The sequence below is a fragment of the Frankia sp. Mgl5 genome (genome assembly GCF_023242985.1).
Taxonomy (GTDB): Bacteria; Actinomycetota; Actinomycetes; order Frankiales; family Frankiaceae; genus Parafrankia; species Parafrankia soli.
On record NZ_JALKFY010000002.1, the window covers coordinates 1 to 103,439 of the forward strand.

The 103,439-nt window shown below is 70.0% G+C and carries 71 protein-coding genes, 5 tRNA genes and 5 pseudogenes; 53 read left to right on the plus strand and 28 right to left on the minus strand.

What is annotated here, in order from left to right; genetic code table 11:
* Window positions 1-820: 820 nt before the first annotated feature.
* From MXD62_RS01290 to MXD62_RS01310, 5 genes are all read right to left on the minus strand, one after another.
* Window positions 821-896: transfer RNA gene (locus tag MXD62_RS01290), tRNA-Glu, on the minus strand.
* Window positions 897-1,025: 129 nt separating this feature from the next.
* Window positions 1,026-1,898 carry a hypothetical protein gene (locus MXD62_RS01295; RefSeq protein ID WP_248827754.1) on the minus strand — a complete coding sequence of 291 codons (873 nt, stop codon included), beginning with the start codon at window positions 1,896-1,898 and terminating at the stop codon, window positions 1,026-1,028.
* A 74-nt stretch (window positions 1,899-1,972) separates the two neighbouring features.
* On the minus strand, window positions 1,973-4,285 hold the full coding sequence (locus MXD62_RS01300) for an ATP-binding protein (protein WP_248827599.1): 2,313 nt from the start codon (window positions 4,283-4,285) through the stop codon (window positions 1,973-1,975).
* A gap of 244 nt (window positions 4,286-4,529) precedes the next feature.
* Complete coding sequence (locus MXD62_RS01305; RefSeq protein ID WP_248827600.1) at window positions 4,530-6,746, minus strand: serine/threonine-protein kinase; 2,217 nt, start codon at window positions 6,744-6,746, stop codon at window positions 4,530-4,532.
* Window positions 6,747-10,718 carry an AAA family ATPase gene (locus tag MXD62_RS01310; RefSeq protein WP_248827601.1) on the minus strand — a complete coding sequence of 1,324 codons (3,972 nt, stop codon included), beginning with the start codon at window positions 10,716-10,718 and terminating at the stop codon, window positions 6,747-6,749.
* Window positions 10,719-11,133: 415 nt separating this feature from the next.
* Between MXD62_RS01310 and MXD62_RS01315 the strand changes: the two genes are divergently transcribed.
* A tRNA-Asp gene (locus MXD62_RS01315) sits at window positions 11,134-11,208 on the plus strand.
* Between the two features lie 27 nt (window positions 11,209-11,235).
* A tRNA-Phe gene (locus MXD62_RS01320) sits at window positions 11,236-11,312 on the plus strand.
* A gap of 581 nt (window positions 11,313-11,893) precedes the next feature.
* On the opposite strand, the gene MXD62_RS01325 is transcribed toward MXD62_RS01320, so the two are convergent.
* Together MXD62_RS01325 and MXD62_RS01330 are read right to left on the minus strand one after the other, a co-directional pair.
* Window positions 11,894-12,220 carry a helix-turn-helix transcriptional regulator gene (locus tag MXD62_RS01325; RefSeq protein ID WP_248827602.1) on the minus strand — a complete coding sequence of 109 codons (327 nt, stop codon included), beginning with the start codon at window positions 12,218-12,220 and terminating at the stop codon, window positions 11,894-11,896.
* Window positions 12,217-12,579, minus strand: a complete 363-nt coding sequence (locus tag MXD62_RS01330) for a type II toxin-antitoxin system RelE/ParE family toxin (RefSeq protein ID WP_248827603.1) — start codon at window positions 12,577-12,579, stop codon at window positions 12,217-12,219. The genes MXD62_RS01325 and MXD62_RS01330 overlap by 4 nt, the downstream gene beginning before the upstream one ends.
* Window positions 12,580-13,148: 569 nt before the next feature.
* On the opposite strand from MXD62_RS01330, the gene MXD62_RS01335 reads away from it, so the two are divergent.
* From MXD62_RS01335 to MXD62_RS01355, 5 genes are all read left to right on the plus strand, one after another.
* Entirely contained in the window at window positions 13,149-13,844 is a 696-nt protein-coding gene (locus MXD62_RS01335; protein WP_248827604.1) for a hypothetical protein, read from the plus strand.
* Window positions 13,841-14,107: a DNA-binding protein gene (locus MXD62_RS01340; protein ID WP_071066635.1), complete on the plus strand. Its 267-nt coding sequence runs from the start codon at window positions 13,841-13,843 to the stop codon at window positions 14,105-14,107. The genes MXD62_RS01335 and MXD62_RS01340 overlap by 4 nt, the downstream gene beginning before the upstream one ends.
* Before the next feature lie 972 nt (window positions 14,108-15,079).
* Window positions 15,080-15,499: a hypothetical protein gene (locus tag MXD62_RS01345; RefSeq protein WP_235014263.1), complete on the plus strand. Its 420-nt coding sequence runs from the start codon at window positions 15,080-15,082 to the stop codon at window positions 15,497-15,499.
* Window position 15,500: 1 nt separating this feature from the next.
* Window positions 15,501-16,067, plus strand: a complete 567-nt coding sequence (locus MXD62_RS01350) for a DUF6036 family nucleotidyltransferase (RefSeq protein WP_248827605.1) — start codon at window positions 15,501-15,503, stop codon at window positions 16,065-16,067.
* Between the two features lie 248 nt (window positions 16,068-16,315).
* A tRNA-Phe gene (locus MXD62_RS01355) sits at window positions 16,316-16,396 on the plus strand.
* A gap of 162 nt (window positions 16,397-16,558) precedes the next feature.
* Here MXD62_RS01355 and MXD62_RS01360 read toward each other — a convergent pair.
* Window positions 16,559-17,108 (minus strand): annotated as a pseudogene (locus tag MXD62_RS01360) (DDE-type integrase/transposase/recombinase).
* Between the two features lie 707 nt (window positions 17,109-17,815).
* Here MXD62_RS01360 and MXD62_RS01365 point away from each other — a divergent pair.
* Genes MXD62_RS01365 through MXD62_RS01385 form a run of 5 tightly spaced genes read left to right on the plus strand, consistent with a single transcriptional unit; the run spans window position 17,816 to window position 22,077 of the window.
* Entirely contained in the window at window positions 17,816-19,216 is a 1,401-nt protein-coding gene (locus MXD62_RS01365; RefSeq protein WP_248827606.1) for an ATP-binding protein, read from the plus strand.
* Window positions 19,217-19,219: 3 nt separating this feature from the next.
* A complete protein-coding gene (locus MXD62_RS01370; protein ID WP_248827607.1) occupies window positions 19,220-19,630 on the plus strand; it encodes a roadblock/LC7 domain-containing protein in 411 nt (136 codons plus the stop codon).
* Entirely contained in the window at window positions 19,627-19,998 is a 372-nt protein-coding gene (locus tag MXD62_RS01375) for a DUF742 domain-containing protein (protein WP_248827608.1), read from the plus strand. Before MXD62_RS01370 ends, MXD62_RS01375 begins: the two co-directional genes overlap by 4 nt.
* Window positions 19,979-20,623 carry an ATP/GTP-binding protein gene (locus MXD62_RS01380; protein ID WP_248827609.1) on the plus strand — a complete coding sequence of 215 codons (645 nt, stop codon included), beginning with the start codon at window positions 19,979-19,981 and terminating at the stop codon, window positions 20,621-20,623. The genes MXD62_RS01375 and MXD62_RS01380 overlap by 20 nt, the downstream gene beginning before the upstream one ends.
* A gap of 2 nt (window positions 20,624-20,625) precedes the next feature.
* The gene (locus MXD62_RS01385; protein WP_248827610.1) at window positions 20,626-22,077 is read left to right on the plus strand and encodes a cytochrome P450; all 1,452 of its coding nucleotides are present in this window, start codon (window positions 20,626-20,628) and stop codon (window positions 22,075-22,077) included.
* A gap of 78 nt (window positions 22,078-22,155) precedes the next feature.
* Here the strand turns inward: MXD62_RS01385 and MXD62_RS01390 are convergent, their stop codons facing one another.
* A complete protein-coding gene (locus tag MXD62_RS01390) occupies window positions 22,156-23,175 on the minus strand; it encodes a terpene synthase family protein (RefSeq protein ID WP_248827611.1) in 1,020 nt (339 codons plus the stop codon).
* Between the two features lie 476 nt (window positions 23,176-23,651).
* Here MXD62_RS01390 and MXD62_RS01395 point away from each other — a divergent pair.
* A pseudogene (locus MXD62_RS01395) lies at window positions 23,652-23,765 on the plus strand (IS6 family transposase); the annotation flags it as partial.
* A gap of 919 nt (window positions 23,766-24,684) precedes the next feature.
* Here the strand turns inward: MXD62_RS01395 and MXD62_RS01400 are convergent.
* Window positions 24,685-24,758: transfer RNA gene (locus MXD62_RS01400), tRNA-Met, on the minus strand.
* A 211-nt stretch (window positions 24,759-24,969) separates the two neighbouring features.
* On the opposite strand from MXD62_RS01400, the pseudogene MXD62_RS01405 reads away from it, so the two are divergent.
* Window positions 24,970-25,170: pseudogene (locus tag MXD62_RS01405) on the plus strand (transposase); the annotation flags it as partial.
* Window positions 25,171-25,538: 368 nt separating this feature from the next.
* Here MXD62_RS01405 and MXD62_RS01410 read toward each other — a convergent pair.
* Together MXD62_RS01410 and MXD62_RS01415 are read right to left on the minus strand one after the other, a co-directional pair.
* Window positions 25,539-25,946, minus strand: coding sequence for a type II toxin-antitoxin system VapC family toxin (locus MXD62_RS01410; RefSeq protein ID WP_248827612.1), 408 nt, complete (start codon window positions 25,944-25,946; stop codon window positions 25,539-25,541).
* Window positions 25,943-26,179 (minus strand): AbrB/MazE/SpoVT family DNA-binding domain-containing protein, encoded by a 237-nt coding sequence (locus MXD62_RS01415; RefSeq protein ID WP_368862294.1) that lies wholly within the window; start codon window positions 26,177-26,179, stop codon window positions 25,943-25,945. The genes MXD62_RS01410 and MXD62_RS01415 overlap by 4 nt, the downstream gene beginning before the upstream one ends.
* Before the next feature lie 428 nt (window positions 26,180-26,607).
* Between MXD62_RS01415 and MXD62_RS39030 the strand changes: the two genes are divergently transcribed.
* Entirely contained in the window at window positions 26,608-26,733 is a 126-nt protein-coding gene (locus MXD62_RS39030; RefSeq protein WP_285223923.1) for a hypothetical protein, read from the plus strand.
* Here MXD62_RS39030 and MXD62_RS01420 read toward each other — a convergent pair whose 3' ends face one another.
* Complete coding sequence (locus MXD62_RS01420) at window positions 26,734-27,453, minus strand: alpha/beta fold hydrolase (protein ID WP_248827614.1); 720 nt, start codon at window positions 27,451-27,453, stop codon at window positions 26,734-26,736.
* A gap of 162 nt (window positions 27,454-27,615) precedes the next feature.
* Here MXD62_RS01420 and MXD62_RS01425 point away from each other — a divergent pair, with 162 nt between their 5' ends.
* The 3 genes from MXD62_RS01425 (at window position 27,616) to MXD62_RS01435 (ending at window position 30,039) form a co-directional block, all read left to right on the plus strand.
* Entirely contained in the window at window positions 27,616-28,275 is a 660-nt protein-coding gene (locus tag MXD62_RS01425) for a TetR family transcriptional regulator (protein ID WP_248827615.1), read from the plus strand.
* A gap of 207 nt (window positions 28,276-28,482) precedes the next feature.
* The gene (locus MXD62_RS01430) at window positions 28,483-29,409 is read left to right on the plus strand and encodes an alpha/beta hydrolase (RefSeq protein WP_308301181.1); all 927 of its coding nucleotides are present in this window, start codon (window positions 28,483-28,485) and stop codon (window positions 29,407-29,409) included.
* Between the two features lie 270 nt (window positions 29,410-29,679).
* On the plus strand, window positions 29,680-30,039 hold the full coding sequence (locus tag MXD62_RS01435) for a hypothetical protein (RefSeq protein ID WP_248827617.1): 360 nt from the start codon (window positions 29,680-29,682) through the stop codon (window positions 30,037-30,039).
* Window positions 30,040-30,252: 213 nt separating this feature from the next.
* On the opposite strand, the gene MXD62_RS01440 is transcribed toward MXD62_RS01435, so the two are convergent.
* Window positions 30,253-30,744, minus strand: a complete 492-nt coding sequence (locus MXD62_RS01440; RefSeq protein ID WP_248827618.1) for a MarR family winged helix-turn-helix transcriptional regulator — start codon at window positions 30,742-30,744, stop codon at window positions 30,253-30,255.
* 117 nt (window positions 30,745-30,861) lie between these two features.
* Here MXD62_RS01440 and MXD62_RS01445 point away from each other — a divergent pair, with 117 nt between their 5' ends.
* The 4 genes and pseudogenes from MXD62_RS01445 (at window position 30,862) to MXD62_RS01460 (ending at window position 33,252) form a co-directional block, all read left to right on the plus strand.
* Window positions 30,862-31,236 carry a DoxX family protein gene (locus tag MXD62_RS01445; protein WP_248827619.1) on the plus strand — a complete coding sequence of 125 codons (375 nt, stop codon included), beginning with the start codon at window positions 30,862-30,864 and terminating at the stop codon, window positions 31,234-31,236.
* A gap of 105 nt (window positions 31,237-31,341) precedes the next feature.
* Window positions 31,342-32,289, plus strand: coding sequence for an NADP-dependent oxidoreductase (locus tag MXD62_RS01450; protein WP_248827620.1), 948 nt, complete (start codon window positions 31,342-31,344; stop codon window positions 32,287-32,289).
* 4 nt (window positions 32,290-32,293) lie between these two features.
* Window positions 32,294-32,527 (plus strand): annotated as a pseudogene (locus MXD62_RS01455) (DoxX family protein); the annotation flags it as partial.
* Between the two features lie 263 nt (window positions 32,528-32,790).
* Window positions 32,791-33,252 carry a VOC family protein gene (locus MXD62_RS01460; protein ID WP_248827622.1) on the plus strand — a complete coding sequence of 154 codons (462 nt, stop codon included), beginning with the start codon at window positions 32,791-32,793 and terminating at the stop codon, window positions 33,250-33,252.
* A gap of 153 nt (window positions 33,253-33,405) precedes the next feature.
* Here MXD62_RS01460 and MXD62_RS39580 read toward each other — a convergent pair whose 3' ends face one another.
* A complete protein-coding gene (locus tag MXD62_RS39580; RefSeq protein ID WP_308301182.1) occupies window positions 33,406-33,840 on the minus strand; it encodes an HAD family hydrolase in 435 nt (144 codons plus the stop codon).
* Here MXD62_RS39580 and MXD62_RS01470 point away from each other — a divergent pair.
* The 3 genes from MXD62_RS01470 (at window position 33,773) to MXD62_RS01480 (ending at window position 37,366) form a co-directional block, all read left to right on the plus strand.
* Window positions 33,773-34,768, plus strand: coding sequence for a polysaccharide deacetylase family protein (locus tag MXD62_RS01470; protein ID WP_248827624.1), 996 nt, complete (start codon window positions 33,773-33,775; stop codon window positions 34,766-34,768). The genes MXD62_RS39580 and MXD62_RS01470 overlap by 68 nt on opposite strands.
* Window positions 34,769-34,850: 82 nt before the next feature.
* Entirely contained in the window at window positions 34,851-35,183 is a 333-nt protein-coding gene (locus tag MXD62_RS01475) for a PadR family transcriptional regulator (protein ID WP_248827625.1), read from the plus strand.
* Window positions 35,180-37,366 carry a hypothetical protein gene (locus MXD62_RS01480; protein ID WP_248827626.1) on the plus strand — a complete coding sequence of 729 codons (2,187 nt, stop codon included), beginning with the start codon at window positions 35,180-35,182 and terminating at the stop codon, window positions 37,364-37,366. The genes MXD62_RS01475 and MXD62_RS01480 overlap by 4 nt, the downstream gene beginning before the upstream one ends.
* 140 nt (window positions 37,367-37,506) lie before the next feature.
* On the opposite strand, the gene MXD62_RS01485 is transcribed toward MXD62_RS01480, so the two are convergent.
* Complete coding sequence (locus MXD62_RS01485) at window positions 37,507-38,103, minus strand: DoxX family protein (protein WP_248827627.1); 597 nt, start codon at window positions 38,101-38,103, stop codon at window positions 37,507-37,509.
* 667 nt (window positions 38,104-38,770) lie between these two features.
* On the opposite strand from MXD62_RS01485, the gene MXD62_RS01490 reads away from it, so the two are divergent.
* From MXD62_RS01490 to MXD62_RS01535, 11 genes and pseudogenes are all read left to right on the plus strand, one after another.
* A complete protein-coding gene (locus MXD62_RS01490) occupies window positions 38,771-40,228 on the plus strand; it encodes a hypothetical protein (RefSeq protein ID WP_248827628.1) in 1,458 nt (485 codons plus the stop codon).
* Window positions 40,225-41,028, plus strand: coding sequence for a hypothetical protein (locus tag MXD62_RS01495; protein WP_248827629.1), 804 nt, complete (start codon window positions 40,225-40,227; stop codon window positions 41,026-41,028). Before MXD62_RS01490 ends, MXD62_RS01495 begins: the two co-directional genes overlap by 4 nt.
* A gap of 8 nt (window positions 41,029-41,036) precedes the next feature.
* On the plus strand, window positions 41,037-45,515 hold the full coding sequence (locus tag MXD62_RS01500) for a hypothetical protein (RefSeq protein ID WP_248827630.1): 4,479 nt from the start codon (window positions 41,037-41,039) through the stop codon (window positions 45,513-45,515).
* The gene (locus MXD62_RS39585) at window positions 45,512-46,582 is read left to right on the plus strand and encodes a Wadjet anti-phage system protein JetD domain-containing protein (protein WP_248827631.1); all 1,071 of its coding nucleotides are present in this window, start codon (window positions 45,512-45,514) and stop codon (window positions 46,580-46,582) included. Before MXD62_RS01500 ends, MXD62_RS39585 begins: the two co-directional genes overlap by 4 nt.
* A gap of 138 nt (window positions 46,583-46,720) precedes the next feature.
* Window positions 46,721-50,026, plus strand: a complete 3,306-nt coding sequence (gene drmD / locus MXD62_RS01510) for a DISARM system SNF2-like helicase DrmD (protein WP_248827632.1) — start codon at window positions 46,721-46,723, stop codon at window positions 50,024-50,026.
* Window positions 50,023-54,330 carry a type IIL restriction-modification enzyme MmeI gene (locus MXD62_RS01515; RefSeq protein ID WP_248827633.1) on the plus strand — a complete coding sequence of 1,436 codons (4,308 nt, stop codon included), beginning with the start codon at window positions 50,023-50,025 and terminating at the stop codon, window positions 54,328-54,330. Before drmD ends, MXD62_RS01515 begins: the two co-directional genes overlap by 4 nt.
* A gap of 615 nt (window positions 54,331-54,945) precedes the next feature.
* Window positions 54,946-55,470 carry a hypothetical protein gene (locus MXD62_RS01520; protein WP_248827755.1) on the plus strand — a complete coding sequence of 175 codons (525 nt, stop codon included), beginning with the start codon at window positions 54,946-54,948 and terminating at the stop codon, window positions 55,468-55,470.
* An 82-nt stretch (window positions 55,471-55,552) separates the two neighbouring features.
* Window positions 55,553-55,654, plus strand: a pseudogene (locus tag MXD62_RS40015) (DUF2510 domain-containing protein); the annotation flags it as partial.
* A gap of 192 nt (window positions 55,655-55,846) precedes the next feature.
* Window positions 55,847-56,392 carry a DUF4333 domain-containing protein gene (locus MXD62_RS01525; protein WP_248827634.1) on the plus strand — a complete coding sequence of 182 codons (546 nt, stop codon included), beginning with the start codon at window positions 55,847-55,849 and terminating at the stop codon, window positions 56,390-56,392.
* Window positions 56,393-56,691: 299 nt separating this feature from the next.
* A complete protein-coding gene (locus tag MXD62_RS01530; protein ID WP_248827635.1) occupies window positions 56,692-57,366 on the plus strand; it encodes a PASTA domain-containing protein in 675 nt (224 codons plus the stop codon).
* 353 nt (window positions 57,367-57,719) lie between these two features.
* The gene (locus MXD62_RS01535) at window positions 57,720-59,474 is read left to right on the plus strand and encodes a radical SAM protein (RefSeq protein WP_248827636.1); all 1,755 of its coding nucleotides are present in this window, start codon (window positions 57,720-57,722) and stop codon (window positions 59,472-59,474) included.
* A gap of 3 nt (window positions 59,475-59,477) precedes the next feature.
* On the opposite strand, the gene MXD62_RS01540 is transcribed toward MXD62_RS01535, so the two are convergent.
* The 3 genes from MXD62_RS01540 to tyrS are packed head-to-tail and all read right to left on the minus strand — an operon-like array spanning window position 59,478 to window position 62,501.
* Entirely contained in the window at window positions 59,478-60,395 is a 918-nt protein-coding gene (locus MXD62_RS01540; RefSeq protein WP_248827637.1) for a hypothetical protein, read from the minus strand.
* Window positions 60,376-61,191 (minus strand): hypothetical protein, encoded by an 816-nt coding sequence (locus MXD62_RS01545; protein ID WP_248827638.1) that lies wholly within the window; start codon window positions 61,189-61,191, stop codon window positions 60,376-60,378. The genes MXD62_RS01540 and MXD62_RS01545 overlap by 20 nt, the downstream gene beginning before the upstream one ends.
* Window positions 61,192-61,205: 14 nt before the next feature.
* A complete protein-coding gene (gene tyrS, locus MXD62_RS01550; RefSeq protein ID WP_248827639.1) occupies window positions 61,206-62,501 on the minus strand; it encodes a tyrosine--tRNA ligase in 1,296 nt (431 codons plus the stop codon).
* 806 nt (window positions 62,502-63,307) lie between these two features.
* On the opposite strand from tyrS, the gene MXD62_RS01555 reads away from it, so the two are divergent.
* On the plus strand, window positions 63,308-64,234 hold the full coding sequence (locus MXD62_RS01555; protein ID WP_248827640.1) for a helix-turn-helix domain-containing protein: 927 nt from the start codon (window positions 63,308-63,310) through the stop codon (window positions 64,232-64,234).
* Here MXD62_RS01555 and MXD62_RS01560 read toward each other — a convergent pair.
* Both MXD62_RS01560 and MXD62_RS01565 read right to left on the minus strand, forming a co-directional pair.
* Window positions 64,180-66,417 carry a DEAD/DEAH box helicase gene (locus MXD62_RS01560; protein WP_248827641.1) on the minus strand — a complete coding sequence of 746 codons (2,238 nt, stop codon included), beginning with the start codon at window positions 66,415-66,417 and terminating at the stop codon, window positions 64,180-64,182. The two genes, MXD62_RS01555 and MXD62_RS01560, sit on opposite strands and share 55 nt — an antisense overlap.
* Entirely contained in the window at window positions 66,417-69,950 is a 3,534-nt protein-coding gene (locus tag MXD62_RS01565; RefSeq protein WP_248827642.1) for a helicase-related protein, read from the minus strand. Before MXD62_RS01565 ends, MXD62_RS01560 begins: the two co-directional genes overlap by 1 nt.
* A gap of 563 nt (window positions 69,951-70,513) precedes the next feature.
* Between MXD62_RS01565 and MXD62_RS01570 the strand changes: the two genes are divergently transcribed.
* From MXD62_RS01570 to MXD62_RS01580, 3 genes are all read left to right on the plus strand, one after another.
* Window positions 70,514-72,166 carry a long-chain fatty acid--CoA ligase gene (locus tag MXD62_RS01570; protein WP_248827643.1) on the plus strand — a complete coding sequence of 551 codons (1,653 nt, stop codon included), beginning with the start codon at window positions 70,514-70,516 and terminating at the stop codon, window positions 72,164-72,166.
* Window positions 72,167-72,390: 224 nt separating this feature from the next.
* Window positions 72,391-72,948: a hypothetical protein gene (locus MXD62_RS01575; RefSeq protein ID WP_248827644.1), complete on the plus strand. Its 558-nt coding sequence runs from the start codon at window positions 72,391-72,393 to the stop codon at window positions 72,946-72,948.
* Window positions 72,949-72,990: 42 nt separating this feature from the next.
* Window positions 72,991-73,317 (plus strand): hypothetical protein, encoded by a 327-nt coding sequence (locus MXD62_RS01580; protein ID WP_248827645.1) that lies wholly within the window; start codon window positions 72,991-72,993, stop codon window positions 73,315-73,317.
* A gap of 18 nt (window positions 73,318-73,335) precedes the next feature.
* On the opposite strand, the gene MXD62_RS01585 is transcribed toward MXD62_RS01580, so the two are convergent.
* Window positions 73,336-73,893, minus strand: a complete 558-nt coding sequence (locus tag MXD62_RS01585) for an AlpA family transcriptional regulator (RefSeq protein ID WP_248827646.1) — start codon at window positions 73,891-73,893, stop codon at window positions 73,336-73,338.
* 243 nt (window positions 73,894-74,136) lie between these two features.
* Between MXD62_RS01585 and drmA the strand changes: the two genes are divergently transcribed.
* From drmA to MXD62_RS01620, 7 genes are all read left to right on the plus strand, one after another.
* Window positions 74,137-78,111, plus strand: coding sequence for a DISARM system helicase DrmA (gene drmA, locus MXD62_RS01590; protein WP_248827647.1), 3,975 nt, complete (start codon window positions 74,137-74,139; stop codon window positions 78,109-78,111).
* Window positions 78,111-80,039, plus strand: a complete 1,929-nt coding sequence (gene drmB, locus MXD62_RS01595; protein ID WP_248827648.1) for a DUF1998 domain-containing protein — start codon at window positions 78,111-78,113, stop codon at window positions 80,037-80,039. Before drmA ends, drmB begins: the two co-directional genes overlap by 1 nt.
* 54 nt (window positions 80,040-80,093) lie before the next feature.
* Window positions 80,094-80,936: a DISARM system phospholipase D-like protein DrmC gene (drmC, locus tag MXD62_RS01600; protein ID WP_248827649.1), complete on the plus strand. Its 843-nt coding sequence runs from the start codon at window positions 80,094-80,096 to the stop codon at window positions 80,934-80,936.
* 3 nt (window positions 80,937-80,939) lie between these two features.
* Window positions 80,940-83,180 (plus strand): class I SAM-dependent DNA methyltransferase, encoded by a 2,241-nt coding sequence (locus tag MXD62_RS01605; RefSeq protein WP_248827650.1) that lies wholly within the window; start codon window positions 80,940-80,942, stop codon window positions 83,178-83,180.
* Between the two features lie 98 nt (window positions 83,181-83,278).
* Window positions 83,279-84,925 (plus strand): serine/threonine-protein kinase, encoded by a 1,647-nt coding sequence (locus MXD62_RS01610; RefSeq protein WP_248827651.1) that lies wholly within the window; start codon window positions 83,279-83,281, stop codon window positions 84,923-84,925.
* A gap of 120 nt (window positions 84,926-85,045) precedes the next feature.
* Complete coding sequence (locus tag MXD62_RS01615) at window positions 85,046-87,184, plus strand: UvrD-helicase domain-containing protein (protein WP_248827652.1); 2,139 nt, start codon at window positions 85,046-85,048, stop codon at window positions 87,182-87,184.
* Between the two features lie 168 nt (window positions 87,185-87,352).
* On the plus strand, window positions 87,353-88,771 hold the full coding sequence (locus MXD62_RS01620) for a serine hydrolase (protein WP_248827653.1): 1,419 nt from the start codon (window positions 87,353-87,355) through the stop codon (window positions 88,769-88,771).
* A gap of 88 nt (window positions 88,772-88,859) precedes the next feature.
* On the opposite strand, the gene MXD62_RS01625 is transcribed toward MXD62_RS01620, so the two are convergent.
* Both MXD62_RS01625 and MXD62_RS01630 read right to left on the minus strand, forming a co-directional pair.
* Window positions 88,860-89,819: a M56 family metallopeptidase gene (locus MXD62_RS01625; RefSeq protein ID WP_248827654.1), complete on the minus strand. Its 960-nt coding sequence runs from the start codon at window positions 89,817-89,819 to the stop codon at window positions 88,860-88,862.
* On the minus strand, window positions 89,816-90,244 hold the full coding sequence (locus MXD62_RS01630; RefSeq protein WP_248827655.1) for a BlaI/MecI/CopY family transcriptional regulator: 429 nt from the start codon (window positions 90,242-90,244) through the stop codon (window positions 89,816-89,818). Before MXD62_RS01630 ends, MXD62_RS01625 begins: the two co-directional genes overlap by 4 nt.
* Window positions 90,245-90,464: 220 nt before the next feature.
* Between MXD62_RS01630 and efeU the strand changes: the two genes are divergently transcribed.
* The 3 genes from efeU (at window position 90,465) to efeB (ending at window position 94,089) form a co-directional block, all read left to right on the plus strand.
* Window positions 90,465-91,349, plus strand: coding sequence for an iron uptake transporter permease EfeU (gene efeU, locus MXD62_RS01635; RefSeq protein ID WP_248827656.1), 885 nt, complete (start codon window positions 90,465-90,467; stop codon window positions 91,347-91,349).
* A gap of 86 nt (window positions 91,350-91,435) precedes the next feature.
* Window positions 91,436-92,617: an iron uptake system protein EfeO gene (gene efeO, locus MXD62_RS01640; RefSeq protein WP_248827657.1), complete on the plus strand. Its 1,182-nt coding sequence runs from the start codon at window positions 91,436-91,438 to the stop codon at window positions 92,615-92,617.
* Window positions 92,614-94,089, plus strand: a complete 1,476-nt coding sequence (gene efeB, locus MXD62_RS01645) for an iron uptake transporter deferrochelatase/peroxidase subunit (RefSeq protein ID WP_248827658.1) — start codon at window positions 92,614-92,616, stop codon at window positions 94,087-94,089. Before efeO ends, efeB begins: the two co-directional genes overlap by 4 nt.
* 110 nt (window positions 94,090-94,199) lie before the next feature.
* Here efeB and MXD62_RS01650 read toward each other — a convergent pair whose 3' ends face one another.
* Together MXD62_RS01650 and MXD62_RS01655 are read right to left on the minus strand one after the other, a co-directional pair.
* Entirely contained in the window at window positions 94,200-94,643 is a 444-nt protein-coding gene (locus tag MXD62_RS01650; protein WP_248827659.1) for a PepSY domain-containing protein, read from the minus strand.
* 173 nt (window positions 94,644-94,816) lie between these two features.
* Window positions 94,817-96,475 (minus strand): carotenoid oxygenase family protein, encoded by a 1,659-nt coding sequence (locus tag MXD62_RS01655; RefSeq protein WP_248827660.1) that lies wholly within the window; start codon window positions 96,473-96,475, stop codon window positions 94,817-94,819.
* Between the two features lie 483 nt (window positions 96,476-96,958).
* On the opposite strand from MXD62_RS01655, the gene MXD62_RS01660 reads away from it, so the two are divergent.
* Window positions 96,959-98,521: an LCP family protein gene (locus MXD62_RS01660; protein ID WP_248827661.1), complete on the plus strand. Its 1,563-nt coding sequence runs from the start codon at window positions 96,959-96,961 to the stop codon at window positions 98,519-98,521.
* 97 nt (window positions 98,522-98,618) lie between these two features.
* Here MXD62_RS01660 and MXD62_RS01665 read toward each other — a convergent pair whose 3' ends face one another.
* Window positions 98,619-98,849 carry a hypothetical protein gene (locus MXD62_RS01665; RefSeq protein WP_248827662.1) on the minus strand — a complete coding sequence of 77 codons (231 nt, stop codon included), beginning with the start codon at window positions 98,847-98,849 and terminating at the stop codon, window positions 98,619-98,621.
* A gap of 211 nt (window positions 98,850-99,060) precedes the next feature.
* Between MXD62_RS01665 and MXD62_RS01670 the strand changes: the two genes are divergently transcribed.
* Window positions 99,061-100,305, plus strand: a complete 1,245-nt coding sequence (locus MXD62_RS01670) for an SfnB family sulfur acquisition oxidoreductase (RefSeq protein WP_248827663.1) — start codon at window positions 99,061-99,063, stop codon at window positions 100,303-100,305.
* Window positions 100,306-100,358: 53 nt separating this feature from the next.
* Here MXD62_RS01670 and MXD62_RS01675 read toward each other — a convergent pair whose 3' ends face one another.
* Complete coding sequence (locus MXD62_RS01675) at window positions 100,359-102,740, minus strand: SpoIIE family protein phosphatase (protein ID WP_248827664.1); 2,382 nt, start codon at window positions 102,738-102,740, stop codon at window positions 100,359-100,361.
* Between the two features lie 277 nt (window positions 102,741-103,017).
* Here MXD62_RS01675 and MXD62_RS01680 point away from each other — a divergent pair.
* Window positions 103,018-103,439: HAMP domain-containing protein (locus tag MXD62_RS01680; protein WP_368862295.1), on the plus strand; the 422-nt coding region annotated here is incomplete at its 3' end.

The window sequence follows — 103,439 nt, forward strand, 5'->3', positions numbered from 1 at the left end:
CGCATACCTCATAGCAAAAGATGTACCCGCCCACCACCAGCCATCACCAGACCCATTAACACCACACATTAATCGTCGGTATGTGTTCTGCGACCTGTGCGGACGCAGAATGATGGGTCGAGCTCCGCGCGGTGTCGGCTACTACGTCTGTGCCCGGAAGGGCAGCTACGTCCCGGCCGGGCATCCGCGGGAGGCAGATATCTGGCTCCGCGAAGACGACCTTGTCGACGGGATCAACGCGTTTCTGGCTGAGCGGGTGTGCGGCGAGTACCGTTTGGATCTTGTCGACTCTCATCTGAAGGCAGTGGACGCGACCCGCGAGCATGATCGGGAACGGCAGGTCGCGGCTCTGCACCGCGCCATCGCTGACACTGAGGCCCGCGGCAAGCGGCTGCTACGTAACTTCGAGCTTGTCGACAGCCCGGACCAGGACATGGCCCGCGACATCGCGGAGCGGCGGATCGAGCTGGGGTCCGAGCGAGAAGCCCTACAGCAGAAGTTGGCCGATCTTGAGGATGAGGAAGCGGCGGCGCCCAATCCCGAGTTGCTGCGGGCGCTGCCGGTGGGGGCCGTCGACCTCGAAGAGCTGCCTGAGGACCTCTCTCGCCGGCTCTTCGAGGCCCTTCGGCTCGAAGTCCGCTACAACCGCGCGACTAACATCGCAACTTGCCGGGTAACCCTGACTGGCGAGACCATACCGACCGCTGCTCGCGTCGGCGTCGACGCGGTCAGGGCGGTCCGAGAGGTCCCTGGCAAGATCGAGAAGGAGGAAGTGGCTGTGACCGTGCAGATCCCTGAAAGGATCATGCGCGGGTCTGCTTGGTGCCCCCAACGGGATTCGAACCCGTGCTACCGCCTTGAAAGGGCGACGTCCTGGGCCGCTAGACGATGGGGGCAGCGAACCGGAGGTGCGGCAGCGGATGATCCACCACAGCACCGGGCTTCAGAACAGGGCAAGCATAGGGGATCGTCCGCTCCGCCGACAAACGCGTGCCGTCGACGCTGGTCGGAGGACGCGGCGTCGATCATGCCGGCGGAGGCTTTGGCGGGGCGGCCGCGGGTCCCGGGGGCAGGCTGAGCGCGGGGCGTGGGTCGACCCGGCGGTAGCGCGACCGGAAGAACGCGCGTACCGGACGTCCGCCGATCGAGATCGTGTGTTCGATGGTCACCGGCGCGGCCGATGCGGCCGATGTGGTCGGAGTGGTCCCGTGCGGCGGTGCCGCCGGGCGGGGGAACGGGACTTCGAGTGGCGGCGTGATGTCGAATGACAGGGTGACGTCGTCGGATCTCGCCCGGGGTGTGTTCGGGTCGTAGACCCGCAGCCTGACCCGGTTTCCGCGCTGCTCGTACGCGTAGGCGAGGACCTGGTGATTGAGGCCGAGGCGCAGCGGGTCGGCCGAGTGGACGGTGATGACGCCGAGCGGGCAGAGCAGACCGCGATCCAGGTCGAGGCGGATCCGCGGCCATTCCCGGTCGACGCTGATCCGCCCGACGCCGGGGCGGGTCAGCGGGCCGCGAGGCAGGTCGGTGTCGGCCGCGCTGGTCAGGCGGTAGTAGCGGTAGACCCCGCGCGGGATGTCGAAGCTGTCGAAGAGCCGGCGCACGATGTAGCGGTAGAGGGGCGTCCCGGCGGCCGGTGGGCTGGTGATCTCCGGAGGCGCCACGCCGAACTCGAACATGTCGCGGACGGCGTAGATCATCCCGCCGCACAGGCCACGGCTGGCGTCCCCGATCGGCACCGCGCCGAGGCCCGCGACCGGGATCCGCAGGACGGGTTGGCGGGGGAAGGAGTTGGTGAAGCCGAAGGCGTGGGCGCTCGGGAGGAAGCCCGGCACGGCTGCGCTCCGCCCGTCGGACCGCTCCTGCTCTGTTCCGTCCCGTGCTGTTCCGTCCCGCATGGTGCCGTCGCTCGCTCCTTCGTCGGTCACGCCTCCATCTTCACGTCCCGGCGGGGTTGCCGAGGTGGATGTCGTCAGGACTCTCGACGCGGCCGGCGTTCGCGGTGGCGGCCCACCGGTGCCCCGGTCACGCGCGGGGGCGCGGGTGGGGCGGCGGGGAGCCGCACCGGTCCGGCGGGGGCGAGGGCGGCGGGACGGCGGACGGCCAGCGCGGCGCGAACGGTCTCGGTCAGGCTCGTGGGGGTGAACGGCTTGGGCAGGTAGGCCACGCCGAGGTCACCACCACCGTCGGCGAGCATCCCGCGGCTGTAGGCGGAGGTGAAGACGACGGGCAGGCCCGGGAACATCCGGGTCAGTTCCTCGGCGAGCTGACGGCCGTTGCGGCCGGGCATGATCACGTCCGTGACGAGCAGATCGACGGAGGTCAGCCGGCGGGCGAGCGTCCGTGCCGCCCGGCCGTCGGCCGCGGACACCACCCGGTAGCCGGCACCGCGCAGCACCCGCTCGGCCAGGCGGCGGACGGCGTCGTCGTCCTCGGCGAGCAGGATGGTCGCGCAACTCCAGGCGTGCCGGGCGGCGTCTGGCCGGTGCCGGTCGTTCGGCGCGGCTGATCGCCCCGGCGCGCCCCCCGGGGTGGGGCGGTTCGTCCTGACCGCGCCGAGCGGCCGGCCGCTCAGGTCGGCGCCGGTGTCGCCCCGGGCGTGGTCCTCGACCGCTCCGCCGGCTGTCGTGGCGACAGCGCCGGCCGACGGGAGACCGGGCCCGTGTCGGCCGGGCGGGTGTCGGTCGGGGTCGCGGAGACCGACTGCGGCGGCGCCGGGTCCGGTGAGCGGGGCGTCGGTGAGCGCCGGTTCGGTGAGCGCGGGTTCGTTGAGAGTGGGTTCGACGAACGCGGGGAGGTCGACCCGGAACGTGGCGCCGAGTCCCGGGACGGAGTCGACCTCGACGGTGCCCTCGGCCTGGCGCACGATCCCGTACACGGTCGCCAGCCCGAGGCCGGTTCCCTTGCCAGGGTCCTTGGTGGTGAAGAAGGGCTCGAAGATGCGCGCGCGGACGTGCTCGGGCATGCCGTGCCCGGTGTCGGCCACGGTCAGCCGCACCAGCCGCCGCGGTGGGACGTCGGGGTGGGACGCGGAGGCGACGTCGTCGACGACGATCACCCGGATGAACAGCCGCCCGCCGTCGGGCATCGCGTCCCGGCTGTTGACGACCAGGTTGACCAGAACCTGCTCGAGTTTCCCGCGGTCGACGCGCACGGTCGCGGGCCGCGCCGAGGGCATCACGACCAGCTCGATGTCCTCGCGGATGAGGCGGCGCAGCATCTCCTCGAGCCCGCGTACCAGGTCGTTGAGGTCGACCGGTCCGGGGCGGACGTCGACTGTGCGGGAGAAGGCGAGGAGCTGGCTCGTCAGGCCGGTGGCGCGCGCGGCCGCGTCCCGCACGGCGGTCAGGTCGCGCTGGACGCCCTCGTCGAGATCGCCGCGCGCCAGCACGAGCGTGGCGTAGCCGTCGATGACGGTGAGCAGGTTGTTGAAGTCATGCGCGATGCCGCCGGCGAGCTGGCCGAGGGCGTCGAGCCGCTGGGCCTGACGCAGCTGGGCCTCGATGTTCTTCTGCTCGGTGACGTCGGTGACGATCGCGAGCGTCCCGTCGACGGTGCCGGCCGGCCCGAGCCGGGCGGTGAGCGCGACCTGGGCGCAGACCTTGCGGGCGTCGGAGTGCCGCAGCGCGATCTCGAGGCGGCGGACGGCGCCGGCTCGCACCGCGTCCAGCGCGGCCGTGATCTCGGCGCGGTCGGTGTCGGACACCAGGTCCGTGAACCGGGTGCCCAGCGGTGTCCCTCCGACGATGGCGGCGAACCGTGCGTTGCGGTAGGTGATGTGCCCGTCCGGGCCGAGCAGGACGACGCCGTCGGCCGTCGTCTCGACGATGCCGCGGTAGCGCTCCTCGCTTTCGCGCAGGGTCTGCTGTGTGGCCTCTCGCAGACGAAGATCCTCGAAGAGCGCGGTACCGCGAACGAGAGCCGGGAAGCGACTCCGTAGCGTCCAGTACCAGACGCCGACGGTTGCAGTGACGACGTCCCAGGTGGTGGTGAGGAACTGGACGTCGATCAGAGTGCGGCCGGCCGGCCCCGCGGGCCCGCCGCCACCATGCCCGCTGCCGCTGTGCCCACCGTGCGCGGCCGGGCCGGTGGCGTGCGGGAGTTGGAGGATGTGCGAGCCGTGCCCGATCGCGCAGGTGAAGAAGATGGCGGCGGTGGCCAGGCCGAGCGGGTTGTTGCGCCACTGGCCCGACCGCCACAGGCCACGCGCGATCGACAGGCAGATCGCGAGGTAGGAGGCCGTCGTCGCGGCGTTGGCCAGGGTCGCCGTGGCCGAGCCGTTCACGGGCTGTGGTCCGTGCCCAGGGGCGGCCGCGCCGTGGCGGGTGCCCGGCTCTCAGACGCGTGTACGAGTGTCATCCGAACGTGAATCGTCCGTATGACCTCGTATCTCGCCGCATAAAATGCTGTTTGAGTGCTTAAATAAGTACTTCTAGTGACGAACTTCCCCACGGCGCCTCATCTTGCTCCGTTCCGCGGTCGAGTGAAAGGAGAACCCCCGTGGTCCCACATGTGCCCCTGCGAGACAGTCAGAAGCGCGGGAGGTACGCAGGGGCCACAGCGGTTATCCGGTGCCGGCCCGGCTGAGCGATGTAAAGCGTCCCGTCGGGACCCACGGCGACCTGCTTCGGATCGAGCACGGGCACCTCGCCCGACCGCGCCGCGGCGACGGCGACCCTGCCGTCCGGGTGGATCGCCAGCACCCGGTCCCCGGCGGGATCAGCCAGATAGACGGTGCCGTCAGGCCCGACCGCGAGTCCGGTCGGGGTGCCCACGTCGGTGCCGGTCGCCGGTGCGCCATCGGCCGCGGGCCGGCCGCCGTACGCCGTGCCGGCCATGGTCCCGATGCGTCCCGCGTGGTCGACGCGCCGGATCCGCCGCTGGTCCGGGTCGGCGATGAGCAGGCGCCCCGCGCCGTCCACCGCGAGAGCCTGTGGACGTCCGATCGCGGCCCGCGTGGCCGGCCCGCCGTCGCCGGAGTAACCCGGTTCGGCGGTGCCGGCGATCACCCGTGCCGTCTCACCCGGCCCGAGCCGCCAGACCCGGTGGCTGTCGGTGTCCGCGATGAGGAGGACGCCGCCGGGGCCGGTCGTCACCGCGCGCGGCCGGCGCAGCGCTGCGGGCGTCGGCACGGTGGTGATCGTCCCGTCCGGGTCGACCCGGCGGATGCGGTCGTTGAAGCAGTCCGCGATCAGCAGGGCGCCGTCCTCGGTCACCGCGAGGCCGGCTGGACTGTCCAGCTCCGCGGCGGTGGCGGGGCCGCCGTCCCCGGCCCGCCCGGCCTTGCCCGTCCCGGCCACCACGGTCTGGGACGCCGTTACCTGGAACGCCGTCACCCGGGATGCTGCCGGCCGGGGGGTTCCGCCTTTGCTCGTGCCGGGCGCGGCGTCCGCGGCGTCGACGCGCAGGACCCGGTGCGCCAGCGGTTGTGAGACGTACAGTGCGCCGTCCGGGGCGACCGCCAGCGCGAACGGGCTCTCCACTCGCAGGTGCACGACGGCGCGGCCCGCAGGGGCGGGACGGCCGCCCCGCCCCGGCGGGCCGGTCGCGGGTTGCTCGTCACGGGGCGAGCGCCGTCCCGCCCACCGCCGCAGCAGGCCTTGGCGCCGGGTGAGGGGTGAGTTCGCGGTGCTGGTTTCCTGATCCGCCGCGGTGTCCCGGCCCCTGGGTAGAAGGACGGGGCCCTCGGTGGGGGCGGTCGTGTCGGGGGAGGCGGCGGTGTCGGCGGGCGCGGCGATGTCGGGTCCGGCCTGTGCTGACGCCGGTCCGGCGTGCGCTGGCGCGGGTCCGGCCTGAGTCGACGCGGTCGCGGCGATGAGGACGACGTCCGGCAGATGGACCGGGACGGGGCAGGCCGACAGCCAGCCGGGGCCGAAATCCCGCGCGGCCGCGGCGGCGAGCTCGAGCGCGAAGTCGAGCGCGCTCTGCTGGCGTCGCGCCGGGTCGGGGTCGAGCGCCCGTACCACGACCCCGCCGATCGCCGGCGGCGTCGATCCGGGTGGCGGCGGCCGGAAGCCGCGCAGGTGCTGCTCCGCGAGCTCGACGGGGGAGAGCCGGCGGGAGAACGGTGTCTGCCCCGACAGCAGCTCGTAGAGAACCGTCCCGAGCGCGTACAGGTCGGTCGCCGGCCGCAGCGGGGCCCCGGTGAACTGCTCTGGCGCCATGTAGACGGGTGTGCCGACGATCGTGTTGCCGCGGCCCGTCGTCGTCTCGACGATCTTCGCGATGCCGAAGTCCGTGATCTTCAGGGTGTGGTCGGAGGTGAAGAGCACGTTGTCGGGCTTGATGTCGCGGTGGATCACCTGGCTGCGGTGCGCCGCGTCCAGCGCGGTGGCCATCGCCAGGCCGAACGCGACCACCTCCGCCATCGCCAGCCCGCGCGAGGCGCGGGCGCGCAGGGTCCCGCCGGCGCAGAGCTCCATGACGATCATGCAGAGGTCGCGCCGCTCGACGTAGTCGAAGACGCGGACGATGTGCGGATGCGTGAGCCGGGCGAGCAGGCGCGCCTCCGCGGCGAAGACCTCCCGGCCCACCCCGAGCTCCGACTCGGAGTCGGCCATCTCCGGCACCAGGATCTTGATCGCGGCCGGCCGCTCGAGCCGGACGTGCCGGGCGGCGAACACCAGGCCGAACCCGCCCGTCCCGATCAGGTCGCCGACCTCGTAGCCGGGCAGCGCCGCCTCGATGTGCGCGCGGTCGACGATCACATCAGACTGGCCGCCGACGCCGCCGAGGCGGCGGAACAATCACCCACAGACCGGATCGTAGGGCAGATCCGGTAGGAAACGGCGCCACTCCGCGGCCGTGATGCCCACCCCCGCCCGCTCGCAGATCCGGGCCCGCACCCGGTCGACATCAAGGTCCCACACCACCGCGGGCACGGTGAAGATCACACCGACCAGCTTCTTGCCGTCCAGGGTGTAGAGGATCTCCCCGATACCGGCCTCACTGCCGGCCGAGCGCGCGAGCTTCTCGATGAGCGTCGGGGAGTCGCGTTCCGTAACGTCCCAGACCTGCACGGTGTTGTCGTTGCTGCCGGTGGCGAGCTGCGTGCCGTCCGGGCTGAACGCGACGCTGGTCACGGACGTCGAATGGCCCGGCAGGTCCGCGATCTGACGCGGCGCGTCCAGGCGGGTCACGTCCCACAGCGTCGCGAACGGGTTGGCCCCGCCGGCCGCGAGCGTCCTGCCATCGGGGGAGAAGCGCACCTCCCAGACCCCGCCGGGGAACTCGGGCAGCTCCGAGACCAGCCGGAGCCGTCGCGGGTCCGTCACATCCCAGAGCTTCACCGATCGTTCGGCCGCGCTCACCAGGGTCCGGCCGTCCGGTGAGAAGGTCAGGTCACGGACGGATGAGCGGTGCGCGATCAGCGACGCGAGCCGCCGCGGCCGGGAGAGATCGGTGACGTCCCAGGTCTCGACCCTGGCCTGGAACGCCGGCTCCGGCGGGGAGTTCAGGCCGCCGAGCGCCAGGGTCCTACCGTCCGGGCTGAACAACAGCTCCGCGGTGCCACCGGCCGGCCCCGGCACGTCCGAGATCCGGGACGGCTTCGCGGGGTCGCGGACGTCGTAGAAGACGATGTTCTTGCCCGTGCCCACCGCGAGCACGTTCCCGTCCGGACTGAAGGCCGACGAGCCCGTCGGGTCGTACTCGTCCACGATCACGTCGGTGAGCACGTGCAGCCGGCGGGGCGCGTAAGGATCATCGACGTCCCACAGCTCGACCGCCTTGTCGGTGGTGATCGCTACGATGCCGGTGACCGGGTTGACGACGGCGTCCTCCTGCGCGCCGTCGCGCCCGATCAGTGCCGGGCCGGGCATCTCCCAGACCCGCAGCGAGCCGTCCACCGAGACCGACGCGAGCCGGCGGCCGTCCGGGCTGAAGGCCACATCCCAGACCGTGGCGCCCTCGTCGAGGAAGGTCAGGCTGTACTGGTCGACGTCCACATCGAAAATCGGAACTCCGACGTACCGGAACCCGCCCACGCCGACCAGGCCGCTGACCGGGTCCACGGCGAGGCCGGTCATCGGCGCGTCCCCGGTCCCCGCCCGGCCGTCGTACTCCAGACGCGGCAGGTCCGGCCCGGAGAACTTGCGGACGTAGCCGCCGTCCCCGGCGGTGTAGACCGTGTGGCCGTCGCCGCCGAAGGTGACCGACCGGATCGGGCCCGCGCCGTCCGCGCTCGGGCCGCCGTCCTCGACGAGCACCTTGAGCGGCCTCGGGTTGCTCGGATCACTGACCGACCACAGCAGGGCGGAACCGCCCTCGTCCCCGGCGATCAGGAACGCGCCGTCCGGGCTGAACTCCAGCGCCACCACCTGCGCCAGGTGCAGGAAGAGCTGCCCCTTCTTCCCCGGGCGCGCCGGATCGGAGACGTCGTAGATGTACGCCGACTTCCCGTAGCCACCGACGGCGAGACGATCAGACGTCGGATCGAACGCCAGGCCGTAGACCTCCGAATCCGCCTTCGGCAGGGTCGCCAGCAGGCGCGGTCGGGCCCGGTCGGTGATGTCCCACAGCTTGGCCAGACCGTCGGCGCCGCCGGTCGCCAGCACCGTCCCGTCCCGGTTGAAGGCCACCGCCTTCACCGCCCTGCCATGCCCGCCACCGCGTTCGTCCGGGATGCGTGCGAGTGGCGTGAGCCGCCGCGGATCGGTCGCGTCCCAGACCGCGGCTGTCCAGTCGTCGCTGCCCGTCGCGAGCAGGCGGCCGTCCCTGCTGTAGGCGACCGTCCCGACCGACTTGGTGTGCGCCTGGTACCGAGTCGGCACCCCGCTACCGCCGTTGAACGACGACAGGACGGCCCCGCGTGCCTCCGGCGTGTCCGCCGTGCGCAGCGCGACCAGGCTGAGCTGGGCGGCCAGCGCCGGATTGTTACGCCTGGCAGCCTCCGCCTGCGTCGCGATCCGCTGCGAGAGCGCCTGGTCCCGAGCCCGCCCCGACGAGGCGCTCTGCTGGAACGTCAGGCCCGCCAGCGACACGGCGACGAGCAGCAGGACGGCCAGCGCCGCCGCGAGCTGGCGCAGCCTGCGGGACCGGCGCGCCGCCGCCCGCTGCTGCTCGGCCTCCGCGCGGACACTCTCGTCGAAGAACTGCCTGGTCGTCGCATCGACGTCCAGGTCGTCGTCCATCCAGTCGCGGGCCGCGGCGAGACGCGAACCGGCGAAAAGGTAGGACGGATCCCGCCCGCCCCGCTCCCACACCTCGGCGGCGTCGCGCAGCTGCTGCAACGCCACGGCGCCGGCGCGGTCCAGGTCCATCCACTCGCGCAGCCGTGGCCAGGAACGCAGCAACGCCTCGTGCGCGATCTGCAGACCGTCCTGATCCCCGTCGGCATCGGCCTCGACGAGACGGGCGGCTACCAGCGCGTCCAGGACGGTCGCCGACTCCGGCCCCGGCACCTCCGCGAGCAGCGCCGCCCGCCGCACCCGCCGCCGGGTGTCCGCGCCGTTCTCACCAAGCCGGATCATGCGCATCAGCAGCGGCCGGACGGCCTGCTGGGCGGCCCCGTCCAGACTCGTGTAGGCCGCCTCGGCGGTCTGGGCGATGGCCCCGGTCAGCCCGCCGACACGCAGATAATCGGCGACGGTGAGCGCCTCGCCCGCACGGGCGAACCAGGTCGCGCGCAGCGCGTGCGCGAGCAGTGGCAGCGAGCCCGGATCAGCCACGAACCCGGAGCTGAGGTTGGAGACGAGCTCGGGGCTGCGACCGCTGCCGTGGCCGGTGCCCTGGTCGCTTCCGGTGATCCCCGTGCCGGCGGCGGCGCCGAGATCGCGCAGGACGAGCTCGACAAGCCCGGGCTCGACGTCCCCACCCGCGGCACGAGCCGGATTCACCACGATCTCGCGGATGTCGGCGGCCGCCATGGGCCCGACCACCACCTGATTGACCTGCAGAACCTCGACGAGCTCGGGGAAGGAGGCGCACGCCCCGTAGAAGTCCGCCCGCAGGCCGATCACGACGACCGCACTGCCCGCCGCGGTCGCGCACAGGGCCCGGACGAAGGCCTCCCGCTCGGCCTGGTCCGCGCAGAGCGTGAAAACCTCCTCGAACTGGTCGACCGCGATCACCATCCGCGGCTCGTGCGGCGCAGACCGAGGCGTGGCGCGCGCGGCGAGCAGCTCACGGACGATCTCGCTGAGCCGCTCCGGCTCCCGGCGCAGGCTGTCACCCAGCATCCGCGCCATCGTCGGCATCCCGGTCGCCTCGACGACACGCTGGACGAGCGCCTCGAGCGGGTGCTCGCCCGGTGTCATCACCAGCCGTGGCCAGCCACGCGAGCCGGGAAGCGCTCCGCGCGCGAGGGCGGGCAGGAGCCCGGCACGCAGCAGTGACGACTTCCCCGACCCCGAGGCGCCGACGAGCACCAGCGGCCCCACCCTCGACGCCTCCGAGGAGACCCTCGCCACCAGGTCGGCGACCATCCGCTCACGCCCGAAGAACCACTGCTCACTCGACTCGTCGAAGCCGCGCAGCCCCGGGTACGGGCAGGCCGTCGAGTACGCACCGGCCGGCGGGACGCTGGTCGGTGGCTTCGACGGGTATCCGTCGATGATCTGGGTGGGCGCCGCCTGGGACTCGACCAGCGGCGGCGTACGCATCTCCGCCGCGTTCCCGGCCGCCGTCCGAAGGGTCCGCTGGTCCGGCCGGGCCGCGGCGCCCGGCGAACCCTCACCGGAACCGTGCGGTCCGCCGCGCTCCGAATGCTCGGATGTCATGACCTCACCCGTCTCCGGGGCAGTGGGCCGATCGGGCAACCTCACCGATTGTGGTCTATCGCGGACTTTGACCGCACACCAGTTACCTAGACGACAGGGCATCCGCCGCTCGGTCGGAGACCGCCGTCCTTGGGCCCAGGCTCGGCCCCGGGCGCCTGCTACGCCACCGCGATGGACCCGTCTGAGGGTGGCCGCGAGCGGCCTCGCCCGGGGCCCTGTGCGTACCGAGGATCATGGTGGGCTGATCGATCATGTATCGAGGAAAACTTCCTGCCCCCCACAGCCCGGATGGGTCGCATCGTCCTGTAGCATGACCTCCAGTTCCTGAGCAGCCGGGCACGACCAGCCGGCTTGGTCCACTGCGAGTAGCACGACCACTCAGGATGGCCAGAGCGACAACTGAAGATAGACACATGGTCCCGTGGTGAAGTCTGGAGTTCACGCCGCCCTGTCAAGGCGGAGGTCGCGGGTTCGAATCCCGTCGGGACCGCGTTATCGGCAACACAGCGCAAGACATGGGCAGGTAGCTCAGTCGGTACGAGCGTCCGCCTGAAAAGCGGAAGGTCGGCGGTTCGACCCCGCCCCTGCCCACCATCGCCGGCCAGACTTTTTGTCTCTTTGTTGAGATAAATTCGCTCATTTGAAGAGCGCTATGTGGCAGCGAATGTTGCAACGCAAACTGATGTTGCGTCCCTGATGGACAGCCTTGCGGCCAGCGCGGCTGTCAGCGGCCCTGTCGTTGCGGATCGTGTTAGTAATGCGAATCGCTGGGGGCGGGTCTCGTCACTGAATGCCGTCCTGGGCGTGGCTGTCAAGGCCTCGGTGGTCGGGGCCGGACCGTCGTATGTCGCGCCGATACCCAGCTCGGGGACCCCAGCTTGCCCGGTACGGCTGGTTTCCGCCAGCCTGGGGGGAGCGCTGACGTGGGCAGCCGTGGCCGCGCCGCCGCGGTGTATGTCCAGGTGCCTTCCCCGTCGGTGGGGCCCGTGCCTGAGGGGAATCGTGGCCCTGATCGGTCGCGGAACAGGTCCGACCTCGGACGATGCCTAGTGATCACGCCGACCGGAACATCATCTACTGGATCGAACGCACGCTCCGCGTACCTGAGGGTTCCAGAAGTACCGGTGGTTCTCTGTCGACCGTAGTCCTGGGGGTGGCGGTCGGGCTGGCATCCTTCAGCCGATAACGAGCCGTTCCCCGCCGAAGTCCGCGATGATCTCCAGCTGTCCACCGAGTGCTTTGACGTAGGCGGCGAGGGTGCGTAGCTCGCTGGCGTCGACGTTGGCCCGCTCGATGGCGGAGACGCGTTCCTGCCGGACGTGCATGCGGTCGGCGACTTCCGCCTGGGTAAGGCCCAGGCGCCGACGCATCTCGGCGAGCCGATGCGCGCGGTTCTCCGCTACGAGCCGTTGGGCCCCCGCCTCGACCTCGCGACGGTCGTGCTCTTCGGGGAAGAACTCGGCGAGGAACCCGTCTTTGTCGTACCCGTGGGCGGTGCTCATATGTCACGCTCCTTGAGGTGGAGGGCGTAGCGGGCTTCGGCCAGCGGGATCGCCCGTTCGTACCAGGCTGACCACTGCCCGGCCTTGTCTCCGGCGACGAGCAGGACCGCGCGGCGTTCGGGATCGAAGACGAACAGGATGCGGACCTCGCTGGCTCCGCTCGAGGCGGGTCTGAGTTCCTTGAGGTTGTGGAGTCGGGAGCCCTTGATCCGGTCAACGAGCGGCCGGCCCAGGCTGGGGCCTTCGTCGAGAAGCGCGGTCACAGCCTGGCCGACAAGGATCGCGGTATTTCGGTCTGTTCGACGTAGGTCATGCAGCCACTCCCGGACCTCGCTGACGATCTCCAGGCGATAGGTCACGACATGTCCCTTTTAGGATAGGGTTCAGTACCTAAGTGTACTGCTGTCACGTGGGCCGGTCACGTCACCCCGGTCGCGCTTTCGGCTGCACGTCTCGGGGCCATGCGGGGGACGGTCTCGATCGTGACCCGTGATCCCGAGGCGGGCTCTACCACGTTTTCCATCATCCCAGCGTCAGCCCCAGGGCCGGTGCCATCGGCAGGTTGGCGGCCACGACCCCGACCGCCGCACGATCCCGACGAATGCGCCGTGCGCCACGAGACCCCGGGCCACCTGCACGACTCGCGGTCTCGTCGAGGGGGCTGCCATCGCCCGCCGACGAGACCTGCCACAGGCCGAACACGCCGGCCGGAGGGGGCGGGGTCCTCGTAACGGACCGCCTCCCCTCGGATCTGTCACCTGGCGACGAGTCGGCCAGACCGTGGCATGCGTTGATCACCTTCATGTGTTGAGGGCCCACGGCGAGACCACCGCAAGGCGTACATGTCCCCATTTGGGACTGGGCACGACCGCAGCGACGGCACATAGCCGCAAGAAAGAGACCCCCGTCAGCCCGAGGAGGAACTGTTTTGGCAATCCTGCTCCGCGACCGTGTTCTCGACTCCATCGAAGCCCAGGTCATGCTCGCGCCCGCGATGCTGGAGCTCACCGTGGATGTCCCGTCCCTCGACAGCGGCACTCAGGCCGAGCAGGTTTCTGTCAAGAGGATACGGGATACCATGTTGACTCCTGACGTGCCGACTGAAATACGCGACGCCGTCTGGTCGCGTCTTCTCCGCCTCAGCCGCGAGAAGAAGGACCCGTGGGACGTGGTCACGATCTGGATGATGGCACCTGGGCTTCGGAGGATCTGCTGGCATTGCCGCCGATTCGGATTCGTGGCGGATCTGGCCGAGCTGGAGGCCGAAGCCGTTAGTGCCTTCCTCGCGACGGCCCGCTCGGCAGACCCTGACCGGCCGGAGCTTGGCGCCTGGCTATGGTCGACCACGTACCGGCACGTTCGGCGTGCAGCTTCCCGCCCCCGGCGTGAAACGCCCACCGCCGACATCGAGCTTGTACAGGCACTCGACGCCTCCCCCTTCGACGCGTCACGAGCGATCGCCGCCTTTCAGCGCCTGGTCGATGACACTGCGCCGGCCGTCGAGCAGAGCGGCGGCGATCCAGCCAGGGTGGAAGGCGAGCGGCTCGGCGCCATCGCTCAGCGGCTCGGGCTGAGGCTGGCACTGGGCCAGACAGGGCCTCCCGCCGACGGGGAGGCCGCGTGACGAACCGGCGGCTCACCTTCCCCGAGCTGTTCGACCTGCCGACCGTCGTGGACCTGCGTACTGCTGCGCGGGCCGTCGGAATCTCGATCAACACCGCCTACAAGCTGGTCCACGCGGAGCGCTTTCCGTGCCGCGTCATGCGGCTCGGCTGGCGTTACCAGGTTCCGACAGCCGCGCTCCTGGCCGCCCTCGACGTGAACGGCCCCGCCGTCCATCCCGACGACGTGCGTCGCGGCGCGGCCTTCGCGAACACCACCGGCTAAATTCGATCGAACGCATCAAGAGCATCACGACAAAGGGGCCTCGCGCCGACCCGTCAACTCGCGCGGCCAGTGGCCTCGTCGGCAGAGCACGCTATCGAGCGCCGTTTGTTGCGTTCATGCCGATCATCGCGGTGATGGATCCCCGGAGTCGGGGGGGGGGGGGGGGGGGGGGGGGGGGGGGGGCGCCGCCCCCCCCCCCCCCCACCACGGGGTCAGCCGTTGGGGGCGGCCGGGATTGCGGGCGGCGCCGTACGACGGCGTCGCCGTGCGTTTCCGCTGGTAGGCGACCTGTTTGTGTGAGCGGGGATGCTGGTCGTGGGACCGGGGACAGTGGGGGTGCGGTTCGGGTTGTCCCCGTCCCTGCCCACTCACCCCTTGCCTGACCTGGGTTTTCTCTAGATCAGTCTCGGAGCTCCGGGTTGTGCAGTGCCCGGACAGAGTAAAACTTTTTCGGCTTGCGCCGTGTACTGATCGAGGATCTTCGAGTCGGCTTCCGTGGACTCGTGCCGATTCGGGATAATTAGCCAAGGTATCCTGCGGCGGTTTCTCGTTTGTGTGAGATCGTCACAGGGCCGACGGGGCTGCCGTGCTGGCGATCTCCGTCCGGGCGGTGTCGAACCTGACGGGAACAGCGGTATCGACATCGGGCCGAGAATCGGGCTGTCTGGTTCTGCGACGACGTGCGCTGCGGTGAGAACCACCCGATCTGACACCCGCGCGGCATCACTACCGGCCGGGGCAGTCTCGTGAGCTGGTGACCGATGCGCTCAGGCAGACGACGTGGTGGCCGGCCGGACCATCGCTGAGGGTGCGCCCGACGGCGCCCGGAGGACCGCCGGCTTGCTGTCAGGACGGCGAGAGCACCCGCAGACTCGCCGCCAAACGGGAGCCGTCCGTCCGGTGGGGTTCCAGAGCGCGAGTGGACTCCACTCTGCGAGGCAGACGACATGATCAACGGCGTACTGTAGTGACGTGGACTCGTTGCACGCCTTCCGGACCGTTGACGACGCCGCAGCGGTCGCGGCTGGCATGGTCGCGGCCGAGTCCCGCCTGCAGGACATCTGGCGGCACGCAGTTATACAGATGCTCGACGACTACACCAGCGTGCTGCGCCACCAGGGCCCTGAAGCAGCGAGCGCGATGTGGGCAGACCGCCCACGACCGTCCGGCGACCGCCGAGTGGACGCGGCGCTCGCCGCGCTTGGAGAGCACCTCGCCCGTCGAGACGGCTGGCAGACCCCCCCATGGGTGCGCGACCCGGCACTCGAGGCAGTGCCCTGGTGGTTCGTCACCACGCTGAAGGGCCTCCATCCTCGGGCGTTGGTCGAGTCCCCGCTGTCATTCCGCAAACGGGGCGTGTTCATCACCGGCGGCGCGCTCCAGCGGGCGTGACATGACCAGCCCGGGTCTCGGCCGTGAGTCGATCACCAGTCTGCTCCAGGAACTCAACGACGAACTGGGCCGGCGCGGCGCAAAGGCCGACCTTTTTCTCGTCGGCGGCGCCGCGCTCGCCCTCGTCTATGACGCGACCCGATCCACCCGCGATCTTGATGCCGTTTTCCTGCCAACCGACGTCGTCCGCGCCGCGGCCTCCGCGCTCGCCGAGCGCCATGCCCTCCCGGCCGACTGGCTCAACGACGCGGTGAAAGGCTTCCTGCCTGGCCCGGATCCGGCCGCGACCAGGTACTTCGAGGCCAACCATCTCACCGTTGACGTTGCCTCCGCCGAGTACCTGCTTGCGATGAAGCTGTTCGCAGCCCGCGTCGAAGCCGACGCCGAGGACATCGCGTTCCTTTATCGCAAGCTCGGCTACACCACCGTCAGCGAAGGCCTCGACCTCGTCCAGTCCGTCTACCGCGGCCGCCCGATCGATGCAAAGGTACAGTTCCTCCTCGAAGAGATCGTCGATTCGCTCCACGACGACAGCGACGGCACAGCCCACGGCGGAGACTCCGCCTGAGTTGGCCCAAGCGTGGGACGCCCGGTACCGCCGGGCGGTGTGCCCGGGGCCGTGCCCGCCACCCCGGCCCTACGGGCCATCCGGCAGTCGTAGTCGATGCGTCGATCGTGGACGTACCCTGGTCTGTCCGAAGCCGCCGCTGCGGACGGCCCGGCAACCCGGACCTGCCCGCCGGCGGGGCAGCGGACCATCTGCCACCGTAGGATTGAAGACAATCCGCCTGTCGCGGGTACGCTCATCGAGGTCGCGGGAAAACGCAGGTCGGCATAGCGTTTAGGCGTTTTGACCTGAAAAGCGGAAGGTCGGCGGTTCGACCCCGCCCCTGCCCACTGGTCACAGTGACTATCGGTGTGACCTGGCCTTTCGTTCAACTCTTCGCTGGGTGCACAGTTCGCACAATACGAACCGCCGGTTGATCGGCTGGGCTCGCTGGGCGGCTCTGTTGCATTTGGGGGATCCAGCACATGACAGAAGCCCCAGCCTGCCGACGATCAGACGGCGGCGGCGAGTTCAGTGAACGCGGCTGCCAGCCTCAGCCTTGGGTTGGTGTCGGCGGCGAGTTCGTAGTGGCCGCGGCGGATGTTCTGGACCAGGGCGTGTCCGGCGCTGATCGTCTGGACTGAGCGAAGGCGTTTCAGGTCGCGCATCGGCCGGAGCCGGGCTTTCAACCGGCCGTGGTCGGCTTCGATCCGGTTGTTCTCCCGCGCGGCGTCGACATGGCAGACGCCGGGGAGTAGCTCGTCGAGGAGCCGCAAGTAGACCGGGGCCTTGCCGATGGTGATCTCGATCGGCCGGCGCCCCTAGGATAGCCCCCCACGGCCGGGCTGCCTCGACCAGTGGGAGTGTGAAGCGCTGCACCCACCGATATCACGGCTACGTGGTCGGCGTCGAGGCCGTGTTCGGCGCGCAGTTCCTCGGCGCCCCGGTGCGACAGCGCGAAGAGCAGGCACCACCGCACTGCCATCACGATCACCTCCGGCGGGAACCGGAACCGGCGAACTCCCACACCGGCGCCGGTGGAGCGACCGCACCTCGACGCATCAAGTGATCACCCGGCGCGACCGTCTGCCCTGGCTGGATGCAACAGAGCCGTTATGGACGTATCGATGCTTCCGCTACCAGCCCCGTGAGCAGGGCTTTCTCTCTCGCGGCACACCCCGCCAAGCCACGCGCAGAATCGCTCCGTGAACCCGCCGACGCAGAGTTCTTTAAATCTTTTAAGTTGCCACCCCGCTCACCGAACAGCAAATCCGATCATGGGATGCCATCCGGCCGGAAGGCCTCGCCCTACGCCCGGGTCTTCCCGCCAGCCTGCGCCGAATCCGACTCGCCGAAGTAACGGGCCATCGTACATGAGGGATCCGCCGGTCCACGGCGGTTCCCTCCGGCGTGCGCCCGGAGCGTCCGGGACGCGGACACATTTTCGTCGCGTCTGCGGCCTGATATAACGTCAGGCCTGTTCGGAGAGACATCGGAACCGCGAACACTGAACAAGGCGGCCGCGTGCTTTATCAGAACATCGCCGTCGGGGCCCTCGTCGGCGCGCGAGTCTCTCCGCGGGCCGCACCCGTGACTCCTCTCCCCGGCCCCGTCGGTCACCGACACACGCCCACGATCAGACCAAGGTTCTGCGAATGAAACGCAAGCGACCATCATCTCGTGGCGCACAAGGTAGCTCCTCCGTCATCCGCAGTGCACTGATAGCAGCTGCCCTGACCGCCTTTTGCGCGGTGGCCGCGGTCCTCCTCGTGACCCCGCCCGCCCGGCGCGCCGTCGCCGTGTGCGGCCTCGTCGCGGTGATCGCGGTCGGTCTGGCCTGCGCCGAGATCCACCGCCGCGGGCAGGAGATCGTCCAGTTGCGCCGCCGGCAGGCCGTCACTGAGCAGGAGCTCGTGCGCCGCCTGGAGATGCAGGAGGCTGAGACCAGCCGTCTCGCCATCGAGGTGCTGCCCGCCGCGATCAGCCGGCTGCACCGCGGCGACTCGGTCGAGGAGGCGCTGTCCGGCTCGAGTCAGCCGCCCGCCCTCGGCGCCGCCTTCATCAAGGCGCACGACGACGTGGTCCGCTCGGTCCTCGAAGCCGTCAAGGCGGAAGAGGACCTGCGCGACTCCGCGCAGCGCGCCTTCGTCAACGTCGCCCGCCGCGTCCAGGCGATCGTGCACCAGCAGTTCCAGGATCTGCGTGAGATGGAGGAGCGGCACGGCGGCAGCCCCGACGTCTTCGACGACCTGCTCCGCCTCGACCACGGCACCGCGCTGATCGGCCGGCTCGCCGACTCGCTTGCCGTGCTCGGCGGATCCCGCCCCGGCCGGCAGTGGCAACAGCCGGTGCCGCTGTTCAACGTGCTGCGCGGGGCGATGTCCCGGATCACCGACTACCAGCGCGTCGAACTGCACTCGGTGGTCGAGATGGCCATCTCGGGACCTGCGGTCGAACCGCTCATCCACGCGCTTGCCGAGTTGCTGGACAACGCCACCCGGTACTCGCCGCCGCAGACCCGCGTGCACATGTCCACGGTCGAGGTACAGGCCGGGATCGCGGTCGAGATCGAGGACGGCGGCGTCGGTCTCGGTGAGGAGGCCCGGCTGCGCGTCGAGCGGATTCTCGCCGAGGTCAAGTCGGGCCTCGACCTCGCCGACCTCGGCGAGAACCCGCGCCTCGGCCTGTCCGTGGTCGGCCGGCTCGCCCAGACCCACCGCTTCCAGGTCTCGCTGCGGCCCTCGGCGTACGGCGGCGTACGCGCCGTACTGGTCATCCCTCGCGACCTGGCCACCGCCGTGCCGCTGTCCGCGACCCCTCCGGGTCCCACGGTCACGGCGCGAGCGAACAAGCCGGTACCTGCCATAACCCTGCAGCCGGAGGAGTCGCAAAGCATCAAGATCAAAAGTAACGGTCTGCCGCAGCGCAGGCGCAGCGCCACCGGCCTGCTCGGCGGGAACCAGAGCCAGCCCAGTCTGACGGCGCCGCGCGGGCAGACGTCCGCCGCTGCGTCCCCGGCCGTATCGAGTGACGCATTCGCTCCCGCCGCGCCGCCACCGTCACCGCCACCCGGACTGTGGCTCGCCGCGTTCCAGAACGCGGTCTCCGGCGAGGCCACGAGCACCCAGCACGCCCTGACTGACGATGCGTCGAGCAAGGAAGGCGAGTAGTCGATGGACCACCTGCATCCCAGCATGGACTGGATGCTCAAGGACCTTGCGGAGAGCGTGCCGGGCACTCGGCATGTCATCGTCCTGACTTCGGACGGCCTGCGTATGGCCCAGTACAACACCGATGTGGACACCGCCGACCGCCTCTCGGCCGCGTGCGCCGGACTGCAGAGCCTGTCCGCCGCCGTCGCCGCCGAGTTCCCGCAGGGGGACAAGATCATGCGGCTCGTGGTGATCGAGGTGGGCGGGGGATTCTTCTACCTCATGGCGGCCGGCGCGCGCGCGTACCTCGCGGTGCTGGCCGACGAAGGGGTGGACGCGGGGCTGATGGGGCAGCAGATGCGCAACCTGGTGGCACGTATCGGTGAGCACCTCACCAGTCGGCCGCGGATGGAGGAGAGGACGCCCGGGTGACCCCGTCCCCGATCAACCACGCGTCCTCCGACTGGGAGCAGGGCGGTCCCGAGCGCCTGTACGTCCTCACCGGCGGGCGCAGGGCCTCGGGCCGCCGGGCCGACATCGACCTGGTCACCCTGGTGGTGGCGCGGGCCGCGGCCCGGCCGGAGATGCAGCCGGAACACGCGGCCATCCTGCGCATGTGCCACTACCCCCTGTCCATGGCGGAGATCTCGGCGTACCTGAAGCTGCCGTTCAGCGTGGTCGCCGTCCTGGTCTCCGATCTGCTCGCGGACTCGTTGGTCGAGGTGCGCGCCACGGTGACGGCCACAATCCCCGATCCCGAACTGCTGGAGGCGGTGATGTATGGACTCCAGAGGCTCTGAGCTGGCCGTCGGACCGGCGCGCGAGGATGTGCTGCCCGCCTCGGCGACCGCCGCGGTCAAGATCGTCGTGGTCGGCGGGTTCGGCGTCGGAAAGACGACCCTGGTCGGCGCCGTCAGCGAGATAAGACCGCTGACGACCGAGGAGACGATGACCGAGGTCAGCGTCGGCGTGGACGACGTACGCGGGGTCGAGCAGAAGAACGCGACCACCGTGGCCATGGACTTCGGCCGGATCAGCATCAACGAGGAGCTGGTGCTCTACCTGTTCGGCACGCCCGGGCAGCAGCGCTTCTGGTTCCTGTGGACCGGCCTGTTCGAGGGAGCTCTCGGCGCGATCGTTCTGGTCGACACCCGGCGGCTCGAAGCCAGCTTCGACGTCATCGGGCGGCTCGAGGACGGCGGTGTGCCGTTCATCGTGGCCGTCAACGTCTTCCCGGACGCCCCGACCCATCCACTGGACGAGGTGCGCTCCGCGCTGGATCTGCCGGCCGCCGTGCCGATCGTCGCGTGCGACGCGCGCAGCCGGGCCTCGAGCCGGGACACCCTGCTGGCCCTCCTGCACTACCTGCACCGGCTGTCCACCCAGTCCGCGGCCCTGGTGGCCGCCTCGGCCGCCAGGGAGTAGGCGTGTCCACATCCATTCCCGAATCAGGTACGGAACCAGGCACCGCGATCCCGCCGCCGGAGTGTCCGGCGCACGCGGCCTTCGCGCAGGGGGCGGCGCTGACCGCACTCTACGGTCCGCAGGCGCAGCACGATCCCGGCGCGGTCTACGAGAAGCTCCGCGCGGAACACGGCGGAATCGCCCCGGTGGAGCTCGAGGGCGGCGTCCCGGCCTGGCTGGTACTCGGCTACCGGGAGAACATGGAGGTCGCGCGCACCCCGAGCCGGTTCACCCGGGACGCCCGGATCTGGCGGGACTGGAACGAGGGCAGAATCGCGGAGAACGACCCGCTGATTCAGATCCTCGGATGGCGCCCCGATCTGCTGTCCTACGACGGCGAGGAGCACCGGCGGCTGCGTGCGGCGGTCAACGAGTGCCTGACCAGGTTCGACCGCCACGGCACTCGGCGGCACGTGCAGCGCTACGCGAACCAGCTGATCGACGGCTTCGTCGAGGACGGCCGCGCGGACCTGGTGACCCAGTTCGCCATGTACCTGCCGATGCTCGTACTGAGCCGGCTGGTCGGCCTGAGCGAGGAGCACGGCCCGAAGATGGTCGAGGCCATCGTCGGCATGGTCAGCGGCGGCGAGGAGGCGTATGCGCACAACCAGTACATCATCGGCACCCTGCAGGCGCTGATCGAGGAGCGGCGCAGGGTCCCCGCCCATGACCTGGCTTCCTGGTTCATCGCGCACTCCTCGGGGCTGAACGCCGACGAGGTGCTCAATCATCTGCGCGTGGTGATCGTGCTGGGCTACGAGACCACGACGAACCTGGTCTCGAACACACTGCGGATGGTGCTGACCGACCCCCGCTTCCGCGCGTCGCTCACCGGCGGGCTCATGACGCTGCCGGACGCGGTCGAACAGATGCTGTGGGATGATCCGCCGCTGCTGGTCTGCCCGGCGCGGTTCGCCACGCACGACATGCATTTCGCCGACAAACAGATCCGCGAGGGCGACCTGCTGCTGCTCGGCATAGCAGCGGGCAACACCGATCCGCAGATCCGCCCGGATCTCAGTGCACCGATGCACGGCAACCGCTCGCACATGACGTTCAGCCGGGGCCCGCACGAGTGCTCGGGACAGGAAATCGCCCGCGCCATCACCGACACCGGCGTGGACGTGCTGCTCAACCGGCTGCCCGACATGCACCTCACCGTGCCGGAGGACCAGCTGACCTGGACCACCTCGACCTGGTCCCGGCATCTCGACGCGCTCCCGGTCACGTTCACCCCGCGGCGACGCCCCGGCCCGCAGTCCGCGCCAGCCGCCCCGGCGGCCTTCCCCCCGGTCGAGCCGAGCGCCGCGAAGGACGCGCTGGCCGTGGTGGCCGAGGCCGACGCGCAGGCCAGGATGGACATCGGCCGTGGCCTCTGGGCCTCGCTGATCGGCCTGTTCCGCGGCTCGCGCTGAGGGTTCGTGGTCGGCTGACGCACTGCCGAGTGGCGCCCGGGAGCGGTTCCCGGGCGCCACTCTCCATGCGTGACGCCGTCAGGACGCCTGTGGCGAGGTCAGCATGCGAGAGATCTCCTCGCGCGGCGGATCCGTGTCCATCAGAAGCTCGTTGGCGGCGGCCCACGCCTGGTAACCCCAGTTCCAGTCGTCGGCGATCCTCGCTCCCATCCGGGCCTGGGCGCGTTCCGCGTCGGTGAACCGCAGCACGTCGCAGGCCGTGTCAAGGCGCTGCTTCGTGGTGTGTATCGACTGGTCGAGCGTCCGCATCTCCTGCTCGCAACGGGCTCTCGCCTGCTGCCAGTCGCAGCCGTCCTGATCACGGATGATCGTGATCAGATTACGCGGGTCGTCACGCTTCGCATCGCGGACCGAGGAGTAGACATCGTTGCAGTACACGATGATGTCGCTGGCCAACCTGCGCAGCAGTCGCAACTGGGTGCAGTGGTGGATGTACGGCGCCAGGTAGGTGAAGTTCATCTTCTCGCCGAGCACCAGACACAGCGGCACCGCGCCGTTTCCCAGGCGTAGTTCCAAGTACTCTTCGACCGTCGTGTCCAGCCGCTGGTCCCGCATCGCCGCATAAGCGGCCTGCGTGTTGAAATACCATTCCCAGTGCTCGCTGATCCGAGCCACCCACTGGTCCGGCGAACTGATGATCTGCCGCGTCCACAGATCATTGAAGATCATGCCCATCTGGGACTTCGCGGGTCTCCCGTAGAGAATCCCGGTGAGCTCCGTGCTGATGACGTTGATCCGGCTGATGTCCGTCGCGAGATCGTCGGTGAAGTCGTCGTAGATCCGGAAGAAGGCGTGGATGTCGTAAGCGAGTTCCAACTCCGGCAGCGGGGCCAGCGGGTAAACCCAGGCCGAAAGCGTAGCGTATCTCTCGGCCCGGGGTGTGTGGACCCGGAAGCGGGTGAGCCATTCGACGGTGTGCACCAGAGCTTCGGCGGCGTTCTCGTTCGGCTGCCAGGAGCGCGCGCCTTCGTGCACTGTGAGGATCTGCTCGCCATCCATCGCGTCTTGGCCTGTCTCCTGGCTAAGGCTGGTGATCACGGATTCGCTCTCACTTTCCTGAAGCGCGGCGTCGGCTACTCCTGGAGTCGGGGCGGTGCAGGCCGCTCCAAGGAGGCGCTAAGGGCTGGAGGGAGAAAGCCATAACGGACTGTGACGAGAGAGGGGGTGCCCGTACAGCCAACAGGGCCACCCGGCAGGGGTAGACGTTGAAGTCACTTCCCCAGTCCCGGGAGACCCAGTTACCGCCCATTCTGCCAGGTTCCGCGGTCGCACGACCACGAAATGTGGCAAGACGAGGTTGGAACCCGTCACGATCTCAGGGCAAGATTCAGTTAAGTGATCCCGGTCTCGTGGACAGTCGACCTAAACAGTGCTGTCTACCTGGGGATATCGAGGATGGGCGCTACACGTCGGAAGTTCACCCAGGAGTACAGGGACGAGGCGGTGACGTTGGTCCTCGGCTCAGGTGGCGCTGTTGCGTTCGGAGATCTGGCGCATGCCAGGGGTTCGGCGACGCCGGACATGCCTTGATCCAGAACATCCGCCGCAACCACTACGAGCTCGCCGTCGACACCGACCCGAGACTGCGGCTGGCTGCCGCGTTCACCGAACTCGCCGCCGCCATCTGACCCAAAGTCACCGTGGCCATTGGCATGCCCTGCATCCTCCGAACGCAACAGTGCCCGCCCGCTGGCCGACGCGACCCACCCGGCGACGGCAGGCGACGCCAGCTGACCCGGGCAGCGGTCCTCCGTGGGACCGGGGATGGTGGGGTGGCGGTTCGGGTTGTGCCCGGTTCTGTCCACCGTCTCTGACCTGGCCTTTTGTTTCTCCGTTAAGATCAATTCGGCTGTTTGAAGATCGTTGTGTAGCAACGACCGTCACCCCATAACGGCGGACGGCCCGGGATGTAGCCCCGCTGAACTGCATAAATGCTCACGCTTGGCCACACCTGACCGTCCGCCGCGACATATCGGGGCGTTGCTACACCGAGGGGTCCCGGCGAGACGCGGGCTCGCGGGAGCAGGGTAGAGCACATGCCTGACCTGCGACGATGGGCAGAAGCGAGGCGGACGAGCGTCCGCTGCAGCGGCGGACGTTCCCAAAGAGCACCGTCGCCGACCTCCCCGCCGAATGGTTGATGCCCGGGAAGTGAGGTTCCGGACATCCGGCACACATCGCCGTCCCGCGCTCTCGTGGGTGGTGTTCGTCCGCAGACGTATCCGGTCGGTGCGCCGGCGCTTCGGTCCAGCGCGACCCGTCATGCTACGTCACGGAATATTCTGCCTTGTAATCGAGCGGGGTTCGAGCCATGGACCGGATCGTGGTCCTCGACGGCGATCACATCGTTGAAAAGGGCACACACGAGGACCTGCTTGCGCTGGGCGGGCGACCAGCTCCTGTAGTGCCGGTAGAGCGGCGGCCTGATCGGCTCCATCGACCTGGTCGGTTCCGGGTTGCCCGCCGAGACCGCTCCGAACCCGAAAAACAACACACAAAAAAGATTCTCCCCGGAAACCACGGTTTCCGGGGAGAAAAAATTTCTAGTAGCGGGGGCAGGATTTGAACCTGCGACCTCTGGGTTATGAGCCCAGCGAGCTACCGAGCTGCTCCACCCCGCGTCGGTATTTTTTACTATACAGGGGCACTGAGGTCAGATGTCAAACGAGCGGGCCGACTAGTTTTTTCGGCCACCACGGGTCGGCCCGATACCCCGTGCCCCCTGTCCTGCTGCGCCTGGGCGCATCTCCACCTTGGCGCCCCCTACCTATCGGCACCCGGCCTGCCCGCCGGCTGGTGGGACCTCTGGTGAGCCGGGCGGCGGCACGGCTGGTTCGCGAGGACGGCCAGGTGATCAGCGTGCACTGCCTGCTCGCGGTCGGGGTCAACGGCGAGGGGCACCGGGAGATCGTCGGCCTCGACGCCGTGAGCAGCGAGGATGGGGCCGGCCGGTTGGCGTTCTTCCGAGGCCTGGTCGCCCGCGGCCTGTTGGGCATCCGCCTGGTGAGCTCCGATGCTCACCGCGGCCTGGTCAACGCTGCCCGGTGCCTCGTGGCAGCGCCGCCTACCTGCACCTCTACGGCCTGGTCCGGGACGAGGTTGAGCATGCGATGGTGGTTGGGGCCGGCACGGCCGCAGCCCCAACCGTGGGTGTCATCCGGTGGCTGCGGCCGGGGCCCCGGGTGCCGACGTAGGACGGCGTGGCCGAACATTTCTGCTGGTAGGCGACCTGTTTGCATGATCGGGGATGGCGATCGTAGGGCCGGGGATGGTGGGGTGGCGGTTCGTATTGTGCCCGGTTCTGTCCACCTTTTTGACCTGCTGTAATAACGGATTCGTCGATCGCTCGATGATCCTTTTATTCCGGCGAGGCGGCAGGCGATATTTCGGCCGGCACGGCTTCAGCCGACCAAAATCACCTTGACCCCGACCGCATCATAGGTTCCGCGCGCGCGTGCATCCCTTGTCGCGAGGGCCAGGCCATGCTCTTTGGCGGCGAGCGCCACCAGCCCGTCATACACGGCGCTCCCGGCGATGCCGAGTTGGCTCAAGGTCGTGTGGATCTTCTGGGCGGGCGGGCCGCTCAGCGCCAGCGGCGCCGTGAACCTCGCATCGAGCAGGCGTGCGGCGTCCGGCCCGGACAGCCGGGCGTCGCCCGGCAACCTGGTGAGTACCGAGTAGGTCTCTGCCAAGGCGTGCCCACTCAGCGTGAGCTGCTGTCCGTCCCACCATCGCGCTACGTCCGTGTGATGTTGATGTGAGCGGACAAGTAGCGGAACGGCGACGCTTGTGTCGACGGCGATGGTCACTTGCGTCCCGCGTCGATGAGACCAAACAGCACGTCGTCATCGACAGGCGTGTCGCCGGCCGACACAAGCACGCCGTTCTCCTCGACGAGGCGCGCGGTCCTGCCAGATGGCACGACCTGCACACCAGCCCCGTAAGGCGAGATATCCACCTTCGTGCCCGGGAGTAGGCCCAGCGCGTCGCGGATGGACTTGGGCAGCACGATCCGGCCCGCCTGATCCACAACAGCTTCCATGGGAGGACGGTACCATTCCGATCCCAGTTGTGCCGCTGCCGCTTCGGTGCTCATCGGAGACCCCGTACGGTCGTGGTCGGCTGCCAGGCGCCGGCGGGCCTCTCGGGTGGGGCTGGTCTGTTTCGCAATGCCTGCTGCCGCAGGGCTGGTCCGCGGTCCGCGGTCCGCGGCCCTCGGCCCTCGGCCCTCGGCAGAGTGGATTCACCAGGGCCGGCGATGATGTCGGTGCCGGCGCAGAAAATGTCCGCGGTGCCGGTCAGATGCTCTCTGCCGCCGAGGTCGCCGCCGCCGTCGTCGTCGTCGACACTCTTCGCGCCGGGGAGGCGGGAACCGAGCTCGTCCTCAGGCCTGGCCACGGCCCGGCTCGCTATGTCCCAACGCCGCCGCGTTGACGCCGGTCGGTCCCGCCGAGGTGCCGGCCGGCGCGGATGGACTCCAAGGACGTCAGGCCGTCCAGGCCGGCGGCCCCACGGGTCGCCGGCCTGGACGCCGCACTGGCGATGCCCACTCCGGAACGGCCGTACCTCGATCTTGTCCGGCTCGCCCGGACCTGATCAGGCGGCGGCGACCTCGTGGAGCGCGTCGGCGACCGCCCGCGGCTCGGTGATCATGAGGTCGTGGCCGGTGTTGACGGCCCAGAGACGGCCGGCCGCGCGTGCCTTCTCCATGAGCTCCGCGTCGCGGGTGGCGAGGGTGGAGGTACAGACGATGTGGTACTGCGGGATCGCCCAGAGCGCCGCCTCGTTGGTGAGCGTCAGCGGCTGCTCGAAGCACCGCCACGGGTGGCCGGTCAGGCGATCGTCCATCCAGGCGAGGTCGGCCGGGTCGGTCACGCCGTAGAAGGCCCCCGCACCCGGGGCCGGCAGGAGGACCAGCTCGACACCGTCGACAACCTGGCCGTGCGGCCGGGTCACCGTGATGATCGGCCCGGCGACATCGACGAGCGACTGGCCGTTCACGGGGTTCGCCGCGTCGAGGTAGACGATGCGACCCACCCGGTCGGCGGCCCGGTCGGCGACACCGGTGATGACCATTCCGCCGTAGCTGTGCCCGACCAGGATCACGTCACGCAGGTCCTCGTAGTGCAGCACCGCCACGACGTCCTGGATGTGTAAGTCGAGGTCGACCTTCGGGCTCGCCAGGTGTGCGCGCTCTCCCACCCCGGTGAGTGTGGGCGCGTAGACCTCGTGCCCGGCAGCCCGCAGTAAACGGCCTACCGGCTGGTAGCACCAGCCGCCATGCCCGCCACCATGCACCAGGACGTACGTCGCCATGCGAGTTCTCCTTCGCCACGACGGCGCAGCCGACCCGTCCCGCGGGTCCGCGAGCCGCCCCTGATCGTGTAGACCGTGTAGATATCCGGGATATCCGGATAACCAGGATATCGTAGGTGATGTCTTGAGCAAGGACTGTCGGCGAACGAGGGGAGGAGCCAGGTGCCCGCATCCCGGCCAGGCGATGCGGTCCTCCGTGTGGTGCTTGAGCTGCTCGAGTCCGGCGGCCACGACGCCGTCCAGATCCGTGAGGTGGTCCGTCGCGCACACGTCTCGCCGCTGACGATCTACAAGCTGTTCCCCAGCCGGGACGAGCTCGTCGTGGCCGCGCTGCAGCAGTGGCTGACGGTCAACAGCTGTGCGCCGGTGGCGCCACCAGCCCCCGGCGAATCCCTCTACGACGGCCTGATGCGGGTGTTCCGGCACGTCTTCGAGCCGTGGGAACGCAGCCCGCGCATCCTCGAGGCCTATCACCGGGCGCGGAACGGGCCGGGCGGACGAAAGCTCGACCAGCAGGCCATGGGCGCCATCGAACCTGTCGCGCGCGCCATCCTGGTCGGCGGTGACCCCGACTACATTGACGACGTCGGGCTCATCCTCACGAACATGGCCTACGCCGTGGTGGGCCAGTTCGCGAACGGCGAGCTCGACATCACCGCCATCCTCCCGACACTCGAGCGGGCCGTCTTCCGCCTCACCACAAACAACGAGCCCGCCGCGGCCGCGGCACAGACGCGACGGACGCGGCCCGGCAGGTACCCCACACCGCCCGCACAGCTCGACCGGCAGAACTCGAGCGGCCCGGGCGAGTCACAGCGTTGACGATCCTTGAAGCGGCGGCGGACCGGCCGCCAGCCGATGAACATCGAACTACCTTTTCGGCTGACTGACTGACTGACTGACTGACTGACTGACTGACTGGCTGGCTGGCTGGCTGACCTGACCTGACCTGACCTGATCGGAGCGGAGATGAACGACGTTCGACCTGTCCTGCACGTCCCGGCACGTGATGTTCCAGTTCCGACATCGGTGAGCGCCGAGGCGCAGGCGGTCCTCGCGATGCCCCCGATGCAGTCTCCTGGGTACCCGCCATTAGATGATCTTGATGGATGGCGAACACTGATCGCCGATCACGACCGGACGATCGGCGCCACGCTCTCAGCGCGGGCAGCCGACGCGCCGGTCCGGACAGAGGAACTCGACCTCGGCCCGTTCCGTGTCCACGACATCACGCCGACCGACCTGTCGACAGACGACGACCGCGTCTATCTCGACATTCACGGCGGTGCCTTCATCTACGGAGCTGGTGAAGCCTGCCGCGCCATGGCCGTCGGCACCGCCACCCGCGCTGGCATCCGCGTCTGGGCCGTCGACTACCGGATGCCTCCCGACCACCCGTTCCCTGCGGCACTCGACGACTGCCTTGCCACCTACCGCGCACTGCTGGAGGAATGCCAACCGGAGCGCATCGTCGTCGGCGGATCGTCGGCGGGCGGTAACCTCGCCGCCGCACTCATCCTGCGAGCGCGGGACGAAGGCCTCCCACTACCTGCCGGCGCGGTGCTGAAAACGCCGGTCGTGGACCTCACCGAGTCCGGTGATTCAATCCAGACGAACCTGGGGCTCGACCCACTCCTCCCGCGAAGGTCGATGCCCGCCTTCCTCCTGTACGCGGCAGGTCATGATCTTAAGAACCCCTATTTATCGCCGTTGTTCGGCGACTTCACCAAGGGGTTCGTGCCAACGATTCTCACGACAGGCACGCGTGACCTGCTCCTGTCGGACTCCGTTCGTATGCACCGGGCGCTTCGCGCAGCCGGCGTCGATGCGCACCTTCACGTCACCGAAGCAGGCGGTCATGGTGGGTTCTTCGGCATGGCCCCCGAGGACGATGCGATTCAGCGGGAGATACGCCAGTTCGTCGACTCCAGCACGGGGTGGAGGTCAAAATTTTGATTGGCGGTCTGTTCCTCCAGGATCGATCAGGATGTGCGCTGTACTGAACGAAATAAGGTGCACCCCACGAATTCCGAGTCGCCGGACTCCGCGTACGTGCGCGGCAGCCATCGGGGCCACCCGCCCCGATCCTGGTGGATGGCCTTCGCTGCCTATCGGCTGGGCACTACCTTCGGTGTTATGGGTGTGGAGGTTGTGGGTGTAGGAGCTTGGTGCGACACCGACGAGCCTCGCGACGGCTTGGCGGGTTCGACATGGTCATCGGGGCAGATGGAGCAGCCCCTCGGAGCTTCCAGCCGGACTCTGCACTTCCGCGTCGAGGAGTTCGCGACTCTCTCGGATGGACGTCGCCTCACGTTGACCGACGACCGCGGCTGGAGCAGCAAGAGGTCAGGAGGAGGTGCTGCTACCGCTTGGGTCGGCCTGACCGTCGAGGCAGTCGAGTCAGCCGTGCGTAACGTCGTCCTACCGGACGACGCTGAGGAGACGGGGGAGTTGTATTCGTGGACACACCTGGTTGAACGTCTGAGGGCTCTCGGCGTCGAAACGACCCTCGAGGAGCTCAGACGCTTGCCGTACGAGGTGATCCTCAGCCAGCGCCTTCAGGCGCGACTTTCAGCGACTAGGTAAGTACCCAAGGCCGGTGCGGCGGGCATGACACCTCGGGACGATCAGAATGGCCCAGGAACCTCCATGATCAGCCGGGGGTCGTGCCCGTCCTGTTTCAGGGTCCAATCCCGGCCAGCCCCTCACGACCCGGACTCACCGGAGAACCTCAGCACGGCCCACTGCTCGCTACCCGGCAAACTTGCCGCCGCCCTGGGGTCTCCCGGGGGGTGACCGTCAGCTGGAGAGCCTGTCGAGGTGGCTGCCATCGGGGTCGACGGCGCGGATGATGCGGCGCCCGATGTCGCCCAGCTGCCGCTGCTGCGCGCGGGTGAGGGGATCGAAGACCAGGGCGCGGACCGCGTCGACGTGCCCGGGGGCGGTCGCGACGATTTTCTCCCAGCCCGCATCCGTGAGGATTGCCAGGGTGTAGCGGCCATCGGTGGGATCCGGTGTGCGGCGCACCCAGCCCGCCTTCTCCATCCGCCCGACCACGTGGGAGAGCCGGGAGAGCGATCCGTTGGCGAATACGGCCAGGGTGCTCATCCGCAGGGTGCGCTCGGGCGCCCCGGACAGCCCCACCAGCACCTGGTACTCGAAGTGGCTGAGCCCGGCGTCACGCTGGAGCTGGTCGTCGAGCGCCGCCGGAAGCCTGATCAGCACGCTGACCAGGGCCAGCCAGGTCTGCATCTCCTCGTCGGTCAGCCAGTGCGGCTGCTGCGCGTCCACACCCTCAGCCTAGCTTGAAATATCAACCGAGCCCAGACTATTGATCACTTGACAAGTCAAGTGATCGCGCCTAGGTTGCAGTTGAAGGTTCAACCCAATGACTGGGAAGTTCGCCTGATGAACATCGCCTTGTGGATCATTGCGGGCGTACTCGCCGCCCTGTTCCTCGCCGCCGGTCTGATGAAGATCGCGCAACCGAAGGAGAAACTCGCTGCCTCGGGCATGGCCTGGGTGGAGGACTTCCCGCCCGGAATCGTGAGGGCCATCGGCGCGGCCGAGGTACTCGCCGCCGTCGGTCTGATCCTGCCTGCCGCCGTCGACATCGCACCGGTGCTGGTGCCGCTGGCGGCGCTGGGCCTGGCCCTGCTCATGCTGGGAGCGGCGGTCGTCCACGCCCGCCGCGGGGAATCCCAGATGGTTCCGATCACCTTGGTTCTTCTCGTGCTGCCGGCAGTGGTCGTCTGGGGCCGGTTCGGTCCGCACGCCTTCTAGGGGCCTGGCCCCGGATTCCACCTCACTCCACATCGGACGTGGGTGGGCCGCGACGCTCACCCACCCCCGGGGTCGTCACGATCCCGATCCCTCCAGGGAGCAAACATGCGCGCACTGAATGTCCCGGCCGCGGGCGGGCAGCCCCGACTGTCTGACCTGCCTGTCCCCGGGCCCGTCGAGGGCACCGTGCTGGTCCGGGTGAAGGCGGCCGGTCTCAACGCCATCGACAACGCCCTGGCCGCCGGAATGATGGCCGAGATGCTGCCACACGTATACCCGCTGGTCCTCGGTCGTGACGCCGCCGGCGTCGTCGAGGCTGTCGGAGCCGGCGTCGACCACGTCGCCGTCGGCGACGAGGTGATCGGCCACATGCTGCTGGCCCCACCGATTCAGGCCGGCACCCTCGCCGAGTACGCACTGCTGCCCGCTGCCGCCGTCACCCGCAAGCCCGCCGGCCTCGACTTCACCACCGCCGCGGCGCTTCCCCTCGCCGCAGCCGCCGCCAAGGCCGCCGTCGACGCCGTCGAGCCTGAACCGGGTCAGACAGTTCTCGTCGTCGGGGCCGGCGGCGGCGTGGGTTCGTACGCCGTCCAGCTGCTCGCGGCACGCGGCGTCACCGTCGTGGCCACCGGCACCGCCGCCGACGCCGGCCGGCTGACCGCGCTGGGCGCGACCACCGTCGTCGATTACACCGCCGGCCCGGTCGTCGAGCAGGTGCGCGCCGCCTACCCCGACGGTGTCGACGCCCTGATCGACCTCGTCGCCTACACCCCTGACAGTGCGCCTCTGGACGTGGTCCGCAAGGGCGGCAAGGTCGCCAGCACCCTGGGCGCCGCCGACGAAGAGACCCTCGCCGCCGCCGGCCTGACCGGCACCAGCGTCATGGCCGCCCCCGTCCGCGAGCTCATCGCGGAGCTTGCCGCCCTGGCCGCCGCCGGCACCCTGAAGGTCGACATCACCACCGTCCTGCCCCTCGAGAAGGCCACCGACGGGCTGGCCACTCTCGCCAGCGGTGCCGCCCGCGGAAAGATCGTCGTCGAGATCGGCGACTGACAGAACGATGATCAATGCGGTGGCCGTGAAATGGGACGGCGGCTTCTTCGCTCCACAAGGATTCGAGTACGAGCTGTTCCTCGCCGTCGCCGGTGCCGCTGTCGCCCTGACCGGCGCCGGTGCCTACGCGGCAGACCGCTTCCTGCCCGTCCTGCGCTCCCACCGGCTTGTCCACGGCGTCGCCGCCCTGGTCCTGGCAGTGGTCACCGCCTTGGCTGTCCTACTGATCCGCGGGTAACCCCGCGCAGATCGACACCATTGTTCGTCCAAGGGGAAGAACGTCTGCGGTTCCCGGTCGCCCCCCCAGGTCCATGACCTGGGGGGCGGCCACATCAACAAGCACCGTGCCGTACACCGGCCACGGGGTCCGGCGGCACCCGCACCCGACGTAGCTACGTGTTCGTGGGTCCCGCTACCGGAAAACCCGCGCTCACATTCGGCTGCGGCAAGTGAAGAGGCTCTGGAGGGCCCCGGCCGGGGCCCACGTCGAGAGGAACGGCTGTGCAGATCAAGGAGCTGGGACACATCGTCCTGTACGTGCGCGACCTGGACCGTTCGGCCCACTTCTACCGCGACATCCTCGGATGGCGCCCGGCCTACTCGGGCGACGAGCCCGTGCGCTACCGCGGGATGGCGTTCAACGCCGGCGGGCGTACCCACCACGAGCTGCTGCTCCTTGAGGTCGGCCAGTCCGCGGCCCCGCTGCAGCGTGGTCGTCACGTCGGCCTTTACCACTTCGGGCTGAAGGTCGGCGACAACGACGACGAGTTGCGCGAGGTTCTCGCGACCCTGGTAGCCAACGGCGTCCCCATCCGCGGCGCCACCGACCACGGGTTCACGCACAGCCTGTACATCTTCGACCCCGACGGCAACGAGATCGAACTGTTCGTCGACGTGCCCGGCGTCGACTGGGAGGATCCCGCGCACTGGACCGACCCGACCGCCCAACCGTTGCGCCTATGACACCACACGGCCTGCCGGACCCTGTTGGGCTCCAAAATTCGGGTTTCGGTCTGTGAGTTGGTCTTTTGCGGCTGAGGCGATCGTCTGCGGGGGTCGGAGGTGCTGCCCGTTTTCGGGCAGGCCGCCGTGGCTGCGCCTTTCCGTCCTGCTTTTTCACCGTACCGATGGTCCGGGACCGGCGGCTACCGATTCGGCGACGGGGCGGGCGTCCCCTGTGATCATGACGACGTGGGTGCCGCTGCGGTGTAGGCCGTCGACGGCTTCGCGGGCGGTGGGGCGAATTTCGTCGGCGAGCGTGAGTGCCCCGAGGACGGTGCGGTCGCCGAGGACGTAGATCACCGTGGCCCCGTGAGTTGACCACTCTCCGGCCCTGCGGCGGAGTTGAGCGAGCGCCTGCCAGCGCGGCCTGTCAGCGGTCGGATCGAGGCTCAACGGCGTCGATGCGGTCGGCAGTGACACATTACTGTTACAGCGATGGCCGGGCGAAGGTACGACTGATCGCCGTGGAAACGGAGGACGGTTGTCCCTGAGCCGCCGTGTGCTGCTGGCGATCCCGCTGCTCGCGGGTTGCGCCGGCCAGCCGGGCACCGCGAACCCCGCGTCGAGCTCTGACGTCCCGCCGAGCCCGACGCCGTCGCTCACCGAGGCGGATCACTCGATGGCCATCGCGTCCTCGGCCAGCAGCCCCGCGCCGACCGCTGGCACGGTGACCCGCAACGAGGTGATCGCCCGCTATGGTCATATCCGACCCTCTACGTGGGGCCTGGACGTTCCTGGTGTGACCACGATGTTGCCCACCAGCGACAGGGTGATCGCGTTGACATTCGACGCGTGCGGTGGTCCGCACGGCAGCGGTTACGACCAGGAACTGATCAGTTTTCTTCGCCGACACGAGGTACCGGCCACCCTGTTCCTCAATTCCCGCTGGCTCGATGCCAACCCCCAGGTTTTCCGCGACCTCGCCGCCGACCCACTGTTCGAGATCGCCAACCACGGCACCCGGCATCGTCCGCTGTCGGTGTCGGGCCAGTCCGCGTACGGAATCACCGGTACGCATGATGTTGGCGAGGTTTTCGATGAGATCGACGGAAACCGAGGCAGGCTCAGCGCGTTCCTCGGCCATCCACCGCGGTTCTTCCGATCGGGCACGGCGCACTGCGACGACGTAGCCGCGAGGATCGCGGCCGATCTTGGTGAACATATCGTCAACTTCGACGTCAACGCCGACGCCGGAGCGACCTTCACTCCAGACCAGGTCGCACGCGCCGTGCTGACCGCCCGGCCGGGGTCAATCGTCATCGGCCATATGAACCACCCCTCTGGCGGTACCGCCAGAGGGGATCGCCAGCGCGATACCCCGGCTGGCGGGCTTCGGCTACCGCTTCGTCCGCCTATCCGAATACATCGCCTCCGACGGAACCTTTCCCGAGTCGGCGATCCGTGCCATCAGCCCAACCCCCCGGAACCGGCCCTACGAGTATCGCGGGCCTGTGCGTCCTCCGGGTCGGCGGGCTGAGCCATCCGTCGGTGCGACAGAGCCGAAGCGGACAGGCGTGCGATCTTGACCGCCCTATCTCTACATATATAGACTTGGCGTCATGGCTGGACAGTTCCGGGTGACCCCCGCGACGCTCGACGTTCTCGAGGCACTTCTCGACGGTGAGGTCGAACCGTACGGCCTGGCGATCGCCAAGCGGGCCGGCCTGGCGACCGGCAGCGTGTTCCCGATCCTGGCCCGGCTCGAGCGCCTCGAGTGGATCACTTCGAGCTGGGAGGACACTGATCGCCCCGGGCCGCGTCGGCGGCTCTACAGGTTCACGCCGGAGGGGATGGCCGGTGCCCGGGTGCTGCTCGCCGAGCGCCGTGGTCGTGGTGCCGGGCAACGCCGTGGGCTGGGTGGATTCACCTCGGCGCCGGAAGGCGCCCGATGACCGCGAGTCCGGACGCCGCATCGCACGCGAGTCCGGTCGCCCCGCCCCGGGCGCTGGCACGGCGGGCGATCGTCGGCGTCGTCACGGGCTTCTACCTCGCCAGCGCGCTGGCCAACGTTCTTCCCGCCGGCCCGGTCCATGCGGTGGCCGGGGCAGGCGCGGTACTCGGGCTGGTCCTTGGTGTGCTCACAGTGCGACACCCGCGACTGTCCAACCCCTTGCTGGGAGCGGCGCTCGGCGCGCTGGCCGGCTACGTGGCCCACTCCGCCTACCCGGTCGGGTCTGCCCTGAGCGGCGACAACTTCCGCTACGACGACGGCTACGACCTCGACTTCGGGTACGGCCCGGCGTCCTGGATGCTGCTGGGTGCTGGCGTGGGGGCGGCCGTCGCCACGGCCGTCGGACGTGGCTCGCGGCTCGCATCGCCGTTGCTGGGTGTCGTGCTCGGAGGACTGGCCGGCCATCTCACCGAATTCGCCTGCCGGGCCGGTGACGCCACCTTCGACTCCGACTACGGGCTGCGGCAGTTCGCCGGCGGGGGGACGCCGACCACCGTCATCGACGGGTACGGACCGCTGTACACCGCCGCTGGTTCCGCGCTCGGACTGTTGCTCGGCCTCGTCGCTCACGGTCGACCCCGGTGGAAGACAGCCTCACTCGGACTCGCGTTCGGTGTGCTCGCCGGCAGTCTCGGGTCCGCCGCCAGCAGAACCAGCTACGCGACTTTCGACGCCGCCGGCAACTGGCATTCTTTGGGCTTTGTCGGCGGCGCCGTAGCCGGCTTCCGCCCCGTGGTCTGGATTGCGGCGGCTGCCGTGATCGGCCTGCTTCTCGGCGTGCTTGCCAGTCGCTTCTCGTCGTTCGTCGTGCCGTGTTCCGGTCTGACCGCTGGTGCTTTCTTCGGATACGTCGTCTGCTCCGCCATGCGGTCGACGTACACATTCGGCTCGGATGTCGCTCTCGCCGAACCGGCGAGCCAGGCTGGATCCGCGATCCAGGTCGTCGTGCAGGGCCCGGGGCCAGTCATCGGAATGGCAGCCGGCGCTGTGTTCGGGCTGTGCTTCGGGGTAAACGCCATCTTCCGCTTCCGCCTCGCGGCATCCGGACTCGGCCTGGCCGTTGGCGCCGCCGTGGGCATAGCGGTCGCCTCCGCCTACCAGAACTTCAGGAATCTGCAGGCGGCGCCATCGGCCCCTGCCGACGACTACGTCCCCCTTGTCGTCCTCGGGGCGGGAATGGTGCTCGGAACGGTTCTTGGGCCGTTCGCTGACCGCCGGCCACGACTGGCCAGACCCCTGGCGGGAGTGGCTCTCGGCGTGGTCGTCGGCTACGTGGCGAGCAGTGCCCTGGCCGCCGCGTATTTGCTGGCTGTCCACTACGACTACCAGCACCCGAGCGACACTAGCTACGCCGCTGCTGTGGGCGTGACCGTCGGTGCTGTCGTCGGGCTGGCGCTGGGTCTGCTCGCCAACCCGCGTACCCGTTGTGTCACCACCGTGTTGGGTCTGGCACTCGGCCTGCTGGGCGGCGAGGCCGCCAGCCTCGCTGTGCAGTTCCTGGTCCCAGAGCACAGTGGTGACAGCTATGCGAGGAACTACGTGTACATCGAGCTCGGCTGTTGCGGGGTCGGGGCGGCAGCCGGGCTGGTTCTCGGCGCGTTCACCCATCGCCATCCGCTGCGGGGCCGTCCGTGCTTCGGCGCGCTCGCGGGTGCGTTCATCGGATCGACGGTGTGGCTCCTGTTTCCCGGAGCGCCACCAACCGAGACAGTCGCGGTCAGCGCGGTGGTGGGAGCGGTCGCTATCGCTCGCCGACCGAGTTCTGGGTGGGGGCTGGTGCCAGCCGGGGGCGGCGTGCACCGCACCGGGCTGTCCGCCCGACAACTCGCCAGAGAACTGCGACCCGGCGCCTTCGCTCACGGCCTGGTCTGGGCCGCGGCGGCCGTCGCGGCCGACGACCGGCGGCAGGAGCGTTACGCCGAGGAGTTCCGCGCGACTCTCGCCGAGATCACCGGACCGTTGGCCTGTCCCCGACGGCTCTGGTGTTCACTGACAATCTTCGCCAACGCCGCCCTGCTGCGCGCCGAACTGGGCCGAGCCGCCGAGACCGGGGCCGACCAGCCGCCGAATCATTCGGACGTCGCCGACGGCGGATCGGACAAAGCGACGACGACGGACAACTGAGGTGGTCGCTCCACGTCACGAACCCTCGCTCCGATAAGTCGCTAGACGACCACGATCCGTGCACCACGTCAGTGGACGTCACTGCGCCTGGCCCGGCCGGCCTAGCCTGGCCCCACCTCTGGCCACGCTGGCCGAGGATGTCAGCTGACTGCCAGGACGACGGCGGCACCGAGGCTGCCGAGCCCGACGGCGAACGCCATCTCGGGCAGCCCACCGTCGCGCCGCCGGAAGAGGCGGTCGAACGCGAGCCGCCCCGCGCCGATCGCCGCTACCGCGGTCGCGACCACCGCGATGCACAGCGGATACTCCATGCCGCCGTCGGTTGCCCACAGTCCCCGTGGCACGGTCACGATCATCGCATTGATCATCACGCCGATCACGGCCGCGGCCGCCAGCGGAGTCAGCAGGCCCGCGGCCAGGCCGAGGCCACCGAGGAGTTCGCCCGCGCCGGCCAGCCCGGCGAAGAAGGTGCCGGGGTGGTAACCAAGCTGGGCGAACCCGCTGCCGGTCGCGGTGAGGCCCTCGCCGCCGAACAGGCCGAAAAGCTTCTGCGCGCCATGCCCGGCGAGCAGCAGGCCGAAGGTCATCCGCAGGAGCAGCAGCCCGAGGTCGCCGGCGGACACGGCCGCGGGACGAGCGACGGGGCGGGACACGTCGGGTGGGGCTGGGGTGGCGGGTAGGGCTGGGGTGGCGGGTGGTGGGCGGTGGGGCGTCCGGTGCCGCTCGAGAAGTTTCATGTCGAGACCTCGATTCAGAGGCACACATAGTGATGTTCTGGTCGCTAGGGGTTCTGCCCACGGCGCCGGGCCGGTACCACTGATGTCATCCCGGGGCCGTGGTCCGCGCCCCGTGTGCGGACGCGCCACGGCGTGGCTGTGCGTTTCCGCTGGTAGGCTGCCTGTTTCCGCGGTCGGGGATGACGATCGTGGGTCCGGGGACAGTTGGGTGACGGTTCGTATTGTGCCCGGTTCTGTCCACTCGCCCCATCTGACCAACCGACTGGTCGAACGTCACCCGAACGGCGTCTGTGCCTGACTCGTCCACCTTCTTGATCGGTACTCGGACAGCTACGCGAACAACCAGTACCGGGCGCTGCAGCAGTTCTTCAAGTGGTACGTGGACGAGGAAGAGGTCGCCAGAACGGGCCAACTTCACTCGCCGCCAGTGAACGCGACCAACTCGCACACGAGAAGATCTCCTGTTGATCATGGCCGACGAGGTTCGGTGACTGTTCGCCGTCACCACCAGCCCGCGTTCACACCCGCCCACGCGGTTGCCTGGTCCACCTGGCATCGCGGTCGCCAAGCTGCCGCCCGTGTCACCCCGTCGCCGCCGCCGACGACGAGACCACCAAAAAATATCTCACAGATCACAAAATGATGGCCGTCGTACTAGCCTGCCATCATGGCCACAGGGGCGATCGATATCGGTTTCGCGCAGCGGGTGAAGGCGCTGGCGTGCACCGCTCCGCTGCACGACCTTGACGCCCGCAAGGGCCAAGTGCAAGCCGCTGACTTCACCGTCTACCAGATGAGCGAGTTGGCGCTGCACGCTATCGACCTGGTCACTCTCATGATGGACTTCGACGCCGGCGCGGACCCCGGCCGCGTCGTCGTCGATCTCGCTGGCTGCGCCGCTCGGCAGGCCCCCGCTCGTGACCGGGCCGAGCACGAGAGGGCCGCCCGCTGGGTACTGGAGAACCTGGTCAACGTCGGCTCGGTCGATCGCGGATTCCGCGCCGTGTACGGGATCACCGGCAGTGATGGTACCTACGAGACCTACTCCTTCGATTTCAAGCTGCTCGCAGAGGTTCCGGGCGTGGACGGGGAAATCTACCTGCGCGCGACGAATGAGGCGGTGAACGTACTCGTTGGTGCGCTGGAGATCGATATCGAGTCCGCGCAGATAGCCGCCGACCTGCGGTTGGAGACCTTGGTGCGGCGGGGCCGGCTCTCCGATGCCCAGGCTGCGGCGCAGACCGCCCGTTACCGCACCATTCAGTACGGGGAGATGTTGCGGGTTCAACTGGAAGCTGTCGGGCGCGACGTACGCAGCGTCGATTGGCTGGCGGAGATGCCGACGTTCCTCGACGAAGCGCTCACACACATCGAGGCCCGCTACAAGGCGGAGAACGCGATCCTGCGCAACATCACCGAGATTCGCGACACCGCCGAGACTGCCGACCGCAAGCGGCAGGCCGCCCAGCTGGTGGAGATCGTCCGGGAATGCCTGCGCCGCCACGAGCAGCTGCAGGCCGCCGTCCAGGTCGCCGGACGTCGGTTCCGCGCTGAGCAGGATCGGCAGACCTTCGCCCCCGCCCGCGCTGACGCGACCTTCGACCTGCATGCCCACCTGCTGGTGCCCGTCCTCGGTGCGCCAGTCGCCGCCGCCGATGTCGCGTTGTCGGCGTACTTCGTCCGCGGTGCTGGCCCGGTCACACCACTTGCTGTTCGGCTCGGAGACCTGTTTGCCGCACTGATCACCCCTCCGGTCGAGCGGGAGGTGCTCGGCGGGGAGGTCAGCGAACCCGACCTGGACGACATCGAGCCTGAGTCGGCGTTCCCCGGGGAGTGCTATGAGCTGCTCGACGGGCTGCTTGACCTGGATCATGAAGCACCACGTCGATTGTCCGGATTACTGGAGGAGGCCCGCGAGATGCACCCGTTGCTGCCTTCGCTGGTCGTCATCCGGGTGCTCGCTCTTGCGGCGCAGGAAATCCAGGCCGCGCTGCGGCACGGTGCCCCCAACGTCCTGATCGCCGTCGACGATGGTACTGCGCTGTCTGACCCTGAGTTCGCCGGCGCCGACCTGATAGTTGCCCGCGCCGCCATGGTTTCCCTGACCCCGGAGGATGTCGCATGAGCGCCGCCACCGACATTACTGCCGACGCGGCGCGCCTAATTGGTTTCGGTCTGCGTCCGAAACTGACACCTGCCCGCGACGAGGAATACCGCGCACTCGTCGCCCGTGCGGTTACCGACAGTGAGTTCGCTGCCGCCGTGGATGCGGTCGCCGACGGCCTCGAACTGGTCGTGTTGCACATCAGCAATCGTGCCGGCGTCGTGGTCGCCGCCTCTACCAGCGCTTCAGGATTCGCTGTCAGGATGACGGACTACGCTCGCCGGACCAGTAGCGAGGGCAAGGCCGGCGAACGGGTCGTACATGCCCTCGCGCACCTCGGAGCGGCGACGCTGGCCTACCCGCGTCCAGCCGACCTGGCCGACGAGACCTACATCGGCCGGATCACCGTCGACGGGGTCGACGCGTTTGTCCGTGAGGCCGCCACCCGGTTGGCAAAGAAGGCCGGCGATGACAGTGGGCCCGGCGACCCCAGCACCGCCGAACCTGACCTGGAGGCCGCGTGGCGGGTGTACACCCGCAGAGCTCGTACCGGTACCACCGGTGATGGCCGCAAGCTGTCTACCTCCAGCATCGGCATCGTCGGTAAGGCACTGGCGTTTCTCGCCGACCAGGGACTCCTCCACCGTGCCTCCGACGAGCGTGGCGGCACCTACCGGACCACACCGCGGTATCGAGTGCAGGTCCGCGACGCGGGCGAGGTCATGTTCGGCGAGCTGCTAGGTCTCGGGATCACCGGGGTCAGCGACGGCACAGGGACAATCATGATTGGCTGGGATGCTGCCGCGGTCGCGCTGCTGTAGGGGGGCGGGTGTACGAACTCAACCGGATGCGGCTGTTCAGCGCGGGCCCGCGAGGCGCCCGCTACAACGACGTCACTCTCGATCTGTCCGCTGTCGGCGCTGAGATCGGTGGTCAGAACAGCCTGTTCGCCGCGCCGGTGCGGCGCCCAAGTCCGTTCAGTCTGCTCATCCTGGAGAACGGTGGCGGCAAGAGCGTCCTGCTCAAACTGCTGTTCTCCGTTGTCCTCCCCGGCCGGCGCAATGTTGTTGGCGGGTCGGCCGCGGTAATGGAGAAGTTCGTCCTCGGAGAGAACCCCGCGCACGTGGTCCTGGAGTGGATGCACGTGCGCACCGGTGACCTGGTCGTCACTGGCAAGACGATGCAGTGGAAGCGGGCCCGTGGCGCCGACGGCAGCAAGCTCACCGAGGCGTGGTGGTCACTGCGCCCGCACGACGGCCTGGGACTGGAGACGCTGCCGTTCATCCACGACAGCCGGCATGTACGCCTCGAGGGGTTCCACGGGGCGCTCACCGAGATCGACCGCGCCAGTCCCGCCACCCAGCTGAACTGGTCTGGCGACGGTGTCCGGGAATGGGCGGATCACCTGCGCTCGCTCGGCATCGAACCAGACCTGTTCGCCATCCAACGGCGGATGAACGCCGACGAGGGTGACGCGGCCGATGCGTTCAGGTTCAGGTCCAGCCGAGACTTCGTCGAGTGGCTGCTCAAGACGGTCCTCGACCCGGCGGACGCTGTTACCGCCGCGGAGAACTTCGACAGCTACGCCACCAACATCGGGGACCGGGAGGCGATGCTGCTCGAGCACCAGTTCCTCACCGGCGTGGTCGACACCCTTACCGCCACCGCCGAAGCTCATACGGCCTGTGAAGACGCCGCCGCGGGGCATCGGAGCGCCGCCCGTGCCGCCGCCGGCCTGCTCGGCGCTGTGCAGGCTCGTGCCGCTGCGGAGCACGAGGCCGCAACTGTTCTCCGTCAGGAGCATGTCGCCGCCGCCGGCGTCGCCAGCACCGCCGAGAGCGACCGAGACAAGGCCCGCGACACCGTCAACGAGATCCGCCGGCAGACGCTCCTGCTGCAGATTGCTGATGCTGTGGCCGAACGTGAGACCGCAGATACTGATCACAAAGCCGCTGAGGTCGAACTGGTCGCCTGGGCCGCGGTCGACTACGTCGAGGAACGCGACACCACGATGGCACGCGCCGCGGCCATCGCTGCCAGGATCACCGAGGCTGAGGAGGCCGCCCGCCCGGCGCAGGAGAAGCGAGATGAGGCCGCGGCAGGCCTGCTTGCGAAATTACACGCGGAGATCAGCGCCGCCCAGGCGGAGGTGAAGGCCCATGACACCGCCGCCGGCGAGTACAGGAAGCAGGCTGTTGAGATCGACGGTCGACGCGACACCGCCGTGCGTGAGGCCGAGCGGCTGCGTGGCGATCACCGGACGGCCGAGGCGCTGGTAGCCGAGGTTCGCCGTGCGGTCGACGCGGCCGTGGGTGAGGGACTGCTTGCGGCGGACTCCACGGTGGCCGATGCGGCTGCGCGCGCCGCGACTGCGGCCAGTGAGACCGCCGCACGGCTACAGACTGCTGAGAAGGAAGCGGCTGCGGCGGGGAGCCGCACCCGCGCCCTGGACGAGGAAGCCCGCAAGGCTGACAAACTTCTCCGCGAAGTGACCTCGGCTCAGCAGGAGGCCATGGGCGCCCTGCGGCAAGCCACCAGCCGGGCCGCGCTCATCGCGTCCGATGGGCATGTTCTCCGTCTCCTTGCCGCCGACACCGGCGATGTCGACGAGCTCGACGCCCATGCGGCCGCGGTCATCGAGGCGCTGCATGCTGACATCACCGCCGCCGAGATCAATCTCGCCGAGCTCCACGCCGCGCAGCGCACCGACCAGCGGCTGCTCGACGCGCTCGGCGACGGAGGGCTGCTGCCGCCGCGCCCCGAGGTCGATCAGGCGGTCGCCGTCCTGCGCGGAGCCGGCATTGCCGCGCACGCCGGTTGGCGGTATCTGGCGGAGAACGTGCCCGCCGCCGAGCGCGTCGCGCTCGTTGCGGCTCGCCCGCAGCTGGCCGACGGAGTCGTCCTCATCGATCCTTCGGCCCTGCCCGCTGCTCGCGTCGCGCTGGTCGGCGCCCAGCTGCTGCCGTCCGCCGCCGTCGCAGTCGGCACCGGCGCCGGCCTGCTGTCGGCCGCCGAAAGCGACGACGCCCAGTTCGTCGTCGAGCCGAACCCCGCCCTGTTCGACCTCGACGCCGCCGAGCAGCGCCGCGGCCAACTGCGGCCGATGATGGCCGACCGCGGCGCGGACATCACAGCCCGGGCTGTTGCCCTGGAAGGGATGCGGACCAGTCACGCCGAACTGGTTGCCTGGCGCCGCGTCTGTCCTTCGGGCACGCTTGCCGCCCTGCGGGCCACGGCGGACGCCGCTGAGGCCGCGGTGGCAGAGGCAGCCGTCGCGGTCAGCGAGGCCGTCGCCGCCGTGACCGCTGCCGAGGAACTGCGCGACCAGCTGGCCGACGAACTGCCCGGGCTGCGGAGCGCTGAGCGGGTGGCTTCCGAGCGGGCCGGCGATCTCCGCCGGCTCGCGAACCGGGTCGCCGAAGTCGACGTCCAGCGCCGCCGCCTGCCGGAACTCGTCGCCGCGGCCGAGACGGCCGAGGAGCGTGCCCGCGTGCTCGACGGTGAGCGGCAGGCCGCGCTCGGCAGCGCCGAGGAAGCAGCGCGCGCGGCCGAGAACGCCCGCGGCCGGGCTGAGCGGCTCCGCGAGGATCTGGGATCCGTGACCTCCTCCACCGGCAAGGTCGCCGCCACTGTCCCCGACAGGCCGTTGCCCGAACTACGCTCGGTCTACAACGCCGCCCAGGTCGTCTACCTGGCGGTGGAGGTCGGGCAGGACCTTCGAGCCGAGGCCCAGGCAGCCGAGAGCGCGGCCGCCCTTGCCCGCGCCACGGTCGCCGGCCGGCCGCCCGAGATCATTGCCCGCGCCGAGCAGTTGCTCGCCAGCACCGAGGGTGCCGACCGCGGGAGCCGGGCCAGCGCCGCTGCCCGCCTCGACCGCGACCGCGACCGGCACGCCGCCGCTCACATCGCCGCCGTCCAGCGGATCTCGGTGCTGGACACCCAGCTTGAGCAGGCGAGCCCCGGCGACCAGGACCGTAAGACGTGGACCACACTTCTCGCCGACCGCCGGCCTCGCGACGTCGCCCACGGGCAGGAGCTGTTGCTGGAGGCTCAGTCCGATCAGCGTCGCGTGCAGGAGGCCCTCGACGACGCGGTGGCGGTCGTCACCAGCCTTGGCCGACAGCTGGAGGAAGCCACCGAGGCTGCCCGAGTCTTCGACGCCGTCGCCGCTCCGCTGGAGACCGCACTGGAGGATCTGCCGGCCGACGACCGTCCGATCGGACCCATTCCGTTCGAGGCCACCGCGGACGTGGCTCGGACGCGGGCCGGCGAGGTGCGCGACGCGCTGCGGAGAGCCCGTGCGGCCGACGAGGCCGCCCGCGGCGAGGTCCACCGTCGAGCACAGGCGGTGCAGCGATTCTCCCGAGAACCGCGGTTCGAGGCGATGACCAACGTCGTCCGCCGCTCGCTGCTCGGGCTCGATCCGGACCAGATCGCCGCCCGTGCCAACGGGTTCGCCGGAGCGTTGGCGCAGCGGCTGCAATCACTGACCATCGACCTTGAGCGCGCTCATCGGCACCGCAAGGCCATTGTCGACCGGCTGGTTGCCTCCGTCGAGGCGGCGCTGGGCACGCTGCGGACAGCGTCCCGGCTGTCGAAACTGCCCAAGGAGCTCGGTGACTGGGATGGCAAGGAGTTCCTCCGCATCCGGTTTCCCGAGCCTGACCCCAGCCTGCTCGTCGCCCGGGTGGGCGATGTCGTGGACAAGCTCGCGAAGGACGCCGCCGCCAGCCAGCCCGGCGCGCGCGGTGCCGCACTGAAACGTGATGGCATGTCACTTCTGCTGCGGGCGGTCGAGGCCGCTGTGCCGAGAGGGCTCACCGTCGAGATACTCAAGCCCGACTCGGTGCTGCGTGACGAGCGCGTGCCCGTCGAGCAGATGAAAGACGTGTTCTCCGGTGGGCAGAGGCTCACCGCTGCGATCGTGCTGTACTGCACGCTGGCGGCGCTGCGGGCCAACGAACGCGGTCAGATGCGGACCCGTCATTCCGGCGTGTTGTTCCTGGACAACCCGATCGGCACGGCAAGTGCCGAGTACCTGCTGGACGTCCAGAAGGGGGTCGCCGCCGCGCTGGGTGTGCAGCTGGTCTACACCACCGGCCTGTCCGACGATCGGGCGCTGGCTGCCTTCCCGCTGTGGGTCCGGATGCGCAACGATGCCGACCTGCGCGCCGGGCTCAAGTACATTCGCGTCGCCGAGATCGTCCGCAACCAACTGCCCGAGCCCTATCCGGACCACATGCCTGGCAGCACTGACGACCTGCCGGGCACCGTGACAGCCACCCGCGTTTACCGGCGCCCGGCGTGAGCGCCGCCGGCTCGGAAACACTGCCGCCGCGGGCTACCCGGCTGGCCGCGGTGCTTGAGGAGTGGTCGCGACCTACCGTCACCCTCACCGAACTGTGGACTCTGTGGGCGACCGCCGATCCGGTGTCAGCGACCAGGCCCACCCGTCGGGCGGACCTGGCGGCCGCGCTCGATGCGCTTGCCGCGATCGGCGTGGTCACACCTTCGCGTGCCCGCGACACCACTGCCGCGCCGCCGCTGCCGAAACGGCTTACTCTGCCTGCTCCTACGGCATCGCCGACCGCCGCGGCGCTGGCCCGTGAGGTGCCGTGGCGGCCGGAGCTGGCGTGGGCCGCGTCGGCGCGGCTTACCGTCGGGCAGGTCGGGCTGCTCCGAGAGGTCAATGGCTGGCTGCGTGATCGCGGCCGCGACACCGATGTCGTGCCGCTGCGGGAGCGCTCCCTGGAGGTGTTCGGGCACGAGAAGCGGCTCGACCGGATGCTGCACACTGCCGTTTTCGGCCCTGGCCGGCTCAGCCTGAACCTGCTGCGTACGTTCCGTTCCCGTCCGCCGCTGCCGGCCCGCCGCCTCGGCGACGGCCCGACGCTACTGGTCGTGGAGAACTCCGACACGTTCGACACCTTCGCTCGGGTACTGTCCGCCGACCCTGGCGACGTCGGATATCTGGCGTGGGGTGCCGGTGCGGCGTTCGAAGCGTCGGTGGTCTCGGTCGCGGAGCTGCCCGACGTCACCTCGATCGCCTACTTCGGTGACCTGGATGCCGATGGCCTGCGCATCCCTGACGCGGCTGCTGCCCTTGCCGCGGCCGAGGCATTGCCGGCTGTCCGGCCGGCCACAGGCCTGTACCGACTGCTGCTGGACGTCGGGGTGCCGCAGCCCGGTCAGCCGATGGTGACAGCCGACCGCGCCGCCGAGCTGGCCGCATGGCTGGCTCTGGAGGAGCGTCCCCGCGCGACCGAGCTGCTGTGTGGCGGTGCCCGCCTGCCGCAGGAGGCCGTCACCGCTCGACTGCTCGCCACGGACACCAGCTGGCGGGACGGTCTGCTCTCCGGGCGGCTTGTGAATTGAGTTCACAGTCGCTACAGTTCCCCCTGGATGTCTGGTTGGCCGGGATGCGTGGGCGCCGGGCGTCGGCGGGCCGCAGCGGGCACGAAGGTGGCCCGGTGTCCTGCCAGAATGACCGGGCTGTCCATGAGGGGGATGAGGATGCCGAGTTCGACCACGGAACGTGCGCCAACTCGTTACGGCGCACTGCCGGCGGGGGCGGAGCTGCCCGGTATCGGGGCGCTGGTCGAGGTGCGTGGGCAGAAGTGGGTCGTCGCGGAAACGGACGCCCGGGTCGCGCCGGATGGCGAAGAAGCACATAGCGGTTCGGGCCCAACTGTGCCGAGCTCCCTCATCACCCTGCAGAGCGTCGAGGACGGCCGGTACGGACACACGATCGAGGTGATCTGGGAGGTCGAACCGGGCCGGCGCATCCTGCCCAGCGGCTCCCTGCCCGAGGTGACCAGGGGCGGCTTCGACTCACCCGAACGGCTCGCCGCGTTTCTCGACGCCATCCGCTGGTCGGCGGTGACCTCGGCGGACGCCCGTAGGCTCCAGGCCCCGTTCCGCTCGGGAGTCGCCGTCGAGGACTACCAGCTCGAACCGGTGGCCCGGGCCCTCGAGGCGCCGCGGGTGAACCTGCTGCTCGCCGACGACGTCGGCCTGGGCAAGACGATCGAGGCGGGGCTGGTCGCCGAGGAGCTGCTGCTGCGGCATCGGGCCCGGCGAATCATGATTGTCTGCCCGGCGGGGCTGACCCTGAAGTGGCGTGACGAGATGGCTGAGAAGTTCGGCCGCGACTTCACCATCATCGACGCCGAGCGGTGCGCCGCCGTCCGCCGCTCGCACGGCAGCGCGGCGAACCCGTTCGAGGTCTATCCGCTCACGATCGTCAGCCTCCCCTGGCTGCGCGGCCCGAAGGCGCAGCGGCTGCTCGACGAGGTACTTCCCGGTGACGGCCAGCCGACCTACCCGCGCACGTTCGACCTGCTCATCCTCGACGAGGCGCATCACGTCGCCCCGGCCGCGCCGAAGCAGGTCTACGCGATCGACTCGCAGCAGACGAAGCTGATCCGCCGCCTCGCCCCGCATTTCACCCACCGGCTGTTCCTGTCGGCCACTCCGCACAACGGTTACCTCGCGTCGTTCACCGCGCTGCTGGAGATCCTCGACGATCAGCGGTTCGCCCGCGGCGTGGCACCGGACCAGAAAGCGGTCGAGGAGGTGGTCGTCCGCCGGCTGAAAGGCGGCATCGAGAACGCGGACGGCACGCCACGGTTCCAGGCGCGCCGCTCCATCGACATGCCGGTGGTCTATCCCGACAGCGAGCGGGAGATCCACGGCCTACTCAAGGAGTTCTCCGCGCTGCGCCGGGTCCGGCTGAACTCGGAGCGCGGCCGGAAGGCGACCGACCTGGTGACGCTACTGCTGAAGAAGCGGCTGTTCTCCTCCCCAGCCGCCTTCGCACACACCGTCGCCGTCTACCGGGAGACCCTCGCAGCCAGGCAGGGGCGCGGCGGAGGCAGCGACCTCGGTAGCGCGCCGGAGTGGGATGACGTGCCGGAGTGGATGGAGGACTACTTCGACGACGTCGCGACCCTCGACGACGAGCAGCTCGCCGACGCCGAGGACGACGCGCTGGGTCGGGTCCGTCCGATGCAGCCGGACCCCACCGAGGACGAGACCGGGCTGCTGGAGCGGATGCAGCGCTGGGCGGACGCCCACGAGGCCGAACCGGACGCGAAGGCCCGCGCCCTGCTCACCTACCTGGCCGCGGTCTGCCGGCCCGACGGGAAGCACTGGCTGAACGAGCGGGTCGTCGTCTTCACCGAGTACCGCGACACCCAGATCTGGCTCTCCGGGCTGCTGCGCCAGGAGGGGCTCGGCGGGGAGCGGCTGGGCCTGCTGCACGGCGGCCTGCCCGCCGACGAGCGCGAGCAGCTCCGGCTGGCCTTCCAGGCCGACCCGAGCGAGCACCCGGTGCGCATCCTGCTCGCCACCGACGCGGCCAGCGAGGGCATCGACCTGCAGAACCACTGCCACCGCCTGGTGAACTACGACATCCCGTTCAACCCGAACAAGCTGGAGCAGCGGATCGGCCGGATCGACCGGTACGGGCAGCGCCAGCAGCCGGAGATCCGGCACTTCGTGGGCTCCGGGTGGAGCGGCGCTGTCGACTCCTACGAGGCCGACCTGGAGTTCCTGTCCCGGGTGGTGAAGAAGGTCGCGCAGATGAAGGCCGACCTCGGGTCGGTGAACGCGGTCATCTCCGACCGGGTGCAGCGCCGGATGCTCGGCGAACGGGTCGCCGACCCGGCCGACCTCGACCTCGACGTCACGATCAACGCGGTGGCCGCGAAGGACGAGGCCGTCCCCGTCGCCGAGAACGTGCGGGAACAGGTGCGCCGGCTGCGCGCCACCCTGGACGACACCGTCCGCGATCTCGGCATCACCCCGCGGGCCGTCCACCGGGTGGTGGGCACGGCGCTCGACCTCGCCCGCCAGCAGAAACTGAAGCCGCATGTCGACGAGCGCGGCGACCTGTTTGAGGATCACACCCCCGGGGCGCCGGACGGCGAGCCCGGCGACGGGATGTTCGACGTGCCGACGCTGACCGGCTCGTGGGCGCGCGCCTCGGCCGGGCTGACCGAGAAGCTGCACCGTGACGGCGCCCCGCCGCGCCAGCTGCCTGTCACGTTCGACTCGGCGGTGGCCCGCGGCCGCGACGACGTCGTGCTCGCCCACCTCGGCCACCGACTGGTCGACATGTCGACCCGGCTGCTGCGCGGCGCCGTCTCCAACGCCGACGTCGGCCTGCACCGGGTGGCCGCGGTGCGCACCGACGACCCGCGCTGCGAGGAGGTGCTCGTCGGCGCGTTCTCCCGGTTCGTGCTCGTCGGCGCGGACGGCGTGCGGCTGCACGAGGAGGTACTGCAGGCCGGCGGCTGGATGCCGGCGGCCGGCCGGTTCCGCCGGCTGGAGAACCTCACCGTCCTCGGGGAGATCGTCGGATCGGCGCTCGCCGCCGGCCGCCCCGTCACGCAGGAGACCCAGGAGCGCCTCGCCGAACGGTGGCCCGCGGCACGCGAGGGCGTGCTCTCCGCCCTGAACTGGCGGACGCGGACCCGCCACGAGTCGCTGACCCGCATCCTGGCGCAGCGTCAGAGCGCCGAGGAGGCCCGGATCACCGCGATCCTGGACCAGTTCGCGAGCACGCTCCGCTCGGCGCTCAAGGATCCCGACAACGAAGAGGACGCCCTGTTCAGCCGGGCTTCCGTTGCCAACAGCCGGGAGGAACTGGCCCAGTTCCGCCGGGACAAGCAGTCCTGGGAAGAACGCCTGCACCGGCTTGATCAGGAAAAGCAACGGGAGCTCGATGTGATCGCCGGCCGTTACCGTGACCCGCGGCAGCACCAGTTCCCCGTCGCGGTCGTCCTGGTCGTGCCGGCCCAGGAGGCGGGACGATGAGCGCGGGGACGACAACCGGTAACCGCGGTGGCCGAGGCGGTTCCGCCGGGCGGCGGCGCCCCCCGGCCCCGGACGGCGTGGCGCAGCACCGCGACTGGCTGAGCCTGATCGACGTCAGCGGCCCGTTCCTGAGCCTGCCGGTGCTGCGGCGGATCTGGCCGACCCTCGACCCGCTGGAGAAGAAGACCCGGGAGCGGCTGCGCCAGGAACACGCCACCTGGCTGGACGCCCCGGCGGCCGGCCAGCGCGACTGGGTCCGGTTCGTGCTCGCCGAGCTCCTCGGCTGGGGCGACGCACTGGCCTGGCCCGAAACCGGTGGCGAGGTGGACGCCGGCCCGGCTGCCGCCGCGGCGATCGGTGACGCTGATCCCCTGGCCGCGCTCGCCGTGGACGTCGACCAGCACGACACCCGCGTCGTCCCGTCCTTCGTCCTCGTCGACCCGGACGTCGCCGGCGCCGCCGACAGCGCCGCCGGGGTGAAGCCCGACGCGGTACGGATACTCGGCCTGGTCGTGGCGCCCGGACAGTCGCCGACCGGGCGGGTCGCCGGGCAGGCCTGGGCGGCGACCCCCGTGGACCGGGCGGCACTGGCCTGCCGGCATCACGGCATCGAGCTGGCACTGGTCACGAACGGCCGGCAGTGGGCGCTCGTCTGGGCCCCGCGCGGCGGGGTGACGACCACGGCCGTGTTCGACGCGGTGTCCTGGCCGGAGGCAGCCGAGCGCGACGTGGTGCGCGCGTTCGTCTCGCTGCTGTGCCGACGGCGGTTCTTCGGCGTACCGGACACGGAGACGCTCGTCCCGCTGCTGAAGGCGAGCCTCGGCAGCCAGGAGGAGATCACCGAGGCGCTGGGAATCCAGGTCCGCCAGGCGGTGGAGCTGCTCGTCGCCGCCTTCGGTCGCTGGCACGTCGCCGAGCACGCCCGCGGCAGCGTCGGGCTGCGCGACATCCCCGAACACGACATCTACCGCGGCGCGGTCGCGGTGATGATGCGGATCGTCTTCCTCCTCTACGCCGAGGAACGCGGCCTGCTGCCCGCCGACAACGAGCTGTACGCCGGCACCTACTCGGTCGGCCGGCTCTGCGCCGACCTCGAACAGCAGCTTTACGACGGCGCCACCGAGGACGACCTGGAACAGTCGACAGCCGCCTGGCACCGGCTGCGGGCCCTGTTCACCGCCGTCTACACCGGCGTCGACCACCCCCGGCTGCGCATGCACGCCCACGGCGGCTCCCTGTTCGACCCGGACACGCACCCCTGGCTGCCGCTCGGCGTCGACGACCGGACCGTCCTGCACATGCTGCGCGCCGTCCAGTACGTGCAGGTCGGCAGCGGACGGTCGCGGGAGCGGCGGACGCTGAGCTTCCGGTCGCTGGACGTCGAACAGATCGGCTACGTCTACGAGGGCCTGCTGTCCTACGACGCGCAGCGCGCCCCGGCCGGCGAGGTGATCGTCGGACTGGTCGGCAAGGAGGGCCTGGAGGCCGAGGTCGGGCTCTCCGAGCTGGAGGACCTGGCGTCGCGGCACCGGGGCCGGCCACTGCTCGCCGCCGCCCTCGCGGAGCGCTTCGCCGCCAGCGGGATCGGCTCGCCGAAGGCGGTCGAGAAGCGGCTCACCCCGCTGGAGGCCGGGGGGCAGGAGGAGGCACGCAAGGCCCTGCTCGCCGTGACCCGAGGCGACTACCCGACCGCCGAACGGCTCCTGCCGTTCTACGGCCTGCTGCGCCGGGACCTGCGCGACCAGCCGGTGGTCATCCTCGAAAGCGGCCTGTACGTCACCGAGTCGCCGCTGCGGAAGAACACCGGCACGCACTACACGCCCCGCTTCCTCGCCGAGGAGGTCGCGAACAACGCCTTGGAGCCGCTGGTCTACGCCCCGGGCCCGTTGCAGACCGCCGACACCAACGCCTGGAAACTGCGCTCCAGCACGGAGATCCTTGCGCTGAAGGTCGCGGATATCGCGATGGGCTCGGCCGCGTTCCTCGTCGCCGCCGCCCGCTACCTCGGCGACCGCCTCGTCGAGGCATGGACGCTGGAAAGCGACCCCCGGGCCGGCGGCCGGGCGGCTGGCTCAGCCGGGGTGGTCACCTCCGGCCCCGGCAATCTGCCTGGGCACGATGAGACCGGCACATGGCTTGGCCGGGACGCCGAGGACGACGAGGCCGTTATCGAGGCCCGGCGCCAGATCATCGAACACTGCCTGTATGGGGCGGACATCAACGAGATGGCCGTCGAGATGGCAAAGCTGTCCCTGTGGCTGGTCTCGATGGATGTCCGGCACCCCTTCACCTTCCTCGACGACAAACTGGTCGCCGGGGACTCGTTGCTGGGCATCACCTCGCTCGACCAGCTCGAATACATGCACCTCGACCCAGCCAAGGGCCGCGAGCTGCACTCCGACATCTTCGGCTGGACGTCGGGCATCCGTGAACTGGTCCGTGACGTGACCGCCGAACGCCAGGCAATCATTGCGACCGACGGATCGACACTGGAGGGCCTGGCCAAGAAGCACGCTCTCCTATCACGGACCGAACACGACACAGCCCGCCTGCGGCTCTTCGCGGATCTGACGGTGGGTGCCTCCTTGGCGGGCAGCCGCAGGTGGGCTGGGAGCAGCGATCCGCATGCTCGGGCGGAGATCGTCGAGGGCAAGAGGGCCAGCCGGGACAGTTACTTCCTGACCGCGGCCCGGCTCGCGAACGAGGTCGCGGCCGGGCAGGAAGACGATGAAGCTCGCGGTACCGCCCGGACCTGGCTGGCCACCGACCATGTCTCCGGTTCCTTCAGCCGGGAGCCGTTGCACTGGCCGCTGATCTTTCCCGAGGTGTTCGAGAAGGGCGGCTTCGACGCCGTCATCGGCAACCCACCGTTCCTTGGTGGGCAGAAACTCACCGGAACGCTTGGAGTCGCCTACCGTGAGTACCTGGTCGAGTATCTTGGCTCCGGCGCGCGGGGAAGCGCCGATCTGGTCGCCTATTTCGTGTTGCGCTTCCACGCCCTGCTCAACGGCGGTGGCCAGACAGGTCTGATCGCGACGAACACTGTGACTCAGGGCGACACCCGTGAGGTCGGCCTCGACCAGGCCGTCGCCGGGGGATATGTAATCCGTCGGTCGGTCAAGAGCCTTCCCTGGCCGTCCAAGTCCGCGACGGTGGAGTACAGCGCCGTCTGGACCACCACCCAGATCGGGCAGAACGCGGCGCGTATCGCGGACGGCACCCTCGTCCCCGCGATCGCACCATCCCTGGACCCTGAATCCCGAGTTTCCGGCAACCCGCATCGGCTGGCAGCCAACGCCGGGCTGTCTTTTCAAGGATCAAACATCCTAGGTCTCGGTTTCACCATGGAGTCGGAACGCGCGCAGGCCCTGATCGCGAAGGATCCCGGCAACGCCGAGATTCTTTTCCCGTACGTCAACGGCCAGGACCTGAACTCGCGCCCCGACTGCTCCGGCAGCCGCTGGGTCATCAACTTCCATGACTGGCCCGAAGGCCGCGCCCAAGAATACCGTGACTGCTACGACCAGATCCGTAATCTAGTCAAACCCGAGCGTGATCTTAATCGCTTCAGTAAGACGGCGCGAGAGCGCTGGTGGCGCTTTGAGAGATCTAGGCCCGAGCTCTATGGTGCGATCAAAAATCTTGACCGAGTCATCGCGATTGCGCGAGTGAGTTCCACCTTGATGCCGGCAATTATTTCGACTGGGCAAGTTTTTAGTGAGATGACCGTAGTGTTTGCCGCAAAAGACGGGGTGTTGTTGGCGCTACTTTCGAGCTCTCTGCATTATTGGTGGGCGGTCTCGCGGGCCTCATCCATGAAGGCCGACCTTCGCTACACCCCCTCGGATGTTTTCGAGACATTCCCATTTCCGGAGATGGCGGGGGAGATGAGGGAACTCGGGGAGCGGTTGGACAGGTTCCGGCGGGAGGTCATGCTCCAGCGGCAGTCTGGGTTGACGAAGACGTACAATCTTGTTTTTAACCCCGGCTGTAAAGACGCTGATATCGTCGAGCTTCGGGAGATTCACCGGACCATCGACGAGGCTACCTTTCGCGCCTACGGCTGGGAGGACATGCTCGAGCGGGGGCTCGACCACGGCTTCCACCCGGCCGGGAAGTACACCCGGTACACGATCGGGCCGTGGGCGCAGAGGGAGGTGCTCGATCGCCTCCTCGAACTCAACCATGCCCGGTACGCCGAGGAGGTCGCCGCCGGGCTACATGAGAAGGGTGCCAAGAAGAAAGGCGCCCGTGCCAGGCCGGCTGCTGCCGCACCACCGGAAGCGGCCCTGTTCGACCTGTAGTTTGTGCTCGCACGACCCCGCCGACCATGGTGTAGGGGAGGTCGGCTAAGATGGGCGGCCGGCCGGCGATAGACACGTCTTCCGTCTCCGCTGGCCGCATCACCGTCGAAGGCCGGGCAGCCTTCGGCGCACGCTGGTTCAGGGGGGATCCATGCGTCTCGATTCACCGCGCCACCTCACCGTCTCCACGGCCTTCGGCGTCTCGGCCAGGCTGCTGACCAGGCCCATCGCCGCCGTGGAGGCTGTCGCCGAGCGCGCCTTGCTGTAGTCCTTCGGCGTGGCCGGTCGTCACCAAGGCGCCGGACGGAGGATTTGGAGCGGCTCTCGCCGAGCCGCTGGAGCTGGCGGTGGCTTTGAAGCCGCAGGGCTGAGCGTTGCCAGAATTCGCCGACCCAAGCTGTCCAGGAACGGACCGCGGCCGAAAAGGACTGCGCGCGACCATATCAGCTAGCCTGGAACCTGGGCTAGCTATCACACACCCCGCGAGGCCAGGTAATCCTGTGTCGTCGTGGAGGTGAATTCAACGCTGCCTGAAAACATTCACAGCGGCGATTTCTACGGGGGCTCAACATGCGTAATTCCAGGCTTGTCATCGTTGCCGGTTTCCTTGTCGGGATGGTCGGGTTGACCGGCTGTCTGGAGGAGACGTCTGTCTCCTCCACCGGGACCACCTCCGGTCCGGCACAGAACGCCGCCGCGGACGGATCGACCGGCGCGCCGGTCGGGCAGCCTGGCTCGGCACCGAACGGAACCAGGCAGGCCCAGTACGACGAGGTCCTGGAAGTACGCAAGGATGGCCAGGTTGCGGCGACCCTCAGCGTCGCCGAGCCGAAGCCGGTCGCGTCCTTCTACAACGGCTTCAGCACGCCGACAGCCGGCCCGTCGTTCACCACCTTCATGGTGTCTTTCGCCTCGCAGCAGCAGGGCTTCGACGTCAACCCGTTCGACTTCTTCGTCCGCACGCCCGACGGCGCCCGGGTGCAGCCGACGTTCGGCTGCGAGCCGGCGTTCAACGCGGCGACCCTCGGAGCGGGGGAGAAGTTCCAGGGCTGCCTGACCGTCGACGTGGCCCACGGCAACCTCGTCTACACCTCGAACCTGTTCGAGTCCGCCAGCCTGGTGGAATGGCCTGCTTTCTGAGTTTGTGACTTCTGGGCACCGTCCACGACAGGAGATGAAACCCATCATGTCCGGTAGTTCCGGGACGCCCGCGGTGTCACCTATGCCACCGCCGCCGCCCGGCTGGTATCCCGACCCGAACGACCCGAGCCGGCAACGGTGGTGGAGCGGGGCCGCCTGGGGGTCGGCCACGTCGCCGGGCGTTTCTGCGCCACCGCCGGTACAGCCGTCCTGGCCGCCGCCGGGCGTGCCGTCGCCAGGCCCGGCTCCGCGGATTGGTCCCGTCGGGCCGCCGGCGCCGCCCGTCCCGGGGTTCCCGCCGCCGTCGGGGCCGCCTCCGACGATCGGCTATCTGGCGCGGGAGGCCGCGGGGGAGCCGACGGCGTGGGCGGTTGCCGTGGCTCCGCTGGCTGGGTTGCTCGTCGGACTGGTGGTCGGCGCGGTGTCGCCGGAACTCGGCGTCTCGGCGGCGGTCTGGCTGGGGATCTTCGTCGGCTGGGCCGGCGGGCTGTTCCTCGCGATCGTCGACTACCGGGTCCTGCGCCATCTCGGGGAGGAGCCGGCCCACTGGGTGCTGGCCTTCGTGTCACCCTGGGCGTACCTGCTCGGGCGGGCAATGTGTCGCCGCCCCGCGCCCTGGACGACCTGGGCCGCCTTCGGCCTGTGCGTAGTGCTGACGCTCCTGTCGTTCCCCCTCGCCAAGCCACTTACCAGCAGCGTCCTCACGGCGAACTCGGTGTTCGATCGGGATCGGGTGCAGCGGGACATCGCCGAGGAGATCAGGCGTCAGAGCGGCGTCTCGGTGACGGTGTCCTGCCCGAAGGACCCGCCGCTGTCGGCCGGGTCCACCTTCCGGTGCGTGGCCGAGGGAGAGGGCGACAGGATCTTCGTGGTCGTCACGATGGAGGACGACAGCGGCAGCTACACCTGGATGACCCTCTGAGCTACTTCCGCGTGAGCCGATTAGACCACCCTGCGAGAAATTACCTGTGCCGCCGTACACGGAGGAAAATGTGATGACATGGTTCGTGGGCGGTTCGCGTGAATAATCCGTCTCGTGGACGTCGAATCATCTGGTGGGTTGCTCGCCACCCGCGGTGGAGCTGCTGTATCGGCATCGTCTTCGTCGTCGCCATGATCGCGGGCAACGTCGGCGGCTAGGAACCGGCAGGTCCGTCCCGGACAGCCACCTTGGCCGTGGCCGGGCAACCCACGGTGCCTGCGGGTCCGGAGGAGCGGCTGATGCCGAACCTGGTCGGAATGAACCCCAAGGACGCCCTGTCAGCCGCGCCACACAACCATTCGGAACGGGATCTCTCGCCGCGGGATCGAAGCGTTTTCGACCGCGACAACTGGACGGTCGCCGCGACGGTTCCGGTGGCCGGGACGAAGATCCTGGAAAATGACCAGGTTCACCTCTTCTACCTCCGCAACCAGGAGTGGAGGTGGTTCCAGCCCAACCCTGTCATGCCGGCGCTCCCCGCCGGGGAGGTCTCTCAGTTCTCCGAGTCGCTCCCTGACATCAGGGAGCTCATCGAGTACCGCTACGCCGAGGGAACGGCGCCGGCGTATTCGTCCGACGCTCACAGGACCGCTGTCACCAGCACCATCCCCGGCGACCCCTCGATCGAGCCCGAGTCCGAGTGGGGGCCGCGTGATCGGCTGAAGGTCGCATCGGGTGGCACCCTCGTGGGCAGCCTGCCCGAAGCCGGACGCCCGCTTCGACTCGGTCAGCTGATCACAGTCCTGGTGAAGCCCACGCCGCCTCCGCCGTCCTCTACAGCAGGAACATACGACGGTGGATCAACGGACCTGGACAACGACGACGACGACTTCAACGTTCCAGGTGATCGGAACTGGAGCAGCGGCGGGGGCGGTAGCAGCGGCGGAGGCTTCTGCAGGAGCAAGTGGTGCTGATCCTCCTTCCCCGACGGCCGGTGAGTGGCCTCGCCGTTCCGGCAGCCGGTATGTGACGCAGCCCCGCGACCGGGCAGCGGAAGGAGGCGACCGGCGATCTATGGCCGGGATGCTGGGTGATCCCCCCATGAGACACTCGCCGCTGTCCTCGGCGATTCGGTCCAGCTCCGGCGTCACGGCCTGAGTGGATGCGGAGACAGGGGTGCTCGGGAATACGGAGCAGACGTTCGAAGTCGAACGCCTGCATCGCGCACGGCCTTGCTCCCAGAAAGGTCGTACCAAAATTCTTGAGCTCCTGCGGTGGCGCTACGGGAGCGGCTATCGTGGTCTTTCCCCCGATCAAGGGAGTGGCCGTGACTGTCGAGCTTGCTGTTTCCCAAACTCTCCGGGCCATCGCAGCGGCTATTACCACGCCACACGATGTGATTCCGGACAGCCTACGTGACGCCGTGGCAGTCGCTCTGGCTCATTGTCCGGCTGAGGTGCTCGCTCGACTGAATCGGGGCGAGGAGCGCTCTCGACCAGTGGCGTGGCTGCTCCGACGCGAGGCACTGGGCACGAATATCACCACGCCTGCCAGAGAGGGGCTGCCTGGGTTCACCACTCCCCTCGGCAGGCTGTCACCGATCGAGGTCATCGCCTACTGGCATCCCGACCCCGTGTACCGGCTGACAGCCAACCGGTTCGCCAGAAAACTTGATCTCAATGTGACCGAAGTCTGTAACTACGACTGCAGCTACTGCTACCAGCGCTCTCGCGACGACGACTGGGAGACCAAGGCCGTCCGCGCCGAGGAGCGTGAGCTGGCGATCGACGAGTGGATCGCAGTGCTGGACCAGGCCCACGCCATGGGAGTACGGCGGGTTAAGATCACCGGCGGTGAGCCGCTGACCAAACGTGGCATCACCACGCTGATCTCGCACGCCTTTGCTAAGGAGCACTTCGAGGAGGTGGAGCTGTGCACCAACGCTTCCCTGCTCGAGAGGCACCTGCCTGACCTGGCCGGAGTGATCGAGCCAGACCGTTTCCACATACACGCCTCGATCGACTACCTCAGCGATGACGAGTCCCGGACCCGGACGGCTACCAAGGCGTCACCTCGGCACATGAAAAACATGCGGGCGATGTTCAACGGCCCACTCGTGGGTACCCGGCTTTCCATCAACAGCATGTGGAACACCCACTTACTCGATCCCGCCCAGTTGACTCGCCTGCACGACTTCATGATGGAAGTCGGAGCGGAGCGTTGGACGATCAGCTTCCCCTACTTCGTTCGGGATTTTATTTCTGCATGCGTCACGGATCCGGCGTCGATTCCGCCGTACGGCGACATCGTCGCCGCAGCCGCGCATCTAGTAGCGCTTCACCAAGAGCGCGGTAGGCCGTTTCGGCTTTCCATCCCCTTGGTGTACAAGCACGAACTGTTCGAGGCCGGGTTCGAGATGTCCGGCGCGGGCCGACCGGACGATCACCCTTGTTTCCCGTGCCACGGCTCGTACTTCGTCATCGGCCCTGAAGGCGACGTGTTCGATTGCCTGCTGCTGAACCGGTCGACCACTGGCGTTCGCGATCACGCCAGCGTCTGGGACGCCGGGGTCGCCTCCGCCAGGGGGAGTGACTTCACCCAGCTGACGGTTCGCGAGGTGACTGAGGCGTGCCAGGGATGCCGATACGAGGACATCTGTCACGGCCAGTGCGCGAACGACCGGGCGAACACCGAGCACCAGGGCGGTGGCCGAGTCGTGTTCGGCCGCGACAAGACTGCGTGTTCCCTTCTGCCCCGCGCCGAACAGGGGATCTGGTCGCGGCTGCCCGCCGACCAGCGTGCGGCCCTGAGCGCCCGTCTGCGCCGAGGCGGGTTCATTCCAGCCCAGTACGCCTCGGCTGTCGATGTCGTGCGGATGGCGGAGCCGGATGCCCTGGATCGGCACGTGATCGAGAACGACACCTGGCTGACCGCGACCGGCGCTGAGGCTGTCGACACCGCGGCGTTCGGCCGCGTGAGGCCGTGTGGAAGCGGACGAACGGCGAGCGCGGTGTTCCACACCAACCAGCCGGCACCGGTCTTCATCGAACTGGGGAGGTCGCGGCCTGTAGACGACAAATAGAGGTCACTGTAACAGCATTGCATTCAAGGTCGACGGCGACAGCCACGCCAGCAGGTGGTGGGGTGTGGGCTCGAGCTGGACCCCGTTGAGGAACGCAATCACCGTGAGAACGGTCACGGCCCGCACCGCCGTATGCCACCAGGACGGTTCGGCCAGCATCAGGGCCCGGAATACCCGCGGCGATGTCCACCACGCGGCCGTCGCGGGCAGCGACAGTCTGTGCCAAATCGGAAGCGGCCGTTCGCGGAGACTTTCCCGGGCTAGCGTCTCGTCGAACAGCGGACGCAACGCCCAAAGCAGCCGATCGAATCGGTTGTGTACCTCGCTATGGTCCACGTGCCCGCGAAGGTGCAGGCTCAGCACGATGTTGACCCAGTTGAGGTCAGGGCAGGCGCCACCGCCGCCTGCCGGGTAGCAAAGTCCGTCCCTGTGTTGCAGCCCGAGAACCCAGTCGACCGTTCCGTTATCGAGTCGGACCACTGGCCCGAATACGATCTCCAGGTGAGCGATGTGCCCCCACAGGCCGAGCGGCTGCAAGGCGTCGGGATTCCGGTGCGGCTGGAAACCGGCGAGCAGGCGCGCCAGGTCTTCCCACCACGATCTCTCCGTACCTGAGCGTCGTGCGCGGTGAAAGGCCAGGGTGACCTGGTTGGCAATATCCCATGGGCGAGTCGTAAGCGCGGGCTGGAACGCGTCGAGATCGGGGGCGGCATCAACCGGGACCCCCGCGATCGCCTCAATCAAGCGCACCTCGGCATCAGCCACACCAACGGCTGTCGGTCGAGAGCATGATGCGAGCCAGGCACTTGCGAGGTTCTCCACCTCGCCGTCCAGCAACGGGTTGACGGCAGGAGACCCCCGCGCCGCCGTGCCGACCATCGCGACCACCCAGCTCATGCCGTCAGAATGCCGCCTGTTCACCAAGCCATTCTGCGATCTCGGCGGCGGGGCCGGATAGTCTCACACAGCGGACCCGGTCGATGAGCGTCTGCACAAGTGCCCAGCGGTAGGCAGCTGTCTCCTGGATGTCCAGGCCGGTGTCGACCAGGTCACCGGTCAGTGCGGTGACCATCCGCGGCCACTCCGCTGCATGGCGGTGGACGGTGATCGCTGCGTCATTGTGGTCGTCCGCCCAGAGCGGCGATGGGCCGGGCATCACGTCAGCGATCGCGACCACCCTGACCGGCGCCGATGGCAGCAGCCTGATTCCCTGCGAGACCAGGCGGAATCGGTCACCGGGCTGTCCCCGTACCGTGAGCCTGGCGGTACCCGCCGTCAGCTCGCCGGTCGAGGCGCGCACACACGTGACGTTGGTGCTGACGATTCGCCAGCCGAGACGGCGCTCCATCTCGAGCGCCACCGACGTCTTGCCCGCCATCGGGGGGCCAGTGAGCAGCACAGCACCGGCTGAGGTGGCCACGGCCGCGGCGTGGAAGGTCAGGACTCCCTCAGCCTCGCGCAGTGCCGCCAATCTGCTCGCGGCGAGAACTGTCACCGCTGTTGCGGCAGCATTCGGGTCAGGAACCCGGACGCTGGTCTTCGTGGCGTCACGGCGCAGGGTCGGCGGGCTCCCCGCGCCGAGGAAGATCGAGTGCGCTGGACGCTCCGGCGTGATCGACCTTGGTATGAGCACCTCGGCCTGGCTACCGACCTCACCCGCCGCTGTTGTGTCAAGGTCGGTAGCCAGCTCGACCAGGCCAAATTCCCACTGACCCATGCGGAGGCGGCGAGTCAGGAACCGAGGACCACGATGACCCGCTGGCGCTTGCCGCGCCGGAAGCGCAGCGGGCCGGTGGCGAAATCATCCGACTGGGGGACAAGATCGTGGGTGACCGCGCGGTCCTCGACGTAGATGCCGCCGCCGTCGATGAGCCTGCGGGCCTCCGAAAGGGACTTGGCGAGACCCGCCCGCACCGCAGTCTCGGTCCACGTGGGCAGGCTGCCCGGGTCAAGGACGACCAACGGGGCACCGGTGAAGCTCGCTGCCGAGCGGGCATCCGCGGGCAGGTCACCCTTGCCGAAGAGCCAGGCGGTGATCTGCTCCGCGGTGGCCAGGCCCGACTCGCCGTGGACGTAGCGGGTCAGCTCCTCGGCGAGTCTCCGCTGGGCACGGCGCTCGCCTGGGACGGTGGCGGTCACCTCCTCAAGTTCGGCGATCTCCGCGCGGCTGAGGAAAGTCATCCGGCGCAGGAGGTTGATCACGTCAGCGTCGGGCACGTTGATGAAGTACTGGTAGAACGCGAACGGTGAGGTGAGCTTCTCGCCGAGCCACACCGCGCCCTCTTCGCTCTTGCCGAATTTCTTGCCGTCCGAGCGCAGGATCAGTGGCGAAGTGAGGCCGAAGGAGCGGGGACGGCCGGTCTTCCTGATTAGTTCAAGGCCTGCGGTGATATTGCCCCACTGGTCGCTGCCGCCGATCTGCAGGGTGCAGCCATACCGGTCGTTGAGAGTGGCGAAATCGAGAGCCTGCAGCAGCATGTAGGAGAACTCGGTGTAGCTGATTCCCGACGTCGTGTCTGCGATGCGATTCGCCACGCTGTCCTTGGCCAGCATGTAATTGATGGTGAAGTACTTGCCGACATCGCGCAGCAGGTCGATGGCACGAATCTGTGACACCCATTCGTAGTTGTCTACGAAAATAGGCGCGGGAACCCCGTCGCTGGCAGGCAACAGGCGCTCGAGCTGGCCGCGGATGTTCGCTGCCCACTCGGCAACCGTCTTGGTCTCCTGCATGGCCCGCTCGTTGGCCTTGCCGCTGGGATCGCCGATCAGACCGGTGCCGCCGCCGGAAAGGGCAATCACCTGGTGGCCGCGCAGCTGGAAACGGCGTTGGGTGACGACCATCTGCAGGTTACCCAGGTGCAGGCTGGTCGCGGTGGGGTCGTAGCCGCAGTAGAGGGTGGTCGGTTCGCGCAGCATTTCTCGAATCGCCTGCTCGTCACTGACGTCGGCGACCAGGCCGCGCCAGACGAGCTCGTCGAACAGGTCTTCACTCGAAGAAACGCCGACGGATTCCGCGCTTTCCATGCCTCTCCACACCTATAAGTCAGAAGGGTAGATAACTTAGGGAAGTCTATCACGGCGCGTGACCCGTTTTTCCTAAGCTCTTGACTGTAGAGTGCCAAATTGGTACGATTTGACATCTTCGTTCGCGGCAGGAATCGAGGCGCCATGTCACCCCTCGCTCGTTTCACCGCCATTCTGCGCAGCTACACCAAGACGAGAAGATCGACCCGTGTAAGGGTCACTTCGGCCGGGTCCCGTTACCTTAGCTGATCCAGCCCAGCCTAAATTCAGGCCGTGGGCGACGAGGCCCGTGGACCACTGGTTTCGACAGGGTAAACCTCGGGAGAGGATGCCCGCCTACGACCCTTTCTGGCCACCAGCGTGCAGGCCGCGGATCGCGGGTGCTTGTAGAGCGCTGATCCGGTCCAGCGTCCCGTCGGCCACGAGGAGATCGTCCGACCCGGTGGTGAGGTCGGCTGTCGCGAGTACCCGTCGACGCCGACGGCGGGGCGAGACCGAGCCTGGCGGGACTGCTGGCCCTCGGTCGTTATTCCCAGGCTTCTCTCCGCAGCTCGACGTTACTTCGGTCGGGTCGGCGGATTCTTTCTTTGCTTGCTCGACGTCAGATGATTGTGGGCCTGCTCGCGGCGGCATCGCTCGTCGTCAACGCGAATGTGGCTTGGTTGTGGTCACGTTGGAAGCTTGATGGGTGCGGCCCGTTTCGCGGGCTAACGTGGATCATCCCCATCGATGGGGCGGCCCCGCCCGGTGTTAGCGCACCGGAACGGGGCCTCGATCCGAACCCTGCACCACCAGGAGTCCGTACCGTGACATCCAGCATTCCACATCGCTCCGCCGTTTCCGCGCTCTACTCCCACGTTCGCGTGATCCGGCTCGTCCCGACCGTCGTCTGCGGGCGCGTGGTGTCGGTGCGCGTGCTGCGTTCCGTCCTGCTCGCGATCGCCTACTACCTCGACGCGGTCGACTGGTCGGGCGCGTTCCCGTCGATGTCCACGCTGGCCGCGCGGGCCGAGGTGTCGGTGTCCACCGCCCGGCGCGCGGTGCGTGCCCTGGAGGCGGCCGGCGTCCTGGCCACCGAGCGCGGCGGCGGTCGCAGGTCGAACCGGTACCGGCTGGTCCGTCCGCCGGCCCCGGCGGCCGCGGCGGCGGGATCGGTGGCGGGATCGACGGCAGCCCCGATGTCAGGACCCCAGCCGCCGGTCGAGGACCGAGGTGCCCGGTCACCAGGACCGACGACCTCCCAGGAATCCACCTCGCGTCCTCCCGGGGGGAGAACGCGGCGGCCGTGCCGGCCGGCCGCCGCGTCGAGGCGGGGGCGCATGGTGCCCGAGGACCTGCGCCTGCTCGCGGACGCTCTGGCGGCCCGGGGGCTGCGCGCGTCGTACGCCCTGACCGCGGGGCAGGTCGACGGTGTGCGCGCCGTGCTGGGCCGTGTCGGTGTGGGGGCGATGGTCGCGGCGGCCTACCGGGCACACCGTGCGGCCGATCCGGCCCGCTGGTGGTCGGCCTGGTTGGACATCTGGTCGGGCCTGCACCCTGCACCCGCGCCGCCTGCGCCGGTCACTTCGCCGCCGCCGCCGCCAGCGGCGACGACGGTCGGTGATGCGGCGGTGGGGGCCGCCGCCTGCCGCGCCGCACTCGCCGCGGCCGGCCGTGGTCGGATCGATGGCGACAGGGTTCAGGTCGTGGCGGCCTCGGTGGCGATGCGCAGCTGTTCGGCCTCGACGATCTGACGGGCCAGCTCCTGTTCCGACACGTCCACGGCGTCGGGGGTGCCCTCGGCGACGGCGCTGCGCCGGGCGTAGGCGTCGAACAGCCGCCGCTTCTCGGTGAGGATCTCCCGCATGCGTCGGTCCACCCCGGCGGTGCTGACCAGCCGGTGCACCTGCACGCCGCGGACCTGGCCCATCCGGTGGCACCGGGCGATCGCCTGCTCCTCCAGGGTGGGTTTCACCTGCGGCTCACACAGGATCACCACGGACGCCGCCTGCATGTTCAGGCCGGTGCCCCCGGCCGCGATCTGGCTGACCAGCACCGCCGGACCGCCGACGGAGCCGAACTCGTCGACGATGCGCTGCCGCGCGGTCGCCGGCGTGCCGCCGTCGAGGGGGCCGATGACCGTCACCACGTCGCCGAGCTCGGCCCTGACCGCCTGGTCCACCACCGCCAGGACCTCCCGGAAGTAGGAGAAGACGACCACCTTGCGTCGGTTGGACGCCGCCTCGGCCACGATGTCGAGCAGTCGCCGCAGCTTGCCGACCTGGCCGACGGGGGTTCCCGGGGCAGGGTAGGCGGCGCGGCGCATGGCCATGAAGTTGCCGGCGAACACGGCGTGCCGGTAGGCCCGCTCCTCGTCCGGGCCGAAGTCCTCGGCCTCCTCGACCTCGATCAGCTCGGGCAGCTCGGAGAGCACGTCGTCGATGTTGCGACGCAGGTAGGCCGGAGCCACCGCGTGCCGGAACGCCTCGGCGGCCATCCGCAGCGGTCCGGTGCCCGGGTCGGTCGTCAGGTCCGGTTGCAGGTAGCCGACGAGGGCGCGGAAGTCCTCCACCCGGTTCTCCATCGGTGTTCCGGTGAGGAACAGCACCCGCCCGGCCCGGTCGGCGAGCCCGCGCACCGCCCGCGAGCGCAGGGCCCGCGGGTTCTTGATGTAGTGGGCCTCGTCGACGACCAGCATCCCGATCCGGACGTCGGCCGGAACCTCCAGGGACCTCGCCACGTCGAAGGTGGTCACCGCGACGCCGCCCTCGCGCGTCCAGCGACGCAGCTCACCGGCGCGATCCGGCCCGTGCAGGCGACGGGGGATGAGCGTGCTGCGGGCCTCGACCTCGCGCATCCAGTTGACCAGGACGGCAGCCGGCGCGACCACGAGGAAATGGGTGGCGCCGAGCGTACGAAGGTGCGCCAGCGCGGCGATGGCCTGGATCGTCTTGCCCAGCCCCATCTCGTCGCCGATGACCACCCGTCGCTGGACGAGCGCGAACCGCGCGCCGAACGCCTGGTAGCCGCGCAGCGCGACCCGGCGGTACGACTCGTCGAGCTGCTGGGCCCGCACCCGCTCGGCGATCTCGGCCGGCAGGCCGCCTTCGGCCGCGGCGACATCCAGCCCGAGATCGACGATCTGGCCGAGCAGGCCGTAGTACTCGGGGGCCCGCCGCTCGAAGTCCTTCCACACGGCGTCCGGTTCGACCGGTGCGTCCACCAGGTCGCCCGCGGAGCGCAGCGGTCCGACGATCTCGTTCGGTCCGGTGAACGTCACCAGGCCGGTCCCGGTTGCCTGCCCGAGCAGCTCGTCGATGCGGCTGACCGCCGCGACCGCTCGTTCCCGCGCGGACGGGCTGGCGAACAGGTTCCGCAGCCGCCCCCGTGCGGGGGCGGCCTCGTGGATCCGGGCGGGTAGTTCCTCGGCGAGGACGGCTACAGCGTCGCCGGCGCGTGCCTGGGCGAGGGTGTGCTCGACGCGGTCGAGCCGATGCAGCGCGACGAGCAGGTCGGTGCTGTACGGGTTGGCTGGGTCGAGCTCGATGCGGATCCGGATGCTGTCCTCGACGGCGGCGGCGAGCTGCCGGGCGGCGGCGACGATCTGCGTGACCGACCGTTCCCCGAGACCGGCGACGCGGGGAGCCGGGGCCGGGCCGGCATCGAAGACGTTCAGGACGTCCTGCACGCTGTGGAACCCGGCGGTCTCCAGCGGCCCCAGGCGCACCCGCTCGCCGGTGACCTCCCGCAGCCGGGCCACAGGCATGTTCGCCAGATCGCGCCGGACCATCTGGCCGCGCAGCGCCGCGAACCGCTGCTCGACCTCCCCGCGGATCCGCCGCCTGCCCTCCTCGACGGCCTGGGCGCCGGCGCGCAGGGTCTCGGTCCGCCCCAGCAGCGCGCGGACCGCCCGCCGGTCCGCGGGATCGGTCCCCATCAGAACCACCTGCGCCGTGACCGGCGTGTCGGGGGCTGGAACGCAGACGTGGGCTCAGGAGACAGCGGCGGGGCCGTTGTCCGCGGGCGCGGCGTGGACGGCGTGATCGGCGCGGGTGGCACGGCGGGAAGGCGTACGCCAGCGCGGGTCGCGAGGCCTGCCGGGACGACGAGGGCCACTGCCTCCACGACCGGTTCGGGCTGGTCGAGATGCAGGTCCGCCTCGATGTCGGCAAGTCGGCGGTCCAACCGGTATTCCAGATTCTCCGCGCGCTGGCGCGCCGTCGCCGGGCTGATGCGGCCCTCACGGGAGGCGGGTGTCACCACGTCGCCGCCCGTCCGAGTGCCCCTTCTCCGCTGCGGGCCCGGATCATCGGCCCGCCACGCCCGCCACTTCTCGATCTCGGCTCCCAGCCGGTCGGCGACCAGCCGCCTCGTCCGTTCCGCGGGTGCCTGCACCCGCGCCCGCACCTCGTCCAGATGAGCGGGCAGGAGGTGGTCGAACGCCCAGGTCCGCACCACCTCCGCCGGCGGTTCACGCAGCCAGGACGCGGCGTCCCGGCCGGGGACGGCGAGCGCCGCGGCGCGCACTGCGTCCACCGGGCCCACCGCACTCAGGCCCACCGCACCCGAACCTAGGGCTGTCCCCACGACCGCGGCGTCACGCAGTTCCAGATACCGCAGGTACGGCGCGGGTTCCCGGACCGACGCCGTGCCGTCCGGGAACAGCTCCACCACCGTCAACCGGCGCGACACCACGCCAGCCGGCTGATGACCGTCCCGGATCTCGGCGCTGACGATGGCGAGCAGCCGCGGAACGTCGCCCGGATCCGCCGGGTCGACGAACACGGTTCCGCCCCGCAGCACGTCGCGTGCCCGCCGCAGGACCCCGTCGGCGACCGCTTCGACGAGGGGATGCGACGGTTCGAGCAGCTCGGCGGCGTCCGACCGCGTACTGCCTTCTGACCGCGCAGTGCCTTCCGACCGCGCGGAGCGGCCGGATGGCCCGGCGGGCCCGCCGCGCCCGGTACCGAAGGTGACCCGCCGGTAGGCGGGATGCACGACACGCCGGCCGGGAGACCCGCCGGCGTCCTGACCGGTGTGCGTCGTACGGGTGTCCCGCAGCGCGGGCGGGACGTTGAGGACCTGATACAGGCCGGGCTCCCGTGGCTCGACGCGACCACCCAGGGCGGGGAAGGCTGCGAGGAAGAACTCCCGCACGTCCACCGGCGCCAGCCCGTGTCTCGTGGCCGCGTCGTGCCGGCGCCGCAGCTCGTCGACCTGCGCGGCGGCCAGGATGTCCGTGTGCAGGGCCCGCTCGTCGAGCAGCTCCGCGAGTCCGATGCCAACCGCCTCGTCGATGATCTCGTGCAGCCTGCCCCGGACGTCCGGGCTGTCGCCGTAACGGATCGCCTCGATGAGCAGGTCCCGCAGCGGCCGGTCGGCGAACGCCTGGCCGAGGACGTCGAAGACTTTCCCGGAGTAGGCCTCGTGCTGCTGCTCGATCTTCTCCAGCAACCGATGGAACACGTCGCCCTCGCGGGTGTCGGTGGCCACCAGGTTCCACAGGTGGCACACCTCGCCCTGCCCGATGCGGTGGATGCGGCCGAACCGCTGCTCGATCCGGTTCGGGTTCCACGGCAGGTCGTAGTTGACCATCAGGTGCGCCACCTGGAGGTTCACGCCCTCACCGGCGGCGTCCGTGGCGACGAGGACGCGGGCCCGTGGGTCGGAGGTGAAACGCCGCTGGGCCGCGAGGCGGCGCTCGCGGGGGAGCCCACCGTGGATGAATTCCACCGTGGCCGTCTCGCCGAGCAGCGCAGTGATCCGCTCGACCAGGTAGGACTGGGTGTCCCGGTGCTCGGTGAAAAGGATGATCTTGCCGAGCTGGCCGGACTCGTCCCGGGTGCGTAGGTCGTCCCGCAGGATCGTCCGCAGCTCCGACCACTTGCGGTCGGTATCGGCCGACCGTACTCGGCGGGCCATGCCCACCAGGTGATCCAGCGTCGAGATCTCCGCCTGGAGCTCCTCGCGGGTCCGGGCCGCCGTGGCCGCGTCGGTCACCTCCTCCTCCAGCCCGACGAGGTCGCCGAAGGTCATGCTGTTCTGAGCCGCGGTGTCGGAACCGCTCGGGCCGGGATCGTCCAGCTCGGACAGGATGTCGTCGAGCGCGCCGTCCACCCCGCCGCTGCGCACGCCGCCGTTCCACAGCCCGGCGAGCGCGCGCTCGACGTGGTCCGCCAGCCGGCCATCGCCGCGACCGCCGTTCCCGCCATCGCTGTCGGCCAGCTGCTGGCGCAGGCGCTCGCGCCGCCGTTCGAGACTGCGCAGGATCGCCTCGGGGCTGGAGGCCAGCCGCCGTTGCAGGATCGTCAGCGCGAAGCCGACCGTGTTGCCGCGCTGCACCTCGCCGCTGGCGCGCAGCCGGTCCGCACGCCCCATCTCGTGGCGCACATAGTCGGTGACCGCCTCGTACAGCTCCCGCTCGGCCGGGGAGAGCTGGTAGGGCACGGTGTACGCGCGACGCTCGGGGAACAGCGGCCGGCCGTCCAGCGTGCGCAGGTCCTCCTTGAGGAACCTGCGCATCAGACCGGTGGTGTCCGCGGCCCCGCCGTCGGCGGCGGTGAAGTTCCCCTCGAACCGGTCCGGATCCAGCAGTGCCAGGAAGGCGTGGAAGTCCTCGTGCCGGCCCGCGTGCGGCGTCGCCGTCATCAGCAGCAGGTGGCGGGTGCGCTCCCTGAGTAGAACACCGAGCTCGTAACGTCGAGTGGTCCGCAGCTCGTAGCCTGAATAGTGCGCGGACATGCGGTGCGCCTCGTCGACGATGACCAGATCCCATTCGCTGGCCTCCCGCAGCCGGGTGAGCAGGTCGTTGTTTCTGCTCAGATGGTCCATGCGGGCGAGAAGGAGAGGATGGCGCTCGAAGACGTCGCTGCCGGGCGTCGCGGCCAGGTCCGTACTGAGCCGTTCGAACACGAGCCCGAACCGCTCCCGTAGCTCGCTCTGCCACTGGTCGATCAGCGAGCCCGGGACGACGATCAGGCAGCGCGCGACGTCCTCCCGCAGCATCATCTCCTTGAGGTAGAGCCCGGCGGTGATGGTCTTGCCCGCGCCGGGGTCGTCGGCGAGCAGGAACCGCAGCGGCGAGCGGGGCAGCAACTCGTCGTAGACGGCCAGCAGCTGGTGCGGCAGTGGTTGCAGGGCCGACGTCGCCACCGCGGGCATGTCCGCGAAGAGCGTCGACCGTCGGATCCGAAGGGCCTCGGCGGCGACGCGCCAGTTCTGCGGGTCGGCGCGGAAGGGGCCCGACCCGGTCACCCGCGCGAGATCGGCCTCGCGGGAGCGCGGCAGAACCGACTTGTGGATCGTTCCGTCATCGCGCCGGTAGTCGACGAGCACCGCATTGCTGCCGGCCGGACGGACGGCGGTGACCACCACCGCCTCGTCATGGACGATCCCGGTGACGCGCCACCCGGGGCAGAGATCCTCCAGCGATATCCCCGCAGGTACGTGGCCATTTCCGTCCGCCTTCATCCAGCCCCCCGCCGCCCGACCGTGAACGTATGGCGCAGTCAACTTTATGCACAATGGAGGCTGGCGCGGAAAAGGCGGCCGCCGGTGGAGGCGCTGCGCCGAGCGGGCCGCGGGCGCTGCCCTGGCCGCCGTCGGTGAACAGCGCACAGGCTGGGTTGTGGATGCCACCGCGCAGATATGGTGCCAGATGGACGCCCGATGGCCAGCCCTTGACCTGGTTCAGAAACTCGGGGCGCTGGTCAGGAAAACCGAACGCCGCGCCCTCCCGGCGGCCGATGTATGACGCAGCTGCGCGATCCCATCGCGCCCGGTCCACACAGGCAGGATCCCCACGGCCCGACCGCGGCTGTGGGCACGCAGGCTCCGGGCTGGAAGGCACGGAGGACCGAACACCGGAAACGGCACCTGCGACACGTCCCCGTGGCTGAACCTCGCCGGCAGCGCCAGGGTCTCACCGGGCGGGGCGACACCTCTCTGGGGTACCCCTCCGCCAACTTGTCGTGATGCGCGTCACTTTCGTGTCACGATCGTGGGGCGTCCTACCCGACGGTGAGGAGACGGCGATGCGCAGCACGATGCAGGAGATGCCTCTCGGGATCAGCCAGCTGCTGGCCCACGGCTGCTCGGTCCACGGCGCGCGGCGGGTCTTCAGCGCCTCGCCCTCCGGCATCACCGAGACAACCTTCGCCGAGGTCGGCGCGAACGCCGCGCGACTCGCGCACGCCCTGACCGGCCTGGGGATCGGCCCTGGCGACCTGGTCGCCACGTTCATGTGGAACAGCAGCCGTCATCTCGAGGCGTACTACGGCGTCCCGTCGATGGGATGCGTCGTGCACCCGCTGAACATCCGGCTGCCCGGTCATCAGGTCGTGCAGGTCGCCAACCACGCGCGGGACAGGGCGATCCTCATCGACGCCTCCCTGCTGCCGCTGCTGACTCCGCTGGTAGGCCGGCTGGAGTCCGTCGAGCACCTGATCGTCGACGGCGCGGGGGAGGGCGCGCTGGCCGCGCTGCGGGCGGAGATCGGACCGGCGGTCGCGGTGCACGACCTCGACACGCTGCTGACGGGGCGGCCGGCGAGCTACGACTGGCCCGAGCTGGACGAGTACACCGCGGCGGCCGTCTGCTACTCCAGCGGCACGACCGGCGAGCCCAAGGGCGTCGCCTACAGCCACCGTTCGATCTATCTGCACGCTCTCGGCGGGTCCATGATGGACGTCCTGCGGGCGTCCGCGCAGGATCGGACGCTCTGCGTCGTTCCGCAGTTCCACGTGCTGGCCTGGGGCGTCCCGTACTCCGCGTTCCTGACCGGGACCGAACTCGTGATGCCGGGCCCGCGGCTCGCGCCCGGTCCGCTGGCCGAGGTCATCACCGCGACGCGTCCGACCCGGGGGGTGGGGGTGCCGACGATCTGGGCGGGGCTGCTCGAACACGTCCAGGCGAACGGGGTCGACATCTCCTGCATGGCCGAGGCGATCGTCGGTGGCGCGACCTGCCCGCCGGCGCTGTTCGACGCCTACGACCGCCTCGGTGTGACCCTCGTGCACGGCTGGGGGATGACCGAGACCTCTCCTATGGGAACCGTCGCCCGCCCGCCCGCGGGGCTGAGCGCGGAGCAGGCCCGTTCGTACCGCCTGAGCCAGGGCCGTTTCATCGGGCCGGTGCAGGCGCGCCTGATCGGCTCGGACGGCCGGCAGCTGCCCTGGGACGGAAGCAGCGCGGGCGAGCTGGAGGTCCGCGGGCCGTGGATCACCGCCCGCTATATCGGTGACGAACCGGGCCAGGAGTCCGCCGAGTCGTTCCACGACGGCTGGCTGCGCACCGGCGACGTCGGCACGATCACCCCTGACGGCTTTCTCACCCTGACTGACCGGGCCAAGGACGTCATCAAGTCCGGCGGCGAGTGGATCTCGTCGGTGGAGCTGGAGGGCCATCTGATGAGCCATCCGGCGGTGCTGGAGGCAGCGGTGATCGGGGTCGCCGACGAGCGCTGGGGTGAGCGTCCGCTGGCCTGCGTGGTCGTGCGGGAGAACGCGACGGTCGATTTCGAGGAGCTGCGGGACCACCTCGACGGCAGGGTGGCCCGCTGGCAGCGGCCCGAGCGCTGGGTCGTCATCCCGGAGGTGCCGAAGACCTCGGTCGGCAAGTACGACAAGAAGCGCCTGCGCGCCGCGTACGCGGCGGGTGAGCTGACGCCGCAACTGGTGCACGGCTGAACAGCTCCTGCCGCACGGGGCTCCCCCGACGGTGTTCACCCACCCGTCGGCAGAGCTGCCACCATTGCTGAACCGCCCCGGGTTCTTCAGAGGCCGGGGCGGTTCACACACCACTGTCGAGCGCGCCATCCTGGGGATGGCGGCGGCACTGGCTGGGGCTGCGATGCTCGCCGCCCCGAGGCGGGTTCCAACTAAAGTCGATCTACAACTTAGAAATCCGCGTCGTGTTCCGCAGTCACAGCCTGCTGGACGACGAAGCCGTGGCCTGGCTGTCCACCGTCGACACCGCGGCTCTCACCGATCAGCAGCGGCTCGGTCTCGCCTTCCCGCATCGCAACACGACGATCACCAACCAGCAGTACCGGAGTCTCACCGGATGCGACCCGGTGACCGCGTCCAGGGAACTCACCGGCATGGCCGCTGCCGGTCTGCTGGAGAAGACCCGCGATCGCCGCTGGACGTTCTGGCGCCTTGCCGACAACTTCGCCACAGGTGACACAGGCGAAAGTCGACGCCTCCAGCCAGAGCTCTGGCCAGGCCCGGTCGATGTGGTGGGCTCCGCAGGCATCCGGCCAGCACTACGACGAGACCGTTCCGCGGAGATCCGGACCCTGCTCGCGGACGGCCCGCGCACCACGGGCGAGATCGCGCACGCTCTGAGGCTGACGTCCCAGGGCGCGCTGCGCTGGCTGCACCACGAGAGGTACGAGCGCAGCTTCAGGACGACATGCCTTCGGCACGGCCATGCGGTTCGGTATCAGGTTGTCGGTGGCGACCGCTAACGTCCTTGCCGATGCGGACCATCTCGGGCAGGCGGGGGAGTCGTGGGTAAGTACGACGGGCTGCGGGACTATCTGGCGGGTCTTCCGGCCCATGTGACGGCCGAGGCCCTGAGCTTCGAGGCGGTGGAGAAGCTGGTGGGCGAGCTGCCGCCGTCCGCGCGGCGACCCTCGAACTTTTGGGCGAACAACTCGCACACGCAGGCGATCGCCTGGCGCGATGCCGGCTGGCACGTCGACTCGGTGCGTCTGGACGCCGGTCGGGTTGTCTTTGTCCGGGGAACCAGGGGCGGCACCCAGGCCGCCCGAAAGGCGGCGAAAGCCGCAGCGGCTAGGGCGGAGGTGATCGGGGGAGACGGAACAGGCGGCTGAGGCCGGTTCGGGGCCGTCTCAGCGGCTGGCGAGGAACGTGCGCCCGGCGTCCGTCAGTACGAGCTGCTCGGTACCCGTGACCACATCGGCCGTGCGGTCGAGTAGGTCGAGATTCGCCAGGTCGAGGATGAATCCGTAGATCTCCAGATGCCGGTTCACCCACGCCTTGTGCTCGCGCGTACGGCCATCGTGGCACGGTGGTCCGGGGTTCAGCTCGGCCCAGACGTCGAAGGTGTTGCGTGCCTCCGGCTCGGCGAGCAGGCGAAGGATCCTTACGTGGTCGTCCGCGCGCGCCCGGCCCTCGTCTTCCCCGACCTCGATCTTCCGGTGCCGGTCGGTGCGGGTGCCAGGGCTGGTCCGGTCCGCCAGCCACGCCTCGAAGGTGCTCAGTCGCCACCGTGGCCGACTGGGCGCCGATGCGTCATCGGGGTCGGGCAGCCGCCCCTGGCTTCGGTACTTGTGCAGCGTGGACGGGGCCAGGTGCGCCCGCCTCGCCATCTCCCGGTAGCTGATCAGAGGGTCGTCCTCTGCCGTGGCTGGACCGTGATGCTCGGCGTCGCTCAGCATCTCAATCATGGGCAAACCGTACCGCCGGATCCGGCTTCATTTGCTTGCAGAAAGTGGCCTCGGTGAGGTCCTTTGTTCGCGATCGGGTCGCACGGTCACCGGCGAGTTCCTGTGGGTTCGGTGATCTGTCGGACCTGCGTGGGATCGTGCCCTTACGTCAAGCGGAGGGACGGTGTAGTCTGTGAACTCGGTACACAGCTTCGGCCTGGTGCGGGGATGCGCCGGCCCGGCTGCTTCGAGGGGGGATGAGCCGTGGTGACGCAGGACGGTCAGGACGCGCTGTTTCCCCCGGAGAAGGGCGCCTCGCCCTCGCTCACCGGATCGGGGGGTGTGAGCGCGGGCGGCGCCGGTACCTCGGACGGCCCATCGCCGACGGAGATCCTGGACAAGCCGGTGGAGTTCATCCCGGCGACGTCCTACGAGGTCCGGGACGCCTTCGAGGATCTCGTCCGCCGCGACCTGCTCGGGCCCTGGGACGGCGAGCACGAGGTGTTCCACCCCCGGGCGATGGGCCCGCGGGAGCGGTACCTGGTAGGCATGCTCGGCCCGAAGCCCGCGCCGCGCGGCGCCCGGGAGGCGGCGGCCGCCGACACGGTGGCCGACACCGAGACGGCCGTGCAGGGCGGCGCCGACACCGACCTGCCCGAGATCCTCACCCCGCAGAACCGTGGCCGGATCTGGGCCTCGTCGATGGGGCTGTCGTTCGCCGTCCCGGCCGGCCCCGACGGCGCGGCGGTCGACGTCGTCGCTGTCACGGCTGCCTGGGGGCAGTACGTCAAGCGGGAGACCGAGGACGACGAGGGGCACAAGCGCACCGTCTGGGCCCGCGAGCCGGTGGTGCACGCGAACCGCGAGATCCGCCTCGACGGCTCACTCGGCGCCGACACGTACCGCGTACCGCTGGCCGGCGACGACAGGACAGGGGTCTTCCTCGCTGTCGTCCTGCGCGAGCGGTCGGGCCGGCGGATCGTCGAACTGACCCTCGTCAACAGCCAGCCCGAGCCGCCGTCGGGCGCCGACACGGCCTGGCTGTTCCAGCCCCGGCTCACCGTGACCGCGCTCGACGGCGCCAGCCCAGTCTTCCTGCCCATCGACGATCCCGAGGACGGCGTCGCGGCCGACCACGAGGACCACGAGGAGCTGCACCTGCGGCTGCTCTACCGGGGGGAGCGGCGGTACGCGAACGGTCGCAACGTCGCGGTGCACCCCGACGTCCGGCCCGGCGAGCGTTGCGCCCACCGGCTGGAGACGACCTGGCTGCCTACCTATGACGTCCCGTCAACCATCGCGCCCGCCGGCCCGAACACCCCGTTGGAGGGCGTCGAGCTGTCCATGGACGCCTTGGCCGTCGCGGATGCCGCGGCCCTGAGCCGTGGGCTCACGCCGCTCGTCGACGGCTACGACGCCTGGCTCGGTGACCGCGAGAAGCAGGTGCCGAGCCTGCCGGAGCGGCTGCGGCCCGCCGCGCACACGGCCATCGGCGAGGCCCGGGTGGCCGCGGGCCGCATCCGCGCCGGAATCGCCCTGCTCACCGATCCCAGCCAGCCCCACCACGACCAGGCGCTCGCCGCGTTCCGGTTCGCCAACCGGGCGATGGCGGCCCAGCGCCGGCACACCGCCATCGCCCGGCTGCGCGACGAGCACGGCCTGGGCTACCCGGAGGCGACCGCCAAGGTCGAGGCCGAGGGGGCCAGGGCGGCGTCCTGGCGGCCGTTCCAGCTCGGGTTCGTGCTGCTCAACCTGCCGGCGCTGACCGACCCGGCGCACCCGGAGCGGGCCGCCGACGCCAGTGCCGTCGTCGACCTGCTGTTCTTCCCGACCGGTGGTGGCAAGACGGAGGCCTACCTGGGGCTGACCGCCTACACCTTCGCGATCCGCCGGCTGCAGGGCACGGTCGGCACCGGGCTGGACGCCCGCTCCGGTGAGGCCGGGGTCGCCGTTCTCATGCGCTACACCCTGCGGCTGCTCACCGCCCAGCAGTTCCAGCGGGCGGCGGCCCTGGTCTGCGCGGCCGAGGTGCTGCGCCGCGGCGACGAGGCCACCTGGGGCGCGGAGCCGTTCCGGATCGGGCTGTGGGTCGGCGGCGGAGTCTCCCCGAACCGATTCGAGGAGGCCCGCGACCAGATCAGCGAGGCCCGCGAGGCGGGGAACGGCAAGCGGGCCAACGTCCTGCAGACACTGAGCTGCCCGTGGTGCGGCACGGCGCTCGCCGCCCACACCGACGCCCACGTCGACGAGGACACCCGCCGGGTCCTGCTCTACTGCTCGAACGGCGAAGGGGCCGACGCCTGCCCGTTCTCCCGCCGGCTCTCCCCCGGGGAGGGCCTGCCGGTCCTCACGGTCGACGAGGAGATCTACCGGTACGCCCCCAGCCTCGTCATCGCCACCGTCGACAAGCTCGCCCAGCTGCCCTGGCGCGGTGAGGCCGGCATCCTGTTCGGCCGGGTGCGCCAGCGCTGCCCCCGGCACGGCTACCGCCACGACGACCTCGACGCCCGCACCGGCTGCGGGGCCAGCCACCAGCGCCGCGGCGACCTGCCGAAGGTGACCAGCGAGCCGGTGCGCCGGCTGCGCCCACCCGATCTGATCATCCAGGACGAGCTGCACCTCATCTCCGGCGCGCTCGGAACCACCGTCGGCCTGTTCGAAAGCGCCGTCGACGAGCTGTGCTCCTGGCCCGTCCCCGTCCCGGTTCCTGCCGGTGCGGCGGGCGGCGGCGCGACGGGTGCCGCCGGCGGCACGACGCTCACCGGGCCGAAGATCGTCGCCTCCACCGCCACCACCAAGCGGGCCCGCGACCAGGTTCTCGGCGTGTTCGGCCGGCGGCTGGCCGTCTTCCCGCCGCAGGTCATCGACGTCACCGACACGTTCTTCTCCCGCCAGGTCCCCGTCAGCCCCGCCAACCCGGGCCGGCGCTACCTCGGGGTGTGCGCCCACGGCACCCGGATGAAGTCCGCGGAGATCCGGCTCGCCGAGATCCTGCTCCTCGCCGGGCAGACCCTCTTCGACCGTCACGGCGAGGCCGCGGAGCCGTACCAGACCCTCGTCGGCTACTTCAACGCCACCCGGGAACTCGCCGGCATGCGCCGTTACCTCGACGACGACGTCACCACCCGGGTGCGCACCCACGGCACCCGCAAGGGGCTGTCCAACCGCATCGTCCCGTCCTCCGGCATGCTCACCATCTCCGAGCTCACCTCCCGGGTGTCCTCGGCGGACATCAGCGACGTGCTGAAGCGGCTGGAGATCGCCTTCGACCCCGAGATCGACACCTCCGCCCGCCGGCAGGCGATCGCCGACAACTTCCGGGACGTGTACCGCGCCCGGGACAGCCGGATCCGCGAACGGCCCGCCGCCCATCCGGTGGCCGAGCGGTCTCGGGCCCGCCAGGACCGGATACCCGTCGACGTGGTCCTCGCGACCTCGATGCTGCAGGTCGGTGTCGACGTCTCCCGGTTCGGGCTGATGGCCGTCATCGGGCAGCCGAAGAACACCGCGGAGTACATCCAGGCGTCGTCGCGAGTCGGCCGCGACGCCGCCCGGCCCGGCCTCGTCGTCACCCTCTACAACTGGGCGCGGCCCCGCGACCTCGCCCACTACGAGGACTTCGAGCCCTACCACGCCAGCTTCTACCGGCAGGTCGAGGCGCTGTCGGTCACCCCGTTCACCCGGCGCTCGCTCGACCGCACCGCCACCGGCGCGTTCGTCGCCGCGCTACGCCATCTCGACGACGCGAACACCCGCAACGCCGACGCGCACGACGTCGACCTCGCCGGCCCCGTCGCCACCGGGCTGATCAACCGGCTGCTGGCCCGGGCGGAGGCCGTCGCCGGCCCGCGCGGCCAGGAGTACCTCGGCGAGCGGCTGCGGGAACTCGTCGACCGCTGGCAGCTGATGAGGACAGGGCAGACCCGGCTGGGCTACCGAAAGGGAGGTGGGCCGCAGAAGGTCACCGGCCTGCTGGAGCCGGCCGGCAACGGTCGCTGGGAGGTCCTCACCGTCGCGCAGTCGATGCGGGAGACCGAACACGAGATCAGCCTTCTCGTCCCCAAAGCGGACGAGCTTTACAGCCCCGCCTACGGGGAGCCGGGATGGAGCTTCGGGGCCCCGCCGGACACCGACGCTGATGCCGACCAGGACGACCAGGACGAGGACGCTCCGGTCGGCGACGAACTAGGGGAGACCCGGCTGGGCCCGGGGCGGACCCGGCAGGGGAGGGGCGCCTGATGCCCGCGAAGTACTACAGGCGCGTCGGCGCGGTCCGGCCGAGCCATCTGATGTTCACCAGCGGGGTCGGTGCGCTCGTCGACCTCCCGAGCTTCTCCGCGCTGATCCGCGGACTCGACGACTGGGACTACCGCAACGTCCCCGAGTACGAGCCGATCCCCGAGCCCCGGTTGCTCGCTGCCGTGCGGCGGGTGTTCGACCGTTCCGTCACCGAGCTGCGGCCGGCCCCCTGGGCGGAGACCGACCCGGGGGACCGCAGCGGTCAGGCCGACCGCATCGGCGTGCCGACCGTGCCGTTCCCGAACTGGCTGCGCTGCACCGCCTGCAACGAGCTCGACGTGATCGCCTCGCGGACCTTCGCGTTCGAGAACTCGTGGCAGCACCGCCCGCAGGATGCCCGCTTCTTCCACGAAGTGTGCCCCCGCAAGAAGTCCGGCCGCCGGCCGCTGGCCGTGGCTGCCCGCTTTGTTCTCGCCTGCACCGCCGGGCACCTCGACGACTTCCCCTATGTGATGTTCGTGCACCGGGGCGGCGAGTGCGCGAAGGCGAGCCATCCGCGGCTGCGGATGGAGGACCGCGGTGGCAACCTCGGCGCCAACGTCGAGATCCGGTGCGTCAGCTGCGACCAGCGGCGCAACATCCGGGAGGCGATGGGCCGCCGTGGCGCCGAGAACCTGCCCCTTTGCCGGGGCCGTCACCCGCACCTGAGGACATTCACCGACGGCGGCTGCCGCGCCGAATCCCGGCTGTTGGTGGTTGGCGCGTCCAACCAGTGGTTCGCTCAGACGTTGTCGGTGCTGTCCGTTCCCCGCACCGGCGCCAGCGAACTGGCCGCGAAGGTCGAGCAGAACTGGACCGTGTTCGAGCCCATGCTCAACGAGTACATCCTCGCCTACGCCCGCACTCAGCCGGGAGTGCTGCAGCGCGAGTTCACCCGGTGGACCGACACCGAGGTCTGGGCCGCGGTCCAGCGGCACCGGGCGGCGCTCGACGCCGCTCCCGGTGACGGCGCCGAGGCGGGCGACGAACGGGGCTACCCGGATCTGCGCACCCCCGAATGGGAGATCTTCTCCGCGGCGGTGCTTCCGGAGCCCAGCGACGATTTCGCGCTGCGCCGCGACCCGGACGGGGTGCCGCCCCGGCTGGCCCGCTTCTACGCCGACGTCGTGCAGGCCGAACGGCTGCGGGAGGTACGGGCGCTGACCGGGTTCACCCGGCTCGACGCCCCCGACCCGGATGATCCCGACCTCGTCATCCGGGCACCGCTGACCCGTGGGCCGGCGACCTGGGTGCCGGCCAGTGAGGTCCGCGGCGAGGGCATCTTCCTGCGGGTTCCCGAGGAGCTCCTCGGCCCGTGGGCGGCCCGGGTCGCCGACAGCACGGAGATGCGGGAGCACCGCGACGCCTACAGCCGCTTCCGCGTGAACCGCTACTCGGATCGGATCGCCGGCGACTTCGACCCGATGCACGGCTGGCCCGGGGAGCGGTTCCTCGCCCTGCACTCCCTGTCGCACCTGCTGATCCGGACCATCGCGCTGGAATGCGGATACAGCTCGGCCAGCCTGAGCGAGCGGATCTACGCCGGCACCGACGATGATCCCCGCGGCGGCATCCTCATCTACACCGCCGTGCCCGACGCCGAGGGCACCCTGGGTGGGCTGGTGTCCCTCGCCGAACCCGACCAGCTGCTTCGGCTCACCCGGCGGGCCCTGGCCGACGCCCGGCACTGCTCCTCCGACCCGCTGTGCGCCGAACGCCTGCCGTACGCACCCGCCGACTTCCTGCACGGCGCCGCCTGCCACGTCTGCCTGTTCGTCTCCGAGACGACCTGCGAGCGCGGCAACCGGTTCCTCGACCGCCGTTTCGTCGTTCCCCTCGGGGACAGCCAGCAGCACCGGGACCTCGCCCTGTTCGACGAGCTGCCATGAGGGCCGGAGCCTCACGATGATCGGGAAATCCGGTGGGCACGCAGGTGATCGTCCGTGACGGCACCGTCTGAACCGGGCCGGGCGGGCGCTTTCGCCGCGGCGGTCGCCGGCGCCGTGAGCACCCTGGGCCCGGCCCGCCTCGGTGAGCTCGCCGACCGGTTCGGCCCGCGATCGTCCCCACCCGGGACAGCCGTGGGAGAACCCGGGTGGGAGGAGGCGATGATCGCCGCCGTCGCCGGGCCGGCCGCCCGCGACGCCGTCCGGGCGGTCCTGCGCGCCCGCCGGGCCGAGGAGATCGCCCCGGCCGAGGCGGCCGCCTACCTTCACGGGGTCAGCGCCGGCTATGCCCAACGGGCCGCGCAGACACGGGTGGAGTCGGTGTGGAGCGGCCCGAGCAGCCGTGAGGTACCGGTCCGGGCGACCGCCCGGGTGCTCGTGGACCTGGTCGCCGAGGCCACCATGGAGCTGATGCTCATGACCTACGCGGCGCGTCCCTACCCGCCGCTGCTGACCGCGTTGAGCGCCGCGACAGGGCGGGGGGTGGCGGTCAGCGTCGTCGTCGAGACCCTGCAGGGCGCCGGCGGCGGTCTCGCCGGCAGCGAGCCGGCGGCCGCGTTCGCGAGCGTGCGCGGGGTGGACCTGTGGCACTGGCCGACCGCCCGCCGCGGGCACCCCGGTGCCCGGATGCACGCAAAGATCGCTGTCGCCGACCGGCGGGCGCTGCTGGTGTCGAGCGCCAACCTGACCTCCTCGGGGGTCGAGGAGAACATCGAGGCCGGTCTGCTCGTCCGGGGCGGTGCGCCCCCGCGTCGGGCCGCCGAGCACCTTGCCGCGTTGCAGACGAGCGGTGTGCTGACCCGCCTGTTTCCCGGCGCCGAGCCGGCGGCGGGAAACTGAACGATGCCGAGCCGAAGACGGTCCGCCGCGGACGGGGCACCCCGGACCCCGACCGGAACCGACGTCTCCCCGCCGCCCGCCGCCACCGCTACCACCGCTGCCATTGAGGCTGATGGTGGCGACGCCTCGGCCACGGTCAGCGCGTCCGACATCGCCCGCCTCGCCGGGGTGGGCCGCGCGGCGGTCAGCAACTGGCGCCGCCGGTTCGTCGACTTCCCGCAGCCGGTCGGCGGCACCTCCACCAGTCCGCTGTTCGCGCTGACGGCGGTGGAGGGCTGGTTCGACCGGCATGACCGCCCGTTTCGCGTCGAGGTCGGCGACCGGGTCTGGCAGCAGATCCGCGGGACCGTCGACGATCCCCGTCTGGGGGAGCTGGTCGGGCACCTGGGCGGCTTCCTGCTGTACCACCAGCGGGACCGGGACGCGGCAGTCGGCCTGCTCGGGGAGTCCGACGTCGCGGCCGCCCGCCTTCTGGGGCAGGCGATCGAGCAGGCCACGCCGGACCTTCCTGGCGGTTTTCCAACGATCTGGGAGCCGGAGTGGGTGCCGGTAGCCCGGTCCGCCGCACCGGCCGCCGATCGGGACGGACATGGCGCGCTCTTCGAGGTTCTGGGCGTGCGTTATCGGGAGGTGCACTCCCGGCAGGTGGCGGAGACCCCGCCCGCGGTCGCCGAACTGATGGTCGGACTCGCCGGCCTGGGGGAGAGGGCCGGCGAACTCACCGTCCTCGACTCCGCCTGCGGGGTCGGCGGGCTGCTGGAGGCGGCCCGGGCCGCGGGCGTGCGCCGGTTGCTCGGCCAGGACATCGACCCGACGGCAGCCCGGATCACCGCCGCGGGGCTGCTGCTGCACGGCGCCGACGCGCGGATCGTCGCGGCGGACTCCCTGCTGGCGGACGCCCTTGCCGGGGAACGGGCCGATGCCGTGCTGTGCGGGCCGCCGTCCGGCCAGCGATCCTGGGGCTACGAGGAGCTGGTCGACTCACCCTGGTGGATCTATGGGATGCCGCCGCGGAGTGAGCCGGAGCTGGCCTGGGTGCAGCACTGCCTGGCCCACGGCCGGTCCGGAGCACCGGTGCTGGTCATCATGCCGGCCGCGGCCGCGGCCCGGCCCGCCGGGCGGCGGATCAGGGCGAACCTGCTGCGAGCCGGGGCGTTGCGGGCGGTGCTGGGACTGCCACCGGACCTGTTCGGCGCCGGTGCTCCGCCGGATCTGTGGGTGCTGCGCGTGCCCGGCGACGACGTGACCCCCGACCAGGTGCTCATGGGCCTGGCGAGCGCCGAACCGAGCGCGGTCGCGAAGGCCTGGTCGTCGTTCACCAGTTCGGCCCCGGCGGGTGAACCGGCCTCGGCAGGTGAACCAGGCGGGGCGGGTCTGCCGCCCGGCTTCCGGCAGATGCCGGTCGCCGACCTGCTCGACGACGAGGTCGACCTGAACCCGCGGCGCCACGTCCCGGTGTATCCAGACAGTGTTGTCGAACGCGAGTTCCCAGCGGTACGCGAGGAATTCCTGGCCGCGTTGTCGTCGTTGTCCGCGCTGACGTCGAGTATTCCGCCGTCGGACGTGTCGTCGCCGGCCGAGGCGTCCGATTCCACCCTGGAGCCCGCGGCGGCGTCCGAAACGGCCGGCGCGGCACAGCCGGCCTGGGTCACGGTGGGGGAGCTGGCGAAGGGCGGGGCGCTGACGGTGCTGACGGCCCCGTTGCAGACCAGAGCCGACGGCGGCGACCTGCCGTTGCTCACCGCCGCCGACGTGCGGCGCGGCCGGGGAGCGTCCGGTCGGACCGGTGAACTTCCCGGAATGCTGATGCTCCGGTCCGGAGACGTGGTCTGCGTGGTGGCGGCGGGGAGGATCTCAGCCGAGGTGATCGATGAGGCGGGCGCCGTGCTCGGGCCGAAGGTGGGGCTCCTGCGGGTCGATCCCGGCCGCCTCGATCCACATTTTCTGGCGGGCAGCCTGCGTGCCGCGGGCTGTCGGGCGGCCGGGGGACCGGGCGTCGACAACGAGGACGGAGCCAGCCTCCGGTCGGGCGGGACGTTGTCGCGGCCGGACCTGCGCCGGGTCCGGATTCCCACGCTGACACTGGCCGCCCAGCGGGAGCTGGGGGCGGACTTCCGCCGACTCGGACGGCTGGAGAAATCGGTGCGCGAGGCGGCCGAGCTGGGTGAGGAGATCGTCCGGGTCGGTTACCTCGGCGTGGCCGAGGGCCGGCTGCGGGTCGGCGGCGACCCCGATTCTCGATAAATTCCGGATTCTGCCCCGTAGATATTCCTTGGTGTGAGTATGATTTCGAGCCGTCTGATGGGGGAAGGCTGGTCGGGGGTGCGATGGCCGAACGTTGGATGATTGACCGGCGGTACGAGCTGGAGGCTCTGCCACTGGCCAAAGGCGGAATGGGCGAGGTCTGGGTCGGCCGGGATGTGAAACTGGACCGGGAGATCGCCGTCAAGTTCGTCCGTTTTCCCGATGGCCGGCCCGACGACGAGCTCGTTCGCCGTTTCATTCGTGAATCGCGGATCACCGCTCGGCTGGTGCACCCGGGGGTTCCCGCCGTATACGACGCGGGTACCCACGAGAGGCGCCCCTACCTGGTCATGCAGCGGGTGCATGGCATCAGCGTCGCCGATCTCGTCGCCGAGCAGGGAGCGTTGCCGATCGGGTGGGCAGCGGCCATCGCGGCCCAGGCCGCCTCGGTGCTGGCCGTCGCGCACCGGGCATCCCTCGTCCACCGCGATCTCAAGCCGGCCAACCTGATGCTGGAACCGGACGGCACGGTGAAGGTGCTCGATTTCGGCCTCGCGGTCGCGCTCGACCGCACCGATCTGTCGAAGATCACCCTGACCGGGCAGCATCTCGGTAGCCCCGCCTACATGGCCCCGGAGCAGGTGCTCGCCGGAGTCAGCGCGCCGGCCACCGACCTGTACGGGCTGGGCGCGACCCTGTTCGAGATGCTGACCGGCCGGCGGCTGTTCGCCGGGTCGTCGTCCTATTCGGTGATGCATCAGCAGGTGGAGGAGGTCCCGGAGCGGGTGCGCACCCTGCGTGCCGACGTTCCCCCAGGTCTGGACGGACTGGTCGCCGACCTGCTGCGCAAGGCTCCGGAGGAACGCCCGTCGGGTGCGGAAGCGGTGTACGAGGCGCTGATCGGCTGGGTGACAGACCTGGTTCCCCTGCCCGGAATCGTCGACCCCGCGGCGAACAACACGGTGCGGATGTACGACCGGGTCGCCGCCCGTGTGCATCCCCCCGAGCCGGCTTCGCTCGTTCCGGCTCCGCTCGTTCCGGCTCCGTCCGTTCCGGCCTCCGCCGCGCAGGCGCCGCCCGAGCAGGGTCCTGACGGGTCGGGTACTGATGGGTCGGAACCAGCCTCGTCGGACACGATGACCACCTCCGAGTGGAGGTCGTCGTCCTCGGGCGGAATCGGACAGGTCGAGCTTCGCCAGGCCCGGGATGAGGCCCGTTCGCTGGCACGGTCCTCCCGGTATGACCAGGCCACCGTGATCCTGACGGAGGCTGTTGACCGGGCTGGTCGGGCGCTGGGGGCTGACAGTGCCGACGTGCTCGCGCTTCGTCTTGAGCTCGCCGAGCTGTTGTTCGAGGGAGGTGACTTCCGCCGGGCCGTCGGCGAGTACGAGCGACTGGTGGCCGACCTCTCCCGCAGGGACGGTCGGGACAGCGAACGGCTGATGCTCGCGCGTCTGCGAGAGGCGACCTGCCGGGCTCTGATCGGTGAAACACCGCGGGCGCTGGAGCAGCTCGGCGCGCTGCTGCCCGATGAGGCCCGGGCGTTCGGCGCGGACGATCCCCGTGTTCTCGAGCTGCGTCGCCAGATCGGCCTGTTGCAGCTCGGCGCCGGTCATCGGGCGGCCGCGGCCGAGACCCTCGCCGCTCTGCTCGCCGACCTGTTGCGGGTCTGGGGACCGGAGCACCCGATGGTGCCCGTGGTCCGAGAACTGCTTACCAGCGCGGATGCGGCGGCGGCCCGCTGAGCCAGGACGTCCGCGCGGTGCGAGCAGCGAGCCTTGCGCTGATGCCGCTGATGCCGCTGATGCCGCTGATGCCGCTGATGCGAGACGGCGAACTTCGAGGAATCGACGGGAGACGGTGACGTGGCGCGGCTGGGGATCGACAAGGAGTTCCTGCTCGGATTCGCGGCTCTGGAGAAGCAGGTGCAGAATCGGGTGCTCGACGTCTTCGCCAGGTTCGAGCAGGCGACCCACACCGGTCTCCATCTCGAGAAGATCGGAAATGCCAGGGACGACCGCTTCCGCTCGATCCGCATCGACAAATTCTGGCGGGGGATCGTCCTCGCCCCGGACAGCGGCGACACCTACACCCTGCTGAAGGTGTTGCCGCACGACGACGCCTACGCCTGGGCGCAGCGGCGTCGTGCGTCGGTCAATGCCGCGACCGGACGGATCGAGATTCGTGACGTGGTCGCGATTGACGCGACGCTCCCGGAACTCGCCAGGCAGGCCGAGCGGGCCGTGAGCCGGCTGTTCGCTCACGTCGCGGACAAGGACCTGCGCCGGCTCGGCATCGACGAGCAGACGCTGGCCTTCGCCCGCGTGCTGACGGACGTGCGGCAGCTCGAGATGGCGCGCGGCTTCCTCCCCCCGAACCAGTGGGATGCCCTGTTCGGCCTGGCCGCGGGGATGACACCGGAGGAGGTGTGGGCCGAGATCGGGGCCGCGTCCGAGACCGCCCGGGCGTCCTTCGACGCCGATGACGTCGGCGCCGCGGTCGAGCGCAGCGGGGACCGGGTGGTCCTCGTGGACGGGCCGGAGGAACTGCTGGAGGTGTTCCGACACCCGTTCGCCCTGTGGCGGGTGTATCTGCACCCGGCCCAACGTCGTATCGCCCAGGCTCGCTTTGGGGGGCCGGCCCGGGTAACCGGCGGACCTGGCACGGGAAAGACCGTGGTGGCCCTGCACCGGGCGCACGAGCTTGCCCTGCGGGGGGCTGGCCGGGTGCTCGTGACCACCTTCACCTCGACCATGGGCGACTCGCTGGCCGCGGACCTCGACCTGCTGGTACACGAGCCGCTGGTACGCGAGCGGATCACCGTCGCGACAGTGAACAAGCTCGCCTACGATCTCTTCCGGGCCCGGTATCCCCAACCGGCCATCCTGACCGACGTCGAGGAACGGGCGGTGTGGCGCACCGCCGCTCGCGGCCTCGGTCTCTCCTTCTCCGAGAGCTTTCTGTCGGAGGAGTGGCGGCAGGTCATCCTCGCGCAGGAGATCACCACCGAGGCGGAGTACCAGAAGGCACGACGGGTCGGGCGGGGCCGTCCGCTCGGGCCTCGTCAGCGGGCACAGGTGTGGGCCGCCTGGCAGCATTTCGATCGAGATCTTCGCGCCTCCGGCCGCTGGACTCATGAGATGATCTGTGTCGAGGCGGCACGCCTGCTGGAACAGCGGCCACAACGGCCATACCGGCATGTCGTGATCGACGAGGCACAGGACCTCAGCCCGGTGCAGTGGCGCTTCCTGCGGGCGGCGGTCGCGCCAGGCGCGGACGACATCTTCGTCGCTGGCGATGCCCACCAGCGCATTTACCACAACCGCGTGAGCCTGCGGGAACTCGGCATACCGGTGGTCGGCCGGTCTGCGCGGCTGACGGTGAACTATCGGACGACCGCGGAGATCCTCGCCTGGAGCCTGGGCATGCTGCGCGGCGAACCGATCGACGATATGGATGGCGGCCTCGACTCTGTGGCCGGATATCGGTCGGAGATCCATGGGCCCGCCCCCCGGCTACGGGGCTTCGCGACCTGGAACGATGAGATCCGCGAGGCCGCCGAACAGATTCGGGCCTGGACACGGGCTGGCGTGGCGCTGGACGAGATCGGCGTCGCCGTGCGCTCCAACAAGCTCGCCGAGTCCTTTCCGTCCGCCCTGCATCGGCTTGGGATACCAACACGGCTGTTGGCCCGGTCATCCGAGAAAGCGGCGCAGACCGAACAAGCCGTGGGTCCGGCGGTCGTGGTCGGCACCATGCACCGGATGAAGGGGCTGGAGTTCCGGTGCCTGGCGGTTCTTGGCGTCGGCGAGCGCCAGGTTCCCGCCTCGAGCGCGGTAACGCCAGTTGGGGAGGACGAAATCGCGCACGCCCAGGACGTCCAGCGAGAGCGCTGTCTGCTCTTCGTCGCGTGTACCCGGGCGCGGGAGGAGTTGTCGGTCTCCTGGCATGGCCCCCAGAGCCCGTTCCTCGCCCCGTTCGATCCGGCGATCCGCCCCGTGTGATCCGCCCGCGACGGTCGTTCCCAGGTCGTGCTACCGGGGCGCACCTGCGACAGCGGCCGAGAAGGCCAGGGCCGTCCGCGTGCTGGCTCGGCGCGGTCGCCTGGGCCAACGGGCTGGTTCTCCGTAAACGGACTGGTCCTGGCGCCTGTGCCGGACTAGAAACGAGCGATGACCTTGCCGTCGGAGGAGTCGCCGTCCGAGGAGTTGCTGCCGGGCACCCGCCGCGCCTTGCTGCACCGGCTGGCGGTCGGGCAGGCGGAGGGGCGCACGCCCTCGCTGGTCGGCGCGGTCGTGCGCGGCGGCCGGCTGGTCTGGGCCTACGGTCGGAGCATGATCGACGGGCACAGCCCGGACGCCGACGTCCAGTACCGGATCGGCTCGATCACGAAGACCTTTGTCGCGGTGCAGGTCATGCGCCTGCGCGACGAGGGCGTACTGGACCTGGCCGATCCGCTGGACCGTCACCTGCCCGGCACCGCGGCGGGGTCGGGGGCAGGGGCCGGTGCAGGGGCCCTGACGATCGCCCAGCTGCTCGGCCACACCTCGGGCCTCGCGTCCGAGCCGCCCGGTCCCTGGTGGGAACGCACGCCTGGGACGCTGCGGCCACTGCTCGGCGACGTGCTCCACGAGCCGGCGGTACGCCATCCGGCGGGCCGCCGCTTCCACTACTCGAACCCCGGGTTCGCGCTGCTCGGAGCGCTGGTCAGCCGGCTGCGCGGACAACCGTGGGGCGATGCGCTGCACGAGGAGGTGCTGGCGCCGCTCGGCCTGACCCGGACCACGCTTCTCCCACAGGCACCGCACGCCGGCGGCTTCGGGGTGCATCCCTGGGCGGATGTGATGGTGCCCGAGCCGTTGGAGGACACCGGTGTGATGGCGCCGGCGGGTCAGCTCTGGTCGACCGCCGCCGACCTGTCCCGCTGGGCCGCGTTCCTGGCGCAGGGCGACAAGGCCGTTCTGAGCGCCGACACCCTCGCCGAGATGCGCCAGCCCGCCTCCGGCCCCGACGAGGCAGACGACTGGACCACGTCCTACGGGCTCGGCCTGCAACTACGACGACAGAACGGCCGACTGCTGTACGGCCACCTCGGCTCGATGCCAGGGTTCCTGGCCGCCGTCCTGGTGAGTCAGGACGACGACGTCGCCGCGGTCGTCCTGGCGAACGCGACCGCCGGGCCGGAGGTCGAGCTGATCGCCGCCGACCTGATCCGGATCGTCGCCGAGCACGAACCGCGCATCCCGGACCCGTGGCGCCCGCTGCCGGCCGTCGATCCGGAGCTTCTGGCGCTCACCGGCCTGTGGCACTGGGGCCCGTCGCCACACCTGCTGCACCTGCGCGCCGACCGTGGGCTGGAGCTCATCCCGCAGGGCCAGACGGGCCGCGGCGCCCGCTTCCGTGCTGAGGCGGACGGCACCTGGACCGGGCTGGACGGGTACTACGCGGGTGAGACGCTGCGCGTCGTCCGCGCACCGGACGGCGCGGCCAGCCATCTGGACATCGGCACCTTCGTGTTCACCCGCATGCCCTACGGCCCGGCCGCGGACATCCCCGGCGGCCTCGACCCGGGCGGCTGGCGGACATACTGACCCGCGTTCCAGGACCACGGTCCGAGCGTTCGTGCCAGACCGCGGCGGCCAGGCGCACGCGCGGCTCCCACGGTTCCAGGAATGCGGATCAGCGGGCAACGGTGGCTTCGGCCAGTTCGATGACGCCGTGGATGTAGAGGACGACCGCGGCGGTGCTGGCCCAGCACAGCATCGTCGCGACCGCCAGCAGGACACCCACCCGGGTCTGGCGGAGCGGCGGATCGAGCAGGTCACGCACCCGGTCGACGACATGATCGTGGGCGGCCCCGAGCCCGTGGGGATGATCGTGGGCGGCGCCGGGGCGGTGGGGCGGCGCCGCGGGCCGGCCGAGCGCGGCCCGGCCCAGCGCGTGGGCCACCGTGCACGGGTCACCGACCGCGCGGACCGCGGCGGCATCCGCCCACCGCTCGATCGCGTGGTCGACGGCGGGGGCGATCAGTGCCGTCAGGGGGTTGGCCGCGGCGGCGAGGCGGGTCAGCTGGGCGTAGCGGTGGTGGTGGTGACGCAGGTGGGCCTGCTCGTGTGCGAGCAGCGCCCGACGCTGCGGCCCGGTCAGCAGGCGCAGCATGCCGGTGGAGACGACGACGCGTCGGTTGCGGCCCGGAACGGCGTAGGCGTGCGCGGCGGTGTCGTCGATGATCGCCAGTCCGCCCACCGCGGGCAACGCCGCGGCCGCGGCTGTGGTCCGGCGCGCGCCCACCACGACCCGGACGAGGTGGACGCCGGTCCGGCCGAGCAGGATGACCGCCAGCGCCCCTGTGGCCAGGCCGGCCGCGTTGGGAATCGGCAGCGTCGCGCGCAGGGTCGGGGTCGACCAGTCGTGCGGGTGCGCCGCGGGAAAAAGATCAACCGTGCCGAGGTACGCGGACAGCGACAGCATCGTCTCGACGGCCACCGACACCGTCACCGCGAATGTGGTGAGGAGCACGGTCGCCGCCGCCGGCGGGAGGTACCGGGCCGCGCCCGCCGCGGCCCTGCTCCCGGCGAGGCCGACGACAGCCGGAAACAGGGCCAGGGCGAGCAGGAACACCAGAGTGAGCGTCGTCATCTCGGTCTCCGGTTCCGGGTGTCCGGTCCCGGCGGCTTCTCGTCGGGCTCGGGGTGTCGGGCGAGCAGGTCCCGCAGGATCTGTTCGGAGTCCTCGTCCAGGCTGTCGACGAACCGGGACAGCACCGTGGCGCGATCGCCGCCGGCGTCGAGCAGCTTCTGCATCTGGCGCGCGGTGAGCCCGGCCTGGGTTTCGGGCAGGTTGCCGACCAGCTGGTAGGCGTGGGCGCGGCCGCGGGGGGTGCGGGTCAGGGCCTGTTTGGCGTACAGACGTGTCAGAGTCGTCAGGATAGTCGTGTAGGCCAGGTCATCGCCCAGTTCGGCCTGGACCTGCGCCGCGGTCAACGGCCCGTCGGCCGCGGCGAGGCAGGCGACGACCTCGCTCTCCAGGCCCCCGCTCGGGCGGGGGCGGGCTCGACCGGCCACGGTGCCTCCCGTCGCTCGTTGTCCGGCGTCGCATCGCCGTGTTGCGCCGCCCAGCGATTGTGGCATCACGCAGAGCGGGCAAGTTGCCCGCCGAACGCCCGTTGCCCCAGCTCAGTCCGATGTCGGGCGGAAAGTTGGCTTGCGTTTTCGGTAACTATTAGGTATGCCTAACCTTCAGCAACTATCGCCGGATAGTTGTTGATCTGGAGGATCAAGTGTCGTGTTCGCCAACTACCTGATCGGCCTGCGTGAAGGCCTCGAGGCCGCGCTGGTCGTGAGCATCCTGATCGCATACCTGGTGAAGGTTGGCCGACGGGACCGGCTGGTGGTCGTCGCCGGCGGGGTGGCCCTGGCGGTCGCTGTCAGCGTCGCGTTCGGGGCGCTGCTGACGTACACGTCGACGAGCCTGCTCGCGGACTTCAGGAGCCAGGAGATCTTCGGCGGCACGATGTCCGCGATCGCGGTGGTGTTCGTCACCGGGATGGTCTTCTGGATGCGTCGCACCGCCCGCAGTATGCGCGCGGAGCTGGACGGACGGCTCTCCTCGGCACTGGAGCTGGGCACCTTCGCCGTCGTCCTCACGGCCTTCCTCTCGGTGGCCCGCGAGGGCCTGGAGACCGCGTTGTTCTTCTGGTCGGCGGTGCAGGCCGCGGGAAGCACGACGGAGCCGGTGATCGGTTTCTCGCTGGGCATCGCGACCGCGGTGGTGCTCGCCTGGCTGCTGTACCGGCGGTCGGTCCGGCTGAACCTCGCCCGGTTCTTCACCTGGACGGGCGCCGGCCTGATCGTGATCGCGGCCGGGGTGCTGTCCTACGCGATCCACGACCTGCAGGAGGGCGGCGTCATCGGCGGGCTGAACACCCTCGCCTTCGACGTGAGCGAACAGATCTCACCCGGCTCGTGGTACGGGTCTCTGCTCAAGGGCGTCTTCAACTTCACCCCGCAGACCACCGTCGCCCAGGCGATCGCCTGGACCGCCTACATCGTCCCGGTCATGGCCGTGTTCTTCCTCGGTCATCGGCTCCGGTCCGGCCAGCCGAGCCAGCCGAGCCAGCCGGGCGAGCCGAGTGGGCCGCCGCCCGTCCCGTCGGGATCCACCAGCTGACGGCCGCTGACGGCCACCGCGGCGGCGGGTGCCGCCACTTACGGCTGATCCATCTGTCGCATCGCCAGAAACCTTGAGGAGAACCGGTGAAATCGCCTGTCGGCCGCGTCATGCGCCTGGCCTGTCCTGTCGTCGTGGCCGCTACCCTGGCCGCGGCCTGCTCGTCGGACAACTCGACTGACGCCGGCTCGTCCGGCGCCGGCGGGGGACCGATCGCGGTGAACGCGGGTGACAAGGACTGCAAGGTGGCCAGCGCGGAACTGCCCGCGGGCCGGCACACCTTCGAGGTCACCAACACCGCGTCGCAGGTCACCGAGGTGTACGTCTACGCCGACGGCGACCGGATCATGGGCGAGGTCGAGAACGTCGGCCCGTCGACGAAGCGGAACCTGATCGTCGATCTGCCGGCCGGCAAATACCAGGTGGCGTGCAAGCCCGGCATGGTGGGCGACGGCATCCGCACCGCGCTCACGGTCACCGGCGAGGCCGCGCCGGCGCAGACGCTCGACCAGAACCTGCAGACCGCGGTCACCTCGTACAAGACGTACGTCGGGTCCGAGACCCAGGCGCTGGTCGACACCACCGCGGGGTTCGTCGAGGCGATCAACTCGGGTGACCTGGCCAAGGCCAGAGAGGCCTACCCGAACGTCCGGCTGCACTATGAGCGCATCGAGCCGATCGCGGAGTCCTTCGGTGACCTCGACCCGCTCATCGACATGCGCATCGACGACGCCACGCCCGAAACCCCGTTCGTCGGCTTCCACGCGATCGAGCAGAAGCTGTTCGAGGGGAACACCCTGGACGGGACCCGGCCGCTCGCCACGGCGCTGACCACGAACGTCGGCAAGCTCAACGAGTTGATCAAGACCGTGGAGCTCACGCCGCTGGTCATGGCCAACGGGGCGAAGTCGTTGCTCGACGAGGTCGCCGCGTCGAAGGTCACCGGTGAGGAGGAGCGCTACTCCCGCATCGACCTGGTCGACTTCGCCGGCAACGTCGACGGCGCCAAGTACGTCTACAGCACGCTGCGCCCGGCCCTGCAGGAGAAGGACCCGGAGCTGGTGACGACGCTCGACAAGCGCTTCCCCGCGCTGGTCAGCCTGCTCGACAAGCACCTGGCCAAGCCGGGGGACAGCGGCTACATCCCCGGCAGCCCGTACATCTCCTACGACAGCCTCACCCAGGACGAGGTCAAGGCCCTCGCCGTCGAGGTCGACGCCATCTCCGAGCCCATCGGACAGATCGCCGGAGTCGTGACCAGCAAGTGAGCCGACTGCCCGATCCCAGCGGCCCGGACGCCGTCGCCGCCGAGGACACCACCACCGCCGTCACCTCCGGCGGCGCCGGCGTGAACGACGCCGACCCCACCACCGCCGTCACCTCCAACGGCCTCGGCGTCGGCGCGGGCGACGCCGGGGCGGCCGCCGCCGCCGCCGACGGCCCGCGCAGCGGCCGCGGGAGCCAGCCGGCGCCCGCGGCACGCGGTTTCAGTCGTCGCCGCATGGTCGCGTTCCTCGGTGGCGCCGCGGCTGTCGGCGCGGGCGGCACCGCCGCCGGTTTCGTCGCCTCGAACTCGGAGGAGGAGTCGCCGGGGTCGGGCCAGAGGATTCCGTTCTTCGGTTCGAACCAGGCCGGAATCGTCACCCCGGTACAGGACAGGCTGCACTTCGCCGCCTTCGACCTCAGCCCGGCGGCCACCCGCGACGACCTGATCGCGCTGCTCACCGCCTGGACCAACGCGGCGTCCAGGATGACCGCCGGGCTGGACGTCGGCACCGGCGCTGTCACCGGTGCGCCCGGCTCCCCGCCGGACGACACCGGTGAGGCACTGGGGCTGTCGCCCGCCCGGCTGACCCTCACACTCGGCTTCGGCACCAGCCTGTTCACCGATGCCAACGGCAAGGACCGTTTCGGGATCGCCGCTTCGCGACCGGCGCAGCTCGCCGACCTGCCCGCCTTCCCCGGCGACGCCCTCGACCCGGCCTCCAGCGACGGCGACCTGTGCGTGCAGGCCTGTGCCGACGACCCGCAGGTGGCCGTGCACGCCATCCGCAACCTGGCCCGTCTCGCCCGGGGCACCGCCTCGGTGCGCTACTCCCAGCTCGGGTTCGGCCGCACCAGCTCCACCTCGACCGGCCAGGCCACCCCGCGCAACATGATGGGTTTCAAGGACGGCACCGCCAACATCAAGGCCGAGGACACGGCCACGATGAACACCCACGTCTGGGCCCAGCCCGGTGACGGGCCGGACTGGATGACCGGCGGCAGCTATCTCGTCAGCCGCCGCATCCGCATGCTCATCGAACCCTGGGACAGCACCCCGCTCACCGAACAGGAACGGGTCATCGGCCGCGCCAAGGGAAGCGGAGCTCCGCTCGGCCAACGGGACGAGTTCGACCCGTTGGACTTCGCGGCGAAGGACTCCGCCGGAGAGCTGGTCGTCGACACCAAGGCCCACGTACGGCTCGCCCACCCGACCCAGAACAACGGCGCCGTGATCCTGCGCCGTGGCTACTCCTTCACCAACGGCACCGACAACCTCGGCCGCCTCGACGCCGGGCTGTTCTTCATCGCCTACCAGCGGGACCCGCGGACCCAGTTCGTCACAATTCAGAAATCACTGGCCGGCAGGTCCAACGACGCGCTCAACGAATACATTCAGCACGTCGGCAGCGGCCTGTACGCCTGCCCGCCGGGCGTCCAGCCAGGACAGTACTGGGGCCAGAAGCTCTTCGCCTGACGCGATGCCAGTCGCGACCTCAGGTGCCACAGCAAGTCCGATTACCGTGGGTCCACCCGCTGGCTGGTTTTCCGGCGCGGCGGGTGGACGTCACGTGGGTCTGATGCCTGTCACGCCGGTTGGGCGGGGGTCCCGTCCGTCCGTTGGCGGCGCCGGCCGCGGACCAGCCCGGCGGTCGCGTCGAGGGCGAGGAAGGCCAGGAGAGTCACTCCGAGCACGGGCAGCGCCCAGCCGACTGCGGCGGTGATCAGGACCAGGTCGACCGCGAGGCTGGCCAGCAGGATCTGGTTGGCCACCCCGAACAGCTCGCCCATGTGCGCGGCGATGCCGATCCTGGTGAGCTGTGCGAGCAGCGGCCAGCTCTCCCCGCGGACCTCGTTGACCACCCTGGCGTCAGCCGGGTCGACCGCCATCTGGTCGAGTCGTACCGGCCAGCGCCGGTCGGTCTGGGCCACAGTCCACGCCGTGCCGGCCCCGGCCGGTGGTGTGATCTCAACGGGTCCGTCGAGGCCCGCCCCGCGCGCGGCGGCGATGATCCGGTCCACCTTGTCCACACCTGCCGCGATGCGATAGAAGACGGCTGCCGGCTCGTGCCGACCGACTGGTTCGAGATGGTGTGCGGCGGCATCGCCCGCGGACTGATCCCGCGGACCGATCCGAGACCAGCGTCAGGCCACGTTCGGCAAGGTGGACGGGCAGCTCGGCGGGATCGAGGTCGAACCTCCGCTCAGCCGTACTGCTCGAGCACCTTGCTGATCACACCGCGGGCGGACGGCGAGAAATCCCGCCAGTCGTCACCGAGGTCGGCCGCGAACGAACGTTCGTAGCCTGTGTCACGCAGACGGATGTCGGGCAGATACCCGGAGTGGAACTGGACGGACAGCTTGAGGCCCTCGGCGGTGGCGACGGCGACGGGCCCCGCGCCGAGAGCCAGGGCGTCGAACACCTGAAGTTCGGTCCGGTCGGAGTAGTGAACGAAAATCACCGCCCAGCCGGGGCCGCCCGCGGGGTCGGGAACGAACACGGGTGACTCGCCGGTGGTGCCGATGGGGAATGACCAGGCCGACTGTTCGGTCATCGTCTCCAGGTCAATGCACACCAGGGACGACGGGATCTCCCGTGACGGCAACTGGTCCACCGGGACGACGCGATAGGGGTGATCCCGGTACATCTCGACGATCCGGGTGGCCAGCATCCCGGTGTCGCAGCCCCAGTACGACTGCCACAGGTAGCGGCCGCGCTCGAGCCCCGGGCGCCGCATGTCACGCCCATAGACAAGCGTGGCCCAGTGGCGTTCCGGGTCCAGGAAGACACGGCTGTCCCTGACCTCACCGGTTCGGCCGTCGATCACGTAGCGGCCGACCGGTGAAGCGTCCACCGGGGCGGAGACGAAACCGTGCAGGCCCTTGGCGAGGCCGGAGCCGGTTCCCCAGACGCTGTCGGCATCGGTGAGCGTGTAGTTGAGATCCCAGCCGTTCGAATGGGCGAGGTACATCGTGATGTTGTCGCCGTCCTGGCGGTAGTCGGCGAAATGGTGGAACGACTCGCGCGGGACGCGGGCGTGGGTCACCGGCACGCCGCGGCCCCTGCGGGCGACGGTGAGATCGCGCTTGGCCACCAGGTAGATGTCGGTGAAGGGCAGATGCGGTTTGGTGCGGCCACGTCCGGCGACGGTGCCGGGCTCGGGCTGGAACCCGATCTCCGTGAAGATCACGTAGTCCTGGGTCGCTGTCATCTCGTGCACACCCTGGGTCAGGTGCGCGCCGGGTACGTGCCACGTCTCGACGTCGCCGTGGCCGTCCCAGCGCACCACCCACATGGGCCCCTCCATGTCGGAGGTGGACGAACCCCGGGGATGGAGGTTCGTGTTGCACCACCACATGCAACCGTCGTCGAGGTCCTCGACCGGGTGCGCCGCCGTCCGCACACCCGGGAACAGGGGATGCGCGACAACCTCGGGGTATTCACCGACCCCGCCGAGAAACGTCTTGAACTCCAACGTCGCCGGGTCGAACTCGACCGGCCGCTGGCTCAGTCCGGTGAGCAGCAGCCGGTCGCCGAAGAAGTGCGGAGACACGTTGGTCAGGGACGGCCGTCCGCCGGCGGTCAGCCCCGCCAGCTCGGCCGGTGGCAACGCCCGGCCGAGGCCGTCGAGAAGAGCCAGGTCGGGCGTGACGACCCGCTTCGTCCGCCAGTGCCTGGTCTCGAGGTCCACCTGGGTGAGCAGGCCCGGCCCGGCGAACATGAAGTCGACGGCGGTCGGCTGCGACGGCCCGATGACGAAGACGTTCCCGGCCAGCCCGTCGGGCCACCGACCGGCAGTCACCGTCAGGTCGACGTTGTACTCGGCGCTCGGCTCAAGGGCGTGGTGAAGCGCATGACCCATGTCGTTTCCCTCGGAGTTCGGCTCGGCGCGCGGAATTCGGAACTCTGGTCGCGACCGGATGTGCCCGGTGGGGATACTTCCGGCGAGCGCGGCGCGGATTTCGGTTAAATTCTCCGTACGTCATCGCGGCAGCGCCGGTGAAATAATTCTATTTGATGGATCGATTGGCGTTTCCCGCCCCGTCACCGCGCGAGGAGGGGTGCGCGGACCACCCGACGATCTCGGTGGCCGTCTCCTCGGTCATGAGGTGGCTGGCGAATGGGCGGGCGAAGTCGACCTGGTTGTGCGCGGGACTCCACCGGCGGCCGGTCGGCACCACGACGGGACCGGTCCGCGGAGATCCGGGCCCTGTTCGCGGACGGCCCGCGCGCCACGGGCGGGATCGCGGACGCCCTCCGGCGCGGACCTCCGCCCTCGGTACCGTCCCGCCCCGCTTATCATCGCGAATCGGATACATCGGGCGGATGTCGAGGGGACGTGGCTGTGCCAGGAGATGCGCCGCTTCCCTCCCAGCTGAGCCTGCGTGGTGACGGTGGGTCCGGCCGATCCCGGCGCGGGCGTTTCCGTGGTGGGCGGTTCGGTGCCGTGCTCACGGCCGCGCTTTCCGCCGCCGTGCTGATGTTCAGTGTGGGCGGCTGGTCGCTGTACGCCTACGCCAACGGCAACGTCACGCACGTCGACCTCGACCTGGGTGACGATCGTCCGGCCGCGGACCATGATGTCGCGAACTATCTACTCGTCGGCACGGACAGCCGCGCGGGCACCGGCGACGAGTACGGCGGCTCCTCGCTCGTCGCCGGCCAGCGCTCCGACACCACGATGCTGATCCACGTCGCCAAGGACGGGGCCACCACGATGGTCTCGTTCCCGCGCGACACCCTCGTCGTCATTCCCGAGTACACCGACACGGCCGGCAAGCTCCACAAGAAGCACCGGGGCAAGTTCAATTCGGCGATCACCGACGGCGGCCCGTCGCTGTTGGTGAAGATGATGGAGAGCCTGACCGGGATGCGGGTCGACCACTACGTGTCGGTCGACCTCGCCGGCTTCAAACAGATCACCGACGCGATCGGCGGTGTCGACGTCTGCGTCCTGCCCTCGGACTTCAAGGACCGCTTCAAGGACGACAACGGGCGGTGGCGGGTGAGCACCAACACCAACGACACGATGAGCGGCTGGTCCGGCGGCCCGGGCACCCTGCACGTCAACGGCGAGCAGGCCCTCGCGTTCGTCCGCCAGCGGCACGGCTTCATGCAGGGCGACATCGCCCGGATCAACCGCCAGCAGCAGTTCCTCGGCGCCGTGCTCCACAAGGCCACCAGCGGCGACGTCCTGACGAACCCGCTCAAGTCGTCGGCGCTGCTCCGGGCCGCGACCGACGCGGTCACCCTCGGTAACACCACACTCGACGAGCTCATGGCCCTCGGACTGTCGATGAAGGGCATGGCGGCCGGCACGATGCACGTCGAGACACTGCTGACCCGCGCGCCCGGCCGCGCCGACGGCGGAAACCCGAACGACGGAACGCTGCCCGGCTTCGGCGCGGTGCAGCTCTACAACCCGGTCGACCTCGCGAAGATCGTCGTTCCGCTGGGCGGCCAGGTCGACGGCGTCACGCCTGAGGACCTGACCGCCTCGGCCACGCCCGGTCCGGTGACCGTCCCGCCCGCGCAGGTCGCTGCCGCCGTCTACAACGGCTCCGGCATGTCCGGCCTGGCGGCGAAGGTGACGACGGCGCTGGTGCGGGAGGGGTTCCAGGCGACCAGCGCCGGCAACGCCGACCCCCGCGCGGCGTCACAGGTGCGCTACGGCCCTGGTCAGCAGCAGGCCGCGTGGACGGTGCAGGCGGCGGTGCCCGGCTCGATCGCCCGCGCCGACTCGACCATCACCGGGATCCACCTCATCCTCGGCAGCGGGTACACCGGCGTCATCGCCCCGGCGATGGCGGGTGCCACACCCGCCGCCGGCGCGACGGCCGCGGCCCCGGCCCCGACAGCCGCCGCGCCGCAGGGCCCGCCGCCACCGCCTCCCAACTGCACTCTCTGATCCCGGAATCCCACTGCCTGCCATGGTTCATCGGGAGGCGGGCGCGGTCTCTCGCCGGGGACGGAACGGTGCCGCGAGCTGGCCGAGCCAGGGACGATTACCGAAACTCATCGCGATCAGGCTGCGACCCCTCGGGCGTCAGGGAGGGCTCGTCGGGAGCCGACAGGCTCAGCACGGAGTGGACGACGGCGGGTGAGGACGTCAATCTGGCCTCGATTTCGCGCAGCCGCACCGCGATGCGCGGCTCGATGTCGTCGCCGACGAGGTCGACGCCCCCGACCACTGTGATCATCCGCGGGCCGACGACCTCCAGCCGCAGATAGGTCACCCTCCGCCCTCGTCGACCAGGCCCTCGGCCACCTGGAGGCTGGACTGTCGGTATGAGACGGGTGACGTCGTGAAACTGACGTCGCCATACCTCTGGCGTCGCAGTACAACCGGCAGAGGGTCGGCGCGCCGTCGGAGCGGCCGAAGGTCCTGCGCGACGTGTGGTCGGCACCGGCGCCGGTCACCTGCGGTGTCGACAGTCTGGAGTGCCCATGATCGCCGATCGGCCATCGGATGCCCGGGATCGCCCGCCTACCGTCATTCACTCGGCGGGCGAGGCGCTGGAAGCCGCACGGAAGATCGCGGCCGGCTTCGCGGTGAACGCCGACGCCCGTGATCGGGAGCGGCGGCTGCCCGCACCCGAGATCGACCAGCTCTCCGTGTCCGGGCTGCTCGGTATCGCCGTCCCGGCGAGGTTCGGTGGCGCCGAGGTTTCGGTCGTGACGCTGACGGAGGTGTTCCGGGTGCTCGCGACCGCCGACGCCAGCCTGGCCCAGATCCCGCACAGCCACTTCGTCTTCCTCGACGCCCTGCGTCGGCGCGGTACCGACGATCAGCAGGCCTTCTACTTCGGGCAGGCGCTCGCCGGGCGGCGGTTCGCCAACGCGCAGTCCGAGCGCGGCGGCAGGACCGCCGCGGACGACGCGACGACCCTGCGCCGAGCGCCGGGCGGGGGTGGCTATGTTCTGCGTGGCGAGAAGTTCTACTGCACCGGCGCGCTGTTCGCGCACTGGCTTGTCGTCCGCGCGGTGCTTTCCGACCAGCCGCCGCATACCCCTGAGGGCGCTGTGCCGAAGGCGCTCGCCTACATCCGGCGGGACGCACCGGGCGTGAGCGTCGAGGATGACTGGGACGGCATGGGCCAACGCACCACCGCCAGCGGTACCGTCCGCCTGGACGACGTCCCCGTCTCACCGGACCAGGTGGTCGACTACTCGTCGATCTTCGACGGCCCCACCACCTACGGCGCCCGCGCGCAGGTGCTGCACGCGGCCCTCGACGCCGGTATCGCCCGCGGTGCGCTGGACGCCGCCGTCGGTCAGGTGGCCAGGGCGCGCCCGTGGTTCGAAAGCGGCGCGGAACGAGCCGCCGACGACCCGCTGCTCGTGCAGCAGGCCGGCGAGCTGGAAGTCGTGGTTCGCGCGGCCGAGGCCCTGCTGGCGCAGGCCGCGGCGGACGTCGACGCGGCCGAGCGGGATCCCACGGAGGCGAGTACCGCCCAGGCGTCGATCGCGACGGCTGTCGCCAAGGTCGCCAGTGCCAGGGCGGCGGTACAGGTCTCGTCCGACCTGTTCGAGCTCGGCGGCACCCGCTCGGCCGCGGGCTCGCTGAACCTGTCGAGGCACTGGCGTGACGGACGCACCCACACCCTGCACGATCCCGTCCGATGGAAGATCCAGCACATCGGACGTTGGCTGCTGTCCGGCACGCCGCCGCCCCGGCACGGGCAGCTCTGACGTCGAGTTCCCGGACGGTGCGACCGTCAGGGAATGCTCACCCGCGGGCTTGTTCAGGTCTGTCGGATGACGATGAGGCAGGTGTCGTCGTCGGTGTCCGGGGTGGTGTGCGCGAGCAGGTGATCGGCCCGGTGCGAGACGTCGAAGCCCGGTGCGGCCGCGATCCGCAGCAGCGCGTGGAGGGATTCGTCCAGCCCGGTTCCGCGGCGTTCGATGAGGCCGTCGGTGAAGAGAAGCAGGACGTCGTCCGGCTCAAGAACGTGGACGGTTTCCTGGTAGTCGACATCGGGTTCGACGCCGAGCAGGAGCCCGTCGGGCATCGGAAGGGCGTGGGCGGAGCCGTCCCGGACGAGCACGGGCGGCAGATGCCCGGCGCGGGCCCAGCGCAGCGCACGCTCGGCGGGACGGTAAAGGCCACAGATGACGGTGGCGGTGATGTTGTCGGTGAGGTGGTAGGTGACGTTGTTGAGCCAGCGCAGCAGCTGCCCGGGGCCGGCGCCGGTGACCGCGAGGCCGCGCAGGCTGTTGCGCAGGGTCACCATGCCGGCCACGGTCCTGATGCTGTGCCCGGCGACGTCACCGACGACGAGCAGGACCTCGCCGGTCGGCAGGGTGACCGCGTCATACCAGTCGCCACCGACAAGGTGCTCCTGCTCGGCGGGGCGGTAGCGGACGGCGACCGCGAGGCCGCCGAGGTCGACGGGCTCCTCGGAGCTGGGCAGGATCGCCCGCTGCAGGGCGAGCGCGAGCTGATGCTGGCCGTCGGCCCGCGCCTCCGAATCGGCGAGCTGGTCCCGGGTGGCGTCAAGGACGACCTGCGTGCGGTAGTGGCTGGTCAGGTCCTGGTAGATGCCGCGGACGGCGACCGTCACGCCGGCGGCGTCGGTCACCGGCTCGGCGAAGGCGCGGAGCTGGCGCAGCGTCCCGTCGCTGCCGATGACCCGGAACGATCCCGAGGCGGCCCGGCCGAGCCGCAACAGCGCGTCACGCAGGTGGTCCACGGCCGCCCGGTCGTCCGGGTGGATGTGCGGATCGAGGTCGTCGAGCGGGACGGGTGACATCGTGCGGTCACGCTGGAAGAGCTCGTAGACGTGGTCGGTCCAGCGCACGGCCCCGGTGCGGACGTCCTCCTGCCAGCCGCCGAACCGGCCGAGGCGTTGCAGGTGGCCGGCCAGGGAACCACCCGCGCCACCGCCGCCGACCGGCCGCCAACTGATCACGACTCCGTCGAAGAAGGGGGCGATGCGGACGTCGAGCTCCTCGGTGACGAGCACGTCGTCGACCAGGACGAGCAGGGCGATGCCGTCGGCCTGGTACTGCTCGCCGGTACGCACGACCGCCACGGCCCGCTCGAGCAGGCCGGCGTCGGCGGCCATGAGCGGGTAGAGGTCGAGCAGGCGCCGGCCACGCAGCTGGGCCGGGTGCCTGCCGGCCGGGTCGACGAAGCCCTCGTTCACGTGGTCGACGTGGAAGTCGAGGATCTCGCCGTCCTCGGCGCGCACCGTGTGGGCCAGCAGCACCGACCCGGCGACGGCGTCGAGGAGGGCGGGCAGCCAGGCCGTTCGCCCGCCGAGGGTCTGTGGCTGCGCCGAGCGGGTGTCGGCGGAGAAGCCGCCCGGGTGCAGGCCGTGCAGGCACAGGTCCGCGAGCGCGACGAGCTCGCGTCGGAGCCCGGCGGTGAACTCCGCGAGCGGGGCGGGCCAGCAGATCTCCACGGCGCCCACGACAGCGCCTGCCTGCAGGAACGGCAGCGCCGCCCGCGCCCCGAGCCAGGGACCCACCCGCGGCACCGAGCCGACGGCCGCCCGGCCGCCCGCCGGGATGTCGGTCGGGATGTCGGTCGGATCGTTCGCCTCGGGCGGTGAGCCCTCGGGCCACCACTGCGGCGTGGCGCCGCGGGCCGCGCGCATCGCCACGCAGTCCAGCTGCGGCGGGATGCGTTGCCACCGGCTCGCCTCGAGCGGCCCCAGGCCGGTCCCGCCCACCAGGGTGAGCGCGCCATCGGATTCCAGCATCCAGAAGGCCACGGCGACGGCACCCTGATGGGCCAGGACCTCGGTGAACACGGCCTCGGCGACCGGGCAGCCATCGGTGGCGTGGCTGACCGCGGCCTCGGCCAGCCACAGGCGGCGCCGGGCGCCGTCGTCGAGCGGGGGTCGATGGAGTGTTCTGGTGGTCCCGCCGAGCACCTCGGCGGCGAACTCGTCCGGGGTGATCCCGGAGGCGGCTGCGAGACGGCGCAGCTGGTCACCGGCCTCGGTGACCGAGCAGCGCAGCCGTTCGGCCAGGACCCCGACGGCCATGTCGATCAGAGCGTCGGCGGCGGACCGCGCCCGGAGCTCCGCCAGCTCCCGCTGCTGACGGGCGATCACATGGAGTAGCCCCGTCGCGGCGTGGTCGCGGGGGTCGGCGCTACTCTGCGACGCCCGGGACACGCCTCTCCTCGTCCGCTCCGGGTAGTGGGGTTTCGGGGAGTGGCGGTCCGACCAGACAGCGGTATGTAACCAAGAAGTGAGCCCTGATCCGTCTACTCTACTGCGGGACATCCGCGAGGATCGGGACATCTCTCATGCCGCTTCTCGCGCCGCTTGGCACAGCGGCCGCACGACCGGGCTGGAGGACGACACGGTGACTGAGGTAACGGCGCGTAACCAGACCCCGGCCCAGCTGGACGACCCGGCGCTGCGTCAGTTGCTCGCCGGTCTCACCGCCGTGCGGGGTGGGGATTTCGGAACCCGGCTGCCGTGCGTCGGCGACGAGCTGATGGACGAGATCGCCACCGTCTTCAACGGGATGATCGACCAGCTCGCGCTGTTCACCTCCGAGGTGACGCGGGTGGCCCGGGAGGTCGGCACCGAGGGCAAGCTCGGCGGCCAGGCCGAGGTGCCGGGTGTCTCCGGCTCCTGGAAGGACCTGACCGACAACGTCAACGCGATGGCCGGGAACCTGACCGGCCAGGTCCGTGACATCGCGCAGGTCGCGACGGCGGTCGCGGAGGGCGACCTCTCCCAGAAGATCACCGTGCAGGCCCGGGGCGAGATCCTGGAGCTCAAGAACACCATCAACACGATGGTCGATCAGCTTTCGGGTTTCGCGGACGAGGTGACGCGGGTGGCCCGGGAGGTCGGCACCGA

Coding starts and splice junctions, on each gene's coding strand:
- MXD62_RS01295 (WP_248827754.1), bottom strand. CDS start 1,898: ATGCGGGACGGAACAGCACGGGACGGAACAGAGCAGGAGCGGTCCGAC.
- MXD62_RS01310 (WP_248827601.1), bottom strand. CDS start 10,718: ATGACATCCGAGCATTCGGAGCGCGGCGGACCGCACGGTTCCGGTGAG.
- MXD62_RS01325 (WP_248827602.1), bottom strand. CDS start 12,220: ATGAGCACCGCCCACGGGTACGACAAAGACGGGTTCCTCGCCGAGTTC.
- MXD62_RS01350 (WP_248827605.1), top strand. CDS start 15,501: ATGACCAGCCCGGGTCTCGGCCGTGAGTCGATCACCAGTCTGCTCCAG.
- MXD62_RS01370 (WP_248827607.1), top strand. CDS start 19,220: ATGGACCACCTGCATCCCAGCATGGACTGGATGCTCAAGGACCTTGCG.
- MXD62_RS01380 (WP_248827609.1), top strand. CDS start 19,979: ATGGACTCCAGAGGCTCTGAGCTGGCCGTCGGACCGGCGCGCGAGGAT.
- MXD62_RS01415 (WP_368862294.1), bottom strand. CDS start 26,179: ATGGAAGCTGTTGTGGATCAGGCGGGCCGGATCGTGCTGCCCAAGTCC.
- MXD62_RS39030 (WP_285223923.1), top strand. CDS start 26,608: ATGGACTCCAAGGACGTCAGGCCGTCCAGGCCGGCGGCCCCACGGGTC.
- MXD62_RS01420 (WP_248827614.1), bottom strand. CDS start 27,453: ATGGCGACGTACGTCCTGGTGCATGGTGGCGGGCATGGCGGCTGGTGC.
- MXD62_RS01435 (WP_248827617.1), top strand. CDS start 29,680: ATGGAGCAGCCCCTCGGAGCTTCCAGCCGGACTCTGCACTTCCGCGTC.
- MXD62_RS01445 (WP_248827619.1), top strand. CDS start 30,862: ATGAACATCGCCTTGTGGATCATTGCGGGCGTACTCGCCGCCCTGTTC.
- MXD62_RS01450 (WP_248827620.1), top strand. CDS start 31,342: ATGCGCGCACTGAATGTCCCGGCCGCGGGCGGGCAGCCCCGACTGTCT.
- MXD62_RS01475 (WP_248827625.1), top strand. CDS start 34,851: ATGGCTGGACAGTTCCGGGTGACCCCCGCGACGCTCGACGTTCTCGAG.
- MXD62_RS01480 (WP_248827626.1), top strand. CDS start 35,180: ATGACCGCGAGTCCGGACGCCGCATCGCACGCGAGTCCGGTCGCCCCG.
- MXD62_RS01485 (WP_248827627.1), bottom strand. CDS start 38,103: ATGAAACTTCTCGAGCGGCACCGGACGCCCCACCGCCCACCACCCGCC.
- MXD62_RS01490 (WP_248827628.1), top strand. CDS start 38,771: ATGGCCACAGGGGCGATCGATATCGGTTTCGCGCAGCGGGTGAAGGCG.
- MXD62_RS01495 (WP_248827629.1), top strand. CDS start 40,225: ATGAGCGCCGCCACCGACATTACTGCCGACGCGGCGCGCCTAATTGGT.
- drmD (WP_248827632.1), top strand. CDS start 46,721: ATGCCGAGTTCGACCACGGAACGTGCGCCAACTCGTTACGGCGCACTG.
- MXD62_RS01515 (WP_248827633.1), top strand. CDS start 50,023: ATGAGCGCGGGGACGACAACCGGTAACCGCGGTGGCCGAGGCGGTTCC.
- MXD62_RS01520 (WP_248827755.1), top strand. CDS start 54,946: ATGGTCGGGTTGACCGGCTGTCTGGAGGAGACGTCTGTCTCCTCCACC.
- MXD62_RS01530 (WP_248827635.1), top strand. CDS start 56,692: ATGCCGAACCTGGTCGGAATGAACCCCAAGGACGCCCTGTCAGCCGCG.
- MXD62_RS01545 (WP_248827638.1), bottom strand. CDS start 61,191: ATGGGTCAGTGGGAATTTGGCCTGGTCGAGCTGGCTACCGACCTTGAC.
- tyrS (WP_248827639.1), bottom strand. CDS start 62,501: ATGGAAAGCGCGGAATCCGTCGGCGTTTCTTCGAGTGAAGACCTGTTC.
- MXD62_RS01560 (WP_248827641.1), bottom strand. CDS start 66,417: ATGGGGACCGATCCCGCGGACCGGCGGGCGGTCCGCGCGCTGCTGGGG.
- MXD62_RS01565 (WP_248827642.1), bottom strand. CDS start 69,950: ATGAAGGCGGACGGAAATGGCCACGTACCTGCGGGGATATCGCTGGAG.
- MXD62_RS01570 (WP_248827643.1), top strand. CDS start 70,514: ATGCGCAGCACGATGCAGGAGATGCCTCTCGGGATCAGCCAGCTGCTG.
- MXD62_RS01585 (WP_248827646.1), bottom strand. CDS start 73,893: ATGATTGAGATGCTGAGCGACGCCGAGCATCACGGTCCAGCCACGGCA.
- drmB (WP_248827648.1), top strand. CDS start 78,111: ATGCCCGCGAAGTACTACAGGCGCGTCGGCGCGGTCCGGCCGAGCCAT.
- MXD62_RS01605 (WP_248827650.1), top strand. CDS start 80,940: ATGCCGAGCCGAAGACGGTCCGCCGCGGACGGGGCACCCCGGACCCCG.
- MXD62_RS01610 (WP_248827651.1), top strand. CDS start 83,279: ATGATTGACCGGCGGTACGAGCTGGAGGCTCTGCCACTGGCCAAAGGC.
- MXD62_RS01620 (WP_248827653.1), top strand. CDS start 87,353: ATGACCTTGCCGTCGGAGGAGTCGCCGTCCGAGGAGTTGCTGCCGGGC.
- MXD62_RS01625 (WP_248827654.1), bottom strand. CDS start 89,819: ATGACGACGCTCACTCTGGTGTTCCTGCTCGCCCTGGCCCTGTTTCCG.
- MXD62_RS01655 (WP_248827660.1), bottom strand. CDS start 96,475: ATGGGTCATGCGCTTCACCACGCCCTTGAGCCGAGCGCCGAGTACAAC.
- MXD62_RS01670 (WP_248827663.1), top strand. CDS start 99,061: ATGATCGCCGATCGGCCATCGGATGCCCGGGATCGCCCGCCTACCGTC.